101 protein-coding genes, 2 tRNA genes and 3 pseudogenes (2 of these 106 cut by a window edge) are annotated in these 115,343 nt (G+C 64.7%); 57 read left to right on the top strand and 49 right to left on the bottom strand.

Annotated elements, in window-relative coordinates:
* The 17 genes from murG to ELY13_RS01040 form a co-directional block, all read left to right on the top strand.
* Window positions 1-108, top strand: the end of a protein-coding gene (gene murG, locus ELY13_RS01120) for an undecaprenyldiphospho-muramoylpentapeptide beta-N-acetylglucosaminyltransferase (RefSeq protein ID WP_126172032.1). It extends 1,056 nt beyond the left edge of the window; the window shows 108 of its 1,164 coding nt (coding positions 1,057-1,164); its start codon lies beyond the left edge, outside the window; the stop codon is at window positions 106-108.
* The gene (murC, locus tag ELY13_RS01115) at window positions 105-1,520 is read left to right on the top strand and encodes a UDP-N-acetylmuramate--L-alanine ligase (protein ID WP_126172031.1); all 1,416 of its coding nucleotides are present in this window, start codon (window positions 105-107) and stop codon (window positions 1,518-1,520) included. The genes murG and murC overlap by 4 nt, the downstream gene beginning before the upstream one ends.
* Complete coding sequence (murB, locus tag ELY13_RS01110) at window positions 1,517-2,446, top strand: UDP-N-acetylmuramate dehydrogenase (RefSeq protein ID WP_126172030.1); 930 nt, start codon at window positions 1,517-1,519, stop codon at window positions 2,444-2,446. The genes murC and murB overlap by 4 nt, the downstream gene beginning before the upstream one ends.
* Window positions 2,383-3,411: a D-alanine--D-alanine ligase gene (locus ELY13_RS01105; protein ID WP_126172029.1), complete on the top strand. Its 1,029-nt coding sequence runs from the start codon at window positions 2,383-2,385 to the stop codon at window positions 3,409-3,411. Before murB ends, ELY13_RS01105 begins: the two co-directional genes overlap by 64 nt.
* A complete protein-coding gene (locus ELY13_RS01100; protein WP_126172028.1) occupies window positions 3,411-4,319 on the top strand; it encodes a cell division protein FtsQ/DivIB in 909 nt (302 codons plus the stop codon). Before ELY13_RS01105 ends, ELY13_RS01100 begins: the two co-directional genes overlap by 1 nt.
* Window positions 4,319-5,599, top strand: a complete 1,281-nt coding sequence (gene ftsA, locus ELY13_RS01095) for a cell division protein FtsA (protein ID WP_126172027.1) — start codon at window positions 4,319-4,321, stop codon at window positions 5,597-5,599. The genes ELY13_RS01100 and ftsA overlap by 1 nt, the downstream gene beginning before the upstream one ends.
* Window positions 5,600-5,720: 121 nt before the next feature.
* Complete coding sequence (ftsZ, locus tag ELY13_RS01090; RefSeq protein ID WP_126172026.1) at window positions 5,721-7,217, top strand: cell division protein FtsZ; 1,497 nt, start codon at window positions 5,721-5,723, stop codon at window positions 7,215-7,217.
* Between the two features lie 47 nt (window positions 7,218-7,264).
* Window positions 7,265-8,956 carry an SPOR domain-containing protein gene (locus tag ELY13_RS01085; RefSeq protein ID WP_126172025.1) on the top strand — a complete coding sequence of 564 codons (1,692 nt, stop codon included), beginning with the start codon at window positions 7,265-7,267 and terminating at the stop codon, window positions 8,954-8,956.
* Between the two features lie 147 nt (window positions 8,957-9,103).
* On the top strand, window positions 9,104-9,610 hold the full coding sequence (locus ELY13_RS01080; protein WP_126172024.1) for a type III secretion system chaperone family protein: 507 nt from the start codon (window positions 9,104-9,106) through the stop codon (window positions 9,608-9,610).
* 1 nt (window position 9,611) lies between these two features.
* The gene (gene proC, locus ELY13_RS01075; protein WP_126172023.1) at window positions 9,612-10,445 is read left to right on the top strand and encodes a pyrroline-5-carboxylate reductase; all 834 of its coding nucleotides are present in this window, start codon (window positions 9,612-9,614) and stop codon (window positions 10,443-10,445) included.
* 75 nt (window positions 10,446-10,520) lie between these two features.
* Complete coding sequence (locus ELY13_RS01070) at window positions 10,521-11,267, top strand: Bax inhibitor-1/YccA family protein (protein ID WP_126172022.1); 747 nt, start codon at window positions 10,521-10,523, stop codon at window positions 11,265-11,267.
* A 162-nt stretch (window positions 11,268-11,429) separates the two neighbouring features.
* Window positions 11,430-12,290 carry a hypothetical protein gene (locus ELY13_RS14900; RefSeq protein WP_164549661.1) on the top strand — a complete coding sequence of 287 codons (861 nt, stop codon included), beginning with the start codon at window positions 11,430-11,432 and terminating at the stop codon, window positions 12,288-12,290.
* Between the two features lie 71 nt (window positions 12,291-12,361).
* Window positions 12,362-12,437: transfer RNA gene (locus ELY13_RS01060), tRNA-Ala, on the top strand.
* Between the two features lie 82 nt (window positions 12,438-12,519).
* Window positions 12,520-13,578 (top strand): GTPase ObgE, encoded by a 1,059-nt coding sequence (gene obgE / locus ELY13_RS01055; protein WP_126172021.1) that lies wholly within the window; start codon window positions 12,520-12,522, stop codon window positions 13,576-13,578.
* 49 nt (window positions 13,579-13,627) lie between these two features.
* Window positions 13,628-14,761: a glutamate 5-kinase gene (gene proB, locus ELY13_RS01050; protein WP_126172020.1), complete on the top strand. Its 1,134-nt coding sequence runs from the start codon at window positions 13,628-13,630 to the stop codon at window positions 14,759-14,761.
* A complete protein-coding gene (locus ELY13_RS01045) occupies window positions 14,758-15,666 on the top strand; it encodes an NAD-dependent epimerase/dehydratase family protein (protein ID WP_126172019.1) in 909 nt (302 codons plus the stop codon). Before proB ends, ELY13_RS01045 begins: the two co-directional genes overlap by 4 nt.
* A gap of 92 nt (window positions 15,667-15,758) precedes the next feature.
* A tRNA-Ser gene (locus ELY13_RS01040) sits at window positions 15,759-15,849 on the top strand.
* A gap of 443 nt (window positions 15,850-16,292) precedes the next feature.
* Here ELY13_RS01040 and atzF read toward each other — a convergent pair.
* The 5 genes and pseudogenes from atzF to ELY13_RS01015 form a co-directional block, all read right to left on the bottom strand.
* A pseudogene (gene atzF / locus ELY13_RS01035) lies at window positions 16,293-18,046 on the bottom strand (allophanate hydrolase).
* Complete coding sequence (gene uca, locus ELY13_RS01030) at window positions 18,046-21,657, bottom strand: urea carboxylase (RefSeq protein WP_126172018.1); 3,612 nt, start codon at window positions 21,655-21,657, stop codon at window positions 18,046-18,048. Before uca ends, atzF begins: the two are co-directional and overlap by 1 nt.
* Before the next feature lie 3 nt (window positions 21,658-21,660).
* Complete coding sequence (locus tag ELY13_RS01025; RefSeq protein ID WP_206435951.1) at window positions 21,661-22,290, bottom strand: urea amidolyase associated protein UAAP2; 630 nt, start codon at window positions 22,288-22,290, stop codon at window positions 21,661-21,663.
* Between the two features lie 13 nt (window positions 22,291-22,303).
* Window positions 22,304-23,131: an urea amidolyase associated protein UAAP1 gene (locus tag ELY13_RS01020; RefSeq protein ID WP_126172017.1), complete on the bottom strand. Its 828-nt coding sequence runs from the start codon at window positions 23,129-23,131 to the stop codon at window positions 22,304-22,306.
* Entirely contained in the window at window positions 23,128-23,601 is a 474-nt protein-coding gene (locus tag ELY13_RS01015; protein ID WP_126172016.1) for a CopG family ribbon-helix-helix protein, read from the bottom strand. Before ELY13_RS01015 ends, ELY13_RS01020 begins: the two co-directional genes overlap by 4 nt.
* Window positions 23,602-24,174: 573 nt before the next feature.
* On the opposite strand from ELY13_RS01015, the gene ELY13_RS01010 reads away from it, so the two are divergent.
* The 3 genes from ELY13_RS01010 (at window position 24,175) to ELY13_RS01000 (ending at window position 26,968) form a co-directional block, all read left to right on the top strand.
* On the top strand, window positions 24,175-25,266 hold the full coding sequence (locus ELY13_RS01010; RefSeq protein ID WP_241233478.1) for a putative urea ABC transporter substrate-binding protein: 1,092 nt from the start codon (window positions 24,175-24,177) through the stop codon (window positions 25,264-25,266).
* 101 nt (window positions 25,267-25,367) lie between these two features.
* A complete protein-coding gene (locus tag ELY13_RS01005; RefSeq protein ID WP_126172231.1) occupies window positions 25,368-26,183 on the top strand; it encodes an ABC transporter permease in 816 nt (271 codons plus the stop codon).
* The gene (locus tag ELY13_RS01000) at window positions 26,180-26,968 is read left to right on the top strand and encodes an ABC transporter ATP-binding protein (RefSeq protein ID WP_206435955.1); all 789 of its coding nucleotides are present in this window, start codon (window positions 26,180-26,182) and stop codon (window positions 26,966-26,968) included. The genes ELY13_RS01005 and ELY13_RS01000 overlap by 4 nt, the downstream gene beginning before the upstream one ends.
* A gap of 866 nt (window positions 26,969-27,834) precedes the next feature.
* On the opposite strand, the gene ELY13_RS00995 is transcribed toward ELY13_RS01000, so the two are convergent.
* The 6 genes from ELY13_RS00995 to ELY13_RS00970 all read right to left on the bottom strand — a co-directional run bounded on the left by ELY13_RS00995 (window position 27,835) and on the right by ELY13_RS00970 (window position 33,770).
* Window positions 27,835-28,503, bottom strand: a complete 669-nt coding sequence (locus tag ELY13_RS00995; protein ID WP_338142317.1) for a hypothetical protein — start codon at window positions 28,501-28,503, stop codon at window positions 27,835-27,837.
* A gap of 61 nt (window positions 28,504-28,564) precedes the next feature.
* Window positions 28,565-29,557: a sterol desaturase family protein gene (locus ELY13_RS00990; protein ID WP_126172229.1), complete on the bottom strand. Its 993-nt coding sequence runs from the start codon at window positions 29,555-29,557 to the stop codon at window positions 28,565-28,567.
* 182 nt (window positions 29,558-29,739) lie between these two features.
* Window positions 29,740-29,964, bottom strand: coding sequence for a hypothetical protein (locus ELY13_RS00985; RefSeq protein WP_241233477.1), 225 nt, complete (start codon window positions 29,962-29,964; stop codon window positions 29,740-29,742).
* 374 nt (window positions 29,965-30,338) lie between these two features.
* Window positions 30,339-30,656, bottom strand: coding sequence for a 2Fe-2S iron-sulfur cluster-binding protein (locus ELY13_RS00980; RefSeq protein ID WP_126172014.1), 318 nt, complete (start codon window positions 30,654-30,656; stop codon window positions 30,339-30,341).
* Window positions 30,657-31,195: 539 nt separating this feature from the next.
* Complete coding sequence (locus ELY13_RS00975) at window positions 31,196-32,116, bottom strand: response regulator transcription factor (RefSeq protein ID WP_241233500.1); 921 nt, start codon at window positions 32,114-32,116, stop codon at window positions 31,196-31,198.
* Complete coding sequence (locus ELY13_RS00970) at window positions 32,106-33,770, bottom strand: ATP-binding response regulator (protein WP_126172013.1); 1,665 nt, start codon at window positions 33,768-33,770, stop codon at window positions 32,106-32,108. The genes ELY13_RS00975 and ELY13_RS00970 overlap by 11 nt, the downstream gene beginning before the upstream one ends.
* 250 nt (window positions 33,771-34,020) lie before the next feature.
* Here ELY13_RS00970 and ELY13_RS00965 point away from each other — a divergent pair, with 250 nt between their 5' ends.
* The 4 genes from ELY13_RS00965 (at window position 34,021) to ELY13_RS00950 (ending at window position 40,473) form a co-directional block, all read left to right on the top strand.
* Window positions 34,021-35,109, top strand: coding sequence for an MBL fold metallo-hydrolase (locus ELY13_RS00965; protein ID WP_126172012.1), 1,089 nt, complete (start codon window positions 34,021-34,023; stop codon window positions 35,107-35,109).
* Window positions 35,110-35,124: 15 nt separating this feature from the next.
* Window positions 35,125-36,132, top strand: a complete 1,008-nt coding sequence (locus ELY13_RS00960; protein ID WP_126172011.1) for an MBL fold metallo-hydrolase — start codon at window positions 35,125-35,127, stop codon at window positions 36,130-36,132.
* Between the two features lie 30 nt (window positions 36,133-36,162).
* Window positions 36,163-37,107 carry a Vgb family protein gene (locus ELY13_RS00955; RefSeq protein WP_126172010.1) on the top strand — a complete coding sequence of 315 codons (945 nt, stop codon included), beginning with the start codon at window positions 36,163-36,165 and terminating at the stop codon, window positions 37,105-37,107.
* 915 nt (window positions 37,108-38,022) lie between these two features.
* On the top strand, window positions 38,023-40,473 hold the full coding sequence (locus ELY13_RS00950) for a TonB-dependent receptor (protein ID WP_126172009.1): 2,451 nt from the start codon (window positions 38,023-38,025) through the stop codon (window positions 40,471-40,473).
* A gap of 130 nt (window positions 40,474-40,603) precedes the next feature.
* Here ELY13_RS00950 and ELY13_RS00945 read toward each other — a convergent pair whose 3' ends face one another.
* The 4 genes from ELY13_RS00945 to ELY13_RS15255 all read right to left on the bottom strand — a co-directional run bounded on the left by ELY13_RS00945 (window position 40,604) and on the right by ELY13_RS15255 (window position 43,157).
* Window positions 40,604-42,172 (bottom strand): tetratricopeptide repeat-containing sulfotransferase family protein, encoded by a 1,569-nt coding sequence (locus ELY13_RS00945; protein ID WP_241233476.1) that lies wholly within the window; start codon window positions 42,170-42,172, stop codon window positions 40,604-40,606.
* Window positions 42,173-42,185: 13 nt separating this feature from the next.
* The gene (locus ELY13_RS15505) at window positions 42,186-42,314 is read right to left on the bottom strand and encodes a hypothetical protein (protein ID WP_277600613.1); all 129 of its coding nucleotides are present in this window, start codon (window positions 42,312-42,314) and stop codon (window positions 42,186-42,188) included.
* A gap of 185 nt (window positions 42,315-42,499) precedes the next feature.
* Window positions 42,500-42,847, bottom strand: coding sequence for a UrcA family protein (locus ELY13_RS00940; RefSeq protein WP_338142316.1), 348 nt, complete (start codon window positions 42,845-42,847; stop codon window positions 42,500-42,502).
* 106 nt (window positions 42,848-42,953) lie between these two features.
* Complete coding sequence (locus ELY13_RS15255; protein WP_241233475.1) at window positions 42,954-43,157, bottom strand: hypothetical protein; 204 nt, start codon at window positions 43,155-43,157, stop codon at window positions 42,954-42,956.
* Window positions 43,158-43,812: 655 nt separating this feature from the next.
* Here ELY13_RS15255 and ELY13_RS00930 point away from each other — a divergent pair.
* From ELY13_RS00930 to ELY13_RS00910, 5 genes are all read left to right on the top strand, one after another.
* Entirely contained in the window at window positions 43,813-44,751 is a 939-nt protein-coding gene (locus tag ELY13_RS00930; RefSeq protein ID WP_126172007.1) for a LysR family transcriptional regulator, read from the top strand.
* 286 nt (window positions 44,752-45,037) lie between these two features.
* On the top strand, window positions 45,038-46,000 hold the full coding sequence (locus ELY13_RS00925; protein WP_241233474.1) for a sterol desaturase family protein: 963 nt from the start codon (window positions 45,038-45,040) through the stop codon (window positions 45,998-46,000).
* Window positions 46,001-46,180: 180 nt separating this feature from the next.
* The gene (locus ELY13_RS00920) at window positions 46,181-47,140 is read left to right on the top strand and encodes an MBL fold metallo-hydrolase (RefSeq protein ID WP_241233473.1); all 960 of its coding nucleotides are present in this window, start codon (window positions 46,181-46,183) and stop codon (window positions 47,138-47,140) included.
* Window positions 47,141-47,464: 324 nt separating this feature from the next.
* The gene (locus ELY13_RS00915) at window positions 47,465-48,730 is read left to right on the top strand and encodes a Xaa-Pro dipeptidase (RefSeq protein WP_126172006.1); all 1,266 of its coding nucleotides are present in this window, start codon (window positions 47,465-47,467) and stop codon (window positions 48,728-48,730) included.
* An 18-nt stretch (window positions 48,731-48,748) separates the two neighbouring features.
* On the top strand, window positions 48,749-50,719 hold the full coding sequence (locus ELY13_RS00910; protein WP_241233472.1) for an alpha/beta hydrolase family protein: 1,971 nt from the start codon (window positions 48,749-48,751) through the stop codon (window positions 50,717-50,719).
* 212 nt (window positions 50,720-50,931) lie between these two features.
* Here ELY13_RS00910 and ELY13_RS00905 read toward each other — a convergent pair whose 3' ends face one another.
* Both ELY13_RS00905 and ELY13_RS00900 read right to left on the bottom strand, forming a co-directional pair.
* Window positions 50,932-51,654: a response regulator gene (locus tag ELY13_RS00905; protein WP_126172005.1), complete on the bottom strand. Its 723-nt coding sequence runs from the start codon at window positions 51,652-51,654 to the stop codon at window positions 50,932-50,934.
* Window positions 51,651-55,058: a GAF domain-containing protein gene (locus tag ELY13_RS00900; RefSeq protein WP_164549669.1), complete on the bottom strand. Its 3,408-nt coding sequence runs from the start codon at window positions 55,056-55,058 to the stop codon at window positions 51,651-51,653. The genes ELY13_RS00905 and ELY13_RS00900 overlap by 4 nt, the downstream gene beginning before the upstream one ends.
* Before the next feature lie 322 nt (window positions 55,059-55,380).
* Here ELY13_RS00900 and ELY13_RS00895 point away from each other — a divergent pair, with 322 nt between their 5' ends.
* Genes ELY13_RS00895 through ELY13_RS00870 form a run of 5 tightly spaced genes read left to right on the top strand, consistent with a single transcriptional unit; the run spans window position 55,381 to window position 58,905 of the window.
* On the top strand, window positions 55,381-55,839 hold the full coding sequence (locus ELY13_RS00895) for a DUF3617 domain-containing protein (RefSeq protein ID WP_126172003.1): 459 nt from the start codon (window positions 55,381-55,383) through the stop codon (window positions 55,837-55,839).
* A gap of 24 nt (window positions 55,840-55,863) precedes the next feature.
* The gene (locus tag ELY13_RS00890; protein WP_126172002.1) at window positions 55,864-56,340 is read left to right on the top strand and encodes a hypothetical protein; all 477 of its coding nucleotides are present in this window, start codon (window positions 55,864-55,866) and stop codon (window positions 56,338-56,340) included.
* A 30-nt stretch (window positions 56,341-56,370) separates the two neighbouring features.
* Window positions 56,371-58,029, top strand: coding sequence for a hypothetical protein (locus tag ELY13_RS14895; protein WP_164549660.1), 1,659 nt, complete (start codon window positions 56,371-56,373; stop codon window positions 58,027-58,029).
* Between the two features lie 23 nt (window positions 58,030-58,052).
* Window positions 58,053-58,412: a hypothetical protein gene (locus tag ELY13_RS00875; RefSeq protein ID WP_126172000.1), complete on the top strand. Its 360-nt coding sequence runs from the start codon at window positions 58,053-58,055 to the stop codon at window positions 58,410-58,412.
* Between the two features lie 10 nt (window positions 58,413-58,422).
* The gene (locus ELY13_RS00870; RefSeq protein ID WP_126171999.1) at window positions 58,423-58,905 is read left to right on the top strand and encodes a hypothetical protein; all 483 of its coding nucleotides are present in this window, start codon (window positions 58,423-58,425) and stop codon (window positions 58,903-58,905) included.
* Between the two features lie 144 nt (window positions 58,906-59,049).
* Here the strand turns inward: ELY13_RS00870 and ELY13_RS00865 are convergent, their stop codons facing one another.
* The 12 genes and pseudogenes from ELY13_RS00865 to coxB all read right to left on the bottom strand — a co-directional run bounded on the left by ELY13_RS00865 (window position 59,050) and on the right by coxB (window position 73,447).
* Window positions 59,050-61,107, bottom strand: coding sequence for a DUF3857 domain-containing protein (locus tag ELY13_RS00865; protein WP_164549668.1), 2,058 nt, complete (start codon window positions 61,105-61,107; stop codon window positions 59,050-59,052).
* 278 nt (window positions 61,108-61,385) lie between these two features.
* A pseudogene (locus ELY13_RS00860) lies at window positions 61,386-62,759 on the bottom strand (aldehyde dehydrogenase family protein); the annotation flags it as partial.
* Window positions 62,760-62,933: 174 nt separating this feature from the next.
* Window positions 62,934-63,347 carry a Na+/H+ antiporter subunit G gene (locus tag ELY13_RS00855; RefSeq protein ID WP_126171996.1) on the bottom strand — a complete coding sequence of 138 codons (414 nt, stop codon included), beginning with the start codon at window positions 63,345-63,347 and terminating at the stop codon, window positions 62,934-62,936.
* Window positions 63,348-63,351: 4 nt separating this feature from the next.
* Entirely contained in the window at window positions 63,352-63,621 is a 270-nt protein-coding gene (locus ELY13_RS00850) for a K+/H+ antiporter subunit F (protein WP_126171995.1), read from the bottom strand.
* Window positions 63,618-64,109, bottom strand: coding sequence for a Na+/H+ antiporter subunit E (locus ELY13_RS00845; protein ID WP_126171994.1), 492 nt, complete (start codon window positions 64,107-64,109; stop codon window positions 63,618-63,620). The genes ELY13_RS00850 and ELY13_RS00845 overlap by 4 nt, the downstream gene beginning before the upstream one ends.
* Window positions 64,106-65,623, bottom strand: a complete 1,518-nt coding sequence (locus ELY13_RS00840; protein WP_126171993.1) for a monovalent cation/H+ antiporter subunit D — start codon at window positions 65,621-65,623, stop codon at window positions 64,106-64,108. The genes ELY13_RS00845 and ELY13_RS00840 overlap by 4 nt, the downstream gene beginning before the upstream one ends.
* Entirely contained in the window at window positions 65,620-65,988 is a 369-nt protein-coding gene (locus ELY13_RS00835; RefSeq protein WP_126171992.1) for a Na+/H+ antiporter subunit C, read from the bottom strand. The genes ELY13_RS00840 and ELY13_RS00835 overlap by 4 nt, the downstream gene beginning before the upstream one ends.
* Window positions 65,985-68,825: a monovalent cation/H+ antiporter subunit A gene (locus tag ELY13_RS00830; RefSeq protein ID WP_241233471.1), complete on the bottom strand. Its 2,841-nt coding sequence runs from the start codon at window positions 68,823-68,825 to the stop codon at window positions 65,985-65,987. Before ELY13_RS00830 ends, ELY13_RS00835 begins: the two co-directional genes overlap by 4 nt.
* Window positions 68,826-68,889: 64 nt before the next feature.
* A complete protein-coding gene (locus ELY13_RS00825; RefSeq protein ID WP_126171990.1) occupies window positions 68,890-69,708 on the bottom strand; it encodes a universal stress protein in 819 nt (272 codons plus the stop codon).
* An 84-nt stretch (window positions 69,709-69,792) separates the two neighbouring features.
* The gene (locus ELY13_RS00820; RefSeq protein ID WP_126171989.1) at window positions 69,793-70,164 is read right to left on the bottom strand and encodes a hypothetical protein; all 372 of its coding nucleotides are present in this window, start codon (window positions 70,162-70,164) and stop codon (window positions 69,793-69,795) included.
* On the bottom strand, window positions 70,161-72,677 hold the full coding sequence (ctaD, locus tag ELY13_RS00815; RefSeq protein WP_126171988.1) for a cytochrome c oxidase subunit I: 2,517 nt from the start codon (window positions 72,675-72,677) through the stop codon (window positions 70,161-70,163). The genes ELY13_RS00820 and ctaD overlap by 4 nt, the downstream gene beginning before the upstream one ends.
* Window positions 72,674-73,447, bottom strand: coding sequence for a cytochrome c oxidase subunit II (coxB, locus tag ELY13_RS00810; RefSeq protein ID WP_126171987.1), 774 nt, complete (start codon window positions 73,445-73,447; stop codon window positions 72,674-72,676). Before coxB ends, ctaD begins: the two co-directional genes overlap by 4 nt.
* Window positions 73,448-73,471: 24 nt before the next feature.
* Here coxB and ELY13_RS00805 point away from each other — a divergent pair, with 24 nt between their 5' ends.
* Window positions 73,472-74,008, top strand: a complete 537-nt coding sequence (locus tag ELY13_RS00805; RefSeq protein WP_126171986.1) for a DUF2231 domain-containing protein — start codon at window positions 73,472-73,474, stop codon at window positions 74,006-74,008.
* On the opposite strand, the gene ELY13_RS00800 is transcribed toward ELY13_RS00805, so the two are convergent.
* From ELY13_RS00800 to ELY13_RS00780, 5 genes are all read right to left on the bottom strand, one after another.
* Entirely contained in the window at window positions 73,929-74,447 is a 519-nt protein-coding gene (locus ELY13_RS00800) for a CopD family protein (protein WP_126171985.1), read from the bottom strand. The genes ELY13_RS00805 and ELY13_RS00800 overlap by 80 nt on opposite strands.
* A gap of 3 nt (window positions 74,448-74,450) precedes the next feature.
* Window positions 74,451-75,149: a cytochrome c oxidase assembly protein gene (locus ELY13_RS00795; RefSeq protein WP_206435950.1), complete on the bottom strand. Its 699-nt coding sequence runs from the start codon at window positions 75,147-75,149 to the stop codon at window positions 74,451-74,453.
* Window positions 75,150-75,305: 156 nt separating this feature from the next.
* Window positions 75,306-77,162, bottom strand: coding sequence for a DUF885 domain-containing protein (locus tag ELY13_RS00790; RefSeq protein WP_126171983.1), 1,857 nt, complete (start codon window positions 77,160-77,162; stop codon window positions 75,306-75,308).
* A 64-nt stretch (window positions 77,163-77,226) separates the two neighbouring features.
* Window positions 77,227-78,870: a M28 family metallopeptidase gene (locus ELY13_RS00785; RefSeq protein ID WP_126171982.1), complete on the bottom strand. Its 1,644-nt coding sequence runs from the start codon at window positions 78,868-78,870 to the stop codon at window positions 77,227-77,229.
* 65 nt (window positions 78,871-78,935) lie between these two features.
* Window positions 78,936-80,333, bottom strand: coding sequence for a DUF2254 domain-containing protein (locus ELY13_RS00780; protein ID WP_126171981.1), 1,398 nt, complete (start codon window positions 80,331-80,333; stop codon window positions 78,936-78,938).
* 30 nt (window positions 80,334-80,363) lie between these two features.
* Between ELY13_RS00780 and ELY13_RS00775 the strand changes: the two genes are divergently transcribed.
* Together ELY13_RS00775 and ELY13_RS00770 are read left to right on the top strand one after the other, a co-directional pair.
* Window positions 80,364-80,564, top strand: a complete 201-nt coding sequence (locus ELY13_RS00775) for a hypothetical protein (RefSeq protein WP_126171980.1) — start codon at window positions 80,364-80,366, stop codon at window positions 80,562-80,564.
* Window positions 80,561-81,520, top strand: a complete 960-nt coding sequence (locus ELY13_RS00770; protein WP_206435949.1) for a mechanosensitive ion channel family protein — start codon at window positions 80,561-80,563, stop codon at window positions 81,518-81,520. The genes ELY13_RS00775 and ELY13_RS00770 overlap by 4 nt, the downstream gene beginning before the upstream one ends.
* 4 nt (window positions 81,521-81,524) lie before the next feature.
* Here ELY13_RS00770 and ELY13_RS00765 read toward each other — a convergent pair whose 3' ends face one another.
* On the bottom strand, window positions 81,525-83,843 hold the full coding sequence (locus tag ELY13_RS00765) for a PAS domain-containing hybrid sensor histidine kinase/response regulator (protein ID WP_164549667.1): 2,319 nt from the start codon (window positions 83,841-83,843) through the stop codon (window positions 81,525-81,527).
* Window positions 83,844-84,149: 306 nt separating this feature from the next.
* Here ELY13_RS00765 and katG (ELY13_RS00760) point away from each other — a divergent pair, with 306 nt between their 5' ends.
* Together katG (ELY13_RS00760) and ELY13_RS00755 are read left to right on the top strand one after the other, a co-directional pair.
* Window positions 84,150-86,387, top strand: a complete 2,238-nt coding sequence (katG, locus tag ELY13_RS00760) for a catalase/peroxidase HPI (RefSeq protein WP_126171978.1) — start codon at window positions 84,150-84,152, stop codon at window positions 86,385-86,387.
* 78 nt (window positions 86,388-86,465) lie between these two features.
* Complete coding sequence (locus ELY13_RS00755) at window positions 86,466-87,305, top strand: SDR family NAD(P)-dependent oxidoreductase (protein WP_126171977.1); 840 nt, start codon at window positions 86,466-86,468, stop codon at window positions 87,303-87,305.
* Between the two features lie 57 nt (window positions 87,306-87,362).
* On the opposite strand, the gene katG (ELY13_RS00750) is transcribed toward ELY13_RS00755, so the two are convergent.
* Entirely contained in the window at window positions 87,363-89,576 is a 2,214-nt protein-coding gene (gene katG, locus ELY13_RS00750) for a catalase/peroxidase HPI (RefSeq protein WP_126171976.1), read from the bottom strand.
* Window positions 89,577-89,803: 227 nt separating this feature from the next.
* A complete protein-coding gene (locus ELY13_RS00745) occupies window positions 89,804-90,850 on the bottom strand; it encodes a LacI family DNA-binding transcriptional regulator (RefSeq protein ID WP_126171975.1) in 1,047 nt (348 codons plus the stop codon).
* A 195-nt stretch (window positions 90,851-91,045) separates the two neighbouring features.
* On the opposite strand from ELY13_RS00745, the gene ELY13_RS00740 reads away from it, so the two are divergent.
* The 9 genes from ELY13_RS00740 (at window position 91,046) to ELY13_RS00705 (ending at window position 100,408) form a co-directional block, all read left to right on the top strand.
* On the top strand, window positions 91,046-92,614 hold the full coding sequence (locus ELY13_RS00740) for a carboxylesterase/lipase family protein (protein WP_126171974.1): 1,569 nt from the start codon (window positions 91,046-91,048) through the stop codon (window positions 92,612-92,614).
* 14 nt (window positions 92,615-92,628) lie between these two features.
* Window positions 92,629-94,821, top strand: a complete 2,193-nt coding sequence (locus tag ELY13_RS00735; protein WP_126171973.1) for a beta-glucosidase family protein — start codon at window positions 92,629-92,631, stop codon at window positions 94,819-94,821.
* Between the two features lie 20 nt (window positions 94,822-94,841).
* Entirely contained in the window at window positions 94,842-96,155 is a 1,314-nt protein-coding gene (locus ELY13_RS00730) for a sugar MFS transporter (protein WP_126171972.1), read from the top strand.
* 230 nt (window positions 96,156-96,385) lie between these two features.
* The gene (locus ELY13_RS14890) at window positions 96,386-96,547 is read left to right on the top strand and encodes a hypothetical protein (RefSeq protein ID WP_164549666.1); all 162 of its coding nucleotides are present in this window, start codon (window positions 96,386-96,388) and stop codon (window positions 96,545-96,547) included.
* Between the two features lie 14 nt (window positions 96,548-96,561).
* Entirely contained in the window at window positions 96,562-97,425 is an 864-nt protein-coding gene (locus ELY13_RS00725; protein ID WP_126171971.1) for an SDR family oxidoreductase, read from the top strand.
* A gap of 81 nt (window positions 97,426-97,506) precedes the next feature.
* Window positions 97,507-98,517: a methyltransferase gene (locus tag ELY13_RS00720; protein ID WP_126171970.1), complete on the top strand. Its 1,011-nt coding sequence runs from the start codon at window positions 97,507-97,509 to the stop codon at window positions 98,515-98,517.
* A 19-nt stretch (window positions 98,518-98,536) separates the two neighbouring features.
* Window positions 98,537-98,716, top strand: a complete 180-nt coding sequence (locus ELY13_RS00715; RefSeq protein WP_126171969.1) for a hypothetical protein — start codon at window positions 98,537-98,539, stop codon at window positions 98,714-98,716.
* Window positions 98,713-99,558 (top strand): MBL fold metallo-hydrolase, encoded by an 846-nt coding sequence (locus tag ELY13_RS00710; protein WP_126171968.1) that lies wholly within the window; start codon window positions 98,713-98,715, stop codon window positions 99,556-99,558. Before ELY13_RS00715 ends, ELY13_RS00710 begins: the two co-directional genes overlap by 4 nt.
* A 37-nt stretch (window positions 99,559-99,595) precedes the next feature.
* Window positions 99,596-100,408 carry a SirB1 family protein gene (locus ELY13_RS00705; protein ID WP_126171967.1) on the top strand — a complete coding sequence of 271 codons (813 nt, stop codon included), beginning with the start codon at window positions 99,596-99,598 and terminating at the stop codon, window positions 100,406-100,408.
* A 59-nt stretch (window positions 100,409-100,467) separates the two neighbouring features.
* On the opposite strand, the gene ELY13_RS00700 is transcribed toward ELY13_RS00705, so the two are convergent.
* Window positions 100,468-101,016 (bottom strand): hypothetical protein, encoded by a 549-nt coding sequence (locus tag ELY13_RS00700; RefSeq protein ID WP_126171966.1) that lies wholly within the window; start codon window positions 101,014-101,016, stop codon window positions 100,468-100,470.
* Window positions 101,017-101,113: 97 nt separating this feature from the next.
* Window positions 101,114-101,539: an OsmC family protein gene (locus tag ELY13_RS00695; protein WP_126171965.1), complete on the bottom strand. Its 426-nt coding sequence runs from the start codon at window positions 101,537-101,539 to the stop codon at window positions 101,114-101,116.
* Between the two features lie 281 nt (window positions 101,540-101,820).
* Between ELY13_RS00695 and ELY13_RS00690 the strand changes: the two genes are divergently transcribed.
* Window positions 101,821-102,027 (top strand): cold-shock protein, encoded by a 207-nt coding sequence (locus ELY13_RS00690; RefSeq protein WP_126171964.1) that lies wholly within the window; start codon window positions 101,821-101,823, stop codon window positions 102,025-102,027.
* Between the two features lie 55 nt (window positions 102,028-102,082).
* Window positions 102,083-102,295, top strand: coding sequence for a hypothetical protein (locus tag ELY13_RS00685; RefSeq protein WP_126171963.1), 213 nt, complete (start codon window positions 102,083-102,085; stop codon window positions 102,293-102,295).
* A gap of 33 nt (window positions 102,296-102,328) precedes the next feature.
* Here the strand turns inward: ELY13_RS00685 and ELY13_RS00680 are convergent, their stop codons facing one another.
* Both ELY13_RS00680 and ELY13_RS00675 read right to left on the bottom strand, forming a co-directional pair.
* Window positions 102,329-103,903, bottom strand: a complete 1,575-nt coding sequence (locus ELY13_RS00680) for a bifunctional GNAT family N-acetyltransferase/carbon-nitrogen hydrolase family protein (protein ID WP_126171962.1) — start codon at window positions 103,901-103,903, stop codon at window positions 102,329-102,331.
* 78 nt (window positions 103,904-103,981) lie between these two features.
* Window positions 103,982-104,362, bottom strand: a complete 381-nt coding sequence (locus tag ELY13_RS00675) for a hypothetical protein (RefSeq protein ID WP_126171961.1) — start codon at window positions 104,360-104,362, stop codon at window positions 103,982-103,984.
* A 184-nt stretch (window positions 104,363-104,546) separates the two neighbouring features.
* Here ELY13_RS00675 and ELY13_RS00670 point away from each other — a divergent pair, with 184 nt between their 5' ends.
* Together ELY13_RS00670 and ELY13_RS00665 are read left to right on the top strand one after the other, a co-directional pair.
* Complete coding sequence (locus ELY13_RS00670) at window positions 104,547-105,134, top strand: YbhB/YbcL family Raf kinase inhibitor-like protein (protein ID WP_126171960.1); 588 nt, start codon at window positions 104,547-104,549, stop codon at window positions 105,132-105,134.
* 120 nt (window positions 105,135-105,254) lie between these two features.
* The gene (locus tag ELY13_RS00665; RefSeq protein WP_126171959.1) at window positions 105,255-106,514 is read left to right on the top strand and encodes a gallate dioxygenase; all 1,260 of its coding nucleotides are present in this window, start codon (window positions 105,255-105,257) and stop codon (window positions 106,512-106,514) included.
* On the opposite strand, the gene ELY13_RS00660 is transcribed toward ELY13_RS00665, so the two are convergent.
* The 5 genes from ELY13_RS00660 to dapD all read right to left on the bottom strand — a co-directional run bounded on the left by ELY13_RS00660 (window position 106,487) and on the right by dapD (window position 108,867).
* Window positions 106,487-106,942 (bottom strand): DoxX family protein, encoded by a 456-nt coding sequence (locus ELY13_RS00660; RefSeq protein ID WP_126171958.1) that lies wholly within the window; start codon window positions 106,940-106,942, stop codon window positions 106,487-106,489. The two genes, ELY13_RS00665 and ELY13_RS00660, sit on opposite strands and share 28 nt — an antisense overlap.
* A gap of 10 nt (window positions 106,943-106,952) precedes the next feature.
* Window positions 106,953-107,372, bottom strand: coding sequence for a DUF1810 domain-containing protein (locus ELY13_RS00655; RefSeq protein ID WP_241233470.1), 420 nt, complete (start codon window positions 107,370-107,372; stop codon window positions 106,953-106,955).
* Between the two features lie 8 nt (window positions 107,373-107,380).
* A complete protein-coding gene (locus tag ELY13_RS00650) occupies window positions 107,381-107,584 on the bottom strand; it encodes a DUF3008 family protein (protein ID WP_126171957.1) in 204 nt (67 codons plus the stop codon).
* A 19-nt stretch (window positions 107,585-107,603) separates the two neighbouring features.
* Window positions 107,604-107,933 carry a hypothetical protein gene (locus tag ELY13_RS00645; RefSeq protein ID WP_126171956.1) on the bottom strand — a complete coding sequence of 110 codons (330 nt, stop codon included), beginning with the start codon at window positions 107,931-107,933 and terminating at the stop codon, window positions 107,604-107,606.
* A 91-nt stretch (window positions 107,934-108,024) separates the two neighbouring features.
* Window positions 108,025-108,867: a 2,3,4,5-tetrahydropyridine-2,6-dicarboxylate N-succinyltransferase gene (gene dapD, locus ELY13_RS00640; RefSeq protein ID WP_126171955.1), complete on the bottom strand. Its 843-nt coding sequence runs from the start codon at window positions 108,865-108,867 to the stop codon at window positions 108,025-108,027.
* A gap of 246 nt (window positions 108,868-109,113) precedes the next feature.
* On the opposite strand from dapD, the gene ELY13_RS14885 reads away from it, so the two are divergent.
* Window positions 109,114-109,395, top strand: coding sequence for a hypothetical protein (locus ELY13_RS14885; protein ID WP_164549665.1), 282 nt, complete (start codon window positions 109,114-109,116; stop codon window positions 109,393-109,395).
* Between the two features lie 43 nt (window positions 109,396-109,438).
* Window positions 109,439-111,541, top strand: a pseudogene (locus tag ELY13_RS00630) (S8 family peptidase); the annotation flags it as partial.
* Here the strand turns inward: ELY13_RS00630 and gmk are convergent.
* The 3 genes from gmk to ELY13_RS00615 are packed head-to-tail and all read right to left on the bottom strand — an operon-like array spanning window position 111,542 to window position 113,198.
* Window positions 111,542-112,177: a guanylate kinase gene (gene gmk / locus ELY13_RS00625; RefSeq protein WP_241233469.1), complete on the bottom strand. Its 636-nt coding sequence runs from the start codon at window positions 112,175-112,177 to the stop codon at window positions 111,542-111,544. It lies immediately after the preceding pseudogene.
* A 57-nt stretch (window positions 112,178-112,234) separates the two neighbouring features.
* A complete protein-coding gene (locus ELY13_RS00620) occupies window positions 112,235-112,642 on the bottom strand; it encodes a hypothetical protein (RefSeq protein ID WP_126171953.1) in 408 nt (135 codons plus the stop codon).
* Window positions 112,643-112,685: 43 nt separating this feature from the next.
* On the bottom strand, window positions 112,686-113,198 hold the full coding sequence (locus ELY13_RS00615) for an SspB family protein (protein WP_126171952.1): 513 nt from the start codon (window positions 113,196-113,198) through the stop codon (window positions 112,686-112,688).
* Between the two features lie 97 nt (window positions 113,199-113,295).
* Here ELY13_RS00615 and hisB point away from each other — a divergent pair, with 97 nt between their 5' ends.
* The 3 genes in view from hisB to ELY13_RS00600 are tightly spaced (at most 59 nt apart) and all read left to right on the top strand, a layout consistent with a single transcriptional unit that may run on beyond the window.
* Entirely contained in the window at window positions 113,296-113,889 is a 594-nt protein-coding gene (hisB, locus tag ELY13_RS00610) for an imidazoleglycerol-phosphate dehydratase HisB (protein WP_126171951.1), read from the top strand.
* Complete coding sequence (hisH, locus tag ELY13_RS00605) at window positions 113,889-114,518, top strand: imidazole glycerol phosphate synthase subunit HisH (protein WP_126171950.1); 630 nt, start codon at window positions 113,889-113,891, stop codon at window positions 114,516-114,518. Before hisB ends, hisH begins: the two co-directional genes overlap by 1 nt.
* A gap of 59 nt (window positions 114,519-114,577) precedes the next feature.
* Window positions 114,578-115,343, top strand: the 5' portion of a protein-coding gene (locus tag ELY13_RS00600; protein WP_126171949.1) for a glycoside hydrolase family 130 protein. Its footprint extends 371 nt past the window's final position; the window shows 766 of its 1,137 coding nt (coding positions 1-766); the start codon lies at window positions 114,578-114,580; the stop codon falls past the right edge of the window.

The following is a 115,343-nucleotide window of genomic DNA, read 5'->3' as shown; positions in this document are numbered from 1 at the left end:
GCGCAGAAGCTGGCGGATCTTGTCGAAAGCTTTGGCGGGGCGCCCATCCAGGACGTGATCCGCGTGGGCAAGCAAGCGAAAACCACGGGAAAGGAGGCGCTCGCGTGAAGGGCGTAGGGACGGACATCGGCACGATCCACTTCATCGGGATCGGGGGGATCGGCATGTCCGGGATCGCCGAGATCATGGTCAACCTCGGCTATTCGGTCCAGGGTTCCGACTTGTCCGAAAATGCGATGGTGGAGCGGCTGCGGGGCCGGGGAATCACGGTCGCCATCGGCCACGACGCGGCCAATCTGGGCGATGCGGCGGTGGTGGTCATCTCGACCGCGGTAAAGCCGGACAATCCCGAAGTGGTCGCCGCCCGGGAGCGACGCATCCCGGTGGTCCGCCGGGCGGAGATGCTGGCTGAACTGATGCGGCTGAAGCGCACCGTCGCGGTAGCGGGCACGCACGGCAAGACCACCACCACCAGCATGGTCGCGGCTCTGCTCGATGCCGGGGGGATCGATCCCACGGTGATCAACGGCGGGATTATCGAAAGCTACGGCTCCAACGCGCGGCTGGGCGACAGCGAGTGGATGGTGGTCGAAGCGGATGAAAGCGACGGCAGCTTCCTGCGGCTCGACGGGACGATCGCGGTCGTCACCAACATCGATCCTGAGCATCTCGACCATTACGGTTCATTCGAAGCGGTCCGCCAGGCGTTCGCCCAGTTCATCGAGAACGTACCGTTCTACGGAGCGGCGGTGCTGTGCGTCGACCATCCCGAAGTGCAGACCGTGATTGCCAAAGTGCAGGGCCGGCGGATCGTCAGCTATGGCTTTTCCGCGCAGGCTGACGTTCGGGGGGATAACCTGCGCTTCAGCAGCGGCGGAAATCTGTTCGATGCCGTGATCCGGGACCGGGACGGCGCCTTGCGCACGATCACCGACATCGCCCTGCCGATGCCCGGGCGGCACAACGTTCAGAACGCCCTTGCCGCGATTGCCGTGGCGCTGGAATTCGGCTGCGGGGATGAGACGATCCGCGGCGGCTTCGCCCAGTTCGGCGGCGTGCGGCGGCGGTTCAGCCGGATGGGCCAGGTGCGCGGTGCAACCGTGATTGACGACTACGCCCACCACCCGGTCGAGATCCGCGCCGTGCTCTCCGCCGCGCGCGAGGCCGCGGAAGGCCGGGTCATCGCCGTGGTCCAGCCGCATCGCTACACGCGGCTGCGGGACCTGATGGATGACTTCCAGGGGGCCTTTAACGATGCCGACAAGGTGTTCGTCACTCCCGTCTATCCAGCCGGGGAACAGCCGATCGCGGATGTCGATGCCGATGCGCTGGTCGAAGGGCTGAAGCTGCGCGGCCACCATTCGGCGCAGGCCGTCACGGGCCCGGACGATCTGGCGGACGCACTTTCCAGCCTCGCCGGCGAAGGCGACCTGATCGTTTGCCTCGGGGCGGGCGACATCACCAAGTGGGCCGCAGGGCTCGCCGATGCGATCGAGACCCGGCAGGAGAAGACCGCATGACCGCAAACAAGGTCCCGCAGAACGTGCGCGGCAAGCTTACGCCCGATGCGCCGCTGGCCAAGCTGGTCTGGTTCAAGAGCGGCGGCACGGCGGAGTGGCTGTTCGAGCCGGAGGATCTCGATGATCTGACCGCATTCTTGTCCGATCTGGACGACCGGGTTCCAGTGATGGCGCTGGGCCTTGGGTCCAACCTGATCGTGCGCGACGGCGGCGTGCCCGGGGTCGTAGTGCGGCTGGGAAAGCCTTTCGCGCAAGTTGAGCCGAAGGCGGATTGCGTCGTCGAGTGCGGCGGCGGCGCGGCCGGGATCCTCGTCGCTTCCACCGCGCGCGACAACGGAATTGCCGGACTGGAATTCCTGCGCGGAATTCCCGGAACCGTCGGCGGCTTCGTGCGGATGAACGGCGGCGCCTATGGGCGCGAGGTAGCCGACATCCTGATCGATTGCGACGTCGTGCTGCCGGGCGGAAACTGCGTGAGGCTGCCGGTGTCCGATCTCGGCTACACCTATCGCCATTCCGCGCTGCCGGATGGGGCGGTGGTGGTCGCTGCTCGGTTCCGGGGTACTCCCGGCGACCCGGAGGAGATCGGCGCCGAGATGGACCGGATCGCCGAGGCGCGGGAGGAAAGTCAGCCGCTGCGCACCAAGACTGGCGGATCGACGTTCAAGAATCCTCCCGGCGACAAGGCCTGGCGCGTGATCGATGCCGCTGGATGCCGGGGCCTGACCAAGGGCGGCGCTCAGGTCAGCGAAAAGCACACCAACTTCCTGATCAACACCGGGGACGCCAGCAGCGCCGATATCGAGGAACTGGGCGAGGAAGTCCGCCGCCGCGTGGCGGCAAGCCAAAACGTTGATCTGGAATGGGAAATTCAGCGAGTTGGCCTGTTCGCCGAATCGCCGGAAAAGAATATGGGCGACGCGTGAGCAAACTTCCGAACCTACATGTCGCCGTCCTGATGGGCGGCTGGGCGAATGAGCGGCCGGTCTCGTTGATGAGCGGCGAAGGCGTGGCCAAGGCGCTGGAGGCGCGCGGTCATCGGGTGACGCGGATCGATATGGAACGCGACATCGCGCTGCGCCTGCATGAAGCCGCGCCCGACGTGGTGTTCAACGCGCTGCACGGGGTTCCTGGTGAGGACGGGACCGTCCAGGGCATGATGGACCTGATGGGCGTGCCCTACACGCACTCCGGCCTCGCCACTTCGGTGATCGCGATCGACAAGGAACTGACCAAGCACGCGCTGGTGCCGCACGGCATTCCGATGCCCGGCGGGCGGATCGTCAAGAGCGCAGACTTGTTCGAAGCCGACCCGCTGGATCGGCCGTACGTGCTGAAACCGGTCAACGAGGGGTCCTCGGTCGGGGTGGCCATCGTGACGGAGGAAAGCAATTACGGCAATCCAATCCGTCGGGATGCCGAAGGCCCGTGGCAGCAGTTTTCCTCCCTGCTGGCGGAACCGTACATCCGCGGGCGCGAACTGACGACGGCAGTGCTGGGCGGCAAGGACGGCCCCCGCGCGCTGACAGTGACCGAACTCGTGCCCAAGTCCGGCTTCTACGATTTCAATGCGAAGTACACCGACGGGATGACGGAGCATGTCTGCCCGGCGAAAGTCCCGGACGCCATTGCGCGCCTGTGCCTAGACTACGCGCTGAAGGCGCATGAACTGCTCGGGTGCAGGGGGACGAGCCGTTCGGACTTCCGCTGGGATGACGAGCAGGGCGAAGACGGCTTGTTCCTGCTGGAAACCAACACCCAACCTGGGATGACTCCTCTCAGCCTCGTGCCAGAACAAGCGAAGCACTGCGGCATCGAGTACGGAGAACTCGTCGAAACAATCATCGAGGACGCGCTGATTCACTTCGGCAAGCTTGAAGGATCGGCCTGATGGCGCAGACGATCCCGCGCAAGGCCAAGGGCGTCCGTCGCCAGGCCCGCGCACAGAGCACAAAGCGGCAGGTCCGGAAGGCCCGGGCGAAGTCGGATTCGCTGCTCGATGCGGTCATCAAGGTGCTGCCCTTCACCCAGGCGCAGCTCCAGCAGTTCTTCCTGGTGGTGATCTTCGCCAGCGCGGTTGCCATCGCGTGGGTCATCGCTTCCGTGTCCGGCTTCACCGGGGTCGTCCAGCAGCAGCTGGCGACGTATGCCGCCAGCGCCGGGTTCGAGGTGCGCCGCGTCGAAGTCAACGGGGTGGAGCGGATGAACAAGCTCGCCGTCTATAGCCGCGTGCTGGGGGAGCGTGACCGCGCAATGCCGCTGGTCGATGTTCACGCGCTTCGCCGGCAACTGCTGACGCTTCCGTGGGTAGAGGATGCGCGGGTGTCCCGCCAGCTGCCGGACGCGATCGTGATCGACATCGTGGAACGTCAGCCCCACGCGGTGCTGCGCACGGACGAAGGCCTCGTCCTGATCGATCCCGCCGGCCATGAGCTGGAGCCGATTGCACCTGCCAAGGCGAAGGGAATGCTGCAGCTGTCCGGTTCCGGCGCGCAAACGCAAGTCGGCGGCTTGTCGCACTTGCTGGACGCCGCCCCGGCGCTGCGGCCGCAAGTGGTCGCGGCCGAATGGGTGGGCAACCGCCGCTGGAACGTGACCTTCAAGACCGGCCAGGTGCTGGCCCTGCCGGAAGGCGAAAACGAGGCGGCCGGCGCGCTGGTCTCGTTCGCGCGGCTCGATGGGCTCAATCGCCTGCTGGGCGGCAAGGTCGCCACGTTCGACATGCGCACGCCAGAACGGATCTACATGCGGGTGCCCGGCCGGCTGGCCGCTGCCGAAGCGGAAACAAGGGGCTCCTGATGGCCGTGCAGCCAAGAATCGCGCGGGTTTTCGGCGCGATCAACATCGGATCGTTCCGCATTTCGGCAATGATCGCCGGTGAAACCGAGAGCGGCGAGATGATCGTGCTCGGCTCCGGCCACCGCGCGGCGCAGGGGATCAAGCGCGGCTACGTGACCGACATGGCGGCCGCGACCCACGCAGTGCGCGACGCTATCGAACGAGCGGAAAAGCTCGCAGGAACGAGCGTGTCGAGCGTGTGGGTCGGCTGTTCGGGCGCAGGGCTTGCCAGCCGGATCAACCAGGTCGAAATCGAGATCGGCGGCCGCCGGATCGAGGAGGACGACGTCGAGCACTTGCTGCTCGCCGCCCGCGACGCGATCGAACCGGACGGCCGGATGGTGCTGCACGCGCAGCCCGCCTGCTACTTCCTCGATGGAGCGGACGGGGTGGCAAACCCCCGTGGGCTCCACGCGGAACGGCTCGGGGTCGATATCCACGTGATGCTGGCGGACGGCGCTCCGATGCGCAACGTGACCGAAGCGGTGCAGAACGCGCACCTCGAAGTGGAAGCGGTCGTCGCCTCGCCGCTGGCGGCGGGGTACGCGTGCCTCACGCCTGAAGAACGCGATCTGGGGGTCGCCTTGGTCGAGTTCGGCGGGGAAGTCACCAATGTGTCGGTCTATGCCTCCGGCATGCTGGTCGGGCTGGCGACCATTCCGACAGGGTCGGCCGACATCACCGACGCGATCGCGTCCGCCTTCGGCATTCGCCGGTTCCAAGCCGAACGGCTGAAATGCGTTTCGGGCTCCGCCATCGCCAGCCCTGCGGATCACCGCGAGATGATCCCGGTCAACGCGCCAGGTGAGGAACACAAGGGCGAGATCGCGCGGGGCGCCGATGAAACCAACAGCATTCCGCGCGCAGAGCTGATTTCGGTCATCACCGGACAGCTGGACCGGCTGATCAGCGATGTCGGGCGCGCGCTGCAGACGATGGGCTTCACCGGCCGCGCCGGGCAGCAAGTCGTGCTGACCGGCGGGGGCGCGGAACTGACGGGTCTGGCCGACTATGCCCAGAGCGCGCTCGGCAAGCCGGTCCGGGTCGGGCATCCGCCGCAGTTGCGCGGGCTCCCGGAAGCTCACGCGGTCCCCGGTTTCGCCACGCTCGCCGGGCTCGTGCTCTACGCGGCGGAGGACCCGGTCGATATCCGCACGCTCGGCACCGACCAGGTGATTCACAGCTATGGTGGTTTTGCCATCGTGCAGCGCGTGCTTGCTGCGATGAAACAATACTTCTGAGCGGCAAAGGGCGCTGAAACGGCGTAAAAAACAGGTATAGGATCAATCCTTCGATTCTTCCGATTCGCTACAAGATGGAAGCGACCGGATTTTCCCTTCGGACACCCCCTGGAGAGCTGGAATGAGCATCAATATCGGCCCGCCTTCCGTTGAAGAGCTGCGCCCCCGGATTACCGTCATCGGCGCGGGCGGCGCGGGCGGCAACGCCATCGCGAACATGATTCGGGCTCAGATCGAAGGCGTCGATTTCATTGTCGCCAACACGGATGCGCAGGCGCTCAACAGTTCGATCTCCGAACACCGCATCCAGCTTGGCCCCGACATCACGCAAGGCCTCGGCGCGGGGTCGCGGCCCGAAGTCGGACGCGCGGCGGCGGAAGAAACGGTCGAGGAAATCGAGCGCGCGCTCGAAGGGGTGAACATGTGCTTCATCGCCGCCGGAATGGGCGGCGGCACGGGCACCGGCGCCGCCCCGGTGATCGCGGAAGTCGCGCGCCGGATGGGCGTGCTGACCGTGGGTGTCGTGACCAAGCCGTTCCTGTTCGAAGGCACGCGCCGGATGCGCTCGGCCGAAGCCGGGATCGAGGAACTGCAGAAGCACGTCGATACGCTGATCGTCATCCCCAACCAGAACCTGTTCCTGGTGGCCAAGCCGGAAACCACCTTCAAGGAAGCCTTCCAGCTCGCCGACGAAGTGCTGCAGCAGGGTGTCCGCTCGATCACCGACCTGATGGTGATGCCGGGCCTCATCAACCTCGATTTCGCCGACGTCCGATCGGTGATGGGGGAAATGGGCAAGGCGATGATGGGCACCGGTGAAGGCGAAGGGCCGAACCGCGCGCTCGAGGCGGCGGAACGCGCGATTGCCAACCCGCTGCTCGACGGCGTGTCGATGCAGGGCGCCAAGGGCGTGATCATCTCGATCATCGGCGGCGAAGACATGAAGCTGATGGAAGTGGACGAAGCCGCGAACCACATCCGCGAACTGGTCGATCCGGAAGCGAACATCATCTGGGGTTCGGCGTTCAATCCGGACCTGGAAGGCAAGATCCGCGTCTCGGTCGTCGCCACAGGGATCGAACAAAGCACGGAACAAGCCGTGCAGGCCAGTCAGCCGCTGAACCTTTCGGCCGCCCGCGGACCCAAGAAGCCGTCCGCCCCGCTGTCCGACGAGGAAATGGCCACGCGCCAGACGATCCGTGAACCGGCTTCGGCCGCGCCGGCTCGCCCCTCGCAGCCGGTGGAGATCGCTCCCACGGAAGAACCGCTGACGCTTGATGCACCGGAAGCCGAAGATGCGGTCCCGCTCGAACTGACGCTCGAAGCCGAAGGCACGCAAGGCGCGGACGATGGCGAGCTGCTGCTGAACGACAATCTCGTCAGCCAGGCGGATCAGCCGGCCGGGTTTGCCGCCGGACGGCAGCGCAGCCTCGACGCGGCCTCGGTTCCGCAGACACCGGCAGCGCCCGCCAAAGCCGCTCCGGCGCGGACAGCCTCGGGCAGCACGCTGTTCGAGCGCATGGCCAGCTTGTCCCGGAACGGGGAAGCCGAAAAGGACAACGGCGAAGAAAGCGGCCTGCGTATCCCGCGTTTCCTCGGCCGGCAGAACAACCAGTAGGAGCCTGCATTCGCCCGAGGTTCAGGGTGATTGCCCAGTATGTACGTATGATCACGACTCGTAACCGCTTCGGGGGCGGGCAAGTCCGCCCCCGGTTCGTGCGCCGTTTACGCGTGTGGACCGCGCCGCTGCTGGCGGCGGCTTTGCCGCTTTGCGCCCAGCCGCTTCACGCCCAGACGATTTCCCGCGCCGTGGTGCAGCCGCTTCCTCCGAAGGCAGCGGAGGATCTCAGCGAAGCGATGAAGGCGCTGGCGCGCAACGGTCGTGATCTCGAAGCGTTGATTGCGGCGGGCGAAGCTTCGGTCGCGCTTGGCGACACCGACGCAGCCATCGGTTTTTTCAATCGGGCCGGGATCGTCAGTCCGGCTGACGGACGAGTAAAGGCAGGGCTCGCCCGGCTGACGCTGAAACAGGGCGATGCACTGGCTGCGCTGCAGCAGTTCGACGAAGCCGAAGCAGCTGGCGCGGCGATGACGCCGTACGCGTCGGACCGCGGATTGGCTTACGACCTGGTCGGCAACAACGGCCGTGCGCAGCAGCTCTATCGTCAGGCCCTGGCGCAAAAGCCGGATGATGCGGTGACCATGCGGCTGGCGATCAGCCAGGCGATTGCGGGAGATCAGGCCGCAGCCGATGCCACCTTGTTGCCGCTGCTCCAGCAACAGGACCTTGCCGCGTTCCGCACCCGCGCCTTCGCGTTGGCGGCGGTCGGCAAGACGGAGGAAGCGGTGTCCATCGCGGAGACTTTGCTCCCGGCCCAGCTTTCCAGCCGGATGGCGCCGTACTTGCGCTACATGCCGCGCCTCACCCGGGCGCAGAAAGCCGCCGCAGCCAATCTCGGCGCTTTCCCGCCGGCCGAGGAGATCGGCCGCGAGGACCCGCGCCTGCTGGCCTATGCCGGACAACCCGCCCCCGCTCCGCAAACGGGCGCGCTCGGCACCCGTCTGATCCCGGCCGGGGAGCCGCTCGGCCAGGCTCGCCTCGCGCAGCCGAACGCCCGGAAGGCGCGCCGAACCCGTGAACCGGCCGCACGGCCCGTGCGCAATCAGGGGACGATCCAGGCACCCGTCAGGGCCGCGCCCGCGCAAGTGGCGCAAGCTGCACCCACCGGCGAATTGCCGCCGGTGTCCGGGCAGACTGCCCCGGCCGCCAGCTCCTATGGTCCTGAGCTGGCTCAGCCCCAGTCCGCTCAGCCCCAGTCCGCTCAGCCGGAATTTGCCCGCGCGCCCTCGGCTCCAGTTCCTCCGCTCGCCCCAACGGTTGCACCAGCCGCTCAGGTTGTGACTGCCGTCGCGCAGGAGCCGCCGGCGCCTGCCAATCTGGCGCAAGCCTTTGCCGATTTTGCGCTTCCCGTCAGCACCAACGCGGTGCCCGCCGCGGGCGCCGTGGACATTACGGCGATCAAGCCGCCGCGTGAACGCCCCGTGGCGAAGCAGCAGCCGAAACCGAAGCCCAAGCCGAAACCGCCCGCCAATCCCAGCCGGCATTGGGTTCAGGTCGCGACCGGAACCGATGTGGATGCGCTGGGATTCGACTGGAGACGGATCAGCCGCAAGGCCGGTTCGGCGCTGGGGAAAGGCCCGTTCCTAGCCGAATGGGGTGCGCGGCGCAGGCTGTTGTCCGGCCCCTATGAAAGCGCGGACGCAGCGCAGAAGGCCGTGACGGAGCTGAAGGCGAAGGGCATCGACAGCTTCCCCTTCACCAGCGACGAGGGCGAGGCGGTCAACCCGCTGGGCTAACCGAGCGCTTACTGCTCGAGGAAGGCTTTTGCACAGCTTGTGAACAGGGTTGTGGCGTTATGCCCAGCCTCCTCGCCCCCTTGCGTTGCGGCGCAAAGGACCCGGCCGCATGGACGGTGCAGCGAACAGACGAACTGGAAGAAGCCGATGAACACAGGGTCCGAAAACGTCCAGGCGACCGAGGATGCCGCACCGGTTGAGATGCTGGTGCAGCTGTTCGAAGCACATGGCTGGCCTTGTGATTTCGTCAGCGACGATGAAGTCAGCGGGGAAATTCAGGGAAGCTGGACCAGCTACAAGCTGCGCGGCGTCTGGCGGCGGGAAGACAATGTCCTGCAGATACTCTGCCTGCCCGAAATCCGCATCCCCCGGGAACGGCACAAGCAGGCGTTCGAACTGGTTGCGCTGATCAACGAGCAGCTCTGGCTTGGCCACTTCGACATCTGGTCCAACGGCGGCATCCTGCTGTACCGCCACGCGCTGATGCTGGGGGAGGACGGCCTCCTTACTCTGAGAATGGCCCGCGCGGCAATCGATGCGGCGGTGACCGAGTGCGACCGGTTCTACCCTGCGTTTCAGTTTGTACTGTGGGGCGACAAGAACCCGCGCGACGCGCTGGAAGCGGCGCTGGTGGACCACGCCGGGGAAGCCTGAGATGGGCGATTTCGCCTCCATCCTGATCGTCGGCTGCGGGAACATGGCCGGGGCGATGCTGGAAGGGTGGCTGGTGGGCGGGCTGGCCCCGCAGCGCTTCACCGTCGTCAGTCCCAGTCCGCGCGATTTGCCCGAAGGCGTTGCGCAGTTCCGATCCCTGGCGGAATGCCTGCCGTTGCAAGGCAGTTTCGACGCAGTCCTGCTCGGCTTCAAGCCGCAGAAACTGGCTGAGCTGGCGCCTTCAATCGCGGAATGGGCGCGGGGCGATACGGCGGTGATCTCGATCCTAGCCGGGGTGGAGCTGGAAACGCTGGCGCGCCGCTTCCCCGAAGCCGGCGCGGTGGTGCGGGCCATGCCCAATCTTGCCGTTGCGCTGGGCAAGTCTCCGATCGCGCTGGCGGAACGCGGACTGGATGATCGGGGGCGGACGGCTCTGGTCCAGTTGATGAGCCCGCTCGGCACGCCCGAATGGGTTCCGGAAGACCAGTACGAACTGGTCACGGCGCTGGCTGGATCGGGGCCTGCGTTCGTCTATCGCTTCATCGATTCTCTGGCGCAAGGCGCAGAGCAGCTCGGGCTGGCGCCGGATCAGGCGGGGCGCCTTGCGGTGGCGATGGTTGAAGGCGCCGCGGCGCTGGCTGCGTCCTCTCCGCACGATCCGGCGGAACTGGCCCGGCGCGTAGCCAGTCCGGGCGGGGTAACGCAGGCAGGGCTGGACGTTCTCGATGACGATCAGGCACTTGCCGCGCTGATTACGCAGACTTTGCGCGCGGCGCGGGATCGCAGCGTGCAAATGGGCGCAGAAGCCGCATCGTCTACTCTCGGTTTTGCTTGAAATCGAAGGGATTCCCTCCGATATTCCCAAGTGACCGGCCCGATTGCGAGGCTGGAAAAGGAGTTAGGAAAGACAATGGCAAACTGGAATGACCCCCGGACAACCCGCGAGGGCTTCGGCGTGTCTCCGAGCCTGAACGGTGCGGTTGCCGCCGGCGATCGGTTCGACGCCGGGCTGCGGCGGCACATGCTGTCGATTTACAACTACATGGCGTCGGGCGTGCTGCTTTCGGGCGTTGTCGCGCTGCTGTTCGCCAACTCCGGCATGGCTGCGGCCGTGCTGGGCAGCGGGCTTGGCCTCGTGTTGGCCTTCTCGCCGCTGGTAATCGTGCTTGCGATGAGCTTTGGCGCGAATCGGTTTTCCGCCGGAACGCTTCAGGCCCTGTTCTGGGGCTTTGCAGTCCTGATGGGGCTTTCGCTGTCCAGCATCTTCCTGATGTACACCGGTGCATCGGTTGCGGCGACGTTCTTCGCCACCGCCGGCGCATTCGCCGGGTTGAGCCTGTACGGCTACACCACCAAGAAGGACTTGTCCGGCTGGGGCAGCTTCCTGATCATGGGTGTGATCGGCCTGCTGATTGCCAGCGTGATCAACATCTTCCTGCAGTCGCCGGCCCTTATGTGGGCGGTGAGCTTCCTGGGCGTGCTGATCTTCGCCGGCCTGACCGCGTACGACACGCAGATGCTGAAGCGGCAGTACGATACGGTCCGCGGAACGGAATGGGCCGCCAAGGCGGTGATCCTCGGGGCGCTGAACCTGTACCTCGACTTCATCAACATGTTCATGTTCCTGCTGCGCTTCATGGGCACCAGCCGCGACTGAGCCTGATTGCCTGAAGCGGGATCGCTTTATCGCGCCCGGCGTGCCTCCTGGCATGCCGGGCGTTTTCTTTGGTTCTTCAATGCGGTAAGCTGCGACTCATCTGGCCTTTGAGCGGGGAGTTTCGATCGGCTTTCCCGGATTGGAGAGGGGTTCGCGTTAGCCATGTTTGATATTCGCCGCACATCGGTCCGCAAATTGTTCGTGGCAACGGGGCTGGCTGTCCTTGCCGGCTGCGCCACCACGCCTCCGCCGCCTCCGCCACCTCCGCCGCCTCCTCCACCACCCGTCGCGGTGCCGGAACCGATCCCGCCCCGGCCTACGCCTCCGATTGGGGCCGACGCCTATTTCGTGACGCCGCAGATCGGCCCCGATGGTAAGCGCCAGACCGTGAACAGCTACGTTGAGGGCGCGCAGGCGGTCTGGAACCTTCGTTCCGGGCTCAATGTCGCGGCGCTCAATTGCCGCGAACCGGATGATCAGCCGATCCTCGATGCCTACAAGGTTCTGCTAAAAGACCGGGCAAAGGATCTGAAGGCGGCCGGCAAGGCGCTGGACAGTGAGTATCGCCAGCGGTTCGGCGCTACCTACAAGACGGAACAGGACTACTTTAACACGCGGGTCTACAACTACTTCTCGCTGCCGATGGCGCAGGACGATTTCTGCCTGACCGCGCGTAACGTGTCCTGGGGCATTCTGCTGCTCCCTCCGCAGGACATGGAGGAGTATGCCGCGACGACTCTGCCGTTGCTCGATCGGCCCTTCCTGAAGTTCTACGATGCCTACGATCAGTACCGGCGCGATCTCGCGGTCTGGGACCAGAAGTACGGTGCGCCCGAGGGTGACATGCTGGCCTCCGATGCGGCAATCGTGGAACAAGCGAGCGCGGGCGTTCCGGTAGGGGCGGCGCTGGGCCTTTCCGTCCCGGCTATCGAAGGATCCGTTCTTACCGGATCAAGCCTCGATTTGGGGCAAGGCGGGGCGGCAACCGAATTGCTCGCTCAGTCGGATGAGGGTGTAAATTAGTCCTTCCAACGGCGCGGCCTCTTCGTTAAGGGCCGCGCTTGGCGGAAGTCTTCCGCCACTCGCACTGGAACGGGGCCGTAGCTCAGCTGGGAGAGCGCGTCGTTCGCAATGACGAGGTCAGGGGTTCGATCCCCCTCGGCTCCACCAGTGCCCGATCCCGCAGCAGCCGAGTTTTCCCCTGACCGTTCGCGGTTCGACAAACCGCGCGCGAACAGGCTAAACCGCTCTCATGCATTTTCTCGACCAGGCAAAGATCTATATTCGCTCAGGCGCAGGGGGACCGGGTGCGGTCGGCTTCCGCCGTGAAAAGTACATTGAGTACGGCGGGCCCGATGGCGGCAACGGCGGCGCCGGAGGCGACATCGTGTTCGAAGCCGTGCCCGGCCTGAACACGCTGATCGATTTCCGCTACACCCAGCATTTCAAGGCTCGGCGGGGCGGCCACGGCATGGGTCAGAACCGCACCGGGGCCAGCGCGTCCGACCTGGTGATCGAAGTGCCGATCGGCACCCAGATCATCGATGAAGACGGGGAAACCGTGCTTGCTGACCTGACCGAGGAAGGCCAGCGGATCGTAATGCTCCGCGGCGGCTTGGGCGGGCGCGGCAATGCCAGCTACAAGACATCCACCAACCGCGCCCCGCGCCAGCACCAGCCGGGTGAGCCAGGTGAGGAGATGTGGGTCTGGCTGCGGCTGAAGCTCCTGGCGGATGTCGGTCTGGTCGGCCTGCCGAACGCCGGGAAGTCGACCTTCATCAACCAGGTGTCCAATGCGCGGGCGAAAGTGGGTGACTACGCCTTCACCACGCTGATTCCCAAGCTCGGGGTCGTGCGCCACAAGGGGCGCGAGTTCGTGCTGGCCGATATTCCTGGCCTGATCGAAGGCGCGGCCGACGGGGCAGGCATCGGGGATCGCTTTCTCGGCCATATCGAACGGTGCCGGATACTGATTCACCTGGTCGACATCACCGGACCGGATCCCGCCGAAGCGATGCAGGTCGTGGACCGGGAACTGGAAGCTTATGGCGCCGGACTTGAGGACAAGCCCCGGATCGTCGTGCTCAACAAGGTGGACCTTGCCGATGCCGAATTGGTCGAGGCCTTCGCGGACGAATTGAAGCAGGCTGGAGCAGAGCAGGTGTTCGCCATCTCCGGATCCACCGGAGCGGGGGTTGAACGGCTGCTCGATACCGTGCTCGAATCTCTCCCGCACCGCACGTCCAGCGAAGAAGGTGGCGGCGAACCGACAGAGGAAGAAGGTGAGGAGCGGCCCTGGTCGCCGATCTGACCTGGGACAGGCTTCTCAATCCCGACCTGTCCCGCTAAGCCCGGCCGTGATGCCGATCTCCCGTCTCGCCGACCTCGTCGACGCGCAATGCGCACCTCGCCTCGTGCTCAAGGTCGGATCGGCGTTGCTGGTCGGGAGCGGGGGAGCCGCGCGGCGGGAGTGGCTGGAAAGCCTGGCCAAGGAAATTGCCAGTATCCGTGAACGCGGGCAGGACGTGATCGTCGTCAGTTCCGGAGCCATCGCGCTCGGGGCTGCACGGCTCGGCCTCCCGAAAGGTGGGCGGGGCAGTCTGGCAGATGCGCAGGCCGCCGCCGCCGTCGGGCAGATCGCGTTGGCGGGCCTGTGGTCGGAGTTGCTGGGAGCGCACGGACTAACCGCCGCGCAATTGTTGGTCACGCTCGACGATCTCGAAGACCGGCGCCGGTATCTCAACGCCGCCGCGACGCTGGGCCGCCTGCTGAAGGCAGGCGCCGTGCCGGTGATCAATGAGAACGACTCGGTCGCGACCGAGGAAATCCGTTTTGGGGACAACGACCGCTTGGCGGCCCGGGTGGCTCAGGCGGCGGGAGCCGATGCGGTGGTGCTGCTGTCCGATGTCGATGGCTTGTACGACCGGGATCCCCGGGACCCGGAAGCGCAGCTGCTCCCGCGCGTAGAAGGCGTGACGGACAGGATCCACGCGATGGCCAGCGGGTCCTCTGGATCCGGGATGGGGTCCGGCGGGATGACGTCCAAGCTGCAGGCAGCCGAAATCGCCGAACGGGCAGGGATCGCGCTGGCGATCATCAACGGCACGCATACTGCCCCGCTCGCCCGCGCTTTTGGGACCGACCGGGGCACGGTGTTCCTCCCCCGGCGCAAGGACGCCGCACGCAAGGCATGGCTCGGCGGCCGGCAGCGGATGAAGGGCGCGCTGGTGGTCGATCAAGGCTGCGCGGCGGCGCTGGCCCGGGGCGGCAGCTTGCTTGCGACGGGGATCACCGCGGTGGAAGGACGCTTTACCCGGGGCGATCCCGTCGCCGTGCGTGCCCCTGATGGCAGCGCGCTGGCGCAGGGGCTGGCGGAATACGCTGCCGACGAGATCGACCGGATCAAGGGCCATCGCAGCGAAGCCCATCAGGACTTGCTCGGCTATGAGCCGCGCGCGGCAGTGATCCATCGCGATCAGCTGGTGCTGCTTTGATCGTCGCTGTCACCGGCGCAACGGGTTTCGTTGGCCAGATGCTGCTGGACGAAGCGGCGGGCGAGGGGGTGGAGGTGCGCGCCCTGACTCGCAAGGACCAGCCCGGGCGGGACAAAGTGGAATGGGTGCGCGGTGACCTTGCCGACAGCGCGGCGCTGGCCCGGCTGGTCGGGAATGCCGAGGCAGTGATCCACGTCGCCGGCGTGGTCAACGCGCCCGATGCGGCAGAGTTTGAGGCCGCAAACGTCACGGGCACCCTGCAAGTGATTGAGGCGGCGCTGGCAGCCCAGGTCCCGCGGATCGTATTCGTGTCCTCGCTCGCGGCGCGCGAGCCGGAGCTTTCGGCATATGGCGCGTCCAAGGCGCGCGCGGAGCGGATCGTTGCTGCCAGTGGGCTGGATTGGACGATCGTTCGCCCGCCCGCGATCTATGGTCCGCGTGACCGGGAGATGTTCGAGTTGTTCCGCGCGGCCAAGTGGGGCGTGGTGCCGATGCCGCCAAATGGGGCAAGCTCGATCATCCATGTCGCCGATCTCGCCCGGCTGCTGCTCGCCCTGTTGCCCGGGGGTGAAGACGTGACCGGGCAAGTTTTCGAGCCGGACGACGGCACCCCCGGCGGTTGGAGCCACCGCGAACTGGCGGAGGCGATCGGTCAGGCGATGGGGCGCAAGGTGCGCGTGCCGAACTTGTCGGAAGGCGCGCTCAACCGCCTTGCCGGCCTTGATCGGCTATTCCGGCGCGAGAAGGCCAAGCTGACACCCGACCGCGTCGGCTACATGGTCCACCCGGACTGGGTGTGCAGCCCGGAAAAGGCGGTCCCGCCCACGCGCTGGAGCCCCCAAGTCCCGGCGCAACAGGGGCTGGCGGCAACCGCGTCCTGGTACCGGGAGCAGGGCTGGCTGTAACGGTCGGAGGACCGTCCCCGCAACAATTCACGGCGCGCTCGCAACGCCTTGTAAAACTCGCCGGCCCCGTCTAGGGCGCTGGCTCTGAATGCGGAGCGGTGGCCGAGTGGTCGAAGGCGCACGCCTGGAAAGTGTGTATAGGGTAACCCCCTATCGAGGGTTCGAATCCCTCCCGCTCCGCCAACAGGCCTTCCATTGTTCGCTGGCTCGACAAGAGCAAAGGCGAGCCCGCCCAAGGCGATCCTCTCTCGATCTGCATCGTCCGGTAGGGAAGCCGGGTTGACCACCCTGCAGGCAGCGCTCACCGCCTCCTGCAGTTCGCTTCTCTCCACCGGCGGCTCTGGCTTTTCCGATGTGCCGAGCTCGGCCAGCCGCTCGGCCGCGGCATCTCTAACGCGTCCCACGGTTTATGCTCCGTGATCCCTTCACGGATCGCAGTGGGGTTTCCTGGAGCACCGGCCGGTAAGTGGGCCCGGACTTCTCCGGGCTGTAGTAACGACCGCGAACTTTAGCCCACAGGCTCAGGCGACCGACAGCGGCGCCAAGGGAGCGCCGAACTCAAGAGGGGGCGGTCCAGTCCGCGATTCAAAAGAATGCCTCGGGAACGCCGGGCCCCTCTCACGCAGTCAGCCCGACAGTGATTCGATGTAGGCTCGCCACCCGCCGAAACGCGTGATCTCTTCGGCCCCGTCAAGCGCGCGCGGCTCAGCGACGAAACCCTTGACCGTGGTCCCGTCCTCCAGCGTTACGGTCCCTATGGCAAGCGGCGGGGGCACTTCGGCGACGAAGCTGCCGAACGCTGCCGGATCGAGGGCATAGACTTCGACCTCGATCGAGCTGCCGCCCGGACCATGAACCATGGCCGGCTTCGGCGGAGTGCTGTTGGCGATGGCGTAAAGCCGATAGTTGGGGGCGGTGCGGCAGGCCCGGACCAGCCGCGCATCCCGCGTTTCGAGCTGCCAGTGCAGCGGCATTCCGGCGAGGTGGGCTCCGACGACGGCGACTTTGATCTGGTTCATGCACGCTCCCGATCAGGAAAGGACGACAGAGCAGGCTCTGCCGCAGCGAGGTAGTCCCCGGCCAGCTTCAGCAGCGCGGCGTCAGCCCAGGCGGGGCCGATCAGCGTGATGCCGAAGCCGGTCCGGTCCTTACGAAAACCGGCCGGAACCGCGATTGCGCTCATGTCCAGCAGGTTCACGAAATTGGTGTAGAGGCCAAGGTTGCTGTTGAGCGTGATCGGATCATCGAGGAGATCCGCGATCCGGTAACTGGTCGGTGCGGTCGGCAGGACCAGCGCGTCGATCCCATCCCACATTTGCGCTGCGCGGCGGATCTGGGTCTGCAGGCGGTACTGGGCGCGGAAGGTGTCGACCGCGGTGACATTCAGCCCCTGCTCAACGATCGCGCGGACCACCGGATGAAGGGCTGACGGATCATCCCGCAGCAGGTCCGAAAGGGCGGCTGTGCGCTCGGCCACCCAAGGACCCTGATACAGCATCGCCGCGGTGTCCTGGAGAAAGCCGATGTCGCTTTCGACCGGTTCCATCCCGGCGCCTTCGATTGCCTTCAGAGCTGCATCGAACAGCGCCGGGGATTCCTCGTCGCCGCACCAGTTCAACTGGTCCGGCCTGGGAACACCGATCCGCCTGCCGAGCGCGCGATCCTTGGTTTGCCGGGAATAAGGATCTTCGGCATCGAAGGCGGCAAGCACCGGCTCGATCAGCGCGATGTCGGCGAGATCGTTCGCGAACAAGCTGATGCAGTCGAGCGAGCGGCATGCGGGAACCAGCCCCTGCGTGCTCCAGCGGCCCTTGGTTGGTTTCAGGCCGACGAGTCCGTTCAGCGCCGCCGGGACGCGGCCCGATCCCGCGGTGTCGGTGCCAAGCGCAAACGGGACGAGGCCCGCAGCGACCGCGACCGCCGAGCCCGAGCTCGATCCACCGCTGATATGCTCTTCGTTAAGGACCGAGGTGCAGATCCCGAAAGGGCTGCGCGTGCCCACCAGTCCGGTCGCAAACTGGTCAAGGTTGGTCTTGCCCATGCACACCGCGCCGGCTGCTTTCAGGCGATCCACTACGGTGGCGGAACGCTCCGCTGCGTAAGTGAAGGCAGGGCAGGCGGCGGTGGTGGGCATCCCGGCAACGTCGATGTTGTCCTTCACCGCGAAGGGCACCCCGGCCAGCGGCAGCGTTTCCCCGGCCGCGATCCGGGCGTCGACTTCGGCCGCTTGGGCGCGCACCGTTTCGGGATTTGGACGATGAATCCACGCCTGCGGCTGGACAGCATCGTAGGCCGCAATCCGGTTGAGGCTGACCTCGACGAAGTGTGTGGCGCTTGCCTTTCCCGCATTTACCGCTGCGGCGATTTCGGCGGCGCGCATCAAGCGGTCTCCTCCTGGGCGATGGCGAACATCGGCGCCCCCGGGGTCACGCTCTGCTGCTCGGACACGAAGACGCGCGAAACGGTCCCGGTCATCGGGGCAGGCATTGCGCACTCCATCTTCATTGCTTCGATCATCGCGATGGGATCGCCCTTTTCGATCCGGGCTCCCGGCTCAACGAGGAGCTTCCACACCACGCCTCCAAACGGGGCCTCGACCAGATCGCTGCCTTCCGGCAGTTCAATGGGGGTCTGCTCCGCAACCGGCGCGGCTTCGCCGAGCGCCTCGGCCCGAGCGAACTCGCCGCGCCGCTCCCAGTCTTTGCGCTCCGTGGCGAACGCCGCTTCGCGCGTCTGCTGGAAGGCGGCTATGCTCTCCCGGTTTTCCTTCAGGAAGGCACGGTATTCTTTCAGGCGAAATGTTTCCTGATCGATCCGCAGCTCCCGGCGCCCGAGCGGGAAGTCGCGCCGCCATTCCGTCAGTTCTTCATGACTGACAGGGAAAAAGCGGATCTGGTCGAAGAAGCGCAACAGCCACGGCTTGCCTTCGGTGAACGCCTGCGTCTGGCGATAGGTGTTCCAGACCTGGATCGTCCGGCCGAACAGCTGATACCCGCCCGGACCTTCCATTCCGTAGATGCACATGTAGGCACCGCCGATCCCGACGACGTTCGGCGGCGTCCATGTCCGTGCCGGATTGTATTTCGTAGTCACGAGCCGATGGCGCGGATCGATCGGAGTCGCGACCGGCGCACCGAGGTAGACGTCACCAAGGCCCATCACGAGATAGCGGGCATCGAACACCACCCGCCGCACGTCCTCTATGCTGTCGAGGCCGTTGACGCGGCGGATGAATTCGATGTTGTCGGGGCACCACGGCGCATCGTCGCGAACCGACTGCATGTATTTTTCGATGGTTTGGTAGATCGCCGGGTCCTGCCAGCTGAGCGGCAGGTGCACGACGCGCGAGGCGATCTCGAAATCATCGAGCGATCCCAGCCGCTCCTCGGCCGCGACCAGTTGATCAAGCAGGTGCTTCTGCGCGATTTTGCGGCTGTCGAAGTGAATCTGCAGCGAGCGGATCCCGGGGGTCAGATCGATGATCCCGGGAAGCTGCATCCGTTCGAGCTCGAGCATCAGCGCGTGGACGCGCAACCGAAGCTCCAGGTCAAGCACGATAGGGCCATATTCGACCAGCAAGTGAGCATCGCCTTGCCTCCGGTACAGGGCCCGTGGGCGGTTTCCTGCGCCTTCGATTTCGTGCAGGATCGGGGAGCCGAGCGCAATGGCCTGTACCGGCTGCGGCGCAGGAGCGGTCAGTGTCTCCACCCGCTCATCCTGCTGCCGGAGGGCTGCGGCCGCCGCTGCATCGTCCACCAGCTCGAAACGGACGTGGTTGCCGGGGGCGAGTTGGCCGACTTTCCACAAGTCGGCTTCGATCACCACGAACGGGCAGACGAACCCGCCAAGGGAAGGTCCGTCCGGCCCGAGGATGATCGGCATGTCGCCGGTGAAGTCCACTGCCCCGACGGCATAGGCGTTGTCGTGAATGTTCGAGGGGTGCAGCCCCGCTTCTCCGCCGTCGCTGCGCGCCCAGCGCGGCTTTGGGCCGATCAGGCGAACGCCGGTGCGGCTCGAGTTGTAGTGAACCTCCCAGGCCGTTTCCCGGACCATGTCGATATCTTCGGTGGTGAAGAAGTCCGGCGCACCGTGCGGGCCGTAAAGGACCCGCAGCTTCCATTCCTTCGCGATTTCCGGCTTTCCACCCGAACTCAGCGGCTGGGTGGCGGCCTCGTGCGCGGGGGCCAGCAGGTGCAGCACGTCCCCTGCGGAAACAGCTCGCCCAGCGTGGCCGCCGAATTCCCCGAGTGTGAAGGCGCTGCGCGACCCGAGGTAGAGCGGCACGTCGAGACCACCCCCGATCAGCAGATATCCGCGCATCCCCGCACCCGTAACGCGGCCGATTTTCAGCGTAGCGCCGGCGGGAACGGTCACCGGCGCGTAGACGGGAACCGGTTCGCCATCCAGCTCGGCCGCGAACTCGGCGCCGGTGAGGCAGATTGTCACGGCGGCGTTGAACTGCAGGGTCGGGCCGGTGGCGGTAAATTCGAGGCCTGCTGCGTTCTTGTCGTTGCCCAGCAGGCGATTGCCGAGCCGAAAGGCGAGGGAATCCATCGGCCCCGAAGGCGGGACGCCGACATCCCAATAGCCGAGCCGCCCCGGATAATCCTGAACCGTCGTCGACGGGCCTCCGCTCAGAACCCGGATCGTCTGCGGCGACCAGTCGACCTCCGCCAGTGCGCGGGTCGAGACTTCGCCGGAAACAAACGGCGCGCTGCGCACCACTTGCCGCAGCCAGTCGAGGTTCGTCTCGATCCCCGCCAGCCGGGTGTCGTCGAGTGCCGCCTGCATCGCCGCGACCGCCGCTGCCCTGTCGGGTGCGGTGACGATCAGCTTCGCCAGCATCGGATCATAGAAGGCGCTGACTGCAGAGCCGGTAGCGACCCAGCTGTCGGCTCGCACGTTCGCTGGAAAGGAAACCTCGTTGAGAACGCCCGAACTCGGCCGGAAGTCCTGATCCGGGTCCTCGGCATAAAGCCGGACCTGGATCGATGCTCCTTTGGTCTGCCCGTTCCACTGATCGAGGAAGCGGAAGTCCCCGGCTGCGCCACGAACCATCCATTCGACCAGATCGACCCCGGTGACCTGCTCGGTCACCCCATGTTCTACCTGGAGACGGGTGTTCACTTCCAGGAAGAAGAAGTCGTCCCGCTCTGCATCATAAAGAAACTCGACCGTTCCCGCCGAACGATAGCGGGCTGCGGACGTCAGCGCGACGGCCGCTTCGATCAGCGCCGCGCGGGTTGCGGCCGGCAGGTGTGGAGCGGGCGTTTCCTCGACGACCTTCTGGTTGCGCCGCTGGAGGGAGCAATCCCGCTCGCCAAGAGCGATGACCTTGCCGTTTCCATCGCCGAACACCTGAACTTCGATATGCCGAGCGCGGGCGACAAAACGCTCAAGAAACACGCCGCTGTCGCTGAAGTTGCCTGCTGCCAGTCGCTCGACTGCGGCAAACGCATCGGCAATGGCTCCCTCGCTCTCGCAGACGCGCATGCCGATACCGCCGCCGCCCGCCGTCGCCTTGAGGATGACGGGAAACCCGATCTCCTGCGCGGCGTCGCACGCTTCGTCCGCGTTGCGGAGCAGGTCGGTCCCGGGGGCAAGCGGAACGCCGCTATCTCGGGCCAGGTCGCGTGCGGTATGCTTCAGGCCGAAGTCGCGGATGTTCTCGACCGTGGGCCCGATGAAGACGATCCCGGCGGCCGCGCAGGCGTTGGCGAAGCTCGTGTTCTCCGACAGGAATCCGTAGCCGGGATGAATTGCGTCGGCCCCGGTCTCACGCGCGGCGGCGAGGATTGCCTCGACGTTCAGGTAGCTTTCGGCCGCAGGGGCCGGGCCGATCCGCACTGCTTCATCGGCTTCGGCAACGTGCAGCGATCCGGCGTCGGCATCGCTGAACACCGCGACCGACCGGACGCCCATCCGGCGCAAGGTGCGGATTATTCGGCAGGCGATCGCGCCCCGGTTGGCGATCAGGACCTTCTTGAACATCGGTTATTCCGTCACGATCATCTGGACCGGCGTCGGATTGAAGCCGTTGCAGGGATTGTTGATCTGGGGGCAGTTGGAAACGACAACCACCACGTCCATTTCGGCGCGCAGCTCGACCCAAAGACCAGGGGCCGAAATGCCGTCCACGATGCCCAGCGCGCCGTCGGCTTCGACCGGCACGTTCATGAACCAGTTCACGTTGGAAACCATGTCGCGCTTGCCACGCCCGTAGCGGGCGTTACCGTCCAAGAAGTTATCAACGCAGCTGTGCTGTGCCTTCGTGTGATGCCCGTACCGCAAGGTATTGGATTCGCAGGAACAGGCACCGCCGATCGTATCATGATAGGCGACCGCCGATCCGGTGATCGTCATCATTGGATGGCCTTCGTTCGACAGCAGGACCGATCCTTCGCGCAGGAAGATGTTGCCTTGCGCGGCAATCGTGTCCTGCGCGCTGTAGCGTTCGGCATCGTCGGCGGCGCTGTAGACCAGGAAGTCCACGGCCTGGTTGCCTTCCAGGTCCACGATCCGAAGTTTCTGCCCTTTTGAAATCGTGCAGGTCCACGGCGCGCGCGCCGGTACGAATGCGTCCTGAACCGTGCTTTCAGGCATGGTGGCGAGCGTCTGGGTCATCGGCCGGATCTCCTCAGCGGCAGAAGTAATCTTCGGTGTTGAGGAAGGCCCGCTGGCCTTCCGGTGTGGCGTTGCGCACCGGATCGTCCGTCGGCGTCACCTCGCCGCGCCACGCGGTTACGCGGACCGGGGTGACAGTGTAGTCGGACCTGGCATCGAGCACGTGTGGGCAATTGGCAAAGACCACGATCAGGTCCATTTCCGCGCGCAGCGTGAGGCTGCGGCTAGCGGGGGCAGGAGCGCGGCCAAGCTCTGTTTCGCCGTCAGGGCCGACGCGCACGCCCTTGAACCAGTTGATGCAGGGGTGGATGTCCTTGGCGCCGAGCCCGAACTTCGCGACGGCAATCTTGAACCGGTCGCGCGCGTTCGGCGCTTCGCCGTAATTCGCGCCGCTACCGTATTTCGCGTCGTTGCCACGCTCGTTCGACGCACCGCAAAGGGCATCGTGACTGCCGGCCTCATCCTCAACGATGCTCATCATGACTCGGCCCATGTCGGACAGGAGAAGTTGTCCGGTACCGAGATAGGCGTTCCACTGAACCTTGAGGGTATCGGCCACGTTCAGTCGCTCGGTCGGTTGCTCGGCATTGAAAAGCAGCATGGAGACGCAGGCATCCCCTTCCAAATCCGTCAGGCGCAGACGTGCTCCGCGGCCGATCCGCTTCGCGGCATAGCCTCCGCCGGCGATCACTTCTTCCCAGACCATCGCTTCGGAGGGAACGCCGCCTGGCCGGTCGGCCGCCTCGCTGGCCGGCAAGGTCGGCATCGTTAGCACGTGGGTTCCGGCCATTGCCCGGGCATGATCCCGGGCGCCGTAGGGGTCGGCTGTCGAAAAGCTCATGGGTTCTGTTCCTCCGGATGGGGTTGGCCGTGGGAGTGGAGGGGCGGCAGCAAGGCTGTCGTGGTCACGAGCGCGAGCTGCTGGACCGCGCGGATCTTCCGCAGATTGTCGCACAACTGGTTCAGTCGCTCCGCCGGCCCTTGGACCAGCAGCACCTCGAGTGACTGGTCGCCTTCCAGGAACACGTGTTGCGAGGAGATCACCTCCTTCACGTAGCCCGCCTGAGCCTGGGCGAGGGAGTGGCGAACGCGGCCGCTGTCCGCGCGGTAGACGAGCGTGATCGTGCCCGCCAGCATTGCCTCCGGCCGCTCGGCGCGATGTTCGGCAAGCTGGTGGCGGATCAGTTCCGCAAGGAGTTGCGAGCGGCTAGGTAGCTCGCGTTCAGCCACCATCCTGTCGAGAGCCTCGGCAAGATCGGCGGGCAGGCTAATGCTGAGACGCGCCAGCTGCTGCGGTGCACAATCGGTCATACATCAGGCTTATTGGGTATTACTAAACTCGTCAACGGTAATACTGAAGTGGCCGAGGCCGCCGGGTTCTGCTCGTTTCCAAGGCACAGCGGCGGCGCATGCTCAAAAAATGGGCAGGCGGAGGATATTACGAATCTCGCAGTCCGTAATAAACGGTGGGCTTGCGAGCTCTCCCGAACTGGCACGATTGTTGCAGCGCGGAGGTCGGCGCAAAAAAGCGCGGAATGCGGAGGCACCCATGAAGCGACTGAATATTCTGTCCCTGGAACCGGCTGCACGTCCGTGGCGGCCAGCGCCGGGCAGGCACAGGGTGCTTGCTTCGAACGCCGAGCTCACCGCTAGCGGCCCCGGTTCCAGCGTTTCCCAGTACCGCTCCTCGGTTACATGACCGGAGGGGGACAACGCTTTCCGGCGCCGGCAGCGATGCATCTTGAACCCGGTGCTCTGTCTGTTCGCGTCGGCATCAACATCGGCAAGGTTCCGACTGACGCCCGCTTCGCGCCTGCGAGCCCGACATCGTGGACAGCGCTGTACGCGGCCGGACGGCGGCTTTCTGATCTGACGGAGATAAACATGCGCGATTTCATGCGAGCGCTACGAGCGCTCATCACTCTGGTTACCGCCGCGGTCCTGCTTTCGGCGTGCGGCCAGGGTTCGGCTGACGAGGCTGACGGCGGGAAGAAAGAGGAGTTCAACGTCGGCTGGTCGATCTACGCTGGCTGGATGCCGTGGGCTTATGCTCAGCAGGCCGGGATCGTCGACAAATGGGCCAGCAAATACGGGATTAAGATCAACCTCGTTCAGGTCAACGACTACGTCGAATCGATCAACCAGTACACCGCCGGCCAACTCGATGCCGTAAGCGCAACCAACATGGACGCCCTGACGATCCCCGCGGCGGCGGGCGTGGACACGACAGCCCTGCTGATCGGCGACTATTCGAACGGAAACGATGGCGTCGTCCTGAAGAACGGCACCTCGGTCGCGGACCTCAGGGGGCGGACAGTCAATCTCGTTGAACTGTCCGTGTCACACTACCTGCTGACGCGCGCGCTCGACTCTGCGGGGATGCAGCTTACGGACGTGAAGACGGTCAACACGTCGGATGCCGACATGACTGCGGCCTTCGGAACCCCGGAGGTCACTGCGGTTGCCGCATGGAACCCGCAGCTCTCAGCCATCAAGGCGATGCCCGGCGCGACCGAGGTCTTCAACTCGTCGCAGATCCCCAACGAGATTCTCGACCTGATGATCGTCAACACCGAGGTGTTGGCCGCTAACCCTGAACTCGGCAAGGCGCTGGCGGGCATCTGGTACGAGACGCTCGCGATCATGCAGCAGGATAACGAAGAAGGCAGGGCAGCCCGGGCCCAGATGGCACGGCTTGCCGGAACGACGCCTGAGAATTTCGAGAGCCAGCTCGCGACCACGTACCTCTATCACAATCCGGCAGACGCGGTTGCCTATAACCGCAGCCCCGAGATCGTCGCCAACACCGATCGTGTTCGCCGGTTCAGCTTTGACAAGGGCCTGTTCGGCCCGGGCGCGCAGTCGGTCGATGCCATCGGAATCCAGTTCCCGGGGCAGACTCTGGGCAATCCTGACAACGTGAGGCTGCGTTTCGACCCGACTTACATGGAAATGGCGGCCAGCGGGACACTCTGAACAGACAAGGGGCGGCGCAGGCCGCCCCTTGTCTGATGCCTCTCTGCTGCTCCCGAAAGGATGACCAACATGCCTCGCCAGCCATCGAAATCCGCCAGATGATCCGGCTGATCAACCTCCATCCGACCCGAGGGAGCGGGGTCCTGCTCGGTGTCCTGCCGCTGCTCCTGATCCTGCTGTTCTATACCGGCGCTTCGGCGGCGCGGCACGCTGAAAATACGAGTGACAAGCTGCTGCCGACATTCAGCCAGATGGTCGAATCCACCGGGGCGCTCGTGACCCGGACTGATCCTACCACCGGAGACATCCCGCTGGTCGCCGATACGAGTGCGAGCCTGACCCGCCTCGGGATCGGTCTTGCTATCGCCACTGGCTCGGCATTGGTCCTGGGACTGGTGATCGGTACTCTTCCGCTCATCCGCTCGACACTCGGCCCGCTCGTGGGCGTCATAGCGGTTATCCCCCCGATTGCCGTCCTGCCCATCCTGTTCATCACCTTCGGGCTGGGCGAGGCGTCGAAGATTGCGTTAGTCGTCATCGGCATAATGCCGGCGATGATCCGCGATCTTTCTGCCTTCATTGCCCAACTGCCACAGGAGCAGATCATCAAGGCGCAAACGCTGGGGGCGAACAGCTGGCAGGTGATGATGCGGGTTGCCCTGCCGCAGGCGTTGCCTCGCCTGATCAGCATTGTCAGGCTGCAACTCGGCGCCGCTTGGGTGTTTCTGATCGCGGCGGAGGCAATCGCGGCAGATGTGGGCCTTGGCTACCGGATATTCCTAGTCCGCCGATACATGTCGATGGACATCATCCTGCCTTATGTCGCCTGGATCTCGCTGCTCGCGATCATCATGGATTACGCGCTGGTGCGCCTGAGCCGCATAGCTTTCGCTTGGGCGCATGAGGGGGCACGCTGATGGCGCTCATGTCGTTCCGCAACGTTTGGGTGGAATACGGTGACAAGATCGTCCTGGAGCGTGTGAGCCTCGACATCCACGAAGGCTCGTTCGTTTCGATCATCGGGCCTTCGGGTGCGGGCAAGAGCACGTTTCTCCGCCTTGCGTTAGGGCAGGAAGGACCGACGAAAGGCGAGGTCCTGCTAGGCGGCGAACCTCTCAGGCCTGAGCCCGGGCCGGATCGCGGCGTCGTGTTCCAGCGCTATTCCGTGTTCCCGCACCTGACCGTGTTGCAGAATGTCCTGTTCGGAAGCGAATGCGCCCAAGCGCCCTTTCTCGGCAAACTGTTTGGCAGCAAACGGCGGCAGGCCCGAGAAGAATCGGCCGAGATGCTGGCCTCGGTCGGCCTCGGCGACAGCCTGAACGTTTATCCGGCTCAGCTCTCGGGCGGCATGCAGCAGCGGCTCGCAATTGCGCAGGCTTTGATCAAGCGCCCGCGCGTACTGCTGCTCGATGAACCGTTTGGCGCCCTCGATCCCGGCATCCGCATGGACATGCACGCGCTCGTCACCGATGTCTGGAAAGCGCACGGTCTGACGATCCTCATGGTCACTCATGATTTGAAAGAGGCGTTCGCGCTCGGCACGCGGGTCATGGCGTTCGACAAGCGGCGGCACGATCCGCAGGCGCCGCATCGGTTTGGCGCGACGGCGGTCTATGACGTCACTCTCGATCGGAAAGAGGGCGCGAACCGCCCGTCAGAATCCGTGCCCGACGCCGCCCTGCCAGCGCTCGGTAGCCGGTAGAAAAATTCCGGCCGCATACCCGTCCGTAAGCCAGCTTCGGTGCACTGGTGGCAAACTGCGCGGGCATGCAGCTGGTCGTGCGTTCTCAACGGTTTGCGCTTTGAGCGTGAGCCGGCTGAGATGCTGATGATCGCCTACGTGATGCAAGTCATCGACATCGGCCGCCTCGCCGAACTGCCCCGTTAAACTTGTCGGTGCGGCAGCTCGGGGATGCAGTTTTCTGGCCTTTATCGTCGCGGGTCGAGGAGAACCGGGTCCGCTCGGAGCGGCGCCCCTTGGTGACTGCCTTCGAGGATTGCTCGCTCCGGCTTCTTCCTGTCGCTGCGATTACCTGGGCGCAGCAGCGCGTCCCTCCAGCGCCGGCGGCGGTTCTCTTGACCGCGAGCCGATACGCGCAGGACCATCGGTGCTGCCGCTGGAGAGCGGATCACCGCGACGCTGGCGATCGGCTGAGGTTTGATTGTACCCGGAATCGTGGCCAGCGAAGAAGCCGTGGCCGGCGAAATAGGAGCGCCAGTCCGCGCCTTCCCGCACGAGAGGGAGGGGCCGGATCGCTCTCAACTGTACCCTTGAAGTACTTGTCCTAGGCTCTGACCATCCAGCTGCGTACTGTTCTCAGCCCAACCTAGGAAGGAGCAGATGCACAGCTCGACGTCATTACCCGGCTAGGGATGCCTTCCCTGAGGCCCGAGAACTGGTCCGCGGTAATCGGACATCGAGCGGCGTCAGCACGGGCGCTGATCAGTTCAAACAGGGAAGCCTTCTTGGCCTGCCTCTTCAGACCGCAGAAGAGATTGCCGAAGGAGCCGGTGCGGTTCCCGGTGCAGGTAGTGCCGCAATCGGCGCGTTCGGCACTCCTGCGAAACTCAGGAGCTCAGCAGGCTCTTTTTGAATAGTGCCTTGACCAGCCTGCTTTCGAGAACCCGCCCGACCACGTAGAGAGCGGCAAAGATCGCTGCCAAGACGTAGGCGGGAGTGGGCGAAGGTTCCTTGTCGTCGTCGTCAGAATCCTTCGAAGATTCTTTTTCGGGTGCAGGTGCTCCCAAAGCAACATCGATCGGGTGCATAGGGACCTCCAAATCCTTCTCGGCGGAATCTTCGAACGCGTTCGAAACTTCGGTTGACGGTGTCTCAAGCTCACCCAAGGCAATAGTCAACTGAGCCATTCCAAGGAACAGCAGGGGAGCTAAAAAGCAGAACAGCAGGATTCGGCTAGTTAGATGATAGTGCAGCACAGGCCCCGCCATGCCTTTCTCTATCTGCAAAACACCGCCGTCGAAAACAGACATCTTGTCTTGAGCCGCCTGATCCTTCTTGCGAAAAACCAGCGTGCTGTGTGTCCGTTCGAAGCTGGTGCCTGTTTGACGGAACAGCGGGTCGAGCTTGTCGAAAGCGTCGCTCGATTGCTCTGGAGCGAGCGCTAGGCTGCCCCTGATATGCCAGATCCAGTTGATGAAACGCGAGTTCACGGGGTTTTCTCCGGGAGAGCTTCTCAATGCCGGCTTGAGCTGCAAGGCCTGATCCGGGGCGCTCATGGCCACGCCGGTTGGGCATGACGAATGGATGGAAGGGAATTATGCCGGGGAGGCGCTCCCCTCACTCGGCCGGCACCGCGTCCGGCATCGCCACCGGCTGGCGAAATCGTTCCTTGAGCGTCTTCCAGCCCTCGGAGAAGGGGTAGATCATCGTTTCGCCGATTGACATCCGGCGTCCACCTTCCATCCCGAGCAGTTCCGCCTCGCCGTCGACGCACGTGCCGAACATGCGGTCTATGATGATCCAGGTGGTGGAATAATTGCTGCGGCTGGCTTCAAAATCCTGCGAGTGATGCACGCTGTGGTGTTCGGTGGTGTTGAACAGGAAGCGCCACCAGCGCGGCGTGTTGAAGCGGACATTGATGTGCTGGTATGTGCCAACCGCAAGGCCCAGGGTGCCGGCGAGCAGGGCGGCCCGAGGCATGAAATCGAAGAACCCGCCAACGCCGAGGCCGATCAGGAACAATTCGACCGGATTGCCGACGGCGCCTTTGTTGATATTCAATTGGGTGATGTAGTGATGCGGTGCGTGGGTCAGCCACAGCGGATACCAATTGTGCATGCCGCGATGCATCCAGTACTGGCCAAAATCGAAGATAAACGAGATCAGGAAAGCTTGCACCAGAAGCGGCAGGCCAATGAACCACGCAAGCTTGTCCCAGGTAAAGGCGTTCTGGACGGCTTCAATCATGACTCCGTCGCCGATGTAGCTGTCGACCATGCGGAGCAGCGTGTACCCGAGCCCGACATAGAACAGATCAGTGACCAGTTCCTTCCAGGTCAGGCGCCAGCTCTCGTGGCGCGGGGTCATCCATTCAAGTCCCAGGAGCAAAATCTTGAATGCGATGCCGATGCCGATGGCGGTCGATGCCTTGGCGACGGAATTGGGTGCGTAGTACCAGAACGCGATCAGCGCGAACAACACCGTGGGCTGAAACCAGGTAAAGATGAATTGCTTAACTGGACCACCTTCGACCTTCGGAATATTCTCCCAGCCCACAGTCACCGGCGCCTGTGTTCCGATCACCCTTTTGCCTACTCGAGTTCCGTTCATCACTGTCCCCGCTTGCCGACTTCTAGCTTTTAAGTGCCAGAAACCCGGCAGCGGCGGCATACGCCATTCGACGTATGCTTCCGCTATCGCTGGAAATGCCCCTGGAATGGAAACTGGCGTGCGCTCCATGTTTCGGCTCTCGCCCAAGGGTATGCTGGTGCCTGCCGCAGGCGAGGGCTGTCTCAGGCGACTGCCAGAAGGAGCTCTTCATTTCCTGGTGCGAAAGAGGCTTTGCAGTTCGATATCGGTTCGAAGGTCTCTTGCAATACGGATACTTCACTCAGCCCGCCCAGCTTGAATTGCCCGAGGCGCATGTCCTCGGGAGAACGCCAGTTCTTGGTAAGGTTAAGGGCGCGCAAGAACAGATCTCCATGCATTTCCAAAAGCGCGTGAGGGGCAAGAGTCATCGTTCGTCCATTATAGCAAGCGTCGACAAGGAGTCTGCGACCGATTGCTTCCATGATCTTGATCCTCGGCCCGGCTTGCTGGCCGGAATCATCCGGTACTCGGCATTTGTGCATTGCGGCAGTTCTATGGTTACAGGTTCGTCCGGCAAGATGCAGTTGGAATGGCGCCATTGGCGCCCCGCTGCAGCAGAGTGTTGAACCGTTCAAAGCAGAGCGAATGGGAGACAAAACGGACCAGCAGCGCCTTACCACGGGTGGTGGGACTGCGGCTCTGTCACCCAGATGCACGGGTTGGGAAGGAGGTGAGAGGGGATGAAAGCCTCATCCGAAGAAGCCGCTCCACGCCGTTCTGTTGTTCCAAGTTTGCACCCATGTCACGAATTGGGCGGAATGCGCAGTTTCAGTCCGTCGAGTTCATCGCTCATCCGGATCTGGCAGGACAGGCGGGAGCCTTTCTCCCGATGATCGCACCCATCCAGGAGACTGTCCTCGTCAGCCGACATTGCTGCCAGCTGCGAAAAGGAGGCCGTATCGATGACGACATGGCAAGTCCCGCAGGAGCAGCCGCCCCCGCACGAAGCCAGCAGCTCATCGAAGCCGTTGTCGCGGATAGCTTCCATAAGGGAACCTTCGGCTTGTACGCCGATTTCGCGCATCTCCCCTGCGGGGTTTTCAATTTTCAGCCTGATCATTTGAATAGCTCCGTAGCGCGCCTGAGCGGCGCGGAAGTTGCTTTGATTTCATCAAGATTCGGAAGCACCTGGATGCCTGACTCAGGATCTAAGGCTCGTTCGGCGCGAAGACCGGACGCTGGGTAGCCTGTCGCGCTTTGCATATTTCGATCACGGGCGTGGTCGGAAAAAGGAACTGTTCCGGATCGCAGCCGTCTGCGATCCGTGGCACACGATTCTGGCGTCACCCTCGCAACGTGTGCCGAAGATGCAATCCAACGGATTGATCGGTTCTCCGAAACCGTAACGTGTACCCCCTCATCATTTTCCCGATGGCGATTTCACCGCGGCCAGTGGGGTTTGCACGTTGGTAAGGTGTCCACGCTGGCTCTCCGTTGTCGATAACCGGCTGCCGAACCTTCGAAGTTGATCGACGCGTCGTACGGCGGCGGCACGCGGCGGAGTAAGTGTCCAAATGACGTATTTGCTCGGGAAAAAACTACTCGTGCGCCGCAGGTTAGCAGAAATCCGGCCGAAGCTGAGGGAGCTTTGGTTCGTCATCATCCCGAGATGATGCGCACCGCCAGAGCTGTCGCCGCTGCCCTGGTTTCGACCCCCAGTTTCCTGAACACCTGTTCCAAGTGCTTGTTCACTGTGCGCGGGCTGATCCCCAGGATTTCGCTGATGGTCCGATTGGACTTGCCGTAGCTGACCCAAAGTAGCACTTCAGCTTCCCGCCGGGTCAAACCGTTCTGCTTCTGCAGCAGAGCCAGGGTTGCGTCTTCGCGGATTTCGGCGATCCGGATCAACATCTCGTGCGGACGCTGACTCTCGATCAGGGTTAGCTCAATCTCGAAATCAGGAAACTCGGTGCGTAGAGATGTCCCTGGTCGTGCCGTTTCACTCAACAGCCGCTGCGTTGGCGTTTCCAGCAGATCAGGGAGGCGGCCGCTTTCCTGGCTCCAGTCGGGATCGACCTGCGAAAGCAGCTTGGCGGCTTGCGGCGTGCACCACACCAGGGCGCCATGTGGATCCAGGGCGATAAGAGGCCGCCCGGAGAGGTCGAGCGCCAACCGGGATCGGTGCGACAGACGCGCATTGGCCAAGTGGACGCGAATCCGCGCGAGGAGCTCCTCGATGATGATCGGCTTGCGCACATAATCCACGCCCCCGGTCTGGAGCGCAGCCACGACATGTTCGGGCTCGGCCAAGCCGGTCATGAAGATCACGGGGATGTGCGCACAGGCGGGATTACGCTTGATCAACTGAGTTGCTTCCAGTCCGCTCAGCCCGGGCATCACCGCGTCCATCAGGATAAGGTCGGGCGTAACATTCTGCAGGCGCTCAACAGCCGTTTCCCCGCTTCTGGACACAAGGACCGTCATGCCCTCGCGTTCGAGGGTATCAACGAGGAACCGGAGCGATTCCGGCGTGTCGTCGACGACGAGGATGCAATCCTTCTGGCGAGTCTCAGGAGGCACTGTTTTGCGATGCTCTGGAGATTGCTGCCAATGCTTCGAGATCGAAAGATTCGAGGCAGATGCGCATCTTTTCGACAACGTGGACTGCTTCGGGATGCTGCGTGGCGATCGCGTCTAGCTGACCTTCGATCCCGCGGACATAGCCGATCCGGGCTAGGCGTTCGATTTCGGCCAGATAGGGCTGCACCGATCGTGAAAGGGGCGGGGAGGGTTGAAGAGTGGCGGGTGCTTGAGGATAAGTGTTTCCCTGGGAGCCGGGACCCGTCCACTCGAGCTGGAGCTGGGCCGAAATCACGTCCAGCAGCGTGTTGAATTCGAAAGGCTTCATCAGGAACATGTCGTTCGCCGCTGCGCCGTCTCCGCCAGGGTGAAACTGATGCGCGTTTGCGGAGAGCATGACGATGCGCAGCGCCGGTCCGTGCTGCTGCCGCAGGATATCCGCCGTCTCCCATCCCGATTTGCCTGGCATCGAGATATCGAGCAGGACAAGGTCCGGCCGGACCTGGCTTGCGATTGCGACACTTTCATCACCGTCCCGCGCAGTCAAGACGTCAAAGCCCAGGGGAGCTAGGAGACTCCGCACCATGGCTACCTGCGCCGGATCGTCATCGACCAGCATGAGTATCCGCCGTCTTCCGGTATATCCGGTTACCACCTCGGCACGAGTGGAATCGGCCGGCTTTGAAGGCGGCTGAGACAACATGAGACGGACGGTAAATCGCGAGCCGCAGCCGGGTTCGCTCGCGACCTGAATATCGCCGCCCATGATGTGGACCAGGGCCTGCGTGATCGAAAGCCCTAGACCCACTCCACTTTGGCGGTGAACGGCGGCTTCGCTTCCGCGCTCGAATGGATCGAAGATGCGCTCGAGGTCGGCATCCGGGATGCCGATGCCGGTATCGGCCACTTCGAAGGTCGCCAAGTCATTTCGGTAATGAACCGTGAGGGTGACACTGCCGTGGTCGGAAAACTTGATCGCATTCGACAAGAGGTTGATCAGCACCTGGCGCAGCCGCTTCTGGTCAGCGCGCACAAATTCGGGCAGCGTTGGCGGGCATTTGAGCTGGAAATCGAGGCCTTTCGCCGCTGCAAGAGGTTCGAACATGTCGACCATCTGTGCGAGAAGCGCGGGAAACCGGACTATCTCGCGGTTGATGCGCAAGGAGCCGCTTTCGACCTGGGAGATGTCGAGCAGACCTTCGACAAGATTGGTGAGATGCTCCGAACTGCGCCGGATGATTTTTGCAGCCTGAACGGCATTGCTGCCGTTGCTGCGCTCAAGCAGTTGCGCGTAGCCGTAGATCGAGTTGAGCGGTGAGCGGATCTCGTGGCTCACGCTGGCCAGGAAGCGGCTTTTTGCCTCATTGGCCGCCTCCGCGACGACTTTGGCGCGCCTCAATTCAGCTTCCATCGCTTCGAGAGCAGCAATCCGTTCTTTCAGCATGGTCACGTAATCGCCGTTCGCGGCAGCGAAGTGTCGAGCCATGCTGCCGATGAATTCCAGTGCGCGCGGCGCATGTGTGAGCAGTCGAGGCAGCGCAATTTTTATCACAGCGGCAAACGTGATGATCCGGCATGGGAGGCAGCGGCGAAGCTGCCGAAAGCGGTGATGGCGAGTTTGGCGAGACGCGCATTGCGCGGTGTCGGCTGCCAATGGGGCGGCATCACCTTCAGGTGATCACGGATTCGGCTGAGCATGATTCCCTTCCTTTCGCGCTTGCAGCATTGCTGCTGAGCGCAGCGTTGTCCACCGGCAATTATTACCGTTGCCAAGTTGCGTAATATTCATATGATGGCTGTCTCGCGGGCTCGTCGTGTTCGATCGGGCTGTCGCGGCGTCGGAGAGGGCGTGCATTGAAGGCGATCGTTCAACGCCGCGCCGCGGCCGTTCGCGAGAGAGTCCGATGCCTCGAAGCCCGACCTACAATCCCGCATTTTCCGGCAATCCGCAGTCCGCAACGGCGCGCGCATATCCCAACGGCAATCCCGATCTCGGGTACAATCCTGCCGGCGCCCGCAACACGGATAGCGCCTTGCCGCTGCACCGCCCGCAAGCGGTGGTCCACAGCTACGCCTGTGAGGGTCCGGCACCCGGCAACCTGGCTTTCCGCTGGACCTACGGCTCCAACGTGGCCGCCAGGAACCGCGATCCGCGCGTTCAGGTGGTGCAGTATAACGAGGACACCTTTGTCCTGCGGCAGAATGTCTGCGTGCACTGGGAGGCGCCGTTCACCTACCTACTGTTCGGCAACGAAGGCGCGCTCCTGATCGATAGCGGCGCGACCGCGAACGCCGATCACTATCCGCTGCGCAAGACGGTCGACGCGATCATCACGCGTTGGGGGCAGGCGCGCGGGCGCAGCAAGGTTCCTCTCACGGTCGCGCTGACCTCTGGCGAGGACGTCGCTCAGAACCAGGGCGTGGTGCAGTTCGCCGGACGGCCGGATACGGTGATCGTTCCCAAGCCGCTCAGCGCGATGAAGGACTTCTACGGCCTGGTTGAAGGCTGGCCCGATGGCACGGGCACGATCGACCTTGGCGGCCGCCGGATCGAGGTGATTCCCACACCTGGCACGCATGAGGACGGCGTAAGTTTCTACGATCCTTACTGCGACTTCTTATTCACCGGCGATCTCCTGTTCCCCGGCAAGATCAACGTCAGCAACGACGGCGATTTCGTCACCTCGCTTGAACAGCTCAAGGCCTTTGCCGCGGGCAAGCCGGTTAAATGGGTGCTCGGGGGACACATCGACATGATGTTCGTCCCGGGAAAGTACTACGCCCGGTTCGCGACCTACAAACCATATGAGCGTCTGCTTGAGATGGAGCCCGCACTGATCGACGAGGCGCTTCGGTGTGCTCGCGAAGTTCGAGGCAGGGACATGATGCTCATCAGGCCTGACTTCGTGCTGTTCAACGGTGTCAGTCCCGATCAGCGGACGAAGGTCTGGCCCGAGGGCGTGCCTGACATCAACGCTCCGCGCCCCTTCTGACGCCGAGGATCAACCATGGACCGCCGCAGCTTCCTTGCCTACAACGCGCTGGCCGCCTTGCCGCTGTCCGGCGCCGGCCTCAGCCCGCTTGTTGGTACCGCTTCCGCTGCCATCGGCAGGCGGATCGACTTCAAGAGCAACCTGCCGGCACCGGGCAGTTTTCCGAAGAAGTGGATTGCCGGATCGCAATCCTGCATGGACAACACCGATCCACCTGTGCAGGTCCACTGGTACGATCCGCACACGGCGATCCTGCGGCAGAACAAGGCGTACAGCTACGAAGCGCCCTTCGCTCCGCTCTACTTCGGCAATGACCGCGTACTGCTGCTCGACGAAGGCTTTGTGCAGCTGCGCAACGACTGGGATTTGCGCGGGGTAGTGGACCAGTGCATCGAGGAGTGGTGCAGCCGCAACGGCCGAGACCCCGCCGACCTCGAACTGCTGGTCGCGTTCAGTCACCTGCATGCCGATCACTACGCGGCGGTAAACCAGTTCGCCGATCGGCCGAAGACACGTTACATGGGCCTGACCCATGACGAGATGGTCGGCTTCTGGGGCATGACCAATTTCCCGGAAGAGCGGGTGACGCTGGACCTGGGCGGGCGCGATATCCTGATCTGGGGTTCGCCCGGCCACGTCGTGTCGGAATTCACCTATTACGACAGCTATACCCAGATCCTGTACACCGGCGACATGTTCTACAGGGGGCGCTGTTATATCAGCTTCTGGCAGCCCTGGTTCGACAGCATGCAGCGGTTGATCGACTTTTGCGACACGCATTCGGTCACGCATGTGATGGGCTGCCACGTGGAGATCAGCAACGCCGGTGAGGACTATGCCTATGGCATGACCTACCAGCCCAACGAAGCGCCCGTCGAGATGACCGTGCAGCAGCTGCGCGAGGCGTTCGAGTACGCAAAGACGATCACCGAGCCGGGGATTTATTTCACCGGCACCGTTTTCCTCTGCAACCAGACGCGGGGGACGACCACGATCGACACCAACCCTTACCGTTACAGTTGACCGGCGAAGGCCGAGCACAGGAGAAAGCGCATGAAAAAACCCATCAGGCTGGCACTGACTTCGGTCGCACTCTGCGCATCGTTGCCTTCTCAGGCGTCGGAACTTTCTGCCGGAGAATTGACGGAGCGGGAAATCAGCGTGCCCGGTTTCGCCGATTTTCTGGCGATTGACGGGAACACGGTCTGGACCACCAACGACGGCCGCGTCGAGCAATGGTCACCCGAAGGCATGGTCGCCTCAACCGCGGTACCAAAGCCATGCGGCGCCATGACGGTCGCGTTCGGCTCACTGTGGGTGGCAAATTGCAGGGACGGCAACGTCTACCGGATCGATGTGGAGACAGCGCAGGTGCAAGCGATGATCCCGACCGGCATCGCCAATCCCAAGGGCGAGACGAACGTGGTTGCGGGCGCAGGCTCGATTTGGGTGCCCAGCGACGGGGCGGGCAAGGTCGTTCGCGTGGACCCGGCCACCAATGCGGTAACCCGGGCTGTCACCGTCGACCCCGGCACCTTCTATCTGGCCTTCGGCTTTGATGCGCTCTGGGCCGTGAGCAGCGACGAGCAATCGCTTCAGAAGATCGATCCGCAGACGGATTCGGTGACTGCTAGGGTCAAGCTCGGCAAGCAGCCGGGCTTCCTCGCCGCTGGGGAAGGGGCGGTGTGGGTGCAGGAGCAGGGCGACGGAACGGTCGCGCGGATCGATCCCTTCACGAACGAAGTGACGGGACGCACGAAGGTGGGAGAAACCCTGATGTACGGCGACATTGATGTTGGAGGCGGTGCGGTGTGGTTGCGCACGACCGAGGACCAGACCTTCGCAGCGATCGATCCTCAAACGATGGAGATCCTGGCGCGCGCCGGCAAGCCGTCCGGCAGTGGAGCGGTGCGCTATACGTCATCTGGCGTATGGACGACAGCGCACGATTTGCAGACGCTGTCGTGGTGGACCGGGACAGCGAAAAACGAAAACTAGAACCTCACGCCGACACGGGCAGGCAGATGCTGCGTCAGCAAAGAACCCCGGGGGTGTAATCGCTACAGTGGTTTCCCGTGTTGGCTATTATATAGCGCAAGTATATTAGTTATATCGTGATGATAGACGTAACTAAAAACAATTATGCATGGTTCATTTGATTGACATAATCCAAGGCTGCAGCGTGTTATTACTATTGACCAAGTTCGTAATATCTATACCGTAATCCTAGTTGCCCTGAGAGCGATGCTACGGTGAGGAGAGGATCTGCAATTTAAGCTGGGTTGCCGGCTTGATATGGAGATTTCTGATGCACCAGCCGCCGGCCAGAAGCGCTCTTGCGTCAGCCGATATGCAAGGAACGGGCCGGTTCGACGGAGCTGGCAAGCAAGGCGGCTTCGCGACCCGGACCATGAGCAAGCGGATGCCGGGCGCAGGTGTCGTGCCGTTCCGAGGGCTCGTTCCACAGGCCGCAAATCAATACCCCGTGACGTTTCCTGTCTCGGCTGTCGCCACCGTGACCAAGATACAGAGCCTCGGGCGGCTCTTCGGTTGGCAGGACGCCTGGCCGCTGAACACGCGCGAATTAACCGTCGCTCGGGCGCTGAACCAGCGGTCATCAGACAGCGCGGCAGCAGGCGGCTGTCGGATGGACTGCGGGCCCGTTCGAGCCGCCGATCGAGGCGAGCAAGACGAGGGGAGGCACATCGACGCCTGTGCACGACCGGGCTTGGGCCGGCGCAGGAAAACATCGGATCGCGCAGTTCGATGGATCTGACAGTTCGAGCAGCAACCGGGCCAGGCAACAAGCCGAGAAGCGGCGACTGGCAAGCGCATCGTACGAAAAACAAAGGCATTTCGGTTCCGGCAGCCACCCGAACATCGGAAGTCTCAACTAAAAAAGGGGGGTATGATATGACATGCTGCGCGAAACTACGGGCGGGTTTTCTCTCGGCGACGATGTTCACGGGCGTGGTCTTCGCCACGCAGGCATCGGCCCAGGAGACTCTGAATACCGAGATGGGTGCGGATACATCCAGTGCCATCATCTACGGCGACGCGATCCTCGTCACCGGCACGCGGCGCGCTACGACGATCATGGACACGCCCATCAACATCTCCGCGATCAGTGCGGAAGAACTGGAGCGTCAGCGGATCGACGACGTGCGCGATCTTGCTGATTTCACGCCGGGATTGACCATTTCGGACACGGGGCCGGGCACCACCGGATCCATCGTGCTGCGCGGCCTCAGCGCGTCGGATGTGGGCGACGGCGGCGCCAACTACGACGACTCGCTCGGGATATATCTGGGGGAGGTGCCGCTTTACTACGACTTCAAGCTGCTAGACATCGAACGGGTTGAGACGCTCCTCGGGCCGCAAGGGACGCTCTACGGTCTCGGCACACTGGCTGGCGCGATCCGCTACATTCCCAACCGGCCCGACGTGACCCACGTCGAAGGCGAGGTGCACGCCCGCGTGTACGCCAAGAGCCACAGCGATGACTATGGTTATCAGGCGGACGGCGTCATCAACCTGCCGATCGTCCGGGACTACATCGCCTTCCGCAGCGCGACAGGCTACTATTTCGATCCCGGCTTCATCGACTATCCGCTGCTGGTTCAGCAGCCCGGCGTCTCGCTCCCGCAGCCGGGCGGCCCTGACGGCGTGTCCGACGAAGATTATGCGGCGAATCTGACCTCGCGCGAGGATCTCAATTTCGAGAGGACCTTCACCACGCGCAACCAGCTGCTGTTCCAGACCAGCGAAGACTTGCAGGTGATGTTCAGCTATGCGTACCAGCGCACCAGGACCGATGGTGCCCAGTCCAACAGCGCCGGCGTGCTCGGTACAGGCAGGTATGAGAATGCCAGCCGCTACATCGAGCCGGTGGATCGCCGTGCGCACCTCGCCAGCATGGAAATCAACGCCAACATCGCCGACATTGTCGATCTCGTTTCGACGACGGCCTACACCGATGTCAGGAGCCAGGCGTTGAGCGACGTTACCGACCTGCTGCTCGACCTCGATTACGACTATGAGCTGTTCCCCGCCTTTTCGGCCTGGAACGAAAGCGACGTCCGGCGCAAGCAGGTCAACCAGGAAGTCCGCCTCGTCTCGCGCCATGGCGGCCCGTTCAACTGGGTTCTCGGCGGCTTCTACAATGAACAGAAGTACCAGAGCGACTACGCTGAACATGTCCCGAACCATCCCTGGGTCGAGTTCGGCACAAGCCCCAATCCCGAGGCGCTGGAGTATGTCAGCTATGTCACCTCGAAGGTGACCGAGAAGGCGATCTTCGGCGAAGCTACGTTCAGGGTGATCCCGGAATGGCAGGTCACGGCGGGCGCCCGCTACTTCAAGTATGATTCGGAGATTGCGGGCGCGGCTGCGCTGCCTTTGCTCGGCGATCCGCTCAGCCCCTATGATCTGCCTGGGAACGGCGGTGAGGCGGGCCAGGACGGCTGGGTGTGGAAATTCAATACATCCTACAACTTCACCCCGGACGTGATGGCCTATGCCACCTACAGCAAGGGTTACCGCATCGGTGGCCCGAACCGCGTCGCGCCGTGCACCCCCGATATCCCGCTTAACCCCGACGAATACCAGGGGCCGCAAGTCATCTGCGCGCTGCCGAACGAAATCCAGTACGGGCCGGACAGCACCGAGAACATCGAGCTCGGCGTTCGCGCCCAGCTGCTCGACCGCATGCTGAATGTCAGCTTTAACGTTTTCCATATTGACTGGGAGGGCATCCAGGTAGCCTCCGCCACCGTCTACGGCGTGACCGGGATCACGGTGAACGGCGGCGGCGCCAGGTCGAAGGGCTTCGAAACGTCATTCCAGTTGAGGCCTGTCCCCGAATTGTCGATCCAGGGCACTTATTCCTACACTGACGCGGAGCTGACTGACGATGCGCCCGGCATCATCGCCGTGAACGATCCGCCTGGCGTCTATCCCAGCAAGCCGATCCAGCTTGACGCGCTGGCGGGCGACCGCCTGCCCGGTTCGGCAAGGAATGCGGGTAGCCTCGGCGCGACGTACATCATGCCGGTAGGGGATGGCGACCTCGTCGCGAACTGGACTGCAACCTACCGCGGGAACGTGGTGTCAAGGCTCGGCTGGGACCGCGGCTACGGTGATAAGATCCCCGGTTTCGTGCTGCACCGCGCATCGCTCTCGTATGAAATGGACCGGTACGCCGTTAGTCTGTTCGCGAACAATATCTTCGACAAATATGCGGTAGTCTCGGTTGCTAACGATCGATCGCGTGTCGGCCTCAACGACGGTGTTGCCCTCCGCTACTACAGACAGGCCGTGGTCAATCCGCGTACGGTCGGCGTCGAAGTACGCTACAGGTACTGATCCGAATATCGCGGCTGGGGCGCTTGCCGGAAACGGTGGGCGCCTCAGTCCGCCGGCAAACCACCCCCAAGCCCAGTCGATGGTGCGTTTTCGCAGTCCAGGAGGTGTTCCCACCTGCGGCAAAGTCGCTTTAGCCAGCGTCCATGCCTTGTGCTCCGAGCCACGCGGCGACGTGGCGCAAATGCGCTTCGTGAGAGCGCCATTTTCCCACGGAATCGGCATTGAGCGGGCGCCGCACCTGCGCTGCGCTGGGCGTTGCCACTGCGGCGCTGTTCTCGTGAAAGGACAGGCAGGCCTCGTCCCATTCGAGGCCGCAATGCTCGAGCAATCGCCGGGTTTGTCCTTCCTGGTCAGCCACCAGCTGCTCATAGGACAACTGCAGCACGCGTCCCGGGAATAGGCTTTCCCATAGGGCCATGAGCCGGTCAAAACGCACATAGTAGCGCGCGATGTCCATCAAGTCGTAGGAATAGGCGTAATAAGCGGACTGGCTGGCGAATAGATTCTTGTAGTTGCTCCAAATCGTGTCCATCGGATTGCGTCGCAGACACACGATTGGGGCCATGGGCAATGCCCGGGCGATGTGGCCGACATAAAGGAAGTTGGCCGGCAGCTTGTCCGTGAACCGCGGGGTGCCCACAGGTTTGTGATGGCCGGCTTGGGCGAGATAAGATCCGCCGAGGACTGCGGGATCGATCGCGCCGCTCGCCATGACGGTAGCCGGATCGATGACCGTGCGCGACGACGTTCCCGCCAGCCGTTTGACCACCAGGGGCATCGCTTGCAGTTCCCCCGCGGATCCGACGTCGCGATGTGAGGACAGGATCCGGTCTACCAGGGTCGTGCCCGTTCGGGGCATGCCCACCACGAATATGGGGGAAGAAGTCGCCTTGCCCGCGCCGGAGGCCATGCATTGCGCTCGCGTGCCGAACCGCGCCTCAATTGCGTCGAAGATCGCCGCATCGTGGGCGAAGTTGTAACCGATCCGGCGCTTGTGGGTGGTGTTGGCCTGCGCCAGGTGCTGAAACGCTTCCTCCGGTTTCCCGATATCCTCCAGTTCCTTCGCCAGCGCATAACCGATCCGCAGCCTGTCGTCTGGACTGGTGGATACGCCAAGCGCAGCTTTCAATCTGCGGACGTGGTTGCTCTGGTCGGTCTGTCGGGAGAGAATGGCCAACGCATAATGCGCGCGGGCATTGCCCAGATCTTTAGTCAAAATATTTTCGTAGTGCGTGCGTGCTTTGTCCACGCGACCGGTAAACCCCTGTGCCGCAGCGAGATTGTAGCGGTATTCCAGGTTTGCCGGTTCAGCCGCCACCGCCGCGGAAAAAGGTGCGATCGATTGCTCATGGCGGCCCAGCCGGGCCAGCACGCATCCGATGGTGTCGAGCGTCAGCGGATCGTTGGGTGCCAGCGTCATTGCCCGTTCCGCTGCATCGGCAGCTTCGCCGTCACGGTGCAGCAGGATCAGCAGCCTGGCCAGTTGCGCCAGATACTCTGCCTTCGGCCCAAGCTCAACCGCTGCCTCGATCATTGGGACCGCTTTGGCGATCTGACCAGCTTCGGCTGCAGCGATCCCCAACAGGAAAAAACCCGCGGGTTGATCGGGATGGGCTAAGGCGAGCGCACGGGCCGCAGTTACGGCGGCAGACAGGTCACCGCGCTTTAGCGCTAGCCTCGCTTGCGCTTCCAGCGTCACCGCATGTCCATGATCATGCCGAACACGCGCCCGGCGATGGCAGCGGCGCCGCTGTGCCACCATCGGGCAGCGGCATTCCCGCCTCGGCGAAGTGCTCCGGTGCTAGATCGCTCGCCAGGGCGCGGGCTGTGACAAAAGCCATAGGCCCAGCATATGCCGGGTCTGCTGCCTTGGCAAACCTGATTTACGGGGGACCGGGCCGACCTTCCCGTGGCAGTCGAGCGTTACCATGTCCGCCGGTCCGGGAGGATAGAGCACGTAAGGGAGGTCTCGATTCCCTGTTCCTCGACTCCGGCCGCCGGGTTGAAGGACAGGGAACCGTGAGCCTTACCGGCTGTACGCGAACTGCGTCCGGGAACCGTTTGCCGCGACGACTGTGCGGGCTTCGATTTGATCACGGATGTCAGCGGCTACCGCAGCGCGGCACTCGCGCGCACGCTCGGCCAAGGCAAGATGCACGCTGGACAAGCGATCGCCGCAAACGGTGCGTGCCGCTTCATCCATCCGGATTGCAAGGCGCTGCTGCCCTTCGAGGGTCGAAAGATCGAGCCCGTCGAGGCGCAGTACTGTCTCGTCTTTGGCAAACGGATTGCTTGTGGCGGCAGCGGACACCGAAGTACCCAGGGCGCACGCGGCCAAGAACAAAAAGCCGGTTTTCATCATCATCTCCTGCATCTGCTTTGACTGCTCTACGGCAGTTTGCCAGCGCCATAGCACTGAATGCAGGAGTTGACAACGCTCGGGGGGGGGGGGTCCGCTTGGCTGAGTACAAGAGCGCTGGTTAGCGGACGCTGACCACCAGGGAGGCAAGATTGGTAGTCACGCCCAGCAGGCCAATGGGCAGGTCGATGCTGGTGACAGTCTGGCGTTGCGTTTCCGGATTCTGGAGCGAGACCTCGACCGTTCGCGCATAGGGGGGCGACCACTCGCGTACGAGTTCGACCGGCAGGTCGGCTTGCCAGGTGCGGTTACCCTCGACACGCACGGCGTGACCGTTGATCCCGACAGTCGAGGCCGAATTCTCCCGTTGGCCGGTGATCCGCAAGCAGCTTTGGGCGCCGCAATGGACCAGCCTTGCGTTTGCTTCGGGTGCTGCAATGGCCGGTGATGCAAGACTCCCGAGGACGACTGCGGCTATTCCTGCCGGTGCTAGCGTGCGAAAGTAATGCGTTCCAACGCGTTGTTGTTGTTTCGCGAGAAGGGGAGGCGCGCCGACCTGACGCACGCTCTGACCGCGTGTGAGGCTGTGCAATGGCTTCGCACTGCAGGTTGGCATTCTGCTCATTAAAGATCCTCCACACTGTGCCGCATGCGGCGCGAAGTATTTAACCCTCTCCTCGTGGATGCTGGAGTCGAACATGTAATAAAATCAACGAAGGCAGCTATAATAGCGCAGATTGTTGTTGGCGTCCTACGTTGATAGTTTGCTATTTATCCGGTACTTGGATGTCTCGGTGTGATTTCACGGTCTGACGCTTGCGAGAACATGTGGAAGCTACCGGCTGGAGATGAGTTGCGACTAGATTGAAAGCATCTATGTTTCCCATCAATTCGGTTGATGGGCAGAGCGCAACGGTCGATGCCGACGTCGAGTGTCGGCCAACCCGGCGGTGCGACCCTTTAGGACGTGGAAGTAGCACATGAGCGATCGTGCTCCGATCAGCGATAAGAAGTTCGCGAGTCGCGTGGACTGGAACCTGATGCGGACATTTGTCGATATCGTCCGTGCGGGAGGTATCGGAGCGGCTGCGCGGCAGCTGAATCGGCAGCAGCCCAGCATCAGCGCGGCGCTGAAGCGGCTTGAAGAGCATGTCGGGGCCACTCTTCTGCAACGCACCGCGACGGGTGTCGAAATGACCGCGGCTGGGAAGGCCATGATGGCGCTGTGCGAAGACATGCTCGAGTCCGCGCAGATGGTGCCGCATCAGATCGCGCAGGCGACCAAGCGTGTCGAAGGCGTCGTGCGCATCCAGGTTGTGTCGGGCCTTGTGTCGGCAGAGTTCGACGAGGCGATTGCGAGTTTCCACCGCCGCAATCCGGGCATCCAGATTGAGATACGCGTGTCGCCGTGGCGCCAGCTCCTGGATGCCCTGGAGCAGGGGGATATTGAGATCGGCGTCGGTTATGACAGCAGTGTCCGGGGAACCCTGTTGTATGAGCCAATGCTGGTGGAGTGCCAGCAGCTCTACTGCTCCCGCATCAGTCCTTATTTCGGTTATCGCGTGAGCCGGCTTCACGACCTCAAGGATGAGGGTTTCGTGCTCACCGGCGACGATGAGATCGAATTGATCACTCACCTGCGTCACCGGTATCGGCTGGGCACGCACGTGAGCGGCGTTGCGGAGGACATCAACGAGGCGCGGCGACTCATTGTCCATGGCGTCGGCATTGGCTTTCTTCCCACGGTTGTAGCCGAAGACGATGTGGCCAAGGGTCGGCTCTGGCCGCTGCTCCACGCCGATGTAGCGCCCAGCTACGATGTGTTTCTCCTGACCCGGTCCGAGCAGGCGCGGGATACAGCCACCCAGCTTTTCTGGGATGAAGTGGTCAGGCGGGTCCGTGCGCAGCGCAGGTCATAGCGTCTGTCTATGCCTTTCATCATATTTTTGTGTCTGCCGTTATAGCGCGCTGCGGCGCAGTCTGGCGGCGCTGAAGTGAGCTGCGGTGTGCAAATCGGTGAGAACGCCAGCCACCGCCTTGGGGCATCGGCCTTTTTGCCGGTTGGCTCGGCGCGAGAGCGCTTCGGCTGACTGTCTGGAGCATGTCGCCACGGGGGCAAGCAACAAGCCATGCCCATCCGCACAGGCGGTCGCTCACAGACATGAATTGCGTGATCAAACGATAGGTAATGCAATGCAAGACACCATGAAGAACAGGGTATTCAACCTGATACCCCCCGCGATGATCGTCCTGGTCCTGATCTTCTGGTCCTTCGGTCCGGCAGCCTTGCTCGATAATCCATGGACCCTCCCTGTCGTGTCCCCCCTCATAACGCTGGTCGTCCTCCTGCTCGAGCAGGTCCATGAGCGCCACCCCGGGTGGCGCATGAACAGGCGCGAGTTCTTTACCGACCTTTTCTACGTCGTCTTGAGCGCAACGGTTATTTCGTGGCTGACGCAACACCTGGCCGAGGACCCGTTGACTGCCGCCAAGGCTTGGCTCGGCATCAACACCGAGTGGGCCATGCACCTTCCATGGCTGGTTCAGGTCGCTCTGGTGATTTTCGTATTCGAGTTCGGTCAGTACTGGATGCACCGGTTGATGCATAACTCCTATCCGCTCTGGCTGACCCATGCTCCGCATCACCACATCACCCAGTTGAATGCGGCGAAAGGCGCGGTGGGCAATCCTATCGAGCTGTTCCTGATCAGCCTCAGCGTGATTGCCCTGTTCGATCTGGAGAAAACCGCGATCTTCGCCGCATTCAACACGTTGGGTGTCATCGCGACCTTCGCTCACGCCAATGTGCGCTCTGACCCGCCGCGCTGGTATTCGTTCTTCTTCACCACCATTCGGCACCATAGCCTTCATCACTCGACGGACTACGAAAGCACCCGCTGCAACTACGGCAATTCGCTGATCTTGCTGGATCGTATTTTTGGCACTTACCGCGATGGCGAGGCGTCCGTCGTGGGCCAGGATGACCGCAGGCGTCTGTCGATCTGGGAGCAGACGATGTTCCCGTTCCAGCCGATCGTCGATGCAATGAAGGCTCGGCGGGCGAAGGCCGGATACAGCGCTGAAACGCATGTGAGCAGCCGGTCGGAGCACGACAATGTCCCGGCCGATCCCGCCCCCGGATCCGCGGGAGGCACGGCGACGGCATGATCGCCGCCTGCGTCGGACAGAACCTTGCACCCCCGGGCGTGCTGTTCTGGGTGCCCTCCACTTGATCCAGCAAGTTGCCGCGACCCGCGGAGCTGCTTTCGTGCTAGTCTTCGCTCCGCCGGTTCTGCCCCGGCCCGACCGGCAGGCGCGAGACTGTGTGAAAGGCTTGATCGATCCATCATGAAAGGCCTGAACACGATGAAATTTCCCGCGCTGCGTACCTTGGGCAGGGTTGCGCTGGGCCATGCCGCAGTCCTGCTTGCGCATGCCCCGCTCTTCGCCATCCCGGCAAGCGCCCAGAGTGCTTCGCCTCCAGCGCTGTTCCAGGAAAAGTGGATCGACGGCACGCAAGCCCATGAGCCGCAGACTCAGGTTCAATCCCTTGATCCCGATACATTCGTCATCCGGCAATCGCTCAAGACCAATTTCGAGGCTCCATTCCTCTATCTGATCTTCGGGCGCGACAAGGCCCTGTTGTTCGACACCGGAGCCGAGGGCGGGCAGACAAGGCCCGTCGTCGACCGGATCGTCCAAGACTGGCTTGTCGCGCATGACCGCTCCAGCATTTCACTGATCGTTGCGCACAGTCACAGTCATGGGGACCACGTCGCGGGCGACATGGGGTTTCGGGACCGTCCCAACACCGTCGTCATCGGGCTCGAGCCTGCGGATGTCGCCGGGTTCTTCGGGATCGGGGCCTGGCCAGACGAGGTTGGGCGGTTCGATCTGGGCGGACGCGTTCTCCACATCGTTCCGACGCCGGGACACCAGTCTGCCTCGATCATGATATACGATACGAGACTGGAAATCCTTTTGTCCGGCGATGTTCTCTATCCCGGTCGTCTGTACGTACCAGTCAATTTCATGTCGGACGAACGCGCGAGCATCGACCGCCTCGCAGCTTTCGCCGCGACGCATCCTGTTCGCGCAGTGCTTGGTGCTCACATTGAGATGACCCGTACCGCCGGGCAGGACTATGGACATCAGGTGACCCCGCACCCCGACGAGCATCGGCTCGAACTGCCTGTCGAGAGTATCGGCGAATTGCAAGCTGGCTTGAAGGCGCCGCTCGATGTTCCCGAACGCCCCCAGGCCCATGATCATTTCATCATCTACCCGGTAGCTCGGCGGGCCAACTGATCGGCTTGATACCTAGCCCCGCGTATGCTGGTGCGGATCAGGCATCAGTAGGCGGGACGCGTTTGAACATGCTCCGCAAATGGCTTCACAGCGGGGCAGAAGAGACAGACCGTTGGGCGATCGTCAGTTGCATGCAAGAGAAGCAAGATCTTGCCGCGCCGCAATCGAAGGCACGCGCTTGCAAAGAATGCCAGTTGCCATCGCAACGTTTCTGACGCTTGCAACAAGCGAACGTATTCACGAGTGGGCCTTACAGGGCCGCTCGGCCGCAACCCTGGCCTGACCGCGCCGGGAAGTCGATGAAAGCTCAGGAGAATTCTCTCAATGTACCACCGCCTGCTCCAGTCTGTCGCACTCGTCACGGCACTTTTCGCAACTGCAGCGCAGGCCGAGACGGTTTATGTCACCGCCGATCGCATGCTGAATGTCGAGGAAGGGCGCTATATCCCCGATCCTCTCCTCACCGTCGTCGATGGCCGGGTTGCGAAAGTGGAGAGCGGCGGTTCCGCGCCCGCGGGAGCCGAAGTCATTGACCTCGACGGGTTCACCATGCTGCCGGGCCTGATCGACATGCACGTCCACCTCGACAGTCGCCCCGAAATCCGCGGCTATAACGCGCTGGCCTATTCGGACCGGTTCTGGTCGGCGATCGCGGCAGCCAATGCCCGCAGAATGCTGGGCGCGGGCTTTACGACCGTCCGTAACCTTGGCGCGGACGATTACAATGTCGTTGGGCTGGACCAGGCGATTGAGGAGGGCTGGCTGCAGGGGCCGCGGATCGTGAACGCGGCCCATGCCCTCGGCGCGACAGGCGGGCACTGCGACAGCACGTTCATGCCGCCGAGCTACGCCGAAGTCGGCGCGGCGGTAGGCGATGGGCCGGACGAGCTGCGCAAGCGGGTGCGCGAGCAGCGGAAGTACGGGGCGGAAGTGATCAAGGTTTGCGCCACCGGCGGAGTCTTCTCTCGCAATACCGAACCCGGCCAGCAGCAGCTTTCACAAGAAGAGCTGAACGCGGTGGTCGACGAGGCGCACCGCTGGGGGTTGCGCACCGCCGCCCATGCCCACGGCGCGGAAGGGATCAAGGCAGCGATCCGCGCCGGTTTCAACACCATCGAACATGCCAGCCTTGTTGACGATGAAGGAATAGCACTGGCGAAGAAGAACGGCACGTTCTTCAGCATGGACATCTTCAACACCGAATACACGCTGGCGATGGGTACGGAAAATGGTGTGCTTGAGGAGAACCTCGCGAAGGAGCGGATGGTCGGCACGACGCAACGCGCAAACTTCCGCAAGGCGCACGAAGCGGGCGTGAAGATGGTGTTCGGTTCCGACGCCGGGGTCATGCCGCACGAGAACGTGGGCGGGCAATTCCGGGTCATGGTCGAATACGGAATGACACCGCTGGAGGCGATCCGTGCGGCCACGCTCAACGCCGCCGAGGCACTGGGCCAGACAGGTCAGGTCGGGACGCTCCAGCCCGGAGCCTGGGCCGACATCATCGCGGTGGAAGGCGATCCGCTTTCCGACCCGGCCCAGCTCGCGGACGTCGATCACGTCGTCAAGGGCGGCGAGCTTATCCGCTAACGTTTCAGACCGGACATCATGACCATGCTTCGATCCCTTGCCGCCCTTCTGCTCACCACGGCCCTTGTTCCTCCCGCCCACGGGCAGGAGGGGGCCTATGGTGGAGTGACCGGCCCTGACAGAACGCTGGAGGCGATCGAGCCGGAGGACGAGCCGGTGACCACCGGCCTTGCCGGTGAGATTCCGACGGACATCGCGCGCTACCTGCTCGCCGGCGGCGCACGCGGAGCGCAGCTTTCGCCCGACGGGCAGATGGTGGCTTTCACCCGGGACATCACAGGCCAAGCGGAAATATGGACGGTTCCGGCAGCAGGCGGCCAGCCCCGGCAGGTCACGTTCCGCACCGGGGTGGATTCCCTCCGCTGGACCCCGGATGGAACTGGCCTGCTCTATTCTGCCGACCGCAACGGCAATGAACAGCCCGGCTATTTCATCATTTCCGCTGACGGGACGAAGGAAACCTCGATCCTTCCGGCGGCGAAGGGCGACTTTCGCATTTTCGGCGACTTCGCCCGGGACGGCAGCTTCATCTACTCATCGACTGCGCGCAACGGAAACGACTTCGATATCTACCGCGCAACCCCGAGCGGCGAAAGCAGGCTGATCTACGAAGGCCGCTTCGCTTTTTCCGCTCCCGCCGTGTCGCCCGACGGCAGGACGGCCGTGGTTACCGAAGCGGTAGGGGAGGACGCCGACAACCTCTACTTGCTGGACGTCGCCAGCGGCAAACTGACGCTTGTCTCGCAGCCGCAGCCCCGCGCCAGCCACAGCCTCGGCGGCTACGCCTGGGAAACGGATGGTGCAGGGTTCTACTTCTCCTCGAACGCAGGCCGCGAATTCGGCGCGTTGATGCGCCATGACCTGAACAGCGGCCGATCCGAAGTGGTCCGCGAGGCACAAGGCAACATCGGCAACGTCCGGCTCTGCGGACCGCACGGGCGCTATCTCGCCTGGACGATGGAAACGGACGGATTCAGCGCACTCAACCTGTGGGATCGCACCGGGAACGTGATGCTGCCCGTGCCGAAGCTCCCGGAAGGGGTGTATTCGCTGGATTGCGAGGGCGATCCGGTGCGGCTGGCGGTGAACGTGAACGGCTGGAACACGCCGGGCGATATCTGGGTGGTGGAACCCGGCAAGACGGAGGCGCGGCAGGTGTTCGCCGGCAGCCTTGCCGGGCTGGACCCGCAGCGCCTCGTCCGCCCGCAAGTGGTCCGTTATCCGGCGCGCGACGGCGTCATGCTGCAGGGCTTGCTTTATCGGCCCGAAAACGCCGGAATGGGCGAGAACGCGCCGCCGGTGGTGTTCATGGTCCATGGCGGGCCTTCGGGCCAGTCGGTGCCCGGTTTCAACCCGGTTGCGCAGTATCATGTGAACCGGGGCGTCGCGGTGTTCGAGCCGAACGTGCGCGGGTCTGTCGGGCTCGGCCGCAGCTATTCCGCGCTTGATGACCGGGAGAAGCGGCTCGACAGCGTGCGCGACCTTGTCGATCTTCTTGCCGCGCTCGACAAGGACGGACTGATCGATGCCGACCGGGCAGCCGTCGCGGGCGGATCCTACGGTGGCTACATGGTCAACGCGGTGCTCGCGGCTTACCCGGAAGCTTTCAAGGCCGGGGTGTCGCTTTATGGTGTCGCGGACTGGATCACAGGACTGGAGGTCGCCTCACCCGCGCTCAAGGCTTCGGACCGGATCGAGTACGGCGACATATCCGATCCACGCTGGCGCGCGTTCTACCAGGAGAATTCGCCCATTCGTCAGGCTGATCGAATTGCCGTGCCGGTGCTGTACTCGCACGGCGTGATGGACCCGCGCATCGACATTGCCGAAAGCGAAACCATGGTCCGCGCTTTGCGCGAACGCGGGATCGAGGCGCCCTTCATCCGCATTCCCGACGAAGGCCACGGCTGGCGCAAGCTTTCGAACAGGCTGTTCTACTATCGCCGGCAAGCGGAGTTCATCGAAGACCAGCTCGGCGTATTGCAGTAGGGCACCGCCGGATGGGGTGGACGCCTTCACGGCAACCATGTGCCAGCAGGCAGGATGGTCCGCAGGTGGCTGGAGCTGGGTAGGGAACCTTGTTCATTCCGCGGCGCAAGCAAGAACCCTTGGCGAGCGGGCGAGCGGGCGAGCGGGCCAGCGGTGCAGTGCCAAGGAGCAGGCACTGCCGAACGCTACCGCCGCCGCAATTTGGCCGCAGACTAGTCCAGCCGTTCGGCACCGGGCGCGAACACATAGCCTCTGCCGCGAACGGTCTTGAGCACTTGCGGCTTGGCAGGGTCTTCTTCCAGCTTGCGGCGCAAGCGCACGATGCGGCTGTCTACCGAGCGGTCGAACGCTTCCATTTCCGTGCTATGCGCGAGGTCAAGGATGCGGTCTCGGGTCAACACCTTGTTGGGGTGCTCCGCAAACGTGCGCAGCAGATCGTATTCCATCGCGGTGAGCGGGACTTCGGCGCCGTCCGGGCCAAACAACTTGCGCAACTCAACGTCCAGGATGCAGCGTCCGAAGCGAACGAGCCGCCCCATCGTGGAAGCGGGGGCCAGCCCCGCATTCGTACGTCGCAGCACGGAGCGTACGCGCGCCAGAAGTTCCCGCAAGTCGAAGGGTTTCACGATATAATCGTCGGCGCCGACCTCAAGCCCAACCACCCGGTCGAGCGTTTCCCCGTTGGCGGTGAGCAGCACAATGCCGAGCGGTCCTCGGGCCCGCAGGCGCCGCGCGATCGAAAGTCCGTCCTCCCCCGGCATGTTGACGTCAAGGAGGACCAGATCGACTGCGCGCTTCGACATCAGCCCGTCGAGCGCTGCCCCGCCGTCAGCCTCGCTGACGATATAGCTGTGGCGTTGCAGATACTCGCGAACCATGTCGCGCAGGTCGGGCTCATCGTCGACTACGACGATGTGGGCGGGTGAATGGTTCACTGCTCGCCCTCAGGCCGGTTCAGGTTCTGCGCGATGAAACTACGAAGGTCGGCCGGGGTAAACGGTTTCTCGAGACACGGGCGTCCGCTGCTTGTGAGGAACCGCGCCGCATTCGGCCCCAGGGTATCGCCGGTGATGTAGCCGAGCTTGCTCATGAGCTCCGGTCGCTCTGCGGCGATCCAAGCGTGGAGGGCAGGACCATCGATGTCCGGCATGCGAAGATCGGACAGCACAAGGTCGTAGTTTCCGGCGGCCAGCTGACGCTTGGCGTCGGCACCGCCTGCCGCAACGTGCACCCGGTAGCCCTGAGCTTCGAGCATCTCGGCGATCATGTCCGCGACATCGGCCTCGTCGTCTATCACGAGCGCCTGCGCCCGGACGGGCGGGGCGGCAAGTTCGGCGCTTTCCGCTCGAGGTGAATGAGCGACCATCTGGACCGACGGCAACGTCACGAGAAACCCCGCGCCCTCTTCCTTGTCGAGCAGTTCCAGCGTGCCGCCGTGCGCCTCCACGATGCCCAGAGAGAAGCTGAGTCCCAGGCCGGTGCCGGCTCCCTGAGGCTTGGTCGTGAAGAACGGCTCCATCACGCGGCGGCGAATTTCTTTGGGAATTCCGGGGCCGTTGTCGGTTACCTCGACTTCGACTGTCCCTGGTGAGGCTCCGCAGCGCGTGACAATGTGCAGCTGCCGGTCGCCGGCCCTGTCCTGCAGCGCCTGCTGGGCGTTGACGAGCAGATTGGCGAAGACCTGGTGGAGTTGGTCGGCGTCGGCGTCGAGCGGCGGGAGATCCGAACCGAGGTTGCTGTGAACCGCAATCCCGCCAGCGCGCATGCCATAGGCGGTAAGGTCCAGCGCGGCGCGTACAACGTCGTTGATCGCTACCCGGCCGCGTGTCGGCGGGCGCTGGCGCGCCATGGCAAGGAAGGTCTGAACGATCCTGGAGCAGCGCTCGGCCGCTCGCCGGATCTTGCCTGCGCGCTCGGACAGCCGCGTACCGGCCGCATCCTCTTCCAGCATGGTCGATTGGCCGACGACCACCGCAAGCGGGTTATTGAGCTCATGGCTGACGCCGGCGAGAAGGCTGCCGAGCGCGGTGAGCTTCTCCGACTGGTACAGCGCCTCACGCGACCGCGCGAGTTCGGCTTCGGCGTTCTTCTGTTCGGTGACATCGATGGCGAAGCCGCCGATGCGCCGCCCCTGCGCTCCCAGATCCACCGGAAAGCGGATGACCAGGGTCCAGCTTCCGTCCCCGGCGCCCACGAGGTGTTGCTCGGCTACTTGCGCGCCCCCCTCGGTCAAGGGAACGGCATCCTGATCGAAGATGGCCTTGCGCAGGTCCTCGCCCAGCAGCTTGTCCGCAGTCAGGCCGATTGCCTCGGCGGCCGGCCGACCGAATATGCGGTCCATGCCCGCGTTGGCCATGACGTAACGGCCCGCCTCGTCCCTGAGGTACATGCCGACAGGCGCATTCGCCATGAAGGCGGCGAGCAGCGCCTGGCTGTGACGCAGGTCGGTCTCTGCTCGCGCCCGCTCAAGCGTCGCCCAGGTCCGCTCCGCCACTTCCTCCATGAGGCGAACTTCGGCATCGGTCCAGTCGCGCGGCCGTTTCTCGTGGACCGAAAGCAAGGCGACAAGCCGGCCGCCCTTGATGAGCGGGACGGACACTGCCGCAGCGATGGCCATGACATCATAGGCCTTCCGTTCGCCAGGCATGATGCGTGTCTCGTCCGCAGCATTTTCCAGCCGGAAGGTATCGCCAGCGCGAAGACGCGTCACGTTCTCGTCACCGAAGGCGAGGAACGAGTGCCGCCCCTCGACACTGCGAACCGTTCCGTCGGTCCAGTTGTGCGCCACCTCGATCGTGTCGGGGTCGGCCGGGTCAATTTCCGCGTATCCAACGCGGCTGACGCCGAGATGCAGGCCCAGCATCTCGTTACTTGCGGCCAGCACTTCAGCGGGATCGGTCATGCGCCTTACCCGGTCGCCAAGCGCTAGCAGGAAGGCGCTCGTTCGTTCGGCTTCCAACTGGTCTGCGATGTCCGTGTTGGTGCCGAACCAGCGGACGACCCTGCCGCTTGAGCTGCGTTCGGGCTGCACGCGGGTGAGAAACGGGCGGTAGACGCCGTCAGCCCGGCGGAAGCGCAGCACCACTTCGAACGCGTCACCCGCCTTCAGCGCACGTGCGACCTGCGCCTGCGCCCGTTCGAAGTCATCCGGGTGAATAAACGCCACCCAGTCATCTCCCGGGGCCGCGCCGGAATAGTCGTACCAGCGCTTGTTGTACCAGTAGACCGCGCCGTGCTCATCCGCGATCCAGGCAAGCTGGGCCATGGTATCGGCGAGAAGCCGGAGCTGCGCCTCGCTTTCCCGCAGACGCGCTTCGGTGCGGCCGCGTTCGAGCGCACCCCACGTTCGCTCGGCCACTTCCTCCAGCAGGCGCAGTTCTCCATCGCTCCAGCGGCGGGGCCGGGTGTCCTGGACCGAGAGGAGCGCGGTCATGCGGCCGCCCTTGATCAGCGGTATGGTGACCGCGCCCTTGCACTCGATCTGCGCTGCGAACGTGCGTCCGTCGGGCCCCATTCGTGGGTCTGTCGAGGCATCCTCCGTCACGAAGGTCTGCCCTGCGAAGTGGGAGGCAAGTACCTCGGCGCCGAACATCGCGAGCGGGTATTTTCCGCCAGCATCAGGTACGTTGTCACCCCAAGCGTGCATTACCGTCATTGAAGTCTGCGCTTCGTCGATCTCGCCGTAGGTCACGCGCGCCAGGCCAAGCTGCTCGCCAAGCATCTCGGCCGTTGCGGTAAGGATGGTATCCGTGTTGGTCTCGCGGCGGGTGCGGTCACTCAGCTTCAAGAGGAAGGCCAAGGTCGCTTCGCTGTCGCGCAACCTTGCTGTCGTTCGCGCGCGCTCCAGCGCCGACCACGTGCGCTCAGCCACTTCCTCGATGAGACGCACCTCGGTGTCGGTCCACTTGCGCGGGCTCGATTTCTGAAGCGAGAACATCGCTCTGAGCCGACCGGCTTTTACCAGAGGAACGGTTACTGCCGCCTCGATCTGCATTTCCTCGAACGCGGGGCGATCCTGGGAACGCACCCGGGGATCGCGTCCGGCATCCTCGATGCGCTGCGTCTCGCCGCGGTAGAGCATCGCGACCACGTCGGGACCGAACGAACGCATCGTGCGGCGGCCCGCTCCCGGTTTGACGCTGCCATCGGTCCAGTCGCGTTCGATCACGAAATGTTGGCCGTCGGCCTCGACCTCGGCATAACCGGCCCGGCTGACGCCAAGGTAGGCGCCAAGGGCAGCGGCGGCTTCGCCGGGTATCTCTGCCGGATCGTCAAGCCGCCTTAGCCGGTCGCTCAGATCGAGCAGGAAGCCGCCGAGCGATTCGCCGCGGTCCGTCACTGCACAGGCTCCGTGGCCGGAGTTCGCCCTTCGATCCTCAGCCATGTCACGCCGCGCCCAGAGACCGCGCCCGATCGCGGTAAGCTGCCACAATTGCCACAAAAAGGGGAGGTCCGCGACATCAAATTGCGACGCGCGTGCACGTATCCGGTGGCCATCGAACCGGCCGGATTGGACCTGCAACGATGCACGACGGTGAGCCCGAAGAGGCTCCTTCAGAAACCGACGAGGACGACGCGATTCGGCGGCGCTTCGCGGAACTGATGCATCGCTTCTGGCGCCAGTCCAGCCAGCCTGAACCCACCGAAGAAGGTTGAATGCAATGCTCCCGAAGACGCTTCTCGTCGCAACCGCTGCCTTGCCTGCGATTCTGGCGGCCAACGCCGCACCAGCAGAAACCCGGATGCTGCCGGGCCTGTACGAAACGAGGACGAGCTCTCCCGGAAAGCCCGGCGGGACGAAGGCGCGCGATTGCCTGACTCCTGAGGACGTAAAGATCAGGACGATTGAGCGCCAGCTGGCCGAGGCCGTGAAGGACGGAAGCTGCAAGCTTGGGTCGCGCACCGTTGGCGGCGGCAAGTTCGCGGTCTCGGGCACCTGCAACAATGGCGGGATTCGATCGACCTTCAAGCAGACGGGCACTTACTCGCCGACGGCCATGAGCATGAACATGAGCATGACGATGGTTCCTGCCCCAGGCGCCAGGCCGATCAGCATGACCGTCGTCTCGACCTCCCGCCGCATTGCCCCGACGTGCCCCGCCGGCAGCGGCGACGCCTGATCACCAGCATCCCGGAGAACACTCATGACCCAGCACCGCCTGCATGCACTCGTCGGCGCGGCCTTGTTCCTCACCTTCTACGTGACCCCCGCGTCGGCCGAGACCTGCGCCCCGACAACCGCCGCAGCCGAAAAGCCGGCAAAGCCGAAGAAGAAGGGTTTCGGCCTCGGCGGCATCCTCAAGGCCGCCAAGCGCGCCGGTGTCGGCGATGTGCTCGCAGGAGGCAATCTCCTGGGTGACAGCACGGCGGCCCGAGTGGCCGGAGCGGTGGCCGGCACGGCCGTCACAGCGAGCGGCGATTCCGGTGCAAACGTTGCCGGCGCCGTTGCCGGGCTCGCGGGTCACGGCCGCACCGCCCGGATTGCCGGCGCCGTTACCGGCACAGCCGCCGAACTCGCCAACAGCGGTTCGCCCGACTCGAACCCGGCAGCGGACGCCGCAACCGCTTGTACGCCTGCCCCGGCCGAGGCGGCTGCGCCTGCCGATGCAAACTGGAACTGAGCGCACGCGCGCTCTCTCAAGGACCTTCCGATGACTTGCCCCAAATCCCGCCGCGCCGCCGTGGCGCTCCAGCTCCTGCTGCTTGCCGGCACCGCGCTGCCGCTCGCCGCAATAGCCGCCCCAGCCGCAGTGCAGGCCCAGGCTCAACCCTTTGCGGCGTGGAACGGCGTCTGGGCCCTGCAGGCTTTGCCGAACGGGCGCGCGCGGCACTATCTCGAGCTCAAGGTCGTAAAGGGGCAGGTGTCCGGCCTGATCTGGAGCGAGCGGGACGGCAAGATGGTCGACACGGACTGGATCGAGTTCGACATGACCAAGGCGGGTGAACACCGGCTGGTCGGCGTGGTCGGAGGGACCGGAGATTCTGGCGAACAAGGCGTCGAGTTGCTGCTTTCCGACAGTGGCTTTCTCACGCTGACCGCCTCCCGCTCCGGGGAGCAGTTCGCCGCATTTGCGGAGCGTACGACCGAGATCGGCGGGCCTGCCGCCCTGCGCCCGGCGATCGAGGTTGCCCGGGCGATGACGGGCAAGTGGAACACTCCGCTCGGCGACCTCACGATTACCGCACGGAACACCGAAACGTCGCTGGAAGGCTCCTTCACGCGGCCGGGCGGAGTCAGCGTTCTGCACGCCATGAGAGGATCTGCCCGGCCATCAGGCGAAACTCAGGATTGGCGCCGGAGCGGCACCGACGCCGATACGACCGGGTTCAACATCGTCCTGTCACCCGATGGCCAGACCTTCTACGCGTTCGGCAGTAAATCCAAGTCGATCGGCGGCGTTCAGTTCTGGCAAGCGACACGTGCCGAGGCCACCCCGCAGCCAACGCCCGCACCCACACCCACACCCACACCGGCACCGTCACCCGCGCCCCAACCGGTTCCCGCTCCCGCTCCCGACAGGACGGCCCAGGCGGGCATGTTCCACCAGCTGAAGAGCTTCGATGTACGGCTGGACGAGGCGCGCGCGGAGCGGGATGGGCGGGTGCATGTGTTCCTTACCGCCAGGAATCGCTCCGGAAGCGAGCGGCAGGTGGGTGCCGGCACGTTCGTCGCAGTGATGACGGATGCTGACGGCGTAGGCGTCCGCGAGAGCCAGGTCTGGCGTGCAGGCGGTGACGCGCCGGCGTCGTTCGGCCGGTCCCCGACGGTGCCGCCGGGCGGCGAGCTGAAGTTCCGCTTCGTGCTGGCTCCGCCGGTCGTCCACGCGCCGCTCCAGCGCGTTTCCATCCGCGAGAGCGACAACAAGGCCCTGTTCTTCTCGGTCGCCCAGGCCGATCCGGGCGCAAGCTCGGCCCCTGCGCCAGCCGCTGGGAGCGGCGCGTTCAAGGCGCTTTCCAAGTTCGACGTACGCATCGATCGCATCGCTGCGGCGCGCGACGGCAAGCTTGAGGCGTTCCTGACTCTCCGCAATCCGGGCACCGCGGTAGAGGCTACCTCGAAGGGCTGGATCAAGCTGTCGGCCGCCGATCCCGATGGAGCCAAGGCTACTTCCGTCTCCGCGCTGTATTCGGTGCGGGGTGAGCGCGGCGCCTACAACGAACTGCCCGCGCTGGTCTACGCAGAGCCAGGGCGCGAGATTCGCCTCCGCTACGTGTTTGACCAAGCCATTTCGGGCCCGATCACGATCAGCGACGGCACGGTTTCCCAGACATTCACCGCTGGCGGGTCAGCTGCCCGACGCGCCGAGTAGCACCATCGTCAAAGGACAGGACCATGATCAGCAAACGTTTCGCGGTTTATGCCGCAAGCTTCGCCGCGGTCGCAGCCGCTGCGCCTGCGCTCGCATCCCCACCCGATGCTCGCGCCCCGCTTGAGAGCGCAGGTGCGCCGGTTCAACGCGAACTTTCAGAGCAAGCAGACAGCCAAGGTGACACGGCGCAGGTCATGGCGGCGCTCCAAGCCTTCCAGGGCGATGGCCAGGCCGCGCCGAACCCGGAGGCACAGAAGGTTCTCGATGAGCTGACAAGCCTGATGGCGAGCCGGACCGATGCCGATGGGCAGGCCGCGGCGGAAATGATGCGCAAGTTCACGGGGCGCACCAACGCGCCCCGCCCATCTACCCCGAAGGAATAAGGAGGCCGCCATGTTGTTTCACTTGTCGATCGATGCCCGAAATCCCCGCCACGTCGCCGCCGTGCTTGCCGAGCTGTTCGGCAGCGGCGCAGTCCACCCGTTCCCGCCGGTCGCGGACGGCTCCTGGTTGGCCATGGCAGGCGATGACCGCAACACCATGATTGAAGTCTATCCGCAGGGTACCGTTCTCGAACAAGCAAGCGGAGATGCGGACGCGTTCGGCCGCAGCGTGCCGCAAGAACCGAACGGTCTGCGCCACGCCACCCACTTCGCGATGGCCACGCCGCTGACGGCGGAGCAGGTGCTCGAGGTCGCTCGGCGGGAGGGTTGGCCAGCCAAGTACCGCAAGCGCGGCGGCTTGTTCGGTGTCATCGAGATGTGGATCGAGGGCGAGCGCATGATCGAGGTGCTCACTCCGGAGATGCAGCAGGAATACCTCGCGACCATGTCGGTCCAGGGGTGGCAAACCGCCTTGCAGGCCGCTCCAGCCTGAGCCGAGTTCGGCGCGTCTGCCGGTGGAGGCCCAGCGGGTGAAAGCACGCGCGCTGAGTACCACCGGTGGCTGGTCAAGCGTACGACTTGCAAGCGCGGCGGCGGTCGGGAGAGGCGATGGCCGCAGGTCAGATGGTGGCGACCGTCAGGGAGCAGAGCAGGGCACATCATCGGCCAGCCAGTCGATTTCACCCGCAGTCGGGACCGTTGTGATCTTGTCGGTCTTCGTGTGCAGCGTGTCACCGGAAGGCCGTCTGGCTTCGAAGACACTCGACTTGCTGTTGTCGAAATCGCCTATGCTGTCGTTGGCCTGCTGGGCCTCCGCGGGAGAGATTTCTGCCTTGACGGTTCGCGTGCTCTGGATCGTGCGAACGGAACCGTCGCGGATAGTCCCGACCCGCCAGTAGGCGACGCCGCCGATCTCCTGCATCATGGGGCCGGTGTCGTGGTCCCAGCGAAGCCCCGGCGCCGCCTGCGGCAAAATAGTGGTCGTGGCCCGGCAGACGAAACTGTCGATGTCGTTCGCCCAGGGCGCCGTGCGGTCCTGCTTCGCCGGTCGCAACCGCTTGTCCGGCGGATAAAACCCTGCGGCGTGGAGCGTCAGCTCGTGCTGACCTTCCTCGTCCGCCTCCCAATCGAGATCCGCACTGCCGGAAACGGAGATTTCCAGCGCACCCCGTTCGGGTACCCAGCGCCACGATGCCTCATTTCCGACCAGCCAGCCTGAGCCGAACCCCTGCAGAAGCTGGTCTTCGGCCGAGGCTTTCGTCATCGCACCAAGGGTGGACTGGAGCGCGATGGCGGGCAGTCCGCGAAAGATCCAGCGCATCGTCACCTCGGCTGGCGCGTCGTAGCCTGCGGAGGCATCGATGTTCAGCACCTCGACCCGGCTCGGCGTCTCGAGCGGCCGGGGCGACAAGGCAAGCAGATCACTTCCCTGCACCGTGAGCGGCAGCACCTGACGGTAGCTGACCGCCGGCGCGATCCGCGGCCGCGGATCGGCCGAGAGCGTCCCGTCGAGCCAGTACCATTGGCCGTCCAGCTTCGCGCGAACGAGCACATGGTCGAACAGCGCAATGGTCGGAAGCCTGTCCTGCAGGCCGTCTCCGCCGGTCGATGCGGCAAGGACGGGCTGCGCCTCTATGCCCAGCCGATCGAGCAGGCCGAGCAGCATGGCGGTCTTCCCCTTGCAGTCGCCAAAGCGCCGCTGCCAGGTCTCGTCCGCTGTCGCAGGAGTGAGATTGGCGCCGTTCAACCCGATGTAGACGTAGCGGATATCGTCCTGAACCAGCGCGAGCGCCGCCTCTGCCCGGGCAAGATCGGTTTCATGGCTGGCGGCGATTTCCCGCGACCGGGCAACGAGCGCTGACTCGTCCTCAAGCATGCGGGCCTTGTCGAACAAGGCGTTCACCTGGCGGGAAGCGGTCTGCCAGTCCAGCAAGGTGCTCACTTCCACAAGCCGCGCGTAACCGTAGCGCTGCGGCGCGTCCTTGGGGAAGTTCACCGTCGTCGGGTTGGTCATCTCAAGCGCCAGCCAGTCCGCGCCGGCCTGCACCTCGTCGCTCACGTCCGGGGTGGACTTCCACCGCGGACCCGCCCCCTCATCCCAGGAAACCTTCAGACCGAACTTTCCGGAAAGCGCCTGGACCGGCGCCTGCATCAGGAAACTGCTTGCCCCGGACAAGGCGGGATCGCGTCCCTTGATCGAATAGGCGACATCGAGTGTATCGCCGACCTTGAGGCCGGGGACTTGCAGCTGCGCGATGTACACGCCGGACAGGATCGCGGCCTCGGCGTCGGTTTGCGGATTGGTGACGGTGAACGTGCTGTCCTTCAGCACGTCGATCGTCTCTTCGTTGCGAAGGATCTGGAGGCGATGAATGGCCAGCGTCGCAGATCCCGGCATCCACGGAATCGAGAGATTGCCGATTTGCAGCCCCTCCGGCTTCAGGATGCGGGCGCGCCAGGCCGTCAGCAGCTCATCGGCGTCTTTCCCTATGTGGCCTTGCAGGGACTGATGGATGTGCAGCGGCGTATTCGGATCGGCCAGATCCGAAGCATCCTCGCCCAGTGGTTCTGCCCATGCGGGATAGGCGGCAACCAGCGGCTCGGGGTTCGATGCCCCCAGCGCAGGCGGGGCAATCGCCGCCGCCGACAGCATCATCCCTGACAAGAGGCAACGCCCCAGACGCTCGATCTTCATGGCGACCCCTCCATCCCAGCCATGCAACTGTGCTGGTCGGGAGCTCATATTGCAACAGGTCATGATGAAGGGTGCCTGCGCCGCGTGCCCGGACAGGAGCGTTGTTCTTCCTCCCTGCGAAGGCAGGCAAGGTGCTGAGGGCCGCTCAAGCCAGCGCTGCGGCTGCCCGGGCTATGTCCCGCGCAGTCGTCAGGCGAGAAGAGAGTTGGAGCAACTGGAACCTGTCTCGATGACCGATCGGGTTCCAGTTCTCCTCAGGGTATCGCTACCCTTCGCGCTTACTGGTGGAAGTAGATGGCGCGTTCGTGGGAGAACGCCTTGAAGCCGAAGTATCCGTGATAGCTGCCCGTCCCGCTCTGGTTGACGCCGCCGAAGGGAAGCTGGTTTTCCAGATAGTGCGAGAACACGCCATTGATGGTCGCGCCGCCGGATGACGTCCGGCTCAGCACCTTCTGAACGTTGTCCTTGTTGCCGCTGTACATGTACAGCGCCAGCGGCTTGTCCCTGGCTTCGATGTAGCCGATCGCCTGATCGAGATTCTCGTAGGTCATCACCGGCAGGACGGGTGCGAAGATTTCTTCCTGCAGGATCTTCATCTGCGGCGTGACGTCCGTGAGCATGGTGGGGTGGATCGTCAGATCGTCCTCTTCCAGCTTGCCGCCTGCGGCCACCGTCGCGCCCTTGGAAACCGCGTCGTCGAACAGCTCCTTCACGCGGGCGAAGTTGCCCTTGTTCACGATCTGCGCGATGCTTTCCTTCTTGATGGAGCCATCTTCGGAATAGAGGTTCTTCGCGACGTTGGCCTTGAAGCCTTCGACGAGGCGGTCCTTCTGCTCCTCCCGCACGAAGACATAGTCCGGCGAGATGCAGGCCTGCCCGCCATTGAACTGCTTTGCGGAGGCAAGGTCGGCGGCGATCTTGTCGATATCCGCCCCTTCATCGACGATGACCGGGGACTTGCCGCCCAGTTCCAGCGTCACGGTGGCCAGGTGCTTTGCGGCTGCGGCCATCACGATCTTCCCGACCCGGGTGCTGCCGGTGAAGAAGATGTGGTTGAAGGGCAGTTCAAGCAAAGCCTGCGCGACGCTGACATCGCCTTCGAACAAGGCGACTTCGTTTTCATCGAAGGTCTCGCGGATGATCTTGCCGGCAATCGCAGCCGTTGCCGGGCACAAGTCGGTCAGCTTGATCATGCAGCAGTTACCCGCGGCGACCGCGGCCGCGACCGGACCGAAGGTCAGGCCGAGCGGGAAGTTCCACGGGCCGAGGATGAGGCACACGCCGCGCGCTTCGTAAACGATCTGCGCCTTGTCTTCCGGGTTGAGGGAGGGGGTGATCTCGGTCGGCTTCATCCACTCATCGAGATTGTCGATGTTGCGCTGGATGTTGGAGACGACGTTCATCACTTCCGTGACGCGGATTTCCTGCGCGGGCTTGCGTGTGTCTTCCAGCACGGCTGCGACGATATCGTCGGCATGCGCTTCGACAGAGGCCTTCAGTTTGGCAAGCTTTGCCTTGCGCTGTTCTGCCGTCGTGGCTTTCACGTCCCACTGGTTCTCCTGCTGCAAGGCGAACACGCGGGCGATTTCCTGAGAGACGTCTTGGGCTGTTTGCGTGGTGCTGGACATCAAGTGTTGTTCCGTTTCTGGGAGGACGTTGCTGAAGGCCTTTTAGGCTGCCCCGTCCCTGCAAGACAAGGCCTTGCCCCGCGGGGTCCCCCTCACCACCGCCGCGCTGGGGCGGCGTGTCGCAACAGTTTCGTTTCCCCCGGGGTCGGTTGCGGTGTTCCCTGCGGCATTACGCAAGCAACAGGAGCGGCAAGGGCGCTAATTCTCGTCCGGATGCTGCGCGTCCGAGCGCCTGCTGGCGTTCGTCCGGAACGTGGCCCAGTTGGTGGGATCGGGCAGTCCTTCGGGCATCTCGTCCGCCGGGTTGGGATCGATGCCGCTGCCTTGCCGGTGAAGATGCGCCTTCGCGATCATGTTGGCCGTGATCGGCGCAGTGATGAACAGGAACAGCGTGATCAGCAGTTCGTGTGCGGAAAACCGCCCCTCATACACCGGGAAGTACAGCATCGAGGCAATCAGGATGCTGCCCACTCCCAGCGTGGTAGCCTTGGTGGGGCCATGCAGGCGCGTCATCAGCGACGGCAGGCGGACAAGGCCCCATGACCCGATCAACGCGAACGCGCCGCCAACGGGGATCAGGATCGTGATCAGGATTTCAGCGACACGTTCCATCGGCCTACTCCACGATGTCGCCGCGAAGCAGGAACTTGGCGTAGGCCACCGTGCCGACGAAGCCGACCATGGCCATCAGCAACGCCGCTTCGAAATAGAACGTCGTCCGCTCATGGATGCCGATCAGGACGATCAGCGCGATGGCGTTGATCACCATCGTGTCGAGCGCCAGGATGCGGTCGCCCCGGGTAGGCCCAAGAAACAGCCGTACGGCGTTGAGCAGGATGGCGACCGAGATCATCACGAAGCCGGCGGAAATCGCGATGGCGATCATTGGTAAATCCTCAACAACCGCGCTTCGTAGCGGGATTTGATCCGCGCGATGTCGGCGTCCCGATCCGCCGTGTCGAGCGCGTGAACCAGGAGGGAGCGCCCATCGGCGGACACATCGGCGGAAACGGTCCCGGGGGTCAGGCTGATCGTGCCGGCCAGCGTCGTGATCGCTTCGGGCTGGCGGACGTCGAGCGGGATCACCAGCCAGCAGGAACGCAGATCGCGGTCGCGCCGGAACAGGATCAGCCATGCCACCTGGAAGTTGGCGATCACGATGTCCCATGCCACCACGGCAACGTAGTCGATCGTCGCCCATCCGAACCGCAGCCCCGGCTTGTTGCGCCAGTAGGACGCGGTGAACAGCGGCACCAGCAGGCCGACTACCAGCGCGACCAGTACCGCGCCGAACGACAGGTCGTTCAGCAGCAGCAGCCACACCACGATCAGCAGCACGCTGAGCCCGGGATGGGGGAAAAGACGTTGGGTCATCGGCCGCTCCCTTCCGGCCCGAGCACGGCCGCCACATAGGCTTCCGGCGCGAACAGTTGTTGCGCAGTGGCTTCGGCATACCGGGTCGCCGGGCCGGCGAACACCGTCAGCGCCGCCAGCAGGAAGAACACGCCCCAGGCAGGTATGGTTGCGGCCTTCCTCCAGCTGGAAGAGGCAAGCTCTTCCTCTGCGGTGGTTTTCCAGAACAGCATGGTGCCGGCCCAGGCCAGCCCGAACAGCGCAAGAAAGGTCCCTATGAGGATGGCGGCCCAGATCCAGGGCGCCGCCGCCGATCCTTCTGCCGCCGTCAGGATCAGCAGCTTCCCGATAAACCCGGAGAAGGGGGGGAGCCCCGCAAGTGCGATGGCGGACAGCAGGAAGAGCAGCGAAAGCTGCCCCATTCCCGCGAACGGACGGTCAGGCTCCAGACGGTCGTCCTCCCGCTTCCGCGCCCGGCCGATCGTATCGGCGACGAGGAACAGGAGCGCACCCGAAAGGGTGGAATGCGGAAGATAGTACAAGGCGGCCGCGGTGGCGTCCGGTTCGAACAAGGCAATGGCGGACAGCAGGGTACCGGTCGAGCCGATGACGCCGAAGGCGGCGAGCAGGCGCAGGCGCCGCGCCGCGAGCACCCCCAGAAAACCGGCGAGCAGGCTGAGAAGGGCAGCCGGCAGCATCCAGCCGGCCGGCGCCCACGCAACCGCGCCGGCGTTCTCCCCGAAAGCCAGCGTGGTGAGCCGCAGGATCGAATAGACGCCGACCTTGGTCAGGATCGCGAACAAGGCGGCCACCGGGGCGGAGGTATTGGCGTACGTCCGGGGCAGCCACAAGTGCAGCGGCAACAACGCGGCCTTGAGCGCGAACACCGCGATCAGAAGCTGCGCCCCGACCCGGATCAGGGGCTGGTCGCCCGGAGGGGCGGCGCCGATCCGCAGCGCGAGGTCGGCCATGTTCAGGGTTCCGGTGACGCCATACAGGATCCCGGCCGCGATCAGAAACAGGGTCGATCCGACCAGGTTCACGATCACATACTGCATGCCCGCCTGCAGCCGGGCACCGCCTTGCCCGTGCAGCATCAACCCGTACGAGGCAATCAGCAGCACTTCGAAGAACACGAACAGGTTGAACAAGTCCCCGGTCAGGAACGCGCCGTTGAGCCCGAGCAGCTGGAACTGGAACAGCGGGTGGAAATGCCAGCCGCGCCGATCCAGCCCGGTGAGCACGGCGTGCACCAGCACCCCGAGGGCGAGCAGGCCGGTAAGCAGCAGCATCATCGCCGAAAGCCGGTCCAGCACGATGACGACGCCGAACGGCGCCGCCCAGCCGCCAAGCGCATAAGTCCGGATCGTTCCGGTGGATGCCTCGGCAAACAGGGCAAGGGCGGCCGCGACTTGCACGATCGTGGAGCCGAGCGAGAGACCGCGGCCGAGCAGCGTGTGCCGGGCCGTGCGAAGCAGCGTCAGGGCGCCGATGATGGCCGGCACCAGGATCGGGGCGATGATGAGGTGCGTCAAACGTCACCCTCACTGTCAGAAGGCGTTTCCCCGGCGTCCGGAGTGCCGTTCACGTGGTCTGTCCCGGTTTCCAGGTAGGTGCGCAGGGCAAGGACGACGACAAGCGCGGTCATGCCGAAGGAAATGACGATCGCCGTCAGGACAAGCGCCTGCGGCAGCGGATCGGCGTATTCGGTTACTCCTTTCGCGTAGATCGGCGGCGCGTTGACGATCAACCGGCCCACCGAGAACAGGAACGCGTTGATCGCGTAGGAAAGCATCGCGATGCCCAGCACGACCGAGAACGTGCGGCCCCGCAGCGTCAGGTAGATTCCCGCCGCGGTCATCAGGCCGACTGCGCTGGCCACCAGAAACTCGAGACTCATAGGTTCGTTTCCGTCGTGCGGCTGGGGTCGATATCCATCGGATGCTCCACGTGTTCGATCTTTTCGGCGCGCTGGGCCACGTTGGAAAGCTGGGACAGTGCCAGCATGACCGCGCCGATCACCGTCAGGGCAACGCCGATGTCGAACAGCAGCGCCGTCGCCAGTTCGAATTCGCCGATAAGCGGTAGGTGGAAATAGCCGAAGGCGCTGGTGAGGAACGGTTCACCGAAGACGAGCGAGCCGAGACCCGTCGCAGCGGCGGTAAGGATGCCGAGAGTGATCAGGGCATGGCGTTCGATCCGGCGGCGCTTCTCGGCCCATTCGAACCCGGAGGCCATGTACTGGATCAGCATCGCGATGGAGAAGACCAGACCGGCGATGAAGCCGCCCCCCGGCAGGTTGTGGCCGCGCAGGAACAAGTAGAGCCCCACGACGATCGCCATCGGCAGGATCAGGCGGCTGCCGACAACCAGCATCATCGGGTGGCGTTCGGGAGAACGGATCAGGTCCGGCTTCCAGGCGAGCAGGCGCCGCCCCGAAGCGCCCCGCGCCGCCGTTTCCAGCAAGGCGAAAATCCCCAGCGCGGCGATGCCGAGGACGATGATCTCGCCGAACGTATCGAAACCGCGGAAATCGACCAGCGTCACGTTGACCACGTTGGTGCCGCCGCCGCCCGGTTTCGCCTGTGCCCAGTGGAACGCGGAGATCGGATCGTTCGGCTGCCGGGTCATCACCGCCCAGGAAAGCCAGCCGACGCCGCCGCCGCCAATCACGGCCAGAACGGCATCGCGGATGCGGCGCGTTCTTGAACTGGTGGGCCAGGCACGCTTCGGCAGGAGATTCAGGGCAAGGAGAAGCAGGAGGATCGTCACCACCTCGACCGAGATCTGAGTCAGCGCCAGATCGGGCGCGGAAAGATGGATGAAGCCCAGCGACACCACCAGGCCGACGACGCTGATGTACACCAGCGTCAGGAAACGGTGCTGCTGCGAGACCATCACGGCCACGGTGCCCCCGACCAGCGCCAGCCAGGCGATCACGTCGATAGAGGACGCCGGGATGGTATCGCGCGCGCCGGCTGCGTACTCGCCAGCGCTCATCCCCTCGATCCCGAGGCCGATCGCAACCAGGAAAAAGACGAACAGCGACCGCTGAAGGGAGCCGGTGTCGATTGCGTCGGTGATCGTGCGACTGGTCGTAACCAGCAACGCGGTAAACCGGTCGAACATGTTCTTCGCCACCGGCAGCGGCAAAGCGCGCCAGATCCGTTCGGCAGAGCCGTGACGCCAGAGGAGCAGCGCCCCGCCCAGCACGGCAACGATGCTCATTATCAAGGCGGGCGTGAAGCCGTGCCACATCTTCAGCGCGAAATAGGGCGGTTCCGCGCCGATCACCACGCCCGAGACTTCCTGCACCAGCGGCCCGGCGGTGGCAGCGGGAAACAGGCCGATCAGCACCACGAGCACGACCAGCACTGCCGGCGGACCCCACAAGCCGATGCCCGGGTCGTGCGGAGCCTTCGGATAATCGTCCCGCCGGGGCCCGAAATAGACGTGGGCGACGTAACGGAACGAATAAGCGGCCGAAAGCAGCGCCGCGACCGTCGCGATCACCGGCACCAGCCATTCCAGCCCGCCCCAGACCGTGTGCGTCGCTTCCTCCAGCATCATTTCCTTGGACAGGAAGCCGTTGAACGGCGGAAGCCCGGCCATCGACAGACCGGCGATCGTGCCAAGCGTGGCGGCAATCGGCATCAAGTGGACCAGCCCGCCAAGCCGCCGCGCGTCCCGCGTGCCGACTTCATGATCGACAATGCCGGCATTCATGAACAAGGCGGCCTTGAAGGTCGCGTGGTTGAGGATGTGGAACACGCCGACGACCGCCGCCATCGGCGTGCCGAAACCGAACAGCATCGTCAGCAGGCCGAGATGGCTGATCGTGGAGTAAGCCAGCAGCGCCTTCAGATCGTCCTTGAACAAGGCAATCGCGGCCCCGAGCAGCATCGTCACAAGGCCGGTGGTGGCAACAAGATAGAACCACAAGTCGGTGCCGGCCAGCACCGGCCAGAGGCGCGCCAGCAGGAAGACGCCCGCCTTCACCATCGTGGCGCTGTGGAGATAGGCGCTGACCGGGGTCGGCGCCGCCATCGCCTGCGGCAGCCAGAAGTGGAACGGGAACTGCGCCGACTTGGTGAAGCAGCCGATCAGGATCAGCACCAGCGCGACTGGGTAAAGCGGCGAGGTTTGGATCGCCTCCCGCGCGATCAGGATCTCGGTCAGCTGATAGGATCCGGCAATGTTGCCGAGCACCAGCATCCCCGCGATCAGCGCCAGTCCCCCGCCGCCCGTGACCGCGAGCGCCATGCGCGCGCCCTGCCGTCCTTCCGGCAAGTGCCGCCAGAACCCGATCAGCAGGAACGAGGAGAGACTGGTCATCTCCCAGAACACCAGAAGCAGGAGGATGTTGTCCGAAATGACGATGCCCAGCATCGCCCCCATGAACAGCATCAGGAACGCCAGGAACCGTGCGGAACAATCGGCGGCCGAAAGGTAGAACGTGGCGTAAATGATGATCAGCAGCCCGATGCCGAGGATCAGGCCCGCAAACATCAGCCCAAGCGGATCGAGGAAGTATTCGACGTTCAGGCCCAGTGCCGGAATCCATTCCAGCCGGGAACCGATCACCTGTCCGCCCAGAACCGCCGGTGCCTTGGAAACGAGCAGCAGCACGGCGGCAAGGGTGAACCCGCCGGCGATGATCGCCTGCGCGGTTCGCGTCCACCGGGCGGCCAGGCTCACGGCCAGGGCGCCCAGGAACGGCAGTACAGAGATCAGCAACAAGTCCAAGCAACCGCTCCGTTCAAGCCGCGAAGCGGCGCACCATCAGCAACGTCCAGATCCCTCATTCCGGAGGAACGATCATCGTGTCCGGGGTCACGCCCTCCAGCAGCGAAGCGGCGGTGCTGCCGATCGTCGCTTGCCTGAGGCCGCCCATCCCCTGCGTTCCGAACACCACGAGATCCGATCCTTCGCGCGCGATCTCGTCCCTCAGCACCGGACCCACATCGCCAAAGGCGAGCCGGATGTCCAGTCGGCTGCGCTCCTGATCGGAAAGCGGCTGCCGGTCGATGAAGGCCCTGAACTGCGTGTGCGCGGCACTTTCGGTTTCCTCCCGGACATAGGCGTCCCTTTGCCAGCTCTCGAATGGCACATGGTATGCGTGGAGGGCCAGCACTTTGCATCGGGGGAACAGCTGGAGGGCCGTGCGCAGCGCGTTTCCGGAGTGATCGGAGAAGTCCACCGCGCAAAGGATTGTCTCATAGCGGCGATGGGGGCGGTGCTTGGCGATCAGCACCGGTGCCCGCGAATGGCGGACGATGTGTTCGACCGCCGTTCCCAGCAGGTAGTCGCCGGGTGAATTGAACCGCGCCACCCCGGTCACGATCATGGCGGCATCGCGATCCCTGCCGACCTCTGCAATGGTTCGGGGCGCCGAACCGGCGGCGATGATGATCTCTGCCTCCGCTTCGGGAGAGGGAAGGGCGGCGCGAACCGCGTCCCGCAACCGGCCGGAGCTTTGTTCCGGATCGGCCTTCGGGTCCGCTACGTGGATCACCCCGACGGCCAGGCCCAGTTCGGCACCCAGCTGAAGCGCCCGATCGATCGCCCGGTCGCTTCGGGCGCTCAGGTCCGTTGCGGCCAAGACGATTTCCCGAGCCATGCTCTGCTCCTGATCCTCCCGTGCGGTCCGGCATCCTTCCTAACAGACCGGCACGGGGAGAGAAGGGGGCGCGGGCCGATTGCCTCATCCCGGGTCTGGGAGACCCACGGATTGACCGTCGCAGATTTCCAGCGCAGCAACCGGAAGCCCGGTCCAGAACGTCGCCACCAGCGCCGCCACCGCCAGCACAACGGAAGCCCGGCGAACGAACCGGAGCGTGTCCGAAGCCGCCCGCAGGCGCCGCACGAACCAGACGATCAACGCGCCGTGCGCAGCAAGCATCGCGATCCACACAGCCAGCAGCAGGATCCGGGTCAGCGCTGCTCCGTCTTCCGGCCGCGCGCCCAGTCCGCAGGCCAGACCATGACCGCCGTACAGCAGCAGGAACGTGAGCGACCACAGCCCGAACCCGGCCACCAGCCCAAGAGCTTCCCGATTGGTGGGAGCCGGGATCATGCGGCGCCCACCAGCGGCATCAGATGGATGACGGCCACGATGATCGCACCGCTGACGGCCGAATAGCTCCAGAACAACGAGGCATTGCGCACGTCCAGACTGCGCAGGGGCGAAACGAAGCCCCGGCGGCACCGGGCAAGCACGAACAGCGATCCCACCGTGCTGAGACCCGTGTGGAACGCGCCGTAAGCGGACAGCATCAGCACGGCGGCGCTGTAGGCATGTTCGGTCGGCGGAGGGGCAAGCCATATCGGCACCGCCAGCAGGCCGAACGTCGCCGCCACGCCGGATGCGGCCGCAAGCAGGAGCCAGGATGACCGGCTGCTTTCCCGTTCCTGCCGGTTCGCGGCAACGGCGCGGGATGCGGCAAACCCGCCAAGGCCAAGCGAAGCGAGCGTCAGCAGCGCGAGGATCGGAGCGGGTTCCAGAAAGCGCGGCGGCGGCCAGTTCGGCGCGATGGTCCACAGGAATATATAGCCGAACAGTAGGGAGGCGAAGAACGTGGCATCGAACACCAGCGTGAAGATCATCCCCCACCAGCCGGGCGCCTGCTCGACTGCCGGGTGGGGCAGAAGCGTGCGGCCAAAGCCGGCCTCGATCGGAGCCGGATCCTCCCGCAAGCCCGTTTCCCAAAGCCAGCGCAGCGCCATGAACAGCACCACCACCGCAAGGATTACAGATCCCACGTAAAAGCTGAACAGGAAGCACAAGGCGACCCCGACCAGCGGCAAGGCCGTCAGAAGCGGCAGGTAGCTGGGCGGGGGCAGCAGGATGATCTGCTCAGGCTCTCCGGTCACGCCGTCCACGCCCAGCGTGTCCCGGTAATCGCCGCGATGTCCCGCCAGATAGCCTTCCCCGGCGGCCAGGCACGCGGGCAGATCGGGGTCGTCGTGCAGCGGATCGCGCGATTCCACGTGAGCCAGGCTGGCGAAGTTGTAGGACGGAATGGGCGTCGCCATGCCCCATTCCAGCGTTCCCGCCTTCCAGGGATTCCGGTGCACGAACGGGGCAAAGCGCCACTGGACCAGCACATCGATCAGGACCAGCCCGAACCCGACCGCGGACATGAACCCGCCGATGGATGAGACGAGGTTCGGAAGCTCCCATCCAAGGCCTTCGGCATAAGTATAGACCCGGCGCGGCATTCCCAGCAGCCCGGTCAAGTGCATGATGAAGAAGGTCAGGTTGAAGCCGATGAACACCAGCCAGAAGGCGAGCACGCCCAGCCCCTTGTCGGACCGCCGCCCGGTGAACAGCGGCATCCAGTGATAGATGCCGGCTAGCACCGGAAACACGAACCCGCCGACCAGCACGTAATGCAGGTGGGCGACCACGAAGTGGGTATCGTGGACCTGCCAGTCGAACGGCACGATCGCCACCATCACCCCGGTCAGGCCGCCGGTCACGAAGATGAAGAAGAAGCCGTAGATCCACAGCATCGGCAGGGACAAGTCCGGGCGGCCTTTCAGCAGCGTGGTGAGCCAGGAGAATATCTGGATCGCGGTCGGCACCACCACCAGCAGGCTGGCGGCCGAAAAGAACGCCAGGCTGAGATCCGGAATCCCGGTGGTGAACATGTGGTGCACCCACAAGCCGAAGCTGATGAAGGCCTGCGCGATCAGCGCGGCGACGATCCAGTTGTATCCGACCAGCGGGCGCCGGGCGAACACCGGCAGGATGGTGGACACGATGCCCGCGCCGGGCAGGAAGATGATGTAGACTTCCGGATGGCCGAACAGCCAGAACAAGTGCTGCCACAGCAGCGGATCGCCCCCCTTGTCGGGATCGAAGAACGGCAGCCCGAACGCGCGTTCCACTTCCAGCATGATCGAGCCGAGGATCAGCGGCGGAAACCCGACCAGCATCATCGCCGAGGTAGCCCAGAGGTACCACGCCAGGATCGGCATCTTGGACAGCGCCATGCCCCCGGTGCGGACTTTCAGCACCGTCGCCATGAACTCGATCGCCGCGCAGGCGGCGGACACTTCCACCACCGTCACCCCCAGCAGCCAGACGTCCGCGTTGATGCCGGGCGAATAGGGTTTCGAGGACAGCGGCGTGTACATGAACCAGCCGCTGTCGGGCGCAACGCCGAACAGGAGGGCGGCAAGCAGGATCAGGCCGCCCGAAAGATAGCACCAGTATCCGAACGCGCTGAGCCGGGGGAAGGCAAGGTCCCGCGCGCCCAGCAGCTTGGGCAGCATATACAGCGCAAACCCTTCGATCAGCGGGATCGCGAACAGGAACATCATCACCGTGCCGTGCATGGTGAAGACTTGCGAGTACTGCCCCGGATCGAGGAACTGCGTGTTCGGTCCGGCCAGCTGGGCGCGGATCAGCATCGCCAGTATCCCGCCGATCAGGAAGAACCCGATCGCCGTCGCCATGAAGCGAATGCCGATGACCGAATGGTTCGTCGCAGCAAGAAACCCGAACCGCGTCTTCGGCGGCGAATAGAGCGGGTCCAGCTCGGAATGGAATTCCAGCGCCTTGTTGTGGCGTTCCTCGCTCATGTTATCCCCAGCCAGTCGAGCAGGTAGTCGCCCCATTCCTCAATCACGAGCGCCGCCGGCGCATCCCGCTGTTCCAGCACCGGCGCCCGCGCCGCCGCCCGGTCCGTCGCCGCCGTCAGCGCGGCCGCGTAGTCTTCAGGACGATGGGCAAGGGCTTCAAACCGCATGTGCGCATGCCCGATCCCGCAATATTCGGCGCACGTGGCAAGATACCGGCCCGGCCGGTCCGCCTTCAGCCGGATATGGTTCACCTTGCCCGGCACCGCGTCGATTTTTCCGCCCAGGCGCGGGATCCAGAAGCTGTGGATCACATCCTCGCTGGTGATCGCGATCGCGAACTCCTCGCCCGCGGGCACGTGGAGCACGTCGATCGTCCGCTCACCTCCGGGATAGTCGAAAGTCCAGAACCATTGATGAGCCTGCGCCCGGATCGCGTTCTCTTCCGGGCTGCGGGGGAGCAGTTCCCCGGGAAGGAAGCTGACCGCCATCAACGCCAGCAACGTGGCGATGGGAAACGCCAGTCCCCAGCCGATCAGGACCTTGCGCGTGGAAAAATTCCGCTCTTTCGCGGCGCTTCTCAAGGCGTAGATCGCTGTCCCCATCACCCCCAGCAGGATCACGAAAGCCCCTCCCAGCATCACCCACCAGAGGGTGGCAATCCGGCTCGCCGCCGGGCCTGCCGGATCGAGGGTGGACAGTTCCCCGGAACACGCGCCGAGAAGAAGCGTGGCGGCAATCGCACCGGCAAAGGACTTCGCGGGGCAACTCATGCGGCCCCGGTGCGTTGGCAGGTCATGGCAAAACTCGACGAAGCCCGGAATGTCGGTGTCGGCTCCCGCATCGCGCTGGCGGGCCATCCCATTCATGCAATGCTGGTCACCTTTCCGATCGCGCTGGTCGTCGCGACGCTGGGGGGCGACGTGCTCTGGTGGCTGACCGCCGACCCGTTCTTCGCGCGCGTCAGCCTCTGGACCAGTGGCTGGGGGTTCGGGCTGGGGGTACTTTCCGGCCTGGCCGGCACGGCTGAACTGCTCGCCGGTCCCGGTATTCGCCGAAGGCCCGAAAGCTGGACGCACGCGGTTGCGGCGATGATGCTGCTGGCGACGATCGGCGCCAACTGGGGAATGCGCTTGTTCGATGCGCAGGCCGCGGTCCTCCCGTGGGGCCTCGTCCTGTCGCTGGGCGGCCTCGTGTTCGTCGGCCTTGCGGGCTGGCAAGGCGGGAAGCTGGTGTTCGAACATCAGGTCGGCGTCATGATTGAGGGAGACGAGGAGGGGGAGGAGGAGCCGCAACCGGACTTGCCGGCCGTTCTAGGAACCCCGGCTCCATGAGCCAGTCGGGGAAGGCATCTTCCGAAATTGCCGGCTTCGACAGCACCAGCCACAGAACCACGGTTGCCGAGACGAGGATCGTCGCCGCAATCGCCTTGATCCGCAAGGTCGGGCCCTCGGCTTCCTCGTCGGCAAGGTGGGTCAGCACGTAGCCGTACTTGATGTGCGAGATGACGAGAATGCCGACCGCCATCAGCTTCAGAAACATCCACGGGTGAAGCGCATCCGATATGAACAGCAAGGCCCCGCCCGCGCCGATCGCGATGAAGGCGGCGGGGGAGATCACGCCCATATAGGCAAACCGGCTGGCCATGCGCACGCGGGCGAAGTCCTGGCGGTCCCGGACATTGCTGTGGCCCAGCAGCATTGCCGCCAGATACAGCAGGCCCGCGACCCAGACCGTGATGCCCATGATGTGCAGGAACTTGAGCCACAGCATCGGTCAGGCTGACGCCTCTCTCACCATCGGGCCGATCAGGCGGCGCAGCACCGCCCAGCCGGCAATGACGGTCAGCGGCAGGCTGCCCACCCACATGATCAATCCGGCAAGCTGCTGGTCCGCAACCGGCGCAAGACCGTAGACTTGCGTGGTCAGGAAGTGCGGACCATAAACCGCCTGCGGTGCAAAGGTCAGGATCGCGCCGAGCAGGCCCATCTGCATCACCATCGCGATCAGCGTGAAGAACGCGGCCGGTGCCGTCGTGTCGGACCGGTAGAGCACTCTCCAGAACAGCACGGACGATCCAAGCAGCGCGGCTTGTCCGACCCAGTAAGCCGCATCGCTCGACAACGCCCATGCGTAAAGCGACGGCACGTGCCAGGCCCAGAACACCGCGACGTTCAGCAGGAACGCGACCGACAGCGAGACGCGCGCCCGGTCGAGTCCCCACGTCCGGCTGCCGTCCCACGTCGCCAGGGCGAGCAGCGGGGTTGCCCCGAACACGATCAGCAGGTGGTGAACCGACCGCGCGGAAAACAAGCCCGCGCTCAGGGCGCAGATCGGCGACACATAGGCGACGGCCGCAAGGGCAAGGCCCAGCTGCACCCGCCCGGGCTGGGCGCGCATCAGCCAGGCGGCGGCTGCCAGCACGGCAAGCAGGATCGGATCCAGGTTCCAGGCGGAATGGATCGCATCGGGCAACGGCGCGGGGCCGCAGTAAGGAATCCCGGTAATGGCCGCCTCCCTGTTCTCGGGCCGAAGAACGACAGGCTGTCGCTAGCTGATTGCCCAACGCCCCCGGCGCGATACGGTTTCGCCAGCCTGTGTTCCTGCTTTCGAATTAAGCCGCGCCGCCGATCAGGTGGCCGCGGCGATGTAGCGGTTCACTTCCTCTTCCAGCACGTTCAGCGGCAAGGGCCCCTGGCCGAGCACGACCTCATGGAAATCGCGGATGTCGAAGCGCGGGCCGAGCTCGCGCCTGGCGCGGTCGCGCAGCTCCGCAATCTTGAGCTGTCCGACCATGTAGCTCGTCGCCTGCCCGGGATTGTTGATGTAGCGGTCGACTTCCTTGACGATGTCCCGCTCCGAATTCGGGGAGTTGGCGCGGAAGTAGTCGATCGCCTGCTCCCGCGACCAGCGCTTGGAATGAATGCCGGTGTCGAGCACCAGCCGGATCGCGCGCCACATCTGAAGCGACAGCATGCCGAAACGCTGTTCCGGGCTGGTATAGACGCCCATTTCGTCGGCCAGCCGCTCCGAATACAAGCCCCAGCCTTCGGTGTAGGCGCCATAGCCGCCGAACCGCCGGAACTTCGGGAGCCCCTCCAGTTCCTGCGCACGGGCAATCTGGAAGTGATGCCCCGGCGCGCCTTCGTGCGCGGCGATGCCATCGGTCTGGACCTTGTTCACCTGCGTCATGTCGGCCAGGTTGACGTAGAAGATCCCCGGCCGGGATCCATCGGGCGCGGGCCGGTTGTAGAAGGCAACCGGGGCGGTGTCCTGCCGGAATGGCTCGACCGCGCGGACTTCCAGCTTCGCTTCCGGCAGGCGGTGGAAGTATTCCGGCGACCGGGCCAGCACGGTGTCGATCAGGGTCCGCGCATCGGTAAGATACTGCTCCCGCCCGGCGTCGGTGTTCGGATACTTGTAGGCCGGATCAGTGCGCAACTGCCCGAACAGCTGCTCCAGCGTGCCGGAATAGCCCATCTCGCGCTTTACCGCTTCCATTTCCGCGCGGATGCTCGCGACTTGCTGCAGCCCGATCTGGTGGATCTGGTCGGCCGTCAGGTCGGTGGTGGTGTAGGCGCGCAGCCGGTCCGCGTAATAGGCTTCGCCCTCCGGCAGGCTCCACGCGCCGTCGTTGCCGGTCGCGCGGGGCTCAAGCCGGTCGATCCCGGCGACCAGCGTCTCCACCCCCCGGCGGAACGGCCCGGTCAGCGCGGCATGCCCGTCTTCCAGCAGGCGCGTCTTGATCTCGGCCGGAGCATCTAGCGCGGCGACCTTCTTCTGGAAATCGGCCCAGAGGGGATTGTCCGCTCCGCCTCCGAACGGTGCGCCTTCCAGGATGCTTTGCGCATCGGCCCGTGCCGGAGTGAACACCATCTTCGGCGGCACGATGCCCATTGCGGCCTGCTGCTCGATCCGTTCGACCACTTCGCGCATCACGCGCTCGCTGTCCTCCAGCCGCGCGACATAAGCTTCGGCATCGGCCACCGTGTCGACCCGGTGCTGGTTGATCAGGAACACCGGAATTTCACCAGCCGGCGTGCCGTTGGTCGAAACGGGAAAGCCGTATTCCCGGAAGCGATAGCTTTCGCGCTGCCGCTCGACATCGCGCTGGAACAGGCGATAGCTGAGCCGCGCCGCAGGGCCGAGACGCGCCGGATCGAATCCGGCGGTCAGCTCAGCCAGCTGGCGCTCGGCCAGCTGCATCTGCTTCTCGGTCGCGGCCAGCGTATAATCGCCGAGCTTGTCGTAATCCTGCTTGATCCCAAGACTGGTCAGCGCCTCGGGGTCGAGGGCGACCTGCTCATCGAACTTGGCGTCGAGGAAGGCCAGCAGGCGCGCGTCTTCGGCGGCCGTGTTCGTCGCGGGAGAGACCGTAGCGGGAGAGACCGGGGCGGGCAGGGCAGGGGCGGACGGGGCTACGGCAACCGGCGGCATGGCGGCCGCGCAGCCGCCGAGAAGGAGAAGCGGTGACAAGCGGAGAAGCATCGGCATTCCTTTGCATGATCGGGTCGGCGGCTCGGACGATCGGGACGAGCCGGAAAAGGGAAGGTCAGTTGGCGCGGCTGGCTTGCCGCACCTGCCGGAATTCGGACGTTTCGCGCCATTCCGGCCAGCGAGTGGAGTTGGCGAGATCGCGGCCCACCTGATAGGCGAGCGTCACGTCCTCCGCCGCGGCGGCAAAGTCGAGGTCCTCGCTCCACGCATCGCACGTCTGGTGGTAACACCGCATGTAGCCATCGAGCCAGGCCTGCCCCGCCTCACGTCCGCCTTGCTCCAGGTCGGGAACGCCGCTGATCGCCATGAACAGCAGCGTCGGCACGCCCCTTTTGGCGAGGGAGAAGTGGTCGGCGCGGTAGAACAGGCCGCGCTCCGGCAGCGTCTCGGGCGTCACCACCCGGTCCTGCGTCGCGGCGGCGCGCGCAAGATCGTCCTCAAGGCTGTTCTGGCCCTTGCCAACCAGCATCACGTCGCGCGCGGGTCCGCCGGTCTGGAGAATGTCCAGCGTGATGTTGGCCACGGTCTTGGCGGCGGGATAAACGGGATTGGTCGCGTACGTCTCGGAGCCGATCAGTCCGCGCTCCTCGCCGGTCCAGAAGCCGAACACGACGCTGCGTTCCGGCGCGGGTCCCCGCTTGAACGCGCGCGCGATGTCGAGCAGCCCGGCCATGCCCAGCGCGTCGTCGTTCGCGCCGGGGCGAATGGTCCGTCCCGCGGCATCGGGCACGCCGTGGCCGTAGGCGTCCCAGTGCGCGCCATACATCACCACTTCGTCAGGACGGACGGCACCGGGCAGCCGCGCCAGCACGTTTCGGCTCAGCAGCGCTTCATGCGTCACCGGCACGTTGGCCGAAAACGTGGCGGGCAGCGGCACCGGGCGGAATTCGGGGGAGCGGGCCCTGATCCGCTGTTCGGCCAGATCCAGCCCGGAAGCCGCGAACAGCCGGGCGGCGGCATCGCCGTGCAGCCAGCCTTGCAGGGCCAGCCTGTCGGACGCGTTGGCGACATCGTAATTCTCGCCGCCGGGCGCGGTGACCGTATCCCAGCCGTATCCGGCGCCGGGCGTGTCGTGGACGATCAGCGCCGCCACCGCGCCGCGCCGGGCGGCTTCCTCGAACTTGTAGGTCCAGCGGCCGTAATAGGTCATCGTCCGCCCGCCGAAGCGATCCGCTGCCGCTTCGCCCGCGGCCGCTTCGAAATCCGGATCGTTGACCAGGAAGACCGCGACCTTGCCCTTGAGGTCGACGTCCTTGAAATCGTCCCACTGGCGTTCCGGTGCGGTCACGCCGTAGCCGACGAACACCATCGGCGCGTTCGCGATCGTGACGCGATCAACCGGCCGCACCGTGCTGACGTAAAGCTCCTGCGCCTGGGTGAGCGGCAGGGGTTGCCCGCTGACGGTGCCCGCCATGGTGCCCGGTTCCAGCTGGGTGTGCACCATCGGCACGGCCTGCGTCCATTCGCCGTTCGGCCCGCCCGGTTCCAGCCCGATCGCCTTCAGCTCATCGACCAGCCAGTTGACCGTCATGGTTTCCCCGGCCGTTCCCGGCGCGCGCCCCTCGAACGCATCGGAAGCAAGCGTGCGCACGTCCTGCGACAAGCGCTGGGAAGAAATCGGAGAGGTATCGGCAACCGTGGAAGGAGTGGTCGCGCACGCGGCGAGGGTCAGCAAGGGAGCAAGCAGGATTTGTTTCATGTGAGACAGGTTAGGCCGACCTGCTTCTGCTCACAAGCCCGTCTCACAAGCCGGGTGGCGGCGCATCACGCACCCATCCGGCTTGCATCCCTCGATCTGGTTTCCGGCCCCCGGTGGACCGGCTCCACCTCCGGATCGTCCGGGCCGTTCAGGGCCGCTCTCCGCTCGAAAGCCTGGAGCTTGTTCCGCACGAGCGCGAGCGAGGGGCCGTGCAGGGCAGTTTCGGCCTGCTGCACCATCAGCCGCGCCTCCTGCGCCAGCAGCTGCTTGCGCCGGGCCGATGTCGCTCCCAGCAGGACGCCGTGAAGAACCTCGATGAAGATTTCCGCCGCGGTCTCGTTGGTCGCCGCCGCCGCGCGGACGCCGCCCAGGGATCGCCTGAGGAAGTGCTCGAAATCGTCCGCAATCGGCTCGACGCGGGCCGGGTCGTACCCCGACTGCTCCGGCCCCTCGTTCAGGCTGCGGTTGGCGAGCTTCGCCAGCGCGGCGCCCATCCAGTGCAGGCTGGTGATCGCGGTGAAGGGATCGTTGATCCCCGGCGAAAGCGCCCGAAGCGCAATCTCGACCAGCTCGTCCATCAGGAACTCGAGGTCCTGCGTGGGTGTGCGGGAATCGCCTAGCGAGAAGCACTGGAGAAGCCGCCGCTGCAGCGTCTCGTCCGGCTCCGCGCCCGCGACTTCGATCACGGGAAGGTGAGGGTGAATGAAATCGCCCGTGCGAACCCGCAGCGCCAGCCGTACATCTTCCTGACGGGCGATTGCGTCCAGCGTGGCGAAATCGATGATCTCGATGTAGCCGACGTCGCGGGCCGTGATCGGTTCTCCCCGGACGAGGTCGGGCGGCTCGTTCGACCCGCCTTCTGCCGGGAAGCGCCGTTCGATGTCCCGGATCAGCCGTCGGCCGATCCCGCCGACGACTGTGTTGATGCGGATGCTCGCGGGAATGTGGTGCAGGAAGTAGACGAGAACCGCCACGGCAAAGAGCAGGGACAAGCCGGACAGGGCCATCGACAGCTGCGGAACGAAGGCGCCCAGCGCTTCGGCACTTTCGCCCGGGGCCAGCGTGTCCTTGGGGTCGCGGACGACCCGCAGGACCAGAAGATTGTAGAGGAACGTGGCAATGAAGGTGCCCAGCGACAGCTGGTTGCCCCGGTCGTGCATGAAGTTGGTCAGCAAGCGGGGCCCGTAGCTTCCCGAAGCATAGGCGACCGCTGCGATCGTGATCGCGAAAACCGTGGAAGCAACGCCGATCATCGCGCTGGCGATCACGGTCAGCTGCGCCCGTGCGCCATCGGGGCGGGCCACCTCGAACCAGCCATAAGCTTCCAGCCATTCGGGCCCCCACACCCTGTCGAGGTGAATGGTCCCCCAAGCCAGCAGCATGGCCAGTACCGTGAGGATCGTGGGCAGGAACCAGTAGCTGGCCTTCAGGCTCAGCCATCGGGAGCGAATGCTGCTGTTCATGGGCGCTCAGCCCGGCTGCGGTGATCGGCCATGCGCATCATCGAATACTGCAACGCCGACTGGGGGCAGAAGTGCCAGACCGCGTCGGAAGGAAAGGAATGGCGGCGCGGGCGGAAATCCGGTGCGGAACTGCGCCGCGGCGGGATCATTGATCCTCCAATCCGCAAAAAAGGGAAACGTGTGCCCTCGCAATCCCATTCCTCGCCCAAATCCGTGCCGGACCTGCCGTGAACATTACGGTGGCGCAAGTCCGCGCAACGCTCGAAGGAATGGTTCGCGACTTCCTGGCGATGCTGCCGCTCGTGGCGGCGGGCGTGGTGGTCTTTCTCCTGTTCTGGCTCGCCGCCGGCGCTGTCAGCCAGCTGATCGCCCGCCGCGCGGCCAAACCGGACAGCCTTCCCGGGGCGGCGACGGCGATTGCCCGGCTCGTCTACATCCTGATGGTCAGCGCCGGCGTTCTGGCCGGCGTGACGGTCGCCTTTCCGACGATGACGCCCGCGCGCCTGATTTCACTGCTCGGCGTCGGCGGGATCGCCATCGGCTTTGCGTTCAAGGACGTGTTCCAGAATCTTCTCGCTGGCTTGCTGATCCTGCTGCGGCAGCCGTTCAGGGTCGGGGATGAGATCACCACCGGAGAGCACACCGGCACCGTCGAGGCGATCGAGACCCGGGCGACCTTCCTGCGGACCTACGACGGACGGCGCATCATCATCCCCAACAGCCAGGTCTATACCGAGCCGGTCGAAGTAATCACCGCCTACGAACTGCTGCGGTCGGAATACGATGTCGGGATCGGGTACGGCGATTCCATCGCAAAGGCGAAGGAGATTGCGCTGGCGGCGATGCGCGGCGTGGACGGCGTACTGGCGGATCCTGCGCCCGATGTCCTGACATGGGAACTGGCGGGATCGTCGGTGAACCTGCGCATACGCTGGTGGACGCTGCCCAAGCGCGGCGGGGTGGTGCAAACCCGCGACCGCGTTCTGCAGGCGGTAAAGGAAGCGCTGAGCGAGGCGGGGGTCGACCTTCCGTTCCCCACCCAGGTCGTGCTGTTCCACGATCAGACCGAAGAGACGGACGGGGATCGCACCCGCCAGCGCGAAGGCTGGCCGGCCGGCGAAAACCCGCCCGAACCGGGACGCTTCCGCGTCAGCCTGGAACGTCCTTCCGCCGCGCGCAAACAGTAGTCCGCTACTCCGCCGAAGCCGCCCCGCTGCCGAGAAACCCGGTCAGCCGTTCCAGCGAGTAAGGCTTCTGGAGCAGCTCGAACCCGTGGGAGCCTTCGGTCGCGAGCACGTGGCTGTACCCGCTGGTCAGCACGACTCTGAGCGTGGGATAACGTCGGCGCACTTCCTCGGCCAGCTCGATCCCGCTCATTCCCGGCATCACCACATCGGTGAACACCAGATCGAAATCGCCGCGCTTCTCCTCAAGGATCTTCAGCGCGGACTGGCCATCGGGCGCCAGCGTCGCGGTGTTGCCCAGTTCCTCGAGCAAGCCGACAGCGAAGCTTCCGACATCGACGTTGTCCTCCACCACGAGGATGGTCTGGTTCGGTACCCGTCCGGCTTCCGGCGCGGCGCTCTCGGGAGCCGCCGCCGGGCGGGCCTTGCTTTGCGGCAGGAACAGCGTGAACGTCGTGCCCTGGCCTTCCTCGCTCTCCACGTGGACATCGCCGCCGGATTGCTTGGCGAAGCCATAGACCTGGGACAGCCCCAGGCCGGTCCCGCGCCCCACTTCCTTGGTGGTGAAGAAGGGTTCGAATACGTGCGGCAGGGCATCCTCGGCTATTCCGGATCCGGTGTCCTTCACGGAAACGGCGATGAACTTGCCTTTCGCCGGGTGATGGCCCCGGATCGCGGGAATGCCGGTGACGGGCGAAACGGCGATCCGCAGCACGCCTTGTCCGTCCATCGCGTCCCGGGCGTTGATCGCCAGGTTGACGATTGCGGTCTCGAACTGGGCGACGTCCGCTTCCACGAAGCAGGATCCGCAACTGGCGTCGAGCTCGACCCGGATCCGCGCGCCCGAAAGGGTATCGACCATGTCGGCTATCCGGCCGGTCCGCTCGGCAATGTCGAACACTTCCGGCTGGAGCGACTGCCGCCGTGCGAACGCAAGCAGCTGGCCGGTCAGCTTGGCGGCCCGGTCCGCCGTGTCGGAAATCGCATCCAGATAGCGCGTCTTGCGTCCCTCGGAAAAACTCGGGCGGCGGAGCAAATCGACCGAGGAGCGGATGATTGTCAGCAGATTATTGAAATCGTGCGCGACGCCCCCGGTAAGCTGGCCGATCGCCTCCATCTTCTGAGACTGGCGCAGCGCTTCCTCGGTCTTGAGCAGTTCGCTGGACCGGGCGCGCACTTCTTCCTCAAGGTTGTCCTTGATGCGCCGCAGCTCGTCCTCGGCCGCCTTTCTCCGGGTGATGTCGACCAGTACGCCCAGCGCTCGCTCGGGATTGCCGTCCCGGTCGCGGATCACCTCGGCGCGAAGCAGGAACCAGCGCAGATCGTCCGGGGAACGATAGAACCGGAACTCCGATTCGAACGTCCTGTCGCCGCGGGCGAGGGCAACTTCACCTTCGATCCGAAGCCGCTCCCGGTCATCGGGATGATAGTGGGAGCGGACGTTCTCGATGTCCTCCAACTCGGCCTCGGGGATGCCCAGGAACGCAGCCAGTCCGGGAGACGGCGCCAATGTCTGGCCGGGCAGGCTCAGCTCCCAGATGGCCATTTCCGCTGCATCGAGGGCAAGGCGCAGACGAGCCTGGCTTTCCTCGAGCGCGGCCTGACGCGCGCGCCGGCTCGCAATGTCCCTGAAATAGACCGAAAGCCCGCCGGAGTGCGTGGGATGGATGTCGATCTCCACCCACTTGCCCAGGATCGGGGAGACGGTTTCCAGGTCCTGCGGCTCCCGTTGCTCCATCGCGGTCACGTGGGCCTGATAGGAGACGCTGCCGACCGCATCGGGAAACTCCTCCCAGATGACTTTGCCGATCAGCTCCTTGCGGCTCCGGCCCCATGCCTGCTCTGCCCGGCAATTGATGTACGTGAGGCGCCACTGGTCATCGACGGCGTAGAACGCGTCGGACAAGCTCTCCAGGATCTCGACCGTGTGGCGATGGATCGCGCGCCGTTCCTCTTCGGCTTCGTGCTGCGCGGTCCGGTCCCGAACGATCTTGATGTAGCCGATGTGCTGCCCTTCGTCCTCGAAGCGCATCAGCACTCCGGAAGCGAAAAACCGGGTCCCGTCCTTGCGCATGTGCCACCGCTCGTCCGCGGCGCGTCCTTCCCGGCAGGCGGTCAGGCGCTCAAGGTCATAGACATCGTTTGCCTGATCTTCCGGCGTAAAGATGATGCAGGAATCCTGCCCCCGCATTTCGGATTCGGACCAGCCGAACAACTGCTCCGCTCCGGCGCTCCAGTAGGCGACGCGCCCTTCCAGATCGGTGGTGAGCACCGCGTATTCGTCGGCGCTGTCCAGGACCAGCTGTGCAATGCGATCGGGGTTCACTCTCATGGGAACGGCAATGCGTTAGCGGTGGCTGGGGGCCACGCCGGGGAACGGGTTCGATTGGACACGTCCCCCAAACCTGCGGGGGGTGGGTGCGTTCCTGCTGGGCATCCAAGAAATGCGCACTCCGACAGCCGCCGGTTCCCGGACGCAGCAGGCCTGCGGCTTCGGCGGGCCGTTTGTCCGGGGCTCAGCAGCGACTGATCGGCTCTTCCGATTACTCTCAGAGGAACGATCAGTTTCCTCCATCTTTCCAGCCGCGCTAGCGCCGGTCCAGCGAAATGCCTGAATGAGGAGGGAATTGGCATGCACAAGAAATCCGTATCGATGCTGGCCATGCTGGCGGCCGCGATGGTCGCCAGCCCGGCGCACGCCCAGCAGCAGCCGGAAGAACAGATCATGGGGCAACTCCAGCCCCGGTCCATGTCCAACCAGGACTGGTGGCCAAACCGGCTGGACCTGAGCTCGCTGCGCCAGAGCGAAGCGGGAGCCAACCCCTACGGCGACGACTTCGATTACGCCGCCGAATTCGCCACGCTCGATCTCGAAGCGGTGAAGGCGGACTTGCGCAAGGTGCTCACCACCTCGCAGCCCTGGTGGCCCGCGGATTACGGGCATTATGGCCCGTTCTTCATCCGCATGGCCTGGCACAGCGCGGGCACGTACCGCGTCGCGGACGGGCGGGGCGGCTCCAACGGAGGCGAGCAGCGCTTCGAACCGCTCAATTCCTGGCCCGACAACGTCAGCCTGGACAAGGCCCGCCGCCTCGTGTGGCCGGTAAAGCAGAAGTACGGCCGCAAGCTGTCCTGGGGTGACCTGATGGTGCTGGCGGGCAACGTTGCGATGGAAGACATGGGCTTCAAGACCCTCGGCTTTGCCGGTGGGCGCGTCGATGCCTGGGAACCGGACCTCGTGTTCTGGGGCCCGGAAAAGAAGTGGCTCGCCGACGAACGGCGCGATGGAAAGGGCAAGCTCAAGGGGCCGCTCGCCGCGACCCAGATGGGCCTGATCTACGTCAACCCGGAAGGCCCGAACGGCAAGCCCGATCCGATCGCGGCCGCGGCCGACATCCGGCTCGCCTTCGGCAACATGGCCATGACCGATGAGGAAACCGTCGCCCTGATCGCTGGCGGCCACACCTTCGGCAAGGCCCACGGCGCCCACAAGCCCGAGGAATGCGTCGGCGTGGACCCGTCCGCCGTCGGCGTGGAGACGCAGGGCATCGGCTGGGCGAACAAGTGCGGCAAGGGCCATTCCGAAGACACGGTCAGCAGCGGCCTTGAAGGCGCCTGGACCTCCAGCCCGATCACCTTCACCACGCAGTATCTGGACAACCTGTTCAACTTCGACTGGGTCCAGACCCGCAGCCCGGCAGGCGCGATCCAGTGGGTGCCGAGCCAGAAGAGTGCTGCGATGCTGGTTCCCGACGCGCATGTGAAGGGCAAGCGGCACGCGCCGATCATGTTCACCACCGACCTTGCGCTGAAGGAAGACCCCGGATTCCGGGAAATTTCCCAGCGCTTCCAGAAGGACCCGAACCAGTTCGCCGATGCCTTCGCCCGCGCCTGGTTCAAGCTGACCCACCGCGACATGGGGCCGAGCGCGCGCTACCTCGGCGCGGAAGTGCCGCAGCAATCGTTCTCGTGGCAGGACCCGCTTCCCACGGCGGACTATGCGCAGATCGATGCCGGGGACGAAAGCCGCCTCAAGGCGCAGATCCTGGCGAGCGGCCTGACCGGCCCCGAATTGGTCAAGGCGGCATGGGCTTCGGCCTCGAACTTCCGCGGCACGGACATGCGCGGCGGGGCGAACGGCGCCCGCGTCCGGCTCGATCCGGCGAAGGGCTGGGCCGTCAACGATCCGGTGGAACTGCAAAAGGTGCTGGGCCGGCTGGAGCAGGTCCGCGCGGACTTCAACCGCTCCGCCACCGGCGGCAAGCAAGTCTCGCTGGCTGATCTGATCGTGCTCGGCGGGAATGCCGCGATCGAGCAGGCGGCGCAGAAGGCGGGCTACAGCGTCACGGTGCCGTTCACGCCGGGCCGCGTCGATGCCGCGCAGGACCAGATGGATGTCGCATCCTTCGAATACCTGCGCCCCCGGGCCGATGGCTTCCGCAACTACTACGGCGCGGACAGCGACCTTTCGCCGGCGGAAATGCTGATCGACAAGGCCGACATGCTGGGCCTCACCGTGCCGGAAATGACGGCGCTGGTCGGCGGCATGCGGGCGCTCGATGCCAACACCGGGCACGTGTCCCACGGGGTGTTCACCACCCGGCCGGGGACGCTCAGCAACGACTTCTTCGTCAACCTGCTCGACATGTCGACGCAGTGGTCGAAGTCGGCGACTGAAGGGCTGTACGAAGGCCGCGACCGGGCAACCGGGCAAGTGAAGTGGACGGCCACCCCGGTCGATCTGGTGTTCGGGTCGAATTCCGAACTGCGCGCCGTCTCGGAAGCCTATGCCTCGAACGATGGCGGGGAGATGTTCGTGAACGACTTCGTCAAGGCCTGGACCAAGGTGATGAACGCCGACCGGTTCTGAACCCAAACCATCCGGCGGCGGCACCCGTCCGCCGCCGGATACCTTTGAATTCCGCTCCCCCGCACCTAAGCTTGGGCCATGACTCAAACAGCAAACCTGTCCCTCGCGGGCACGACCGCCCTCGTCACCGGAGCAACCGACGGGCTGGGACGAGCCGCTGCCCGTGCACTCGCAGCCCAGGGCGCGCACGTGATCGTCCACGGCCGCAACCCGGCACGCGGAGAGGCGCTGGTGGACGAAATCACCCGCTCCGGCACAGGCTCCGCCTCCTTCCGGGCCGCCGACTTTTCCTCGCTCGAAGCCGTGCGCGCTTTCGCGGACCGGATCGCGAGCGACCACCCGAAGCTCGATCTGCTGGTCAACAACGCAGGCGTCGCCTTCCCGACCGGGGAGCCGCGCCACACCAGCGCCGACGGGCACGAACTGCAATTCGCGGTCAACTACCTCGCCGGCTGGGTGCTGGTGAACCGCCTGCGCCCGAACCTCGCAGCCGCCGCGCCGTCACGCGTGATCAACGTCTCCTCCATCGCGGCCGACCCGATCGACTTTGCCGATGTGATGCTGGAACAACCCGGCGCGCAGGATCGCGGCTATGGCCAGAGCAAGCTGGCGCAAGTCACCATGACGGTCGCGCTGGCCCCGGCGTTTGCACGGGACGGCATCACCATGGCCGCGATGCACCCGGCCACCTTGATGAACACCACGATGGTCAGCGACTTGCGCTACCCGCCGCAAACGAGCGTGGACGAAGGGCTTGAGCACCTGATGGCGCTGGTCACCGCGCCAACGCTGGAACCGGGCGCGTTCTACATAAAGGCAAAAACGGCCCGTCCCTACGATCCGCAGCCTTCCGATCCCGATGCACGGGACCGCCTGCTGGAACTCAGCGAACAGCTGACCGGAGTTTCTGCGGAATAGGCCCTTGAAAGTGGTGTCCGGGAAGCAGCGCGAGGCCTCCCGGACACGCTAGGCTGATCACGCCGCCTTGTGGTACTTCTCGCACCGCACGTCGAAGCGGTCGGCGTTCATCACCTTGACCCACGCCTTGACGAACTGCTCGACGAACATCCGCTCCGCATCGGCCGAGGCATAGACTTCCGCCAGCGCGCGCAATTGCGAATTCGCCCCGAACATCAGATCGGTGCGGGTCGCGGTCCACTTCTGCTCATCGGTCTTGCGGCAAGTGCCGACGAAGGTCTCGTCGCTCTTGTCGTCGACCTGCTTCCACGCCGTACCCATGTCGAGCAGGTTGACGAAGAAGTCGTTGGTCAGCTGCCCCACGCGATCGGTCAGCACGCCGTGCGGGGAATTGCCCTGGTTCGCGCCGAGCACGCGCAGGCCGCCGACCAGCACCGTCATTTCCGGTGCCGAAAGGCCAAGCAGCTGCGACCGGTCGATCAGCAGCTCCTCGGTCGGAACGTTGAAGCGAACCTGAAGGTAGTTGCGGAACCCGTCCGCGCGCGGCTCCATCGGCTCGAAGCTTTCCGCGTCGGTCAACTCGTCCGTGGTATCGCCGCGCCCGCCAAGGAACGGCACGTCGATGTCATGGCCGGCATCGCGTGCGGCCTTCTCCACCGCAGCCGTGCCGCCCAGAACGATCAGGTCGGCGATGGAAACGGCAGAATCGCCGCGAATTTCCTCCAGCGTCGACAGGACCCGGCTCAGCTCCGCAGGATCGTTGACGTCCCAGCTGCGCTGCGGGGCCAGCCGGATGCGCGCGCCGTTGGCGCCGCCGCGGTGGTCCGAATTCCGGTAGGTCGAGGCCGAAGCCCAGGCCGCCTTCACCAGTTCGCTGACGGTCAGCCCGCTGCTCAGGATCTTCTTTTTCAGATCGGCAACTTCGCGGTCGCTCGGCGTGTAACCGCGGGGAACGGGGTCCTGCCAGATCAGGTTTTCCTCCGGCACTTCCGGCCCGAGGTAGCGGATCTTCGGCCCCATGTCGCGGTGGGTCAGCTTGAACCAGGCGCGCGCGAAGGCATCGGCGAATTCGGCCGGGTTGCTGTAGAAGCGGTCGCAAATCTTGCGGAACTCCGGATCGACCTTCAACGCCATGTCGGCGGTGGTCATCATGGTCGGCAAGCGGCGGTTCGGGCTGTGCGCGCCCGGGGCCAAGTCTTCCGGCTTCTGGTCCACCGGCTGCCACTGCCAGGCACCGGCGGGGCTCTTCACCAGTTCGTATTCGTAATCCAGCAGCATGCGGAAATAGTTCATGCTCCACTGGATGGGGGTGGGCGTCCACGCGCCTTCCAGCCCGCTGGTGATCGTGTGATCGCCCATGCCGCTTTCGTGCCCGCTCTGCCAGCCAAGGCCCTGCTGGGCGACGTCCGCGCCTTCCGGCTCGGCCCCGACCTTGGAGGCATCGCCCGCGCCGTGGCACTTGCCGAAGGTGTGGCCGCCAGCGGTCAGGGCAACGGTTTCCTCATCGCTCATCGCCATGCGGTGGAAGGTTTCGCGGATGTCGCGCGCCGATCCGATCGGGTCTGGCTCACCGCCCGGACCTTCCGGATTGACGTAGATCAGGCCCATCTGGATCGCGGCGAGCGGGCTTTCCAGCGCCTTGCCGGACTCCTCGTCGATCCGCGTTTCGCCGAGCCATTCCTCCTCGCTGCCCCAGTAGACGCCGTGCTCCGGCTCATAGACGTCCCTGCGGCCGCCGCCGAACCCGAAGACCGGGCCGCCCATGGATTCGATGGCGACATTGCCGGCCATGATCAGCAAGTCGGCCCAGCTGAGGTTCCGGCCGTACTTCTGCTTGATCGGCCACAGCAGGCGGCGCGCCTTGTCGAGGTTTGCGTTATCCGGCCATGAATTGAGCGGGGCGAACCGCTGCTGGCCCGAACTGGCCCCGCCGCGCCCGTCGCCGGTGCGGTACGTGCCCGCGCTGTGCCAGGCCATGCGGATGAAGAAGGGGCCGTAATGCCCGTAGTCCGCCGGCCACCACGGCTGGCTGTCGGTCATCAGCGCGGTAAGATCGCGCTTCACCGCCGCGTAGTCGAGCGCGTTGAACGCCTCGGCGTAGTCGAAGTCATCCCCGTGCGGATCGGCGTTGGTGCCGTGCTGGGGCAGGATGTCGAGCGAAAGCTGGTTAGGCCACCAGTCCCGGTTGGTCCGGCCCACAAGGGTCCGCAGCGCCGCGCCTTCTTCCATCGGGCTGCCGTCCAGGGGATCGCCACCGGTCTTCATGTCCATGTCTTCGCTCCTTCGCCTTCGTCCCCGCGTCTGTGCGCGTGTCTGTCATCCAGGTCTGTTCGGCAACTTGCCAGCGCCTGTTCCAGTTCCCTCTTCCCAAGCGACGAACAGAGGCCGGGATGAGACAAGCCGCCGGCGCGGGTGATCGCTTCCGGATCGTGGCCACCCGTCGTCAGCTGATGCGGGGAAAGCGCCATCCGGTTCCTGCAGTCTCATGGTCTGCAGCGTCACGGCGCCGGCGCGACGCTTTCCCGCTCAACATACTCATAGGGCAGAACCCACGATTGTGCCGGCGCCGGCACATCCGTTCCGGCATGCTGGATCAGGTGGCTGGCCGCCCGATATCCCATTTCCCACACGTTCTGGTTGATGGTGGTAATGGCGGGGCGGGTAAAACGGGCAATCGGCGAATCGTCGAAGCCGACGACGGACAGTTGCTCCGGCACCTTGATGTCCAGCGCGGCGGCGGCGGCGATTACCCCGGCGGCCATCCGGTCGTTGGCGGCGAAGATCGCGGTGGGGCGGTCCTTCGTATCCAGCATGGCGCAGCCTTCGCGCATGCCGCCGTCGAAGCTGAAGTCCCCCTCCCTGACCCGGGGCGCGGCGGCGCCCGCTTCCTCCAGTGCGGCCTTCAGGCCCGCAGTCCGATCCTGCGCTCGAAGGTGATGCGCGGGTCCGGAAATGTGGCCGATGCGGGTGTGTCCCAGTCCCACCAGAACGCGGCCGATTTGCTCCGCTGCGGCGAAATCGTCGATCCACAGGGAGGTCGCGTGCGGAAACTCGGTGCCCGCCGCGATCCGCGCGAACGCGATGCGCCGCTCCCGCAGCAACTCCAGCAGCCAGGGCACATCGCAGACCGGCGGGCACAGGACCATGCCGTCGATCTCCAGGTTGTCCAGCAGCAGGGCCGCGCCGGTGCGGGCGTCGGGGGATTCGGTGTCCAGCCCCTCGATCGTCAGCTGGAACTGGGCCTTGCTGCAGGCGCGCAGCATCCCGGCAATGACTTCGGTCAGGAACGGCGGCATGTCGCGCAGGAACGGGTCCCCCGCTTCCGGTCCGGGCGGCATGCTGAACGCGAAGCAAAGGTTGTACGCCCGCTTGCCTCGCAGCGACTGGGCTGCCCGGCTCGGGCGGTAGTTCAGCTCCCGCATGCTCTTTTCCACGCGCTCGCGCGTTTCCGGGGTCACTTCCGTGCTGCCGTTGATCACGCGGGACACCGTCTTGAACGATGTGTTGGCGTGCCTGGCGATGTCGATGATCGTAACCCGGCTCAAACGGCTGTCCTCTCTGCCTCTCTCGCGGAGGGCTGCCGCCGGTTTTCCTACGGACGCAGCAGAAACACAAGAACGGCTGAAGTCATCGTCCTTCAAGGCGAAGAATTGGCGTTGCAGTTTCCGACAACGTTGTCATCATACCCCAGCCGCCGGACCGGGTGCCACGAGTCCGAGAGACGGCAGGGGAGGAAAAGAATGGCGAAATCGATGCTGGCGGCGCTCGCCGCTGTTACCGCGCTGGCGGGGGGCACGGCGCAGGCCCAGGTCGCCGAACTGGACGTCGGGAAGGCGGAAGGCGCAACCGTGGGGGGCGTTTCCTCGTGGAAAGGCATTCCCTTCGCGCAGCCGCCGGTCGGCGATCTTCGCTGGCGGGCGCCGCAGCCGGTGCAGCCGTGGACCGGCGTGCGCTCGGCGACCGAGTACTCCCACGATTGCATGCAGATCCCGTTCGCGCAGGACGCGGCCCCGCTGGGCACGCCGCCGGCGGAAGATTGCCTTTATCTCAACGTCTGGCGCCCGGCAGATGCGAAGCCGGGGGACAAGCTGCCGGTGATGCTGTGGATCTACGGCGGCGGGTATGTGAACGGCGGATCGTCGCCTGCGGTCTATGACGGGGCGGAGCTTGCACGGCAGGGCGTGGTCCTCGTCAGCTTCAACTACCGGCTGGGACGCTTCGGGTTCTTCGCGCACCCCGCGCTGACGCAGGCGAATGAGGATAACGGCCTGCTCGGCAACTACGGTTTCCTCGATCAGCTGGCGGCGCTCGACTGGGTGCAGCGGAACGTCGGCGCGTTCGGCGGTGATCCCGGCAACGTGACGATCTTCGGGGAAAGCGCCGGCGGCGGCTCGGTCAACATGATGATGACCTCGCCCATGGCACGGGGGGAATTCGCCAAGGCAATCGTGATGTCCGGCGGCGGCCGCTCGCGCGGGCGGGAATTGCCGCTCCATTCCGAAGCCGGACCGGACGCAGAGGACGCGGGCCTCGCCTTCGCGCAGTGGGCGGGGGTGGAAGGCACCGGGGCACAAGCGCTCGCCGCCTTGCGTGCGCTGCCGGCGGACAAGCTGGCGGCCGGTGTCGGACTTGCGCAGCGTCCGGTCGCACCCAGTTCCGGTCCGATGATCGACGGGATGGTGGTGCAGGCTCCCTCGGCGGTCGTCTATGGGGCTGGCAACGCGGCGGCAGTGCCGTTCATCGCCGGGGCCAACACGGCGGACATCGGCTTTGCCCCGCCGGTAGAAGGCGACGTGTTCGAAGCCCGGTTCGGCCCGCTGGCAGACCGGGCCCGCCAGGCTTATTCGGCGGTCTCGGCCGATCCCAAGGCGCTGGAAACCGCGATCAACGCCGACGCCGGAATGGTCGAGCCCGCCCGCCGCATGGTGCAGCAGATGACGCAGAGTGGACAGCCAGCCTGGCACTACCGCGCCGGCTATGTGCCGCAAGTCATGCGCAAGGAATGGCCCGGCCTCCCGCACGCAACGGAAATACCGTTCTTCTTCAAGACGATAGACGCGCGCTACCCCGGCCAGACCACACCGGAAGACCACGCCATGGCTGCCTTGATGAGCGCGTACTTCGTCAACTTCGCCAAACAAGGCAACCCGAATGGCCCCAGCCTGCCCAACTGGCCGAAGTACGATGACCAGACCCGCCCGGTGATGCTGTTCGGCATGACCGAAGCCGAAGGCGGAGCCGACCCATGGCGTGGACGGCTGGACGTCACCGAAGCCGCCAGCGACCGCCGCGAAACCAGCGTTGATTGACAAGGAAGCCTCGCATGCTGAACCGTTCCGCCCCGCGCTGGAAAGCGCGGTTCGCCGCTTTCCTCTTCACCACTGCCGTCTGCTCGGCCGCCGCGCACGCGCAGGCTCCCGAAGTGACCGATCCCGACGCGCGCGCCGCTGCCATCATCGACAGCATGACGGAAGAGGAACGGTTCGCCCTCCTTCGCAGCTTCATGCCGCTACCGTTCGGCGAGATACCGGAAGAAGTCCGCGACCAGCCCGCAATGGCGGCCTACATCCCGCCGATTGAGCGGCTTGGCATTCCCGCGATCCGCATGACGGATGCCAGTCTCGGGGTGACCAACCCGATGCAGCAGCGCAAGGGTGATGTCGCGACTGCCATGCCGTCTGGCCTTGCGCTGGCTGCCACGTTCAACCCGGCGCTCGCATACCAGGCCGGGCGGACGATCGGCGTGGAGGCGCGGGCAAAGGGCTTCAATGTCCTGCTCGGTGGCGGGGTGAACCTGGCACGCGACCCGCGCAACGGGCGCAATTTCGAATATCTGGGAGAAGATCCGCTGCTCGCCGGAACGCTCGCGGGTGAGGCAGTGCGCGGAACCCAGGCCGAAGGCGTGGTCTCGACCGTCAAGCATTTCGCGGTGAATGACCAGGAGACGCTGCGCAACACCGCGAATTCCGTGATAGCCGAACCGGCGCTGCGCATGTCCGACTTGCTGGCGTTCGAACTGGCGATCGAGCGGGGCCAGCCCGGCTCCGTTATGTGCGCATACAACCGGGTCAACGGCCCATGGGCGTGCGGCAGCGATACCCTGCTCAACCAGGTGCTGAAGCAGGAGTGGGGCTACAAGGGCTGGGTGATTTCCGATTGGGGTGCGGTCCACGCGGCCGATTACGCCGCCAAGGGGCTCGACCATCAGGCCGGGGCGCAGTTGGATGAGCAGGTGTGGTTCGACGAACCCTTGCGAAACTTGGTAGCAAGCGGCGAGGTTTCGCAGGACCGCATCAAGGACATGTCCCGCCGCATCCTGCGTTCGCTTTATGCGGTCGGCGCCGACCGGCCAATGCCGCCTGCGGGAATCGACTATGATGCCCATGGCGATGTCGCGCTCAAGGCCGCGGAACAGGGCACCGTCGTTCTGAAGAACGAAGGCCTGCTGCCGATCGCTGGACAGGCAAAGAAGATCCTGGTGGTCGGCGGCTATGCCCCACTGGGAGTCATGTCAGGTGGCGGATCGTCCCAGGTCACCCCTGTAGGCGGCCCTGCTGCGATGGTTCCGGTCGGCGGGGAAGGCTTTCTGGAAGCCTTCGGCAGCATGCTGATCGTGCCGTCATCTCCGCTGAAGGCTCTGCGGGAAGCTTTGCCCGATGCGCAGATCGCCTTTGACAGCGGATATTTTCCGGCAGCGACAGCGGCCCGCGCCGACGATTACGATCTGGTGATCGTCTTTGCTACGCAGTGGCAAATCGAGGCGCTCGACGCCGGATCGATGACCTTGCCGATGGGGCAGGACCGCCTGATCGAGGCAGTTGCCGCCGCCAATCCACGAACGGCCGTGGTGCTCGAGACCGGCAACCCCGTACGCATGCCGTGGCGGGACAAGGTCGGGGCTATCGTGGAGGCCTGGTATCCGGGGCAGCGCGGCGGGGAAGCGATCGCGAACGTGCTGACCGGCGCGGTCAATCCCTCAGGCCATTTGCCGATCAGCTTCCCGGTGGACGAAAGCCAGTTGCCCCGTCCGGAAATTCCCGGATTGGGAGAGCCCGCCGGCACCCGAGTGGACATCGACTACGATATCGAAGGCGCAGACGTGGGATACCGCTGGTACGCCCGGGAAGGGCTTCAACCGGCTTATCCGTTCGGTCACGGACTCAGCTACACGACATTCGCGCACGAAGGACTGGAGATCGTTCCGGGTGATACGCTGACCGCCCGGTTTACGGTCCGCAATACCGGCCAGCGGGCGGGCGCGGACGTGGCCCAGGTCTACCTCACCGATGCCGCCGGGAAGCCTCTGCGCCGCCTTGCCGGCTTTGCGCGCGTGGAACTGGCGCCGGGCGAAGCGAAGCAGGTGGAGGTGCCGCTTGAGTGGCGCGTCGTGGCTGACTGGGTAAACGGGGGTTGGCAAGTCGCGCCGGGAAGCTATCGCTTCATGCTCGCGGAAAACGCGCTCGCGGAAGGGCCGGCTGTCACGCTTGACCTTCAGCCGCGCCGGCTTGCCCCGTAACTGCATTTCTGGAACAGACAATGGCCCTTGCTCCCGACGTTTCGAGTTCGACCGACCCGGTTCCGCTGGAAGATGACGGTACAGAGGTAAATGCGCCCGGCCTGCAGCCGTTCGTGTTTGCGCTGTTCTTCATCTTTGGCGGGATCACGTCGCTGAACGACGTGATCATCCCGAAACTGAAGGAGCTGTTCACGCTCAATTACGCGCAGGCAATGCTGGTCCAGTCCGCCTTCTTCGCCGCGTACCTCGTCGTGTCCTTGCCCGGTGCGGCGCTGGTCAAGCGGATCGGCTACATGCGGGGCGCTGTCGTGGGTCTGCTCCTGATGATGGGGGGGTGCCTCCTTTTCATCCCGGCCTCGCAGACGGCTCAGTACCCCTTGTTCCTGTTTGCGCTGTTCGTGCTGGCGAGCGGGGTGACGATCGTCCAGGTGGTCGCCAATCCGCTGATCAGTCTCCTCGGCCCTGCGCGCACGGCGCACAGCCGGCTGACTTTTGCGCAAGCGTTCAACTCGCTCGGCACCACGGTCTTTCCCTACTTCGGTTCCATCCTGATCCTGGGCGGGCTGGCGAGCGTCACTGCGGCCGAGCTTTCCGGCCCGGCACTCGACGCTTACCGCACCGCCGAAAGCCAGGCGATCGTCAATGGCTACGTTGGCCTCGCCATCGCGCTGGTGATCGTGGCCGCCGCTGTCTGGCTGTTCCGGGACCGGCTGCACGGTGAAAACCATGAAGCCGGGGCCCTGCTTGGGGGGTTTGGCCTGCTGAAGCGCGCGCGGTTCGGCTATGGTGCCGCGTCGATCTTCCTCTACGTCGGTGCGGAGGTCGCGATCGGATCCCTGATCGTCAATTACCTGATGCAGAGCGATGTGCTGGGCCTGGGAGAGGAAGCGGCGGGCAAGCTGATCCCGCTCTACTGGGGCGGAGCGCTGGTCGGTCGGTTCATCGGATCCGGCGTGTTGCGCGTTATCAGCCCAGGCAAGGTTCTGGCCTTCAACGCGATCGGTGCCATCCTGCTGATCCTCATTTCCGCGAACACGAGCGGGGCGGTTTCCGGCTACAGCCTGCTGGCAATCGGGCTGATGAACTCCATCATGTTCCCGACCATCTTCTCGTTGGCGAGCGAGGGGCTCGGCGCGCGTGCGGCCGATGGTTCAGGCGTTATCTGCGTGGCCATCGTTGGCGGGGCGGTGATCCCGCCGCTGACCGGCTGGCTGGCGGACCTGACTGGAAGCCTGGGATTTGCGCTGGTGCTGCCGGCAGCGTGTTACGCAATCATCGCGGGGTTCGGTTTGTTCGCACGGAGGCCGGCGAAGGCAACTCCCCGAACAATGTGAAAAGCCCTCCCGCTGAAAGAACCGCATCCTTGCCACCTGAGCGCCGTCGGACCCCCTGACCCACAGCGCGATCGGGGCCGCGGCGGGCGGGAGATCGGCCGCTGAAGGGCGCAAGCGACAGGTTCAGCTCTGCTGTCCCCGACAAAACGGGACGAGACGCGTTGGCTTCGCGGCGAACGCGCGCAACTGGATGCGCCCGTCGCCGGTTGGTCTGGTGAAGGAGAATCACGATGACCGATCACAAGAAAAAAGGCGATTTCAACGGCGCAACCGGCAAGTCCGACGACATCGGCGGCAACAAGAAGGCCCACGCCAAGCCGGACAGCAACAGCCGCACCGCCCACAAGCAGAACGCCGGCGGCGGCAGCCGCAACGTCGGCGAAGACAGCTGAGCGGGAGACGCGCGATGAGTTCGCTCGATGAAGTGAAGCCGCCCCACCCGGCCCAGCAGCAGGATACGCCCGGGGTCACGCGGGATATGCATCCCCGCCCGGATCACGGCGAGGAAAGCTACCACGGAACTAACCGCCTGGAAGGCAAGAAGGCAGTGATTACCGGCGGCGATAGCGGGATCGGCCGCGCGGTGGCGATCGCTTTCGCGCGGGAAGGCGCCGACGTGCTGATCTCCTACTTGTGCGAGGACGAGGACGCGCAGGAAACGGCCAAGTGGATCGAGATGGCGGGCCGCAAGGCAGTGCTGGTCCCGGGCGACATTGGTTCACCGGAACATTGCCGTAAGGTGATCGACACCGCGGTCGAGGAATTCGGCCGCGTGGACATCCTGGTCAACAACGCAGCCCACCAGATGACCTTCCAGGAGTTGTCCGACATCCCGGACGAGGAATGGGACAGAACCTTCCGCACCAACATCCACGCGATGTTCTATCTCACCAAGGCCGCCGTGCCGCACATGGACGGCAAGGGTGCGATCATCAACACCACCTCGGTCAATGCCGACATGCCGAGCGAAACCCTGCTGGCCTACGCGACCACCAAGGGTGCGATCCAGAACTTCACCGGCGGACTGGCGCAGTTGCTGGCCGAAAAGAACATCCGCGTGAACTGCGTCGCGCCCGGGCCTGTGTGGACACCGCTGATCCCCGCGACGATGCCAGAGGAGAAGGTGAAGAACTTCGGAAAGAACTACCCGATGAAGCGTCCGGCGCAGCCGAAGGAGCTGGCCCCGGTTTACGTCATGCTGGCAACCGATGAGGCGAGCTACGTCTCGGGTGCCACGGTGGCGGTCACCGGAGGAAAACCGATCCTGTAAGCTTGATAAAAGTTGGGTCGGGGAACGAAGCGGGAGACGCTGGTTTTTTCCGACAAGCATCTCAAAAAACATCGGAAATTCATGACCCCGACCAACACTCTCGCCTCGCTCGATTCCCTACCTGCAGCCAAGGCCGAAGCAGAGCCGGGCCGGCGTTTTCGCGGGGCGGCGCGGGAGCCCTTGGCCGATCTGCTGCGGCTTCTCGATGCCGATGGTTACCGCTTCGTCACCGCCACCCCCGCCACCCACGCGCGAGTGGTCTCCCGGCCAGACCGCCAGCGGGCGGGCTCCATTCGCGACGTACTCGGCTGGAGCCTGCCGTTCGAGCGGGAGGTTCTGCCCGGTGCGATATTCGACCGCCTCGGCGCCGCCGGCGTGCTGTCAAAGCGCACCGACGGCTTGTTTGCGTCTTCCGTTCGGGTATCCTCGGTTCACGAGACGCTGTTCCTTCATTCGGCTTTCCCGACGGTGGACGAATTTTCCGTGTTCCTCGGGCCCGACAGCTACCGGTTCGCGGACCTGATCGCCGCATGCAAGGGGCGCCTGCCGCAAGGCGCGGCGGTGCTGGACTACGGTGCCGGCGGCGGTGTCGGCGGCATCACCGCCGCGCAGGATCTTGACGGTCCGCACCTGACGCTGGCGGACATCAACCCCGATGCCTTGCTGCTGTCCTCCCTCAACGCAGCTTTCGCCGGACTGCGCCATGCACCGGTGAAGGTAGAGAGCCCCGCCAGCGTTGAGGGCGCTTTCGACCTGATCGTGACGCATCCGCCGTTCATGATGGATGGCGACGGGCGTGCCTACCGCGATGGCGGCGACTTGTACGGCGGGCAACTGTCGCTCGACTGGACACTGGGGCTTCTCCCTAAGCTGAAGACGGGCGGGAAATTCATCATGCACACGGGCGTCTCGATCGTCGATGGCCGGGACGTGCTGCTGGAGCGGCTGGAACGCGATTTGCCCTCAAGCGGATTCGAGTGGGACTACCACGAACTGGACCCAGATATCTTCGGCGATGAGCTGGACAAGCCGCCTTACCGCAACGTCGAACGCATCGCTGCGGTCGGGCTTTGCGTCGAGCGCACCGGATAGCGGAACAGGAGATACCGGCATGAGCAAAGACACCGCACCCCGTTTCCTCCCTGTCACGCTGATGGGCCTTACGGCGGCCGGGCTGTCCGCCCTGTGGCTGAAATACCGCTCCGGCGAAGGTGAACTGGAGGAGCGGACCCGGCGCCGCCTAGCGAAGCTCCCTGTGTCGGAAATCCTGGTAAAGGCACGCGGCGCATGAAGATCCATCATCTCAACTGCGGCACGTTCTGCCCGGCAGGCGGCCGCTTGTTCGACGGGCGGAGCGACAGTCCGCTGGCTCACATGGTCTGCCACTGCCTGCTGATCGAAACCGACGCAGGGCTGGTGCTGGTCGATACCGGGTTCGGCACGCGCGACATCGCGGCGCGGCATCGCCGGCTGTCCGATTTCTTCCTGTATCTCAACAACCTCCAGCTTCGGCCCGAAGAAACCGCCGTGGCCCATGTTCGCCGGCTCGGCTTTCGGCCCGAGGACGTGCGGCACATCATCGTCTCCCACCTTGATTTCGATCACGCCGGCGGGCTGGAGGATTTCCCGAACGCGACCGTGCACCTGACAGCCCGGGAAAAGGAAGTCGCCGATCAGGGCGAAGGCGGCGCCTTCGTCGGCACTCGGCGCTACCGCCCCGGGCAGTGGGATGGGGTTTCCGACTGGAGCCTTTATCCCATGGGCGGAGGGGAGCGATGGTTCGGCTTCGACGCGGTGCGCGATCTTGCCGGATTGCCGCCGGAAATCCTGCTGATCCCGCTGACGGGGCACACCTGGGGCCACAGCGGCATCGCGATCCGCGAGGATGACGGCAGCTGGCTGCTCCATGCCGCCGATGCCTATTTCTATCGCGGAGAAGTGGGATCGGAACGGTACGATTGCCCGCCCTTGCTGCGCGGGTACCAGCGCCTGATGGAAGTGGATCGCCAAGCGCGGCTGCACAATCAGCACCGGCTGCGGCGTCTTTCGCTGGAGCACGCCGGAGAGGTGCGGATCATCTGTTCGCACGATCCGGTCGAGTACGCGATCTGCGCTGGCCACCCTCTTCACTGAGCTTGGAACCGGCCGCGGCGCGGCTCGTCTGGTGAACGTGGACGAAACTATCACCCACCTGGGCCTGCTGGAGGACGAGGCGATCGATCTCGACACCAGCGCCCTTTCGCTCGCCCTTCCGGACCACCCCGGAACGCGGCTCGATCCCTATCTCGACTTGCTGACCGACATGACGCGCGATCTTGTCCAGGCCGGGCGAACGGCGCTGAACTCGGTCGAGCAGGCTTTGGCGCTGCAGGCCGTCCTTGCCGGGGAATACAGGTTCGAGGGTGACCGTGACTTGTACGACCATCCCGACAACGCCGACCTGATCCGGGTGATCGATCGTCGTCGCGGGTTGCCGGTGAGCCTGGCGATCCTCTACGTTTCGGCTGCGCGCCGGCTGGGCTGGCAGGCGGACGTGCTCAACACGCCGGGACACGTGCTGGCCAGCATTGGACCGGAAACCGACCCGGTGCTGATCGACCCGTTCGACCGGGGGGAAATCGTCACGGCCGAAACGCTGAACTCGCTGCTGGAACGCATTCTCGATCCCGGCGCGCAAGTCAGTTCCGAACATATCGCCCCGATGTCGAACCGCGGCGTGCTGATCCGCTTGCTGCTGAACCAGGCCAGCCGGGCTGAACGCGGCGGCGATCAGGAACGCGCGCTGGAATTGTACGAACGCATGTCGGCCATCGCGCCCGACCATACGCTGCCGTGGTGGGAGCGGGCGCGGCTGGAAGTGATGCTCGGCGACTTCGCAGCCGCCCGATCAAGCCTCAGCGCAATGCTGGAGATCACCCGCGATGCAGATTTGCGCAGCCACATCTGCGGCGCGCTGGACAGTCTATCGGCTACCGGACGGTAGAAGTATCTGACACACGAACCTGATGGGGGAGGACATCCGCAATCCGGATTGTGCTGTCCCTACCAGATAGCCGGCAAAGAGCCGTCCGGGGTGCGGGGAAGCGGGGACGCTGCCGGCGGCGGCACGTCAGACGGCGCCCAGGGATCGTCAAGCTCCGGACGCGGCGCGGCACGCGGTTCAGGAGGCCTTTCAAAAGGCCGATCAAATTCGCGGCCAGCGCGTTCAGGACCATCAGCGCGAGGGGGAGGGGGCGGACGATAGGCCGGGACGTCGGAATAGCCGCGCGGCTCGACATCCGGCGTGTACGCCGGTTCGGCGTAAGCTATGTCCGGGTATTCGACCGGTCGATCGAGGGAAGCCGTCGGCCAGTCTTCAGCGACATCGTCCACCCACGCCGGCACCCCCGTGGGCTCTGGAGGCACAGGCGGCGCGTACTGCGGCACAGGCTCTGCGGCGACGTAATCCGCTGAGCCGCCTCCCAAGTGCCTCTCCAGCCACGGCTGGTCGGGGGGAGGCTTCGGTGTGGGGTTGGTGAACTGGCCGCCGATCGCGCCCAGCACCGTTCCGCAGGCCACCACGATCAACGTCAGCTTGGCCGCTCGTGTCATGCAGATTCAATGCCGCAGTCCCGGTAGCGTTCCGGTGCTCGCTGCCGCGCGTCCGCATGGGCCGAGTAGAACCGGCGCTGGGGCGACCCCGAAAGGCTCAGCCTTCCAGGGTTGTTTCGAGCGTGATCTCGCAATTCAGCAGCTTGGAGATCGGGCAGCCGGCCTTTGCGCCCTGCGCCAGTTTTTCGAACTCGGCCTGGTCGATCCCGGGAATGCGGGCGGTTAGCGAAAGCTCCGACTTCGTGACGGCGAAGCCATCGTCTTGCTGGTCCAGCGCAATCCGGCAGGTGGTTTCCAGGGTGCCATCGGAATGCCCAGCCTTGGCCAGCGCGAAGCTGGTCGCCATCGTGAAGCAGCTGGCGTGGGCGGCGGCGATCATTTCCTCCGGATTGGTGCCCGGCTTGCCTTCGAAGCGGGTGCCGAAGCCGTATGCGGCATCGAGCACGCCGGATTTCGTGCGGACGTGGCCTTTGCCGTCCTTGCCCAGGCCCTCATAGCGCGCAGTGGCGGTGTTGGTCGTCATCGAATTCTCCTTGGTGGCTTTTGTGCCAGCGCCTGAGCGGCCACGGGGTTCCATGCGGCAGGAACTCCGGCGCAGACACATTCGGCGCCTGATTAGGACGCCGGGACAATGCGTGGTACACCCGGGCCGCTGACGTCGAAATTTGCGACGGACTTCGGCGCATTGCGTTCTGCTTTCGGGCGGTGCCCTGACGACGACTTCCTTTCATCGGACGACTTGACGCACGACCCGCGACCGCACGTTGCGGCCGCGAAACTACTGTTTCTCGAAAGGAAGCACCCATGCCGATCGGCACAGTCAAATTCTTCAACGCGGACAAGGGCTATGGCTTCATCCAGCCCGAAGACGGCGGCGACGACAGCTTCGTCCACATCACCGCCGTTCAGGCGGCCGGAATGGCGACGCTCGAGCGTGAGCAGCGCGTCTCCTACGAAGTGGAGCGCGGCCGCAACGGCCGGGAATCAGCGATCAACCTCGCCAGCGCCTGAGTCCAGATTCCGGGCACGGTTCGCCGTGCCCGGATCCATTTTCGTGAGGTAAGACATGAGCCAATCGTTTGAATTCTACACCGCCCGCGCCGACGAATCCGCCGGCGAAGCGTCAGCGGCGAAGCTGACCAATGTCCGCGACCGCGCGCTCCGGTCGGAAGCCGCGTGGCGGCAGATGGCCGATCGCGCCTCGTCGATCGAGCAGGAGCGCGTGACCACCGCCCGCGAAAAGGAGGAACGCCGCGCGGCAGAGCAACTGGACAGCTGAACGTCCTACTTGCCGCCCTTTGCTGACCCGGCCCTAATGGACGGGCTGGGTGACGTCCGGCACGTTGTCTTTCCATTCGACCCGATAAAGGTCGAAGCGGCGGTCCTTGAGGTTCTGCACCGCCCCGCTTTGCCGCGCCGTCAGAAGCGCGCTGAGCGACAAGTCGGCAATCGCGATCGTTTCCGTATTCGGCGCCGTGTCGGCTGCCACGCCGTCACGGGCGAACGGAAAGTCGGACGGCGTCAGGATCGCGCTTTCGGCGTAGTGGATGTCCATGTTCTCCACGTTGGGGATGTTCCCCACTACGCCCGAAGTCACGACGTAGCACTGGTTCTCCACCGCTCGGGCTTGTGAGCAGTAGCGCACGCGCAGGTAACCCCGCCGCTCATCGGTGCAGAAGGGTACGAACAGGATCATCGCCCCTTGGTTGACCAGATGGCGGGCCAGTTCGGGAAATTCGCTATCGTAGCAGATCATCACCCCGATCGGGCCGCAGTCGGTCGGGATCGCGTCCGCGCCGTAGCCGCCCTTGATGTTCCACCAGCGCCGTTCCGACGGAGTGGGGTGGAGCTTTTCCTGCCGGTAGACCGCGCCGTCGCGCAGGAAGACATAGGCGATGTTGCGGATGTCCCCGTTCGGCATCCGGGTCGGGTGCGATCCGCCAACGATGTTGATGTTATAGCTGACAGCCAGCTTTTCCATGAACGCGACAAACCGCTCGGTATAGTCGGCCACTTTCTCGATCGCCTCGGCGGGCGGCAGCGGCTTGTCCGGGATCGACAGCAGTTCCAGCGTGAACAGTTCCGGGAAGGTGACGAAGTCCGCTTCGTAGTCCGAGGCAACATCGGTCCAGTATTCGACTTGCTGCTCGAACTCCTCGATCTGCGTGATCCGCCGCATCATGAACTGGACGGTGGCCACGCGCACGGATGCCGGAAGGCGCGCTCCGGGGCCGCGCCCGGACCGGTCGCTTTCATCGGGCGCAAGGGGGTTCTCCCAGAACATCAGCAGTGCGTGGCCGCCGCTGGCGCGGTCGGTCAGATCGTAGTTCTTCAGCACGCCGCGGGGTTGGTATCCCTGGTTGAGCTGGAAATTGATGACCTGGTCACGCACCTGCTTGTCCAGCACGGCATCGACATAAGCCTGCGGATCCGGAAAATTCTTCTGCCGCCGCTGGTATCCGGGCATCCGCCCGCCGAAAGCGATCCCCTTCAGTTCGAAGTGACGGCACAATTCCTGCCGCTTGCGGTAGAACCGCTGGCCGATGCGCAACCGTCGGCAATCGGGATCGACGCAGACTTCGATCCCATAGAGCACGTCTCCGTTCTCGTCATGGCGGGTGGCATAGCCTTGCCCGGTGATCTCAGCCCAGGTGTGCGGGGCGAACGCGACCTCGTGCGGGGCGATCATCGTCGCGCAATAGCCGACGATCGTGCCTTCGTACTCGGCCACGAACTGCCCGGCGGGAAAATGGTTGATCTGGCCGCGGATCTGGGCGGCGGTGTAAGCCTGCGGCTTGCCATAGACCTTGGCGGTGAGCCGGACGATCGCGGAAGCATCCGCGGGTTTCGCCTGGCGGATGACGAGCTTTGCCTGATTTGTGCGCATGCGGGGGCATATAGGGGCTGATTGCCCCAAGTCCACGCAAGGCGGCCGGGAAGGGTGCCGGGAAGGGCGGTGCGCCGATCAGCCCGGGTGCCAGACCGACCATTCCAGCGGAATGCGGATTTCCCCCTCCACCGGCTTCCACCCCGATGCCGCGATCACATCGTTGCTTTCCTTGGCCTTACGTCCAGGATCGAGAGACCATGTGATATGCCAGGTGCTGCCGTCCGGCCGGTCGGTGGAACCGTGGATCGCGACCACCATCGCTTCCACTCCCTCGCCGTCGTCCGCGCGGCCGACGAGCACGCAGTGATCGGTCTTCGGCGGCGAAGCGTTTCCGGGACCCGGCTTGAAGGTGACGTGATCGGCCACCGGGGTGGCGTAGCGCGGCGGAAACCGCTCCAGCAGCCGCGCGCGCTCGTCCCGCGGTAGCTTCCAGCCGCCGATCGGCTTGCCTGCCATCTCTTTCCTCCTTGCAATCTTTCCTGTCCGGCTTGTGCAATCCGAACGCATCCGCGACAGGAACGGCTCCCGCCGACAGGCATAGGTGTTATGCAAGACGGTATGCGGGAGCCTCAGGCAGGCATCCCGCGCGCGCTGGTGTCCCATCGGGAAAGAGCGCGACAGAAACGAACAAGGAGTCATCATGCTCGAACACATTCCCGCATGGCTCGGCAAGGCGTTGAAGAACCAGCGCGCCGGCCACGGCAAGCTCGCCATCGCCCGCCTCGGCTCGGAAGACCGGCTGCACGTGGGCGGCTTTGCGTTGTCTTCTCCGGCGTTCAAGGACGGGGAGGAACTGGACCCGTCCTTTACCGCCGATGAGGAAGACGCTGTGGCTCCCCCGCTGGAGTGGACCGCTCCGCCTGCAGGCGCGCAGGAAATGGTGCTGATCGTCGAAGACCCGGACGCGCCCGCGCCTGAACCGTTCTGTCATTGGCTGGTCTGGGGTCTGAGCCCGGGACGCGGCATGTTGCTGGAAGGGGAAACCCCGCCGCGGGTGGGCAAGAATTCCTTCCTCAATTCCGAGTGGCTGTTGCCCGATCCGCCGACGGGCCACGGCTCGCACGATTATGTGTTCCAGCTGTTCGCCATCGACAAGCCGCTGACCCTGATGCCGGGTGCCGGACGCGGAGATCTGCTCAAGGAAATCGAAGGCCACGTGGTCGCCGCGGCGGTGCTGACAGGCACCTACGAACGCCGTCCGGAAGAAGACGACCTCGAGGATGATTGATCAGCCCGGTTGACCGGGATCAAGGCGGAAGAATAGGTTTGGTTCGCATAGAACATCCGTGGCAAGAAACGCCCCAATAGTGCGCAAGGAAGCGCGCCCGGAAGAGGAAGACGATCACCCATGGCCAAAATCGTAGGCGGCATCGCCACATCCCATACCCCGACCATCGCCTTCGCCAAGGACGCGAAGAAGTTCGACGATCCGGTGTGGAAGCCGATCTTCGAAGGCTATGAGCCGGTGCAGGAGTGGTTCCGCGACAAGAAGCCGGACGTGCTGGTCTATATCTACAACGATCACATGACCGCCTTCTTCGAACACTACAGCCACTTCGCGCTGGGTGTGGGGGAAAGCTACGGTCCGGCGGACGAAGGCGGCGGCCCGCGCGATATCCCGGCAATCGCGGGAGATCCCAAGCTGGCGCAGCACATTGCCAAGGCCATGGTCGCCGATGAATTCGACTTGTCCTACTTTCAGGGCAAGAACCTGGACCACGGCGCGTTTTCGCCGCTGTCGGTGATGGTCGATCACGACGACAAGGGCTGGGCCACCAGGCTGCTGCCGATCGTCTGCGGCGTGCTGACCGTGCCGCTGCCGTCTGCCCGCCGGTTCTGGAAGTTCGGCAAGTCGCTGCGCCGGGCGATCCAGTCCTATCCGGAAGACATCAAGGTGGCGATCGCCGGCACGGGCGGGCTTTCGCACCAGGTCCACGGGGAAGGGTGCGGGTTCAACAATCCCGATTGGGACCATGAATTCATGGACCGGCTGGAAAAGGATCCGGAAAGCCTGCTCGATTACCCGATCGCGGAGCTGGCGAAGCGCGGCGGCTGGGAAGGGGCCGAGGTGGTGATGTGGCTGATGATGCGCGGCGCCTTGTCGGAAGACGTCGAAGTCACGCACAAGGCCTATTTCCTGCCGTCGATGACACCGATCGCGACGATGATCTTCGAAGAAAAGCCTGAGCAGCCCCCGCGCGAAAGCGACGAAGCCCTGCGCGAACGCATGGAATGGGACTGGAACGGCGCGGAAGATCTGGAAGGCACGTATCCCTTCACCATCGAACGGTCGGTCCAGGGCTTCCGGATGAACCACTTCCTCCACTCGCTGATCGATCCCAAGGTCCGCAAGAAGTTCAAGGAGGATGAGGAGGCCTGCCTGGCCGAAGCCGACCTGACCGACGAGGAACGCGACCTGATCCGCCGCCGCGACTGGATCGGGATGATCCACCACGGGGTGATCTTCTTCATGCTGGAAAAGCTGGGGGCGGTGACCGGCGTGGGCAACATCCACATCTACGCCGCGATGAAGGGGATGAGCGTGGAGGACTTCCAGAAGACCCGCAACGCCGCAATCACCTATGGTGTGGGCGGCAAGGGCGACTGATCGCTTGTGCTTCGGCGGCGGGGCCACCGCGTCACCCCGCCGACCCGCAGCGCCAGCCAGATCAGCACCGGCTGAAGCAGCATCCGCGGGATGTGATAGGCCATGCGCCAGCCGTGATCCGGGCGCGCCATGTCCAGCATCATGTGGTGGATGTTGGCGGGCCAGACGAACAGCGCGTAGAGCGCCAGTCCGATTCCGCCGGCCTTGCGCAAGTGCATCGACCACGGCTGCAGCAGCGCCGCCGCGCCGAGCAGCTCGGCCAGGCCCGTCAGGCGGATGACGGCTTCCGGCTCCGGCACCCATCCGGGGGTGATGCGCAGGAACGGATCGGGCATGATAAGGTGCAGAGCCCCGGCAGCAAGATAAAGCAGACCAAGCAGCCAGCGCAGGAAGACGAGGCCGGCGCGCCCACCTGCGCCTGGTTTCATGCGCCCGATTTCACAAGCGCTCCAGTGTCGCCGGGTCGCGCTCGCCTCCGCAAAACTCATCAAGGGCTTGGCCGAATGGGCTGGGTGCCGGCGTGACGGCTTCGAACAGCGTCATCGAGCTTTGGAATTTCAGCGCGTCGATTGACCCGAAAATGGCCTCGAGGTCGCGTTTCCCGGCCCATTCGAGCACCGCGCCGGTGCATTCGGCCAGCCGCGGAGCGAGCACGGGATGGGCGGAATAGGCCTGAGCTTCCGGACGATCCGCTATGGCGAAGAATTGCGCCGTTGAGCTGCGACCGAGCCCGGCAATCTGCGGGAACACAAACCACATCCAGTGGCTGCGCTTGTGCCCCTCGCGCAGTTCGGCCAGCGCCTTTGCGTAAGTGCCGTGGGCGTCCTGCGCCTCCATGAAGCGGTCAAGCCCGGGCACCGGCTGCTTTAACTCCCGTCCTTGTCGCTATCGTCCTTGTGGTACGGCTTGTCCTCGCGGTCCGTGCTGGCAAGATCCTCCAGCTCGTCCTCCGACATGGAATCGTACATGCTCTTGGACGCGCCTTTAAGATCCGAAACCTTGGTTTCGCCGCGCTTGGCTGACAAGGCGATGCCTGCCGCCATCTGCTGGGCCTTGGACTGGGCCGGCATCGCTCCGCCTCCTTCCAGCTTACTCGACGAGGGCGGGCTCGCTCTCATTGACGATCACGTCGCTGCCGCCTTCCGGTGTATCGACAACTTCGGGTGCGCCCTGGATTTCGGCCGCGTCGTCGCTCAGGATGATCCGCGCATCATCGGTCTCATCGTCGCGGATCTGGCTCGCAACGTTCCGGTGCTCCTCGGTGTCTCCCTGCGTGGCAGCCCCTGTCACCCAGATGATGGTGAGCGCTGCGATCGCCAGGAACAAGCCGATGGCCAGGATCCACCGCACGACATGGGGCGTAGAGGCAGCGCGCGCCGCGTCAGGCTGGACGTGGGTCTCGTGGCGCTCAGATTCCATGGATTATCGCTCCCGCAGCTTTCGTTCGCCCTTCCGGGCTGGTGCGAAAACTACGGTTTGGACCCGCGAATGTTCCGCCACGCGCCCAGCGTCAGTCGCGCAGAAGATCGTTGATCCCGGTCTTGGCCCGCGTCTGGGCATCGACCGTCTTGACGATCACCGCGCAATAGAGCGACGGCCCCGGGGAGCCGTCCGGCAGCGGCTTGCCGGGCAGCGTGCCCGGCACGACGACCGCATAAGGCGGAACCGCGCCCACATGGACCTCGCCCGTCGCGCGGTCGACGATCTTGGTCGATGCGCCCAGATAAACACCCATCGAAAGCACCGCCCCTTGGCCGACCCTCACACCCTCGGCCACTTCGGACCGGGCGCCGATGAAGGCTCCGTCCTCGATCACCACGGGTCCGGCTTGCAGCGGCTCAAGCACGCCGCCAATGCCGGCGCCGCCGGAGATGTGCACGTTCTTGCCGATTTGCGCGCAGCTGCCGACAGTGGCCCAGGTATCGACCATGGTTCCTTCATCGACATAGGCCCCGATGTTGACGAAGCTGGGCATCAGCACGACGCCGCGCCCGATGAAGCTGCCACGCCGCGCAACCGCGCCGGGCACCACGCGAAAACCCGCCTCGCGGAAGCGGTTTTCGCCCCAGCCGGCGAACTTTGACGACACCTTGTCGAACGCGGGCGCACCGGCCGATCCGCTTTCCACAACCCGGTTGTCGTGCAGGCGGAAGGACAAGAGCACGGCCTTCTTCAGCCACTGGTTGACCTTCCAGCCGCCTTGCCCGTCGGGTTCGGCCACCCGGGCGCTGCCGGAATCCAGCAGCTCCAGCGCCGCGTCCACCGGCTCGCGCACCTCGATGCTGCCGGGGTTAACCTGGTCGCGGGTTTCCCACGCGGCTTCGATTGCGGCTTCGAGATCCTGGCTGGTCATAGGTCTTCCAAGGCTGATGGGGCAGGCTGCGCGGGTAGCGCGAAGCGGCAGAGGCGGCAAGGGTGCGTGGAACACCGTACTCGACGGCGGTTAAGGTCTGCGTCAATTTCAGTACCTTATTTGCGCCAACTCTTGTGCGGCAGCAGTGACTGCCCCGTGCGTCAGAGGTTTCATGATCGAACTCGGTTCCCTTCGTTCACGCTTGTCCGGCACGGTGGCGCTGTTCCCGCTCGCGCTGCTGGCCGCTTGCGGCGGCGGCAGCGACGGCGGTCCGATCAGCACGCCCGTTCCGGCCCCGGCTCCATCCCCGACGCCTGTTCCTGCGCCTGCACCAACTCCGCCACCGACGCCCACGCCTGTGCCGACACCGACACCGACGCCTACGCCTACACCTACACCTACACCTACACCTACACCTACACCTACACCTACTCCCACTCCCACTCCTACTCCCACTCCCACTCCTACGACCCCGACGGACTACAACACCGCGGAATTCCGCCGGTCGGATGGTCCTGCGCAACATAACGCGACCGTCGCCTGGTCCAGCGGGTGGACCGGCCAGGACGTAACCGTCGCAGTGGTCGATACCGGGATCGACGTAGACAGCCCGGAATTCGCCGGCCGCCTGTCTCCCTTGTCGCGCGACATTTATTCGGATCAGAGCGGCCGCGGCCTCGATGCCACCGACGACCACGGCACCAACGTCGCGCTGGTCGCGGCCGCGGCCCGCAACGGTTCCGGCGTGCTGGGCATGGCCTGGCAATCGACCGTGCTTGCGCTGCGGGCGGATACTCCCGGCACCTGCGCCGCTGACCGGGCGAATCCCTCCGAGGAGGAGGACTGCGAGTTTACCGAGAGCGCAATCGCCAAGTCGGTGAACTATGCAGTTTCCAGCGGCGCGAAAGTGATCAACCTTTCGCTCGGCGGAGATGGAGGGGTCGGTACCCAGGTCGGCAGCGCGATCCGCAACGCGATCAACGCAGGGGCAGTGGTCGTTATTGCCTCAGGCAACGAAGGGACGGACACGCCCGGCGAGTTTGCGTCGTCGCTATACAATTACGCCGGACCGGGCGTGATCATCGTCGGTTCGGTGGATGAGAACGGGCAGATCTCCTCCTTCAGCAACAAGGCGCGAGGGTATGAAAATGTCTTCATCACTGCGCGCGGTGAGGATGTCTGCTGCGTCTATGAAGACGGCTCGATCTATATCAATGCGGAAGGGTACGCTTACGTCTTTTCCGGGACGAGCTTCTCCGCGCCGCAAGTTTCGGGCGCCGCGGCGCTGCTGGCGCAAGCCTTTCCGCGCCTGACCGGCCAGCAGATCGTCGAAATCCTGCTCGAATCCGCACGCGACGCGGGAGACGCCGGGGCCGATGCAATCTACGGGCGCGGTATCCTCGATCTGGCGCAGGCGTTTTCGCCGCTCGGAACAACGTCGCTGGCCGGAAGCACCACGGCGGTCCCGCTGACCGGCACAGTCGGCACCGGATCGGAAGCGATGGGCGATGCGCTGAGCGGTGCGTCGTTGCCCACGGTCGTGCTCGACAAGTACGCCCGGGCCTTTGACGTCGATTTCGGCCCAGCCATGCGCGGGGCGCAACAAAGGCAGCGGCTGGGTGCCGCCCTCGGCGGGCAGACGCGCCATGTCGCTTTTGGCAATCAGAACGCCTCGCTTGCCTTTACCATCGATGGCCGCGGACGCGCCGCCGCCGTCCCGCAGATCGATCGCCTCCGCCTGAACCGGGACGATGCGGAAGCCGCGCGCGTCCTCGCCGCCCGTGTGGCGCTGCGGGTCTCGCCCGAAACGAAGGTCGGGTTTGCATTCGCCGAAAGTGCGGACGGGCTGGTCGCCCAACTGCAAGGTCAGGACCGCCCGGCTTTCCTGATCGCCGGCAACGCGAGTGGGGATGACGGGATGGCCCGCAGCCGCGATGCCGCCTTTGCAGTCCGGCATCAGCTCGGATCGTGGGGCCTCAGTCTGAGCGCGGAAAGCGGGCGGACCTTCGACAGCGACGATCAGACAAACCTCCACGACCCGCTACGCGATTGGGAGCGGGACCCCGACCGTGACGCCGTACGCAGCTTCGCCTTTGGCCTGGACCGCGACCTCGGCGGCGTTCGAACCGCGCTCGGCCTGACGTGGATGGAGGAAAACGGAACCGTACTTGGCGCGCAGTTCCAGGACTCGCTGGGCATCGGCGGCGCGCGGACGCTGTTTGCCGACGCTCAGGCGAACTGGCGGTTTGCGGGCAACTGGCGGCTCGGCGGGGCGCTGCGGCAGGGATGGACAGTGGCGGCAAGCGGCGGATCGGTCGCCGATGGGTCCCATGTGACCAGCCGCGCATGGTCGGCTGATATCGAACGGCAGGGCCTGTTTTCCAGCCAGGATGCGATTGGCCTGCGGCTCAGCCAGCCGCTTCGGGTCGAAAGCGGCGGACTCAATCTTAGCCTGCCGGTGGCGTGGGATTACCGCACGCTAACGCCGACTTACGGCGTGCGCAGCCTTTCGCTTGCGCCGCAGGGGCGGGAGATCACCGGGGAACTGGGCTGGCGCGGTCCGTTGCTGGCCGGCTTCGGTTCTGCCAGCCTGTTCTACCGGCATGAGCCAGGGCATTATCAGCAGGCGCCGGACGATACCGGCGTGGCGCTGCGCTGGTTCGGGAGGTTCTGATCAGCGCATCAGCCCGCGGACGAAATCGATCAGGCCGGTCTGGCGGGCGCGGCGCATCCGTTCGGCTTCCAGGATCATCCGCACCTTGGTGAAGCACTCCTCGATATCGTCGTTGACCACGACGTAATCGTAAGCATCCCAGTGGCTGATTTCCGCGCGGGCGCGGGCCATCCGTCCCACGATCACGTCCTCTGCATCCGTGGCCCGGGCGCGCAGGCGCGCTTCCAATGCCTCGATGCTCGGCGGTAGCAGGAACACACGCACGACGTCGTGCTGCGCGCGCTGGTACAGCTGCTGCGTACCCTGCCAGTCGATATCGAAGATGTAATCGTCGCCCTGCTTCATTCCGTCGCGGATCTGGGCGCGGGGGGTGCCGTAGGAATGGCCGAACACCTCAGCATATTCCAGGAAAGCGTCGTCTTCCACCATCCGGTCGAACGTCGCACAGTCCACAAAGTGGTAGTCCCGCCCGTCGATTTCGCCCGGGCGCATCGGCCGGGTGGTGACCGAGACCGACATCCGCAGGTTCTCTTCCGCCTGCAGCAGCTTGCGCGCAATCGTGGTTTTCCCGGCGCCCGAAGGCGAGGAAAGAATGAACATGAGGCCCCGGCGGAGCAGCGGTTCGGGTCTGGTCATGCCCGCTGTTGCCGCAGGGGCGGGGGTCAGATCAAGGGGGCCGGCAAAAAAGGCCGGTCAGGCGTTCTTCGCCGTTTCCGCCAGCTCACGGTCGCCCTGCCGCTTTGCCTTGTGAGACTTAATGCTGCGATCGAAGATCGACTTGGCAAGGATGCCGCCACCGACGAGAACGGCACCGGGCACGGACTTGGTTGCCATCTTCGCCAGCGCGACCGTGGCCAGCTTGCTGGAGATGCTGCGCCCCTGGACGATCTTCTTCGCCCCGTGCTCGCTGTAGCGGCGCTTCAGCAGCGTCTTCTGCAAGGTCCCGCGTACGACGTAGGAACTTGCCCGCATGATGATGTCCGCAATCAGCAGGTTGGTCGCGGGATTCGTGCTCGGCCCCGGGACGCCGGGTTCGTTGCCCGGCTTCTTGTGCTTGTGCTTGATTTCCTCGGCAGCCTGCCTGTTCGATTCCTTGGCCACGTGATGCTCCTTCCCGCCGGGGCGGCGAAGGGCCGGCCGGCTGCTACTTCTTGCGCCCGAAATCGACTTCCACGACATTCGAGCCATCGTTCCTTTCCGCAACGGATGGGTCGGAAACCTGTTCCGCCCCGGTCCTGCGGACGTCGTTCTCCGCATCTTCGTGCCGCGCGGGTTCGATGTCGGTGGCAACGGCCTGGAACTGCAGTCCGAAATCCACTGCCGGATCGACGAAGGCGGTGATCGCGGAAAAGGGTATCTGCAGCTTGGACGGCATCTGGTTGAAGCTGAGCCCGACGGAGAACCCGTCTTCCGCGACGTTGAGATCCCAGAACTTGTTCTGCAGGACGATCGTCATCTCATCGGGAAAGCGTTCGCGCAGGTGCGGGGGAATCGAAACGCCCACCGCGCCAGTCTTGAAAGTGATGTAGAAGTGGTGGTTGCCCGGCAGGCTCCCGCCGCCGCGCTCTACTTCGCCCAGCACGCGGCCGACCACGGCGCGCAGCGCTTCCTGGACGATCTCGTCATAGGGGATCAGGCTGTCGGGCGTCTCGCTCATGCGCTGACAAGTGCCGTCCGGGCCGCGGCCGGTCAAGCGCAAACGCATTTTTCGCAAGCCGTTGATTCCCCCGGCCGCTTGCCTATAGGCGCTACGCATGCGCACCGGCCGGATTGCTCGCAAGACCAGTGAAACCGACATCCTTGTCGAGGTGAACCTCGATGGGACGGGCCGGTACGATATCGAAACCGGGATCGGCTTTCTCGATCACATGGTGGAACAGTTCTCCCGCCATTCGCTGATCGACGTCACGCTGAAGGTGAAGGGCGATCTGCACATCGATCAGCACCACACCACGGAAGACAGCGCGATCGCGCTGGGCCAGGCGCTGGACCAAGCACTGGGCGACAAGGCCGGGATCGGCCGCTACGGCAGCGCCTATTCCCCGATGGACGAAACGCTGGCCCGCGTCGCGCTGGACATTTCCGGGCGGCCCTACCTCGTGTGGAAGGCCCGTTTCACGCAGGAAAAGCTCGGCGCATGGGACACCGAACTGGTTGAACACTGGTTCCATTCCGTGGCGCAGGCTGCCGGGATCACGCTGCACGTCCAGCTGCTCTACGGTCAGAACAACCATCACGTCTGCGAAGCGATCTACAAGGGATTCGCCCGCGCGATGCGCACGGCGGTGGAACTGGACCCGCGCAAGGCAGGGGCCATTCCGTCCACCAAGGGACAGCTGGGCGGCTGATGTCCGAAGCAATCGCCCTGATCGATTACGGCGCGGGCAACCTCCATTCGGTCCACAACGCACTGAAGGCGGCCGGCGCGCAGCGCATCGCCGTCACCGCCGATCCGGAGATCGTTCGGGGGGCTGAGCGCATCGTACTGCCCGGCGTCGGATCGTTCCGCGCCTGCGCGCAAGGGCTGAAGGCGATTTCCGGCCTTGTCGAAGCGATGGAAGAGCGGGTGATGAAGGGCGGCGTGCCGTTCCTCGGCATCTGCGTCGGCATGCAGTTGCTGGCCGACCGGGGCTTCGAGCACGGCGCGACCGACGGGCTCGGCTGGATTTCGGGGGAGGTCCACCCGATTGAGCGGACCGACCCGGCAATCAAGGTGCCGCACATGGGCTGGAACGACGTCGCCCAGATGCCGCACCACGACGGGGCCGAACTGATCGAGCCGGGGGAAGCCTATTTCCTCCATTCCTATCATTTCGTGGCTGAAGACGGGCACGACGTGGCGGCAATGACCGACCACGGCGGCGGCCTTGTGGCCGCCGTGGCCCGCGACACCATGCTCGGCGTGCAGTTTCACCCGGAAAAAAGCCAGCGCTACGGCATCAGCCTGCTGGAGCGGTTCCTGGAGTGGAAGCCCTAGCTTGGGGAACCCGCGCCGCTGAATAGCCGTCTCCCCCCAAAGAAGGAGACGAAGCGGTCATGAGCTTTCCCGTTGACCGGCTGGTCATCACCCCGGACGCCATCGACATATCGAAAAGCCCGCTGGCCGGGACGATCGAAGCAGAAACCCGCGTGCTCGGCGCGTTCAATCCCGGGTTGACGGTGCTGCCCAGCGGCAACCTGCTGCTGATGGTCCGCGTAGCCGAAGGGCTGAAAAAGCCGATCCACGGAGGCAAGGTCCACGCGATCCGCTGGGATGCCGATGCGGGCTACACGCTCGACGCCTGGCCGCTGGAACTGGCCGACACCGCCGATCCGCGCCGGTTCGTGCTCCATTCGGCCGGATGGAAAGTGGTGGTGCCCACGTCGCTGTCCTGGCTCCTGCCGGTGGAACTGAGCGCCGATGGGCTCGATGTGGTCGCGATCCACTATGACAAGACCATCGCGCCTGAGGGCAGCTGGCAAAGCTTTGGCATCGAAGATCCGCGGATCAGTCGGATCGAGGGGCGGTACTGGATGACGACCGGCTCCGTCAGCCCGGAACGGCAATCGGTCACGCTCTATATGTCCGAAAATGGACTCGACTGGGACTTCCAGGGGATCGTGCTCGATCACCAGAACACCGACATGGCCCTGTTCGAAGGGCTGATCGATGGCAAGTACTGGGCGCAGACCCGGCCACTGGGCGAATCCTGGTACGCCTATTCGCCAGACTGTGAATACCGCCCCGGCCCGTCGATCAACCTCGCGGCCAGTCCGGATGCGCTCCACTGGCAGCCGTGCCTCCACCCCGGCATCCGCCCGC

This window comes from Altericroceibacterium xinjiangense (assembly GCF_003958635.1).
GTDB classification, from domain to species: Bacteria; Pseudomonadota; Alphaproteobacteria; order Sphingomonadales; family Sphingomonadaceae; genus Altericroceibacterium_A; species Altericroceibacterium_A xinjiangense.
Note: the sequence above shows the minus strand (reverse complement) of the source record. Positions and strands in the feature narration are given on the sequence as shown.

Bases quoted from the DNA above. Each gene is read 5' to 3' on its own strand.
- ELY13_RS00950 (WP_126172009.1), top strand. From the start codon at position 38,023: ATGACATGCTGCGCGAAACTACGGGCGGGTTTTCTCTCGGCGACGATG.
- ELY13_RS00850 (WP_126171995.1), bottom strand. From the start codon at position 63,621: ATGATCGCCATCGCGATTTCCGCCGGCTTCGTGATGATCTCGGTCGCC.
- ELY13_RS00800 (WP_126171985.1), bottom strand. From the start codon at position 74,447: ATGCTGTGGCTCAAGTTCCTGCACATCATGGGCATCACGGTCTGGGTC.
- ELY13_RS00835 (WP_126171992.1), bottom strand. From the start codon at position 65,988: ATGAGTCTCGAGTTTCTGGTGGCCAGCGCAGTCGGCCTGATGACCGCG.
- hisH (WP_126171950.1), top strand. From the start codon at position 113,889: ATGTCCGAAGCAATCGCCCTGATCGATTACGGCGCGGGCAACCTCCAT.
- proB (WP_126172020.1), top strand. From the start codon at position 13,628: ATGCCGATCTCCCGTCTCGCCGACCTCGTCGACGCGCAATGCGCACCT.
- ELY13_RS00665 (WP_126171959.1), top strand. From the start codon at position 105,255: ATGGCCAAAATCGTAGGCGGCATCGCCACATCCCATACCCCGACCATC.
- ELY13_RS01070 (WP_126172022.1), top strand. From the start codon at position 10,521: ATGGCAAACTGGAATGACCCCCGGACAACCCGCGAGGGCTTCGGCGTG.
- ELY13_RS00720 (WP_126171970.1), top strand. From the start codon at position 97,507: ATGACCCCGACCAACACTCTCGCCTCGCTCGATTCCCTACCTGCAGCC.
- ELY13_RS00890 (WP_126172002.1), top strand. From the start codon at position 55,864: ATGACCCAGCACCGCCTGCATGCACTCGTCGGCGCGGCCTTGTTCCTC.
- ELY13_RS00960 (WP_126172011.1), top strand. From the start codon at position 35,125: ATGGACCGCCGCAGCTTCCTTGCCTACAACGCGCTGGCCGCCTTGCCG.
- ELY13_RS00755 (WP_126171977.1), top strand. From the start codon at position 86,466: ATGACTCAAACAGCAAACCTGTCCCTCGCGGGCACGACCGCCCTCGTC.
- ELY13_RS00700 (WP_126171966.1), bottom strand. From the start codon at position 101,016: ATGACACGAGCGGCCAAGCTGACGTTGATCGTGGTGGCCTGCGGAACG.
- ELY13_RS00775 (WP_126171980.1), top strand. From the start codon at position 80,364: ATGCGCATCATCGAATACTGCAACGCCGACTGGGGGCAGAAGTGCCAG.
- ELY13_RS00790 (WP_126171983.1), bottom strand. From the start codon at position 77,162: ATGCTTCTCCGCTTGTCACCGCTTCTCCTTCTCGGCGGCTGCGCGGCC.
- ELY13_RS00615 (WP_126171952.1), bottom strand. From the start codon at position 113,198: ATGAGCGAGACGCCCGACAGCCTGATCCCCTATGACGAGATCGTCCAG.
- uca (WP_126172018.1), bottom strand. From the start codon at position 21,657: ATGTTCAAGAAGGTCCTGATCGCCAACCGGGGCGCGATCGCCTGCCGA.
- ELY13_RS01100 (WP_126172028.1), top strand. From the start codon at position 3,411: ATGGCGCAGACGATCCCGCGCAAGGCCAAGGGCGTCCGTCGCCAGGCC.
- ELY13_RS14900 (WP_164549661.1), top strand. From the start codon at position 11,430: ATGTTTGATATTCGCCGCACATCGGTCCGCAAATTGTTCGTGGCAACG.
- ELY13_RS01105 (WP_126172029.1), top strand. From the start codon at position 2,383: ATGGGAAATTCAGCGAGTTGGCCTGTTCGCCGAATCGCCGGAAAAGAA.
- ELY13_RS00710 (WP_126171968.1), top strand. From the start codon at position 98,713: ATGAAGATCCATCATCTCAACTGCGGCACGTTCTGCCCGGCAGGCGGC.
- ELY13_RS01020 (WP_126172017.1), bottom strand. From the start codon at position 23,131: ATGAGCTTTTCGACAGCCGACCCCTACGGCGCCCGGGATCATGCCCGG.
- ELY13_RS00820 (WP_126171989.1), bottom strand. From the start codon at position 70,164: ATGATCCCGGCTCCCACCAATCGGGAAGCTCTTGGGCTGGTGGCCGGG.
- ELY13_RS00725 (WP_126171971.1), top strand. From the start codon at position 96,562: ATGAGTTCGCTCGATGAAGTGAAGCCGCCCCACCCGGCCCAGCAGCAG.
- ELY13_RS00715 (WP_126171969.1), top strand. From the start codon at position 98,537: ATGAGCAAAGACACCGCACCCCGTTTCCTCCCTGTCACGCTGATGGGC.
- ELY13_RS00805 (WP_126171986.1), top strand. From the start codon at position 73,472: ATGGCAAAACTCGACGAAGCCCGGAATGTCGGTGTCGGCTCCCGCATC.
- ELY13_RS15505 (WP_277600613.1), bottom strand. From the start codon at position 42,314: ATGGCTTTTGTCACAGCCCGCGCCCTGGCGAGCGATCTAGCACCGGAG.
- ELY13_RS00985 (WP_241233477.1), bottom strand. From the start codon at position 29,964: ATGACTCTTGCCCCTCACGCGCTTTTGGAAATGCATGGAGATCTGTTC.
- katG (WP_126171976.1), bottom strand. From the start codon at position 89,576: ATGGACATGAAGACCGGTGGCGATCCCCTGGACGGCAGCCCGATGGAA.
- ELY13_RS00690 (WP_126171964.1), top strand. From the start codon at position 101,821: ATGCCGATCGGCACAGTCAAATTCTTCAACGCGGACAAGGGCTATGGC.
- dapD (WP_126171955.1), bottom strand. From the start codon at position 108,867: ATGACCAGCCAGGATCTCGAAGCCGCAATCGAAGCCGCGTGGGAAACC.
- ELY13_RS00735 (WP_126171973.1), top strand. From the start codon at position 92,629: ATGCTGAACCGTTCCGCCCCGCGCTGGAAAGCGCGGTTCGCCGCTTTC.
- ELY13_RS00920 (WP_241233473.1), top strand. From the start codon at position 46,181: ATGAAAGGCCTGAACACGATGAAATTTCCCGCGCTGCGTACCTTGGGC.
- murB (WP_126172030.1), top strand. From the start codon at position 1,517: ATGACCGCAAACAAGGTCCCGCAGAACGTGCGCGGCAAGCTTACGCCC.
- ftsZ (WP_126172026.1), top strand. From the start codon at position 5,721: ATGAGCATCAATATCGGCCCGCCTTCCGTTGAAGAGCTGCGCCCCCGG.
- ELY13_RS14895 (WP_164549660.1), top strand. From the start codon at position 56,371: ATGACTTGCCCCAAATCCCGCCGCGCCGCCGTGGCGCTCCAGCTCCTG.
- ELY13_RS00895 (WP_126172003.1), top strand. From the start codon at position 55,381: ATGCTCCCGAAGACGCTTCTCGTCGCAACCGCTGCCTTGCCTGCGATT.
- ELY13_RS00675 (WP_126171961.1), bottom strand. From the start codon at position 104,362: ATGGCAGGCAAGCCGATCGGCGGCTGGAAGCTACCGCGGGACGAGCGC.
- hisB (WP_126171951.1), top strand. From the start codon at position 113,296: ATGCGCACCGGCCGGATTGCTCGCAAGACCAGTGAAACCGACATCCTT.
- ELY13_RS00910 (WP_241233472.1), top strand. From the start codon at position 48,749: ATGACCATGCTTCGATCCCTTGCCGCCCTTCTGCTCACCACGGCCCTT.
- ELY13_RS00955 (WP_126172010.1), top strand. From the start codon at position 36,163: ATGAAAAAACCCATCAGGCTGGCACTGACTTCGGTCGCACTCTGCGCA.
- ELY13_RS00980 (WP_126172014.1), bottom strand. From the start codon at position 30,656: ATGATCAGGCTGAAAATTGAAAACCCCGCAGGGGAGATGCGCGAAATC.
- ELY13_RS00870 (WP_126171999.1), top strand. From the start codon at position 58,423: ATGTTGTTTCACTTGTCGATCGATGCCCGAAATCCCCGCCACGTCGCC.
- ELY13_RS00855 (WP_126171996.1), bottom strand. From the start codon at position 63,347: ATGGAACGTGTCGCTGAAATCCTGATCACGATCCTGATCCCCGTTGGC.
- ctaD (WP_126171988.1), bottom strand. From the start codon at position 72,677: ATGAGCGAGGAACGCCACAACAAGGCGCTGGAATTCCATTCCGAGCTG.
- ELY13_RS00695 (WP_126171965.1), bottom strand. From the start codon at position 101,539: ATGACGACCAACACCGCCACTGCGCGCTATGAGGGCCTGGGCAAGGAC.
- ELY13_RS00940 (WP_338142316.1), bottom strand. From the start codon at position 42,847: ATGCAGGAGATGATGATGAAAACCGGCTTTTTGTTCTTGGCCGCGTGC.
- ELY13_RS00825 (WP_126171990.1), bottom strand. From the start codon at position 69,708: ATGGCTCGGGAAATCGTCTTGGCCGCAACGGACCTGAGCGCCCGAAGC.
- ftsA (WP_126172027.1), top strand. From the start codon at position 4,319: ATGGCCGTGCAGCCAAGAATCGCGCGGGTTTTCGGCGCGATCAACATC.
- ELY13_RS00650 (WP_126171957.1), bottom strand. From the start codon at position 107,584: ATGCCGGCCCAGTCCAAGGCCCAGCAGATGGCGGCAGGCATCGCCTTG.
- katG (WP_126171978.1), top strand. From the start codon at position 84,150: ATGCACAAGAAATCCGTATCGATGCTGGCCATGCTGGCGGCCGCGATG.
- ELY13_RS00925 (WP_241233474.1), top strand. From the start codon at position 45,038: ATGAAGAACAGGGTATTCAACCTGATACCCCCCGCGATGATCGTCCTG.
- ELY13_RS00865 (WP_164549668.1), bottom strand. From the start codon at position 61,107: ATGAAGATCGAGCGTCTGGGGCGTTGCCTCTTGTCAGGGATGATGCTG.
- ELY13_RS00780 (WP_126171981.1), bottom strand. From the start codon at position 80,333: ATGAACAGCAGCATTCGCTCCCGATGGCTGAGCCTGAAGGCCAGCTAC.
- coxB (WP_126171987.1), bottom strand. From the start codon at position 73,447: ATGAGTTGCCCCGCGAAGTCCTTTGCCGGTGCGATTGCCGCCACGCTT.
- ELY13_RS01025 (WP_206435951.1), bottom strand. From the start codon at position 22,290: ATGACCCAGACGCTCGCCACCATGCCTGAAAGCACGGTTCAGGACGCA.
- obgE (WP_126172021.1), top strand. From the start codon at position 12,520: ATGCATTTTCTCGACCAGGCAAAGATCTATATTCGCTCAGGCGCAGGG.
- ELY13_RS00845 (WP_126171994.1), bottom strand. From the start codon at position 64,109: ATGACCCAACGTCTTTTCCCCCATCCCGGGCTCAGCGTGCTGCTGATC.
- ELY13_RS01015 (WP_126172016.1), bottom strand. From the start codon at position 23,601: ATGACCGATTGTGCACCGCAGCAGCTGGCGCGTCTCAGCATTAGCCTG.
- ELY13_RS00660 (WP_126171958.1), bottom strand. From the start codon at position 106,942: ATGAAACCAGGCGCAGGTGGGCGCGCCGGCCTCGTCTTCCTGCGCTGG.
- ELY13_RS00730 (WP_126171972.1), top strand. From the start codon at position 94,842: ATGGCCCTTGCTCCCGACGTTTCGAGTTCGACCGACCCGGTTCCGCTG.
- ELY13_RS00645 (WP_126171956.1), bottom strand. From the start codon at position 107,933: ATGGAATCTGAGCGCCACGAGACCCACGTCCAGCCTGACGCGGCGCGC.
- ELY13_RS01085 (WP_126172025.1), top strand. From the start codon at position 7,265: ATGATCACGACTCGTAACCGCTTCGGGGGCGGGCAAGTCCGCCCCCGG.
- ELY13_RS00740 (WP_126171974.1), top strand. From the start codon at position 91,046: ATGGCGAAATCGATGCTGGCGGCGCTCGCCGCTGTTACCGCGCTGGCG.
- ELY13_RS14890 (WP_164549666.1), top strand. From the start codon at position 96,386: ATGACCGATCACAAGAAAAAAGGCGATTTCAACGGCGCAACCGGCAAG.
- proC (WP_126172023.1), top strand. From the start codon at position 9,612: ATGGGCGATTTCGCCTCCATCCTGATCGTCGGCTGCGGGAACATGGCC.
- ELY13_RS00995 (WP_338142317.1), bottom strand. From the start codon at position 28,503: ATGAGCGCCCCGGATCAGGCCTTGCAGCTCAAGCCGGCATTGAGAAGC.
- ELY13_RS00930 (WP_126172007.1), top strand. From the start codon at position 43,813: ATGAGCGATCGTGCTCCGATCAGCGATAAGAAGTTCGCGAGTCGCGTG.
- ELY13_RS00965 (WP_126172012.1), top strand. From the start codon at position 34,021: ATGCCTCGAAGCCCGACCTACAATCCCGCATTTTCCGGCAATCCGCAG.
- ELY13_RS01010 (WP_241233478.1), top strand. From the start codon at position 24,175: ATGCGCGATTTCATGCGAGCGCTACGAGCGCTCATCACTCTGGTTACC.
- ELY13_RS00670 (WP_126171960.1), top strand. From the start codon at position 104,547: ATGCTCGAACACATTCCCGCATGGCTCGGCAAGGCGTTGAAGAACCAG.
- ELY13_RS00680 (WP_126171962.1), bottom strand. From the start codon at position 103,903: ATGCGCACAAATCAGGCAAAGCTCGTCATCCGCCAGGCGAAACCCGCG.
- ELY13_RS01080 (WP_126172024.1), top strand. From the start codon at position 9,104: ATGAACACAGGGTCCGAAAACGTCCAGGCGACCGAGGATGCCGCACCG.
- ELY13_RS00990 (WP_126172229.1), bottom strand. From the start codon at position 29,557: ATGAACGGAACTCGAGTAGGCAAAAGGGTGATCGGAACACAGGCGCCG.
- ELY13_RS00875 (WP_126172000.1), top strand. From the start codon at position 58,053: ATGATCAGCAAACGTTTCGCGGTTTATGCCGCAAGCTTCGCCGCGGTC.
- ELY13_RS00685 (WP_126171963.1), top strand. From the start codon at position 102,083: ATGAGCCAATCGTTTGAATTCTACACCGCCCGCGCCGACGAATCCGCC.
- ELY13_RS00915 (WP_126172006.1), top strand. From the start codon at position 47,465: ATGTACCACCGCCTGCTCCAGTCTGTCGCACTCGTCACGGCACTTTTC.
- ELY13_RS00785 (WP_126171982.1), bottom strand. From the start codon at position 78,870: ATGAAACAAATCCTGCTTGCTCCCTTGCTGACCCTCGCCGCGTGCGCG.
- gmk (WP_241233469.1), bottom strand. From the start codon at position 112,177: ATGACCAGACCCGAACCGCTGCTCCGCCGGGGCCTCATGTTCATTCTT.